This is a genomic window from Sphingopyxis sp. FD7 (genome assembly GCF_003609835.1).
Classification (GTDB): Bacteria; Pseudomonadota; Alphaproteobacteria; order Sphingomonadales; family Sphingomonadaceae; genus Sphingopyxis.
Genome location: NZ_AP017898.1, coordinates 679,398 through 793,520 on the forward strand (window position 1 = coordinate 679,398; position 114,123 = coordinate 793,520).

Below are 114,123 nucleotides of genomic sequence, written 5' to 3' on the forward strand. Positions count from 1 at the left end.
TCGACCTCGCCGCGCAGGTCGGCGCGCCATTGGGTAAGGCCGATGGTCACCGGGCCTTCGCCATGTTCGTGGCCTTCCTCTTCCTCGCCCTCTTCTTCCTCTTCATGGTGGTGTTCGGTGCCGGGGCGCGAGGGGACGCCATAATTGCTGTCATAATAGCTCACCGAAACGCCGAGCTGGCCGCCGTCGTTGATGAGCGACAGGCCGCCGGCGGCGGTCCAGGTCTCGCTGCCGGTGTTGGCGACCTTGCCGCGCGACCCCGCCTGTTCGGTGAGTTCGGCGGCTTCGTCGGCATGACCTTCTTCGGCTTCATGTTCGGCAAGGTGGAGCAGTTCTTCGCGCAATGCGGGAGCATATACGAAGCCGCCGCTGCGCACGTCGCCGGTCTTGCGCCAGCTGCCGTCGAAATGCGCGACGACCTGCGGCGAGAGGGCGATGTCGATCGAGCCCCCCGCATTGCGGTCGTCGGCGGCGGTGGCATAGCCGCCGATCGCGTCGATATGGACATGATCTTCGGGCACCTTGCGCGGAATACGGCGGTCGAACAGGTTGACCGCGCCGCCGATCGCCTGGCTGCCGAACAGCAGCACCGCGGGACCGCGCAAGATTTCGATGCGCTCGACGGTCAGCGGGTCGACCGTCACCGCATGGTCGGCCGAGGTGTTCGACACGTCGATCGAGCCGATGCCGTCGGTCAGCACGCGCACGCGCTCGCCCGAAAAGCCGCGCAGCACGGGGCGCGAGGCGCCGGGGGTGAAGCTGGTCGCCGACACGCCCGCCTGCCGCGTCAGGCTGTCGCCGATCTGCCCGCGGATGTCGCGCGCCAGCTCGTCGCCTTCGAGCACCGAGACATTGCCGAGAATGTCGAGGCTGCGGACATAGGGGGCGGTGACGATGATCGGTTCGCCCGTATGCACGTCGTCGTCGCTGCTCGCGGCGCGATCCTGCGCAAAGGCGGGGGCGGAAAGGATGAGGGCGAAGGTGAAACCGGCGGAAGAGAGCAAGCGCATGGGACGGCGATAATCCTGACTGAATGTGGGTATGTCCGTGCCAGTAATGATATACTGTCACAATGACAAGCCCGTTCCGCCCTCCGGTCTGCGGTTGGTCGGCGCCGAACGACCATTGGTCGACAAAGGCCGATCATCGGCGAGACAAGCGAAGCTGTCTTGCGGCGTTCCGAACGCCGTCTTAGATCAAGGCGCATGACGATTGCCAAAACCAGCCTGGACCTGATCGGCAACACGCCGCTCGTCCTGCTCAAGGGCCCCAGCGAAGCGACCGGCTGCGAAATCTGGGGCAAGTGCGAATATGCCAACCCCGGCGGATCGGTGAAGGACCGCGCCGCGCTCTATATCGTCCGCGACGCCGAGGCAAACGGCAGCCTCGCGCCCGGCGGAACGATCGTCGAGGGGACCGCGGGCAATACGGGCATCGGGCTTGCGCTCGTCGGCAATGCGCTGGGCTATAAGACGATCATCGTCATGCCCGACAACCAGAGCGCCGAGAAGATGGCCACGATCCGCGCATTGGGCGCCGAGCTGGTGCTCGTGCCGCCCGCGCCTTTCGCCAACCCCGGCCATTTCGTCCACACCTCGCGCCGCATCGCCGAGGAAACCGATAATGCGATCTGGGCCAACCAGTTCGACAATATCGCCAACCGCAAGGCGCATGTGTGCGGCACGGCGGAGGAAATATGGGCGCAGATGGAGGGGCGAATCGACGGCTTCACCTGCGCCGCGGGAACCGGCGGGACGATCGCCGGGACGGGGCTGGGGCTGAAAGCCAGGGATCCCGACATCACCATCGCGCTGACCGACCCGCACGGCGCGGGCCTTTATAATTATTACCAGTGCGGCGAGCTGAAGGCGGAAGGGTCGAGCGTCGCCGAAGGGATCGGACAGAATCGCATCACCGCGAATCTCGAGGGCGCGCCGATCGACACGCAGTTCCGCATTTCGGATGCCGAGGGGCTCGCCGTCGTGCGCCGCCTGCTCGACGAGGAGGGGCTGTGCCTTGGCCTTTCGTCGGGAATCAATGTCGCGGGCGCGATGGCGCTGGCGCGGCAGCTGGGGCCGGGCAAGCGCATCGCAACCATCCTGTGCGACAGCGGGTTTCGCTATCTCTCGACGCTCTATAATCCCGAGTGGCTGGCCAGCAAGGGACTGGCGGAGGTGAAAGGATGAGCGTGCGTATCGACAGCGGTTCGACCACGCCGACAGGGCAGCAACCTGCGCCGCCGCCGCCCCCACAGGGACATGACACGATGCGTCGGCTGCAGATCGGCATCGCCGGGGTGCTCACGGTGCTGCTGCTCGTCGGCATGGCCGGGCTGATCGGCGACCGCGCGCGCGAACAGGTGGCGGCCGAAGAGGCGTCGAGCCCGGAGGTCAAGATGCCCGGCGACAACCAGGCGGGCGGCGCGCCGCTCGAAGAATTGGGGGTTCAGCCGGTGTCGCCCTCGTCGAAGGATGAAAATGTCGACCCGTCGATAAAGGTGCCGCAGGCGGTGGCGCCGACGGCGACCGTCCCCGACCTCGAACCCGATCCCGAACTTCAGCGCGCGCGCCAGTCGGCGCCGTGACCGCGCGGCTGCGCCGGACGTTTCTGCGCGCCGGCTCGATTGCGATCCTGACCGTCGCGCTCGTGTGGGTGGTCGGCGGGCAGGCGCTGCTCGGCCGGATCGACCCGGCGCTCACGGTTCCGCTGCTCGCGCCGCCGATGTTGTTGCTCGCCTGGTGGCAGCGGCGCGATCCCGCGATCAGTCGGCGGCGCACCGTCCTGCTTGCACTGGGGCTGACCGTCGCGGTGCAGGCGGCGCTCGCTCTCGCGCTGGCCGGATCGGCGGCGACGCTCCAATTGCTGCTGGTCGCGCTGGCGGGCGGCGCTGCGGCGCTCATCGCCGATGCACTGGTCCGGTGGCGTCCGTCGCTTCGTGCGCTGCCTTGGCTTGCGGCGCTGCTGTTCGCCCTCGCCTGGTGGGGCGCCGGCCATACGCTGCTCGCAGCGCTTTATCGGCCCGCGGCCGCGTCCGCCGATGCGCCCGCGGCGACGATGCTCACCGGCCTGCCGCTGCGTTGGCCGGGTGGCGAAAGTCTGGCGTCGATGATCGCCGCGGGCGCGAATGACGATCCCGCGCTCGCGCGGATCGAGCGGCTGGGGCCGACGCTGCTCGTCGACAGCCTGGCCGACCATGTGCCGCCGCCGGGCGGGGTGCTGCTGATCGCGCACCCGCGCGCGCTGGCGCCGCAGGAACTGGTTGCGATCGACGCCTTTGTGCGCGGCGGCGCGCGCGCGGTCATCCTCGCCGATGCGCTATCGAGCTGGCCGCCGCGCCATCCGCTCGGCGATCCGCGCAACCCCCCGGTGACGAGCCTGCTCACGCCGCTGCTCGATCATTGGGGCATCGCGCTGGGCGGCGCACCGGTTGGGGAAGGCTCGGTCGTTGCGGTCGACGTCCAACATGAGCGGCTCCGCCTGTCGAGCGCCGGGCGCTTTGACCGGCTTCCTTCGGCTTGCCGGCGCTTTGCGGAGGGTCATGTCGCCCATTGCCGGATCGGCAAGGGCGAGGCTTGGCTGGTCGGCGACGCCGACCTCTTGCATGCGTCGCTGTGGCTCCCGCTCGTCCCCGGCGCCGACCATCTGCGGCAAGCCGATACGATGGAATGGATTGCGGCGCGACTGTGGCCCGGCGCGGGGCGGGCGACGCTGCACCCGATCTGGATTCGTTCGCGCGCCGACTGAGTCGCGCCTTTCCGCCCCAAATCGCCCCGATCGCACCCGGTCTCGCGGCGCATCTTTGCGTCGTGGGGCCGATATTTGCCCAGTTCGAGGGGCGTTTTGCGGCAGATAGGGGCTAGAATCCCTATTCTGCCCTAAAATACCCCTTTTCACCCCGATCTATAGTTGATACTCAGATTGTCGGAGAGGGGCATTCTCCACTCGTGCCGACTCAGCCGGAATCCTGCGATTCCGGGGACGGGAAAGTTATGCCCGGTGACGCAAGGCAGGGGGCAGAGCGATGGCGATTGTGACGCCCGGCCAATATGCGGGCACCAATTTCGCCGCGATCGATGGCAAGGGACGCATCGCCGTGCCCTCGCAGTTCCGCAACAATGTGCCCCTCACTGCGGACGGCCAGCGCGTGCTCTGGGTCGGCTTCCATGAAAAGCTGCCGTGCCTCGTTGCCTATGGCCAGGATCAGTATGACCGGCTGAACGGCGAGATCGAGCGCGACCGCGAAACCGCGCGGCTGCGAAACCTCGATTTCGACGAGGACAGCGAGTTCAAGAAGCGCTTCAGCTATACCGAGCCTTATACGCTCGACGACAGCGGTCGTTTTCTGCCCAGCTTCATCCACCGCGACCGCGTCGGCGATGCCGGCGCGACGGCTTTTGTGGGGTCGGGCCGCCGCCTCGAAATCTGGTGGCTGCCGACGCTCGCCGAATGTGCCGAGGCCGATCCGGTGCTCCAGCGGCTTGCCGCTTCCTGGGAGCAGGCGAAAGGGAAGGGGCGCAAGTGACCGACCTTCCCGCCGAACGTCCCCGCGATCCCCGCCACGATCCTGTCCTGCTTGAAGACGTCATCGCCGCACTCGCCATTGCCCCGGGCGAGCGCCATGTCGATGCGACCTTCGGCGCGGGCGGCTATACGCGCGCGATGCTCGCCGCGGGCGCCGAGGTCGTCGCCTGCGACCGCGATCCCGACGCGATCGCGGGCGGACAGGCGCTGGTCGAAGCGGCGGGCGGCAAGCTGACGCTGATCCATGGCCGGTTCGGGGAAATCGACCGGCTGCTCGCCGAACGCGGGATCGACGCGGTCGACGGCATCACCTTCGACATCGGCGTGTCGTCGATGCAGCTCGACCAGGGCGAGCGCGGCTTTTCGTTCCAGAAGGACGGCCCGCTCGACATGCGCATGGCACAAGAGGGTGAAAGCGCCGCCGACTGGCTCAACCGCGCCGACGAGGAGGAGATTGCCAATGTCCTCTATCATTATGGCGACGAACGCCAGTCGCGCCGCGTCGCGCGCGCGATCGTCGCCGCGCGTCCGCTGACCCGCACCGCCGAGCTTGCGGGCGCGATCCGCAAGGCGCTGCGCCATCCGCCCGGTGCGCCGAAAGATCCGGCGACGAAAAGCTTTCAGGCGATCCGTATCCACATCAACCGCGAACTCGACGAGCTGGTCGCGGGTTTGGCCGCCGCGGAGCGTGTTCTGCGCCCCGGCGGCCGGCTCGCGGTGGTCAGCTTTCACAGCACCGAGGACCGGATCGTCAAGAATTTCCTGCGCGAGCGGAGCGGCGGCGACGCCGCGGGGTCGCGCCACCGGCCCGCGCCGACTGCGCCTGCGCGCGCCGCAACCTTTGAACCCCCGGCGCGCAAGGTGCGGCCGGGCAAGGCCGAGGAGGCGCGCAACCCGCGCGCGCGCTCGGCCACGCTGCGCAGCGCCGTGCGGACCGCGGCGCCCGCGTGGCCGGAGACTTCGATGAAGGAGGCAATGTCATGTTGATGGCGGCCCGCAAGCTCCAGGGGATCGGGCTGGTCCTGCTCGTGCTCATCTTTGCGATGATGCTCTATCCGGTGTCGCTGAAGGTCGCGGCGACGCGAAGCGAACTCGCTCGCGTCGAGCGCGAGATCGACCGGGCGCGCGACAATATCCGCTACCTCGAATCCGAGCTGGCGGTGCGCGCGTCGATGCGCCAGCTCGAACAATGGAACGCCGAAGCCTTCGGCTATTCGGCGCCCGATGCCGGTCAATATCTGTCGAGCGAACGCCAGCTCGCCTCGCTCGATCGCCTGCCGCGCGCGCGCGGCGCCAATGAGGTCGCGCCGGTGCTGATGGCGATGGTCTCGCCCGTCGCGGCGCCCGCCGCGCCCAGGGCCAGCCCGGCGGCGAAGCCCGTCGTGGCGGCGGCCAAACCCGTCGTGCTGGCGCAGGCCGACAGCGCCGTACGCAGCGATACGCCGCCACGGATGGCGCCAACGCGTCGCCGCGAGCAGTTGAAGATGATCGAGGATCAGTTGCTCGCCGAATCGACGCTCGCCGACCTGAAGCGCGAAGCGGCGATTGAAGCGGCGGGAGGCAAGCCCGCCCGATGAACACGCTGGTCGTCCGTCCGACCCGGGTGCGTACCGCTGGTGTGCGGCAGCAGATATTGCTGACCGCGCAGCAGCGTTTGATGATTCTGATGCTGCTGTTCGCAGCGGCTTTTATGCTTGTGTCGATGCGGCTTCTTTATTTCGCGCTCTTCGACACCTCGTCGGGTCAGCGCGCGACGGGCGCCTTCATTCCCGCTCGCGCCGACATCGTCGATCGCAACGGCGTGCCGCTGGCGCGCACGATCGACGGTTATTCGATCCGCGTCGTACCGTCGAAACTGCTCAACGACCGCAATTATCTGGCAGGCGAGCTGCACCGGATTTTCCCCGACATGTCGCGCGCCGAGCTGCTCGCCAAGCTCACGGGGCCGCGCCCGACCTATATCCGACGCCGCGCGCTGCCCGACCAGGTGGCGGCGGTCAATGCGATCGGTGACGTCGGGTTCGATTTCCCGCGCGAGAAGGAGCGGCTTTACCCGCAGCTCACCCTTGCCGCGCATGTGCTCGGCTTCACCGATGCCGACGGGCATGGCGTCACCGGCGTCGAGGGCGCATTCGACGCGCGGCTGATCGACAAGGCGACGCGCGGCGAGCCGCTGGCGCTGTCGATCGACGCACGTGTGCAGGGCGTGCTCGAAAGCGAACTCGGCGCGGCGGTCGCCAATCTGGAAGCGATCGGCGGCGCGGGCGTGATCCTCGACGTCCACACGGGCGAAGTTGCCGCGATGACGTCGCTGCCGACCTATAACCCCAACAAGCTGACCGGCAGCGACCCGACGACGCGGCGTAATGCCGTCACCTATAATCTTTACGAGCTGGGTTCTACCTTCAAGCCGCTCTCCATCGGCGCCGCGATCGACAATGGGACAGTGACCAGCATGGCGCGCCGTTATGATGCGTCGGCGCCGCTCCCGATCGCGGGGTTCCGCATTCGCGACAGCCATCCGGGGCGCTGGTACAATGTGCCCGAAACGCTCATCGAAAGCTCGAACATCGCGACCGCGCGCATTGCCGACGATCTCGGCCGCGAGCCGCTCGAGAAGCTGTTCCGCGACCTTCATTTTGACCAGCGTCCGGACATCGAGCTGAAAGAGCGCGCCTTCCCGCTATGGCCGAAAAACTGGGGCCGGGTGACGACGATGACGACCAGCTATGGCCATGGCATCGCGGTGACGCCGCTGCACCTCGCGAGCGCCTATGCCGCGCTCGTCAACGGCGGTCTTTATCGCCCGGCGACCCTGCTCAAGCTCGGCGACAAGGCGCCGCCGCAGGGGCGCCGCGTGTTCAAGGCCGCGACCAGCGCGCGGATGCGCCAGCTCCTTCGCCTGATCGTCTCCGACGGCACGGGCAAACAGGCCGACGCGCCGGGCTTCCGCGTCGGCGGCAAGACCGGATCGGCCGAAAAGCCGGGCGCCGGGGGCTATCGCCGCCACTCGCTCGTTTCGACCTTCGCGGCTGCCTTCCCGATGGACAATCCGCGCTATGTCGTGATCGTGATGATCGACGAGCCGAAGGGCAACGCCTATAGTTCGGGACAGCGCACTGCGGGCTGGACCGCAGCGCCGGTGGTGCGCAGGGTCGTGACGCGCGCGGGACCGATGCTCGGCGTTTTCCCCGACCAGAGCCGCGACGTCGACGTGTCCGAGCTCACCCCCTTGCTGCGGAGAAACGAGGAGGCGCCCTGATGCGTCTCGCCGCGCTGCTGGACGATGCCGACCGGACGGGGACCGATCCCGTCGTGACCGGCGTGGCCATCGATCATCGCAAGGTGGCGCCGGGAACGATCTTCGGCGCCTTTGTCGGTGAACGGTTCAACGGCGAGGATTTCATTCCCGACGCGGTGGCGGCGGGCGCCGTTGCCGTGGTTGCGCGGCCCGAGGCGACGGTCGAGGGCGCGGTCCATGTCGCCGACGCCAACCCGCGCCGCGCCTTTGCGCATATCGCCGCGCGCTTCTTTCACCGCTTTCCCGCGACCTGCGTTGCGGTGACAGGCACCAACGGCAAGACCTCGACGGTCGAAATGACGCGCCAATTGTGGCGCATGGCGGGTTTCAACGCCGCGTCGATCGGCACGCTCGGCATCACGACGTCGATCGACAGCGCTTCGACCGGCCTTACCACGCCCGACATCGTGACGTTCCTCAGCAACATGTCGGGGCTGGCGGCGGAAGGCGTCACCCATGCCGCGTTCGAGGCGTCGAGCCACGGGCTCGACCAATATCGCACCGAAGGACTGCCGGTGAAAGCCGCCGCCTTCACCAACCTCAGCCACGATCATCTCGATTATCACGGGACGATGGAGGCCTATTTCGCCGCCAAGATGCGGCTGTTCCGCGAAGTCGTGCAACCGGGCGGCGCAGCGGTCGTCTGGGCCGACGATGCCCATTCGGCGGCGGTTGTCGAAGCGGCGCGCGCGCGCGATGTCCGTGTGCTGACGGTGGGGCAGGCGGGCGAGGCGCTGCGTCTCGTGTCGCGGACGCCGACGCAGCTTGGCCAGCTGCTCGTCATAGCGGCAGGCGACGACACGCATAAGGTTACGCTGCCGCTGATCGGCGCCTATCAGACGGCGAATGCGCTGGTGGCCGCCGGTCTCGTCATCGCGACCGGCGGCGACGTGTCGCTGACGCTTGCCAATCTCGCGCGGCTCCAGCCGGTGCGCGGGCGGCTCGAACGGGCGGCCATCGCACGGTCGGGCGCGCCCATCTATGTCGATTATGCGCACACCCCCGATGCGATCGAGGCGGCGCTCGACGCGCTGCGCCCGCACGCGACCGGGCGGCTGATTCTCGTCTTCGGCGCCGGCGGCGACCGCGATCAGGCGAAGCGGCCCGAAATGGGACGGGTCGCCGCCGCCAAGGCCGACCTGCTCATCATCACCGACGACAATCCGCGCGGCGAAGACCCCGCCGCCATTCGCGACGCGATTGCCGCCGCGGCGCCCGGCGCGCGGGTGATCGGCGACCGCCGCGCCGCCATCGCCGCGGCGATCGCCGAAGCGCGCGCCGACGACATCATCTGCATCGCGGGCAAGGGGCATGAACAGGGGCAGATTGTCGGGCGCGGCGACGACATGCGCGTCATTCCCTTCGACGATGTGGCGGTCGCGCGCGAGGAGGCGGCATGACCCCGCTCTGGACCGCGCGCGCCATCGCCCAGGCCACGGGCGGCACCGCCAGCGCCGACTTCACCGTGAACGGCGTCGCCTTCGATTCGCGCGAGGTTACGAAGGGCGACCTCTTCATCGCGATGAAGGGCGAAACCGCCGACGGGCACAGCTTCATCGACAAGGCGATCGCCGCGGGCGCCGCCGGCATATTGTGCGAAACCGCGGTCAGCCATCCGCATGTCCGCGTCGCCGACAGCGCGGCCGCGCTGAACGCGCTCGGCGCCGCGTCGCGCGCGCGCAGCCACGGCCGCATCATCGGCGTCACGGGATCGGCGGGCAAGACCGGGACGAAGGAGGCGCTGTTCGCCGCGCTCGACCGCTTCCGCCCCGGCAAGGCGCATCGGTCGGTCAAAAGCTATAACAATCATGTCGGCGTGCCCTTGAGCCTCGCGCGGATGCCGTCGACCGCCGATTTCGGCGTCTTTGAAATGGGCATGAACCATGCGGGCGAACTCGCCGCGCTGACGCGCATGGTGCGCCCGCACGTCGCCATCGTGACCACCATCGCCCCCGCGCACCTCGAGTTTTTCGGCAGCGAGGAAGCGATCGCCGACGCGAAGGGGGAGATTTTCGAGGGGCTGGAGCCCGGCGGCACCGCGATCATCCCCTTTGACAGCCCGCATTATGAACGCCTTCGCGCCAAGGCCGGGCGGCACGCCGCGCATATCGTGAGCTTCGGGCTGAACGAAGGCGCCGACGTGCGCGCGGTCGACTGGCTGCCTGATGGACGGGGCGGCTCGCTCGTCACCGCGCAGGTGCAGGACGCGCTCCTTTGTTTTTCCATTGCGCAGGCCGGCGCGCATTGGGTCGCCAATTCGCTGGCGGTGCTGGCGGCGGTGAAGGCGGTCGGCGGCGACCTGCCCGCGGCGGGGCTGGCCTTTGCCGAGATGCCGGGCCTGGCCGGGCGCGGCGCGCGCCATCGGATCGCGGTGCCCGGCGGCCATATCCTGGTCATCGACGAAAGCTATAACGCCAACCCCGCTTCGATGGCGGCGACGATCGGTCAGCTGGCGAGCGAATCCGGCGACCGCAAGGTGGCGATTCTGGGCGCGATGAAGGAACTGGGCACGGGCGGCGAGGCCTATCATGCGGGCCTCGCGGCTCCGCTCGTCGCAGCGGGCGTGCAATTCGCCCTGCTTGTCGGCGAAGAGATGGCGTCGCTCGCCAAAGCGCTTGAGGGGCGCGTCGATTTCGCGCATGTGCCCGCGCATTCGGACGCCACGGCGCGGCTGGGCGGCCTCATCCGTCCCGGCGATGTCGTGCTCGTCAAGGGATCGAACAGCGTCGGCCTGTCGCATGTCGTGACCGCGCTGACCAACGGGGATTATTGATGCTATATTGGCTGGCGGAATGGCTTGGCTTTCCGGGGGCGCTCAACCTTATCCGCTATCTGAGCTTCCGCTCGGGCGCCGCGGTTGCGACCGCGATGATCCTGGGGCTGTGGATCGGGCCGCGCTTCATCCTGATGCTGCGGATGCGGCAGGGGAAGGGGCAGCCGATCCGCGACGACGGCCCGCAAAGCCATCTCGCCAAAAAGGGCACGCCGACGATGGGCGGGCTGATGATCCTCATTTCGCTGATGATCTCGGCGCTGCTGTGGATGGACCTTTCCAACCGTTTCGTCTGGGCGTGCCTGTTCGTGACCGCGGGCTTTGCAGTCGTCGGTTTCCTCGACGATTATGACAAGGTGACCAAGTCGAGCCATCGCGGCATTCCCGGACGGGTGCGGTTGCTGATCGAGTTTCTGATCGCCGGCGCCGCGGTGCTGCTGATCGTCTCGCGCACCGGCACCGACCTTTATCTGCCCTTTTTCAACGATGTCGTGGTTCCAATGGGGCCGCTCTATTATGTCTTTGCGATGGTGCTCATCGTCGGCTTCGGCAATGCGGTGAACCTGACCGACGGGCTCGACGGGCTGGCGACCTTTCCGGTCATCATCGCCAGCCTGACCTTCCTCGTCATCGTCTATCTGTCGGGTAACGCAAAGTTTGCAGCCTATCTCGGCATTCCGCACGTCCCCGGCGCGGGCGAGCTGGCGGTATTCGCCGCGGCGATCATCGGCGCCTGCCTGGCCTTCCTGTGGTTCAACGCGCCGCCCGCGGCGGTCTTCATGGGCGATACGGGCAGCCTCGCGCTCGGCGGCGCGCTCGCGACGATCGCGGTGACGGCGCAGCACGAGCTGGTGCTCGTCCTCGTCGGCGGGCTGTTCGTGGTCGAGGCGCTGTCGGTGATCATCCAGGTCTTCTGGTACAAGCGCACCGGCAAGCGCGTGTTTCGCATGGCGCCGATCCATCACCATTTCGAGCAGCTGGGCTGGCCCGAATCCACCGTCGTCATTCGCTTCTGGATCGTCTCGATCGTCCTGGCGCTTGCGGGACTCGCGACCTTGAAGCTGCGGTGATTACTTCGCGCGCCTTTGCCGGTCGCCGCTATGCGGTGCTGGGGCTGGCGCGCTCGGGTCTGGCGACCGTCGAGGCGCTCGTCGCCAGCGGCGCGGGCGTCACCGCGTGGGACGACCGCGAAGAAGCGCGCGACGCGGCGATGGCGCTGGGCGCCGACATCGGCGATCCGCTGGGCATCGACCTGATCGGCTTTGCCGGCGTCGTTGTCTCGCCCGGCGTGCCGCTCAACCGCCATCCGATCGCCGCGCACGCGCGCGACGCCCATGTCCCCGTCATCGGCGACATCGAGCTGTTCGCCGAAGCGCGGAGCGAACTGCCGCCGCACAAGGTCGTCGGCGTCACTGGCACCAACGGCAAGTCGACGGTCACCGCGCTGATCGCGCACATGCTCGAAAGCGCGGGGGTGCCCGCGCTGATGGGCGGCAATATCGGCCTGCCGATCCTGACGCGCGAGCCGCTGCCGGAAGGTGGGGTCTATGTGCTCGAACTGTCGAGCTATCAGATCGACCTGTCGCACAGCCTGGCGTGCGACGTCGCGGTACTGACCAACATCAGCCCCGACCATCTCGACCGCTATGACGGGTTCGAGGGCTATGCCGCGTCAAAGGCGCGCCTCTTCAGCCTTCAGCACCGCGATCAGGTCGCGGTCATTGCGACCGACGACGATCCGTCGAAAATGATCGCCAGCCGGGTGAATCACCGTCTCCACCGCGTCTCGGCCAAGGACATCGACCCCGCCGATCAGGCGCGCTGGCCCGCGCTGCAAGGCCCGCACAATGCGCAGAACGCCGTCTGCGCGATCGCGGTGTGCCGCGTGGTGGGGCTGGACGACGAAGCGATCGAACGCGGCCTTGCGACCTTCCGGTCGTTGCCGCACCGCATGGAATTGGTCGGCGAAGCCCGTGGCGCCCGCTGGTATAATGACAGCAAGGCGACCAACGCGGCTTCCGCTGCACCGGCGCTGGCGGCGTTTCCGCCGGCGCCGGACCAGCGTTTGCACTGGATCGCAGGCGGGCAGGCAAAGGGTGATGGGCTCGCGGCGTGCCGACCGTGGTTCGGCCATGTCAAACGCGCCTATCTGATCGGCGAGGCGATGGAGCCGTTCGCCGCCGAGATTGGCGATGCGATTGCGGTCGAACGATCGGGCGACCTGGCGAGGGCGGTGGAACAGGCGGCGGCGGCGGTGCAGCCCGGCGACGTCGTGCTGCTGTCGCCCGCCTGCGCGTCGTTCGACCAGTTCAGGGATTATGAGGCGCGCGGCGATGCGTTCCGCGCCGCGGTCGAGGCGCTGGGGGTATGAGCGGGGGCGACAATATGGAGACGGCCGAACGTCCGGTAATCGCCGCCACGCGCAGCGCGAAACGCCGCGGCCCGCGCTTCAGCCGCGCCGACCGCACGCCGCTGGGCCTGTGGTTCTGGGAAATCGACCGCGTGTTGCTGCTGCTCGTGTCGATGCTGATCGCGATCGGGCTGGTCGCGGTTGCGGCGGCGTCGCCCGTCGCGGCGCAAAAGCTGTCGACAAGCAGCGCGTCGCTTGACCCGCTCTATTATTTCTATCGCCAGCTGATGTGGGTGATCGTCGGCGTCCCGGTGATGCTGACGGTATCGATGCTGCCCAAACCACAGGCGCGGCGATTCGCCATTTATGGAACCATCTTGTTCATCGTCCTGCTCTTCCTCGTCCCGCTGGCGGGCACGTCGGTGAACGGGGCGCAGCGCTGGATCGGCAGCGGCGTGTTCCGGTTGCAGCCGTCGGAGTTCCTGAAACCCTTTTTCGCCGTGACGCTCGCGTGGATATTGTCGCTCCGCCTGCATGACCAGAGCCTGCCCGTCGTCCCGCTTGCCGCGGCGCTCACCGGCGTCATCGCGCTGCTCTTGATGGGGCAGCCCGACCTTGGCCAGACGGTGATCTTTGCCGCGACCTGGTTCGTGCTCGTGCTCGTCGCCGGGTTGTCGATGCGGATCATGGGGATGCTTGCGGGCGCGGGGGTCGTAGGGCTGATCCTCGCCTATTTCTTCTATCCGGTGGCGCAGCAGCGCATCAACATCTGGCTGTTCGCCGAAGGCGACAGTTTCCAGGTCGACAAGGCGCACGCGACGCTGACCGCCGGGGGACTCATCGGCACCGGCCCCGGCGCGGGCCTCGCCAAGTTCCAGCTGCCCGAAGCGCACACCGACTATATCTTCTCGGTGATCGGTGAAGAGTTCGGGATCATCGCCTGCATCGCGATCGCCATCCTTTATCTCGCGATCATCGTCCGCGTGCTCGTCCGCCTGCTCGACGAGGAGGACAGTTTCCTGATCCTTGCTGTCGCGGGGCTGATCGCGCAGTTCGGTGGACAGGCGGTCATCAACATGGCGGTGAACACACAGATATTCCCGTCAAAGGGGATGACCCTGCCCTTCATCAGCTATGGCGGATCTTCCTTCATCGCCTTGTCGATCGGCATGGGTTTGCTCTTGTCGCTGACCCGGCGAAACCCCTATGCGGCGCGCGTGTCGATGACCCGCAACTGGAACAAGAAATGACGGCTTCCGCATGACCGCAACGCGCCACTTCCTCCTCGCCGCCGGCGGCACCGGCGGACATATGCTTCCCGCCTATGCGCTGGCGGCCGAGCTGATCGCGCGCGGGCACCGCGTTGCATTGGTCAGCGACGACCGCGGCCTCAGGATTCCCGGCGCCCCCGCCGAGATGGAAACCCACGTCCTGCCCGCCGGGCGCGCGTCGGGCGGGCCGCTCGGCTGGCTCAAGGGCGCGCTGGCGATCCGCAAGGGGCGGCGCATGGCAATCGAGCTGATCGACGCGTTCGACCCGGCGGTCGTCGTCGGCTTCGGCGGCTATCCCTCGCTGCCCAGCCTGCTCGCGGGAGGGGCGACGAAGCGGCCGCGCGTGCTCCACGAGCAGAATGCCGTGCTGGGCCGCGTCAACCGGCTGATGGCGCCGCGCGTCGATGCGGTGGCGGTCGCCTATCGCAATATCCAGCGCTATCCGGCGGGGCACGAAGCCAAGCTTCATATCATCGGCAATCCCGTGCGCGCCGAGATTGTCGCAATCCGCGAGGATGGTTTCCCGCCGCTCCCCGATGATGGTATTTTCCGCCTGCTCGTGGTCGGCGGGAGCCTGGGCGCGGCCGTGCTCGGCGAGGTCGTGCCGGCCGCGATCGCGATGCTGCCGCGCGCGCTGCTCGACCGCTTGCAGGTCGTCCAGCAGTGCCGCGAAGCCGATCTGGAGGCGGTGCGCGCCAAATATGCCGAGCTTGGCGTCGCCGCCGAATGCGCGCCCTATATCCGGGATTTCCCCGAGCGGCTGCGCTGGGCGCATATGGTGATCGCGCGCGCGGGTGCCTCGACCGTCGCGGAACTGGCCTGCGCGGGCCGCCCGGCGATCTTCGTGCCCTATCCGCAAGCGATGGACGATCATCAGACCTGGAATGTCGTCGACCTGGTCGAGGCGGGCGGGGCGATTTCGTTCCAGCAGCCCGATTTTACCCCCGCCGAGGTCGCCAAGCATCTTCAGCGCATGGCGCTGGAGCCCGGCGCGCTCGAAGAGGCGGCCGAACGCGCCGCGAGCTGCGGGCTTCCCGATGCGACGCGCGACCTGGCCGACCTCGTCGAATCCTTTGCCGCGCCGCCGATGATGGACGTGATCCGGGTCGGCGCGACGGCGCCGCGCGCGGCATCGGGCGTTGCCGCGGCACGTCGGGAGGCAAAGTGATGCGCGGCGTTGCGACCGACATCGGCATCATCCACTTCATCGGTATCGGCGGCATCGGCATGTCGGGGATCGCCGAGGTGATGCACAATCTGGGCTACCGCGTGCAGGGCAGCGACATCGCCGATGGCTATGTCGTCGAAGGGCTGCGCGCGCGTGGGATCAAGGTCGCGATCGGCCATGCGCCCGAAAATGTCGACGGCGTCGCGGTCGTCGTCACCTCGACCGCGGTGAAACGCGGCAACCCGGAGGTCGAGGCGGCGCTGGCGCAGCGCATTCCGATCGTCCGCCGCGCCGAAATGCTCGCCGAGCTGATGCGCCTCAAATCGACCGTCGCGATTGCAGGCACGCATGGCAAGACGACGACGACCAGCCTCGTCGCCGCGCTGCTCGACGCGGGCGGGATCGACCCGACCGTGATCAACGGCGGCATCATCAACAATTATGGCTCGAACGCGCGGCTCGGCGCGTCGGACTGGATGGTGGTCGAGGCCGACGAGAGCGACGGCAGCTTCCTGCGCCTCGACGGCACGATTGCTGTCGTCACCAACATCGACCCGGAACATCTCGACCATTATGGCAGTTTCGACGCGATCAAGGACGCTTTCGTCGAGTTCATCGAGAATGTGCCCTTCTATGGCGCGGCGATCCTCTGCCTCGACCATGGCGAGGTGCAGGCGATCATCCCGCGCATCCGCGACCGGCGGATCATCACCTATGGTTTTTCGGCCCAGGCGGACGTGCGCGGCACCAATGTGACGCCGGGCCCCGACGGCAATCGCTTCGACGTCGTCGTGCGCGATCGTGAAGGGAACAGCCGGACGATCGCGGGCATCCATCTGCCGATGTCGGGTCGCCACAACGTCCAGAATGCGCTCGCCGCGATTGCGGTTGCGCTCCACATGGGTGTGTCGGACGACAAGATCGTCTCGGGATTTCAGGGCTTTGCTGGCGTCAAGCGCCGCTTCACCAGGGTCGGAGAGATTGCGGTCGAAGGCGGCGTCGTCACGGTGATCGACGATTATGCCCATCACCCCGTCGAAATCCGCGCGGTGCTGTCGGCCGCGCGCGAGGGGGCGGGGGCCGGGCGCGTCGTCGCCGTCGTCCAGCCGCACCGATTTACGCGCCTGCGCGATCATATGGACGATTTCCAGCAGGCGTTCAACGACGCCGACATGGTGCTGGCGTTGCCCGTCTATGCGGCGGGCGAGGCGCCGATCGAGGGCGTATCGTCGGACGCGCTGGTGCAGGGGCTGCGCGATCGCGGGCATCGGCACGCCCAGGTCATCGCCGACGCCGATGCGCTCGCGGCGACGATCGCCGAGGCGATCCGCGCGGGCCAGATCGGCGCGCGCGACAAGATCATCTGTCTAGGCGCGGGGGATGTCACCAAGATTGCGGCGGGATTGGCTGCGGCGGTTGGGGGGGGCGAATGAACCTCTCCATCACTCGTCATGCTGAACTTGTTTCAGCATCCATGGCCAGCCCTCTCGGTCAAAGCAGCGCGTGTTTCAAGGTCCGGCCATGGACCCTGAAACAAGTTCAGGGTGACGAAGAAATTGGGGGGCGTTCTTGATGAGCACCCTTATTGAAACCAGTCCGGGCGCCTTTGAGGTGAAGTTGCAAGCTGGGTCGTTCATGATACCGGAACCCGAAGGAAAGTTGACTGCAAATGCGCCGCTTGCGCCGCTTGTGTGGTTCAAATCCGGCGGTGCGGCCGATCTGCTCTTTGAACCCGCATCGGCTGAAGCGCTCGCGTCCTTCCTTCGCAGCCTCCCCGATTGGGTTCCCGTGATGGCGCTAGGGCTCGGGTCGAACCTGATCGTGCGCGACGGCGGCTTCCCCGGCGTCGTCGTCCGGCTCGGCAAGGCTTTCGCGAAGGTCGAAGCGATCGACGAAATCACGCTGCGCTGCGGCGGCGGCGCATCGGGCATTCTCGTGTCCTCGACCGCGCGCGACGCGGGCATCGCGGGGATGGAGTTTCTGCGCTCGATCCCCGGCACGGTCGGCGGTTTCGTGCGCATGAACGGCGGCGCCTATGGCAGCGAGGTCAAGGACATATTGGTCGATTGTGACGTTGTGCTGCGCTCGGGCGAGCGCCACACGCTCGCGCTCGCCGACCTTGGCTACACCTATCGCCACAGCGAATTGCCCGACGGCGCGGTGGTGATCGGCGCGACCTTTCGCGGTCGCCCCGGCGATCCCGCCGCCATCCAGGCCGAAATGGACCGCATCTCGGCGAGCCGCGAGGCGTCGCAGCCTTTGCGCTCGAAAACCGGCGGCTCGACCTTCAAGAATCCCGATGGGCACAAGGCATGGCAGCTGGTCGACGCGGCCGGGTGCCGCGGCCTCGCGGTCGGCGGCGCGCAGGTCAGCGAAAAGCACACCAATTTCCTGATCAACACCGGCGAGGCGACGAGCGCCGACATCGAGGCACTCGGCGAAGAAGTCCGCCGCCGGGTGAAGGACAAGAGCGGCGTGGAATTGCAATGGGAGATTCAGCGCGTGGGGGTGATGAAGTGAGTCGGGGACCCTGGCATGTCGCCGTCCTGATGGGCGGCTGGTCGGCCGAGCGCGAAGTGTCGCTGATGAGCGGTAAGGGCGTTGCCGACGCGCTCGAAAGCCGTGGGCACAAGGTCACGCGCGTCGACATGGACCGCGACGTCGCGCTGCGCCTGGCGGAGGCCAAGCCCGATGTCGTGTTCAACGCGCTCCACGGCGTTCCCGGCGAAGACGGGACGGTGCAGGGGATGCTCGACCTGATGGGCCTGAAATATACGCACAGCGGGCTCGTCACCTCGGTGATCGCGATCGACAAGGAATTGACGAAACAGGCGCTGGTGCCGCATGGAATCCCCATGCCGACGGGAACGATGGTCGACAGCGAAAGCCTGTTCACAGTCGATCCCTTGCCGCGCCCCTATGTCCTTAAGCCCGTCAATGAAGGCTCGTCGGTCGGCGTCGCGATCGTCAAGGACGACAGCAATTACGGCAATCCCATTTCGCGCGATGCGGTCGGCCCCTGGCGGGAGTTCGACCGCCTGCTCGCCGAGCCTTTCATCAAGGGGCGCGAGCTGACCGTCGCGGTGCTTGGCGACACGGCGCTCGCGGTTACCGAGCTTCGCGTGAAGTCGGGTTTCTACGACTATGACGCCAAATACACCGATGGGCTGACCGAGCATGTCTGCCCCGCCGAAGTGCCCGCCGAGATTGCCGAGCGAATGAAGGAACTGGCGCTTCGGGCGCACCGCCTGCTCGGCTGCAAGGGCGCGTCGCGCTCGGATTTCCGTTGGGACGACGAACATGGTCTTGCGGGCATCTTCCTGCTCGAAGTCAATACCCAGCCGGGAATGACGCCGCTCAGCCTGGTGCCCGAACAGGGACGCGCGGTGGGCATGGACTATGCCGAACTGGTCGAACGCATCGTGGAGGAAGCGCTGGCATGAGGGGGCGGTGGTGAGCAGCACGAAGATCAGGCGCGCCAAGGCGCCGCCGCGGCGGCCCGCGCGCGCGCCGAAGAAACGGCGCAAGATCCAGCAATCGCGCCTCAACGCGATCATCAACGCGCTGCCGATCAGTCCGCAGCGGTTGCAAAAGATTGCCAACTGGACGGTGGGCGTCAGCCTGTTCGCGGTTGCGGGCCTCGCCGCGCACGCAACGGGCGTCACGGCGAAAATCCATGAAGAATATGCACAGGCGGTCGGCCGCGCGGGCTTTCAGGTCAAGAAGGTCGAGGTGGTCGGCGCCGACCGGATCGACCGGCTGAAAGTCTATGACATCGCGCTCGCGCAGAAGGATCGCTCGATGGCGGCGGTCGACCTCGAAGATGTGCGCCGCGACCTGATGCAATATGGCTGGATCAAGGACGCGCGCGTGTCGCGCCGCCTGCCCGACACGCTGGTCGTCGACATCGTCGAGCGCACCCCGGCGGCGATCTGGCAGCACAATAATCGCCTGTCGCTGATCGACGAAAAGGGTGTCGTGCTCGAACCCGTCACCGTCGCGACGATGCCCGACCTGCCGCTGGTGATCGGGCCCAGGGCGAACCAGCGCTCGCAGGATCTTGCCCGCCTGCTGGCCGAGGCGAGCAGCCTCAAGGAATTGCTCGCCGGCGCAACCTGGGTCGGCAACCGCCGCTGGGATCTGCGCTTCCGCAGCGGCGAGACGCTGTCGCTGCCCGAAGGCGAAGAGGCGGCGAAAGCGGCGCTCGCCAAATTCGCGCATATGGACGGCGCCAACCGCCTGCTCGGCCGCGGCATATTGCGCTTCGACATGCGCGATCCCGCGCGTTTCGTGCTGCGCCTGCCGCACGAAGGGCAGGTCGCGCCCGCGAAGCTCGACGACGCGCGCGCGGCGGTCGATGCCGTTGCGGAAGCGGCGGCGGAGAAGGGATAAGCCATGGCGCCGCCGCGCATCGAAAAGCTCATCACGGCGCTCGATGTCGGGTCGTGGAAGGTCTGCGCGCTGATCGCGGGGCAGACCGCCGACGGGCAGTTGCACGTGCTCGGCACCGGCCAGCGCGAAAGCCGCGGTGTCCAGCGCGGCTATGTCGCCGACATGGAACAGACCGAACATGTCGTGCGCGAGGCGATCGAACAGGCCGAACGCATCGCCGGGCTCAATATCGACGATGTGTGGGTCAGCTTCTCGGCGGGAAGCCTGCTGAGCGACGTCGCGCCGATCGAAAGCGAGCTTGGCGGCCACCGGATCGAACAGGAGGATATCGACGACCTGCTCGCCGCCGGGCGGGCGGGGATCGACCCCGAAGGGCGGATGATCCTGCACGCTCAGCCGGCGCTGTACACACTTGACGGACTGACCGGGGTGAAGAACCCGATCGGGCTGCACGCCGACCGCCTCGGCGTCGACATTCACATCATCATGGCCGACGGCGCCCCGGTGCGGAACCTCGAGGCCGCGGTGCGGCAGGCGCATCTCGACGTCAACGCCGTGGTCGCCTCCCCGATCGCGGCGGGGCTTGCCTGCCTGTCGGACGAGGAGCGCGACCTGGGCGTCGCGCTGGTCGAGATGGGCGCGGCGGTGACGACGGTGTCGCTCTATGCCGGCGGGATGCTCGTCGAAATGGCGTCGCTGCCTTTCGGCGCGAGCGACATCACCGACGACATCGCCTCGGCCTTTGGCATAAGGCGCAGCCAGGCGCAGCGGCTCCAGAGTTTCTACGGCTCGGCCTCGGCCAGTCCGCGCGACAATAATGACGTGATCGAACTCGAACCCGGCGCGCCTGCGGGCGGCGATTCCCCGCGCATCACGCGCGCGCAGCTCGTGTCGGTGATCCGCCAGCGGCTCGACGCGATGATGGGCGAGATCGGGCGGACGCTCAAAGACCTGCATTTCGTCGGGCCGATCGGGCGCCAGGTCGTGCTTGTCGGCGGCGGCGCGGACCTGAAAGGCATCGCCGACTATACGCAAAGCGCACTCGGCCGCGCCGCGCGCGTCGGGCGACCGCGCGGCTTGCACGGCCTGCCCGATGCGCACAGCGGCCCCGCTTTCGCGACGCTTGCGGGTCTGGTTCTCTATGCCGCGTCGGACCCGGTCGACCTGCGCGACCTGCCGATGATGGCGCAGGATGTGTACAAGCCGGCGGGCACGTCGATCCTGCATCGGTTGATGGCTGCGCTGAAAAGCAGTTTTTGAATGACGCGCGACGAAAAGGTTAATTTTTTGGGTGATTCCGGCGTCACAATAGTGCAATGCGGTGACAGGAATCCGGGCGGATGGACTGCCGCCCGGCCGGGTCGCAAGGTTGGGGAAGCGGCAGCTGTCCGCCGCTGCAGGGAGACTTTTTGATGAGCATCAACATTGGCCCGCCGCAGGTCGACGAGCTCAAGCCGCGGATCGCAGTGATCGGCGTCGGCGGTGCGGGCGGCAATGCCATCGCCAATATGATCGCGGCGCGCGTCGAGGGTGTCGATTTCATCGTCGCCAACACCGACGCGCAGGCGCTGAACGCCTCGCCCGCCGAACGGCGCATTCAGCTGGGGACGCAGATCACGCAGGGGCTGGGCGCGGGTTCGCGGCCCGAAGTCGGGCGCGCCGCGGCCGAAGAAAGCATCGCGCAGGTCGAAGAGGCGCTGAACGGCGCGCATATGTGCTTCGTCGCGGCCGGCATGGGTGGCGGCACCGGCACCGGCGCGGCGCCCGTGATCGCCAAGGCGGCGCGCGATCGCGGCATCCTGACCGTCGGCGTCGTAACCAAGCCCTTCATGTTTGAAGGCGCGCGGCGGATGCGCTCGGCCGATGCCGGGATCGCCGAGCTTCAGGATCATGTCGATACGTTGATCGTCATTCCGAACCAGAATCTCTTCCTGGTCGCCAACCCGAACACGACCTTCAAGGAAGCCTTCACCATGGCGGATGAAGTGCTGCAACAGGGCGTGCGCGGCATCACCGACCTGATGGTCATGCCCGGCCTCATCAACCTCGATTTTGCCGACGTACGCAGCGTGATGCGCGAAATGGGCAAGGCGATGATGGGCACGGGCGAAGCCGAAGGCGATGGCCGCGCATTGGAAGCGGCGCAGAAGGCCATCGCCAATCCGCTGCTCGACGGCGTGTCGATGGCGGGTGCGAAGGGTGTCATTATCTCGATCACCGGCGGCGAGGACATGCGCCTGATGGAAGTCGACGAGGCTGCGAACCATATTCGCGAGCTGGTCGATCCCGACGCGAACATCATCTGGGGCAGCGCCTTCAACGACAGCCTCGACGGCAAGATCCGCGTGTCGGTCGTCGCGACCGGCATCGACGGGACGGGTGAGGCAGCCCAGTCGGCGCCTGCGACGCGCAGCTTCTCCTTCGCGCCGGCGCGCACGGTGGTCCCCGCGCCGGTGGCCGAGGAAGTGGTTGAACCCGCGGTGGAGGAAGAGCCGGTCGCCGATGAAGCACCGGTTGCACAGGACAACGACCCCGCGCCGGGTTTCTCGCTGGGCGATCCGGTGGAGCCCGCGGTGGCGGCAGCCGCCGAGGAGGAGCCGATGGAGCTGTCACAGGTCGCCGCGACCTATGACGACACCGCCGACGAACTCGTGCTCGACGCGCCTGCGGCCCCGGCGAACAGCCACGATGCGGTGCCCGTCGGGGCGCCGGTCGAACCGTCCGCGCGCCCGGTCGGCGGCGGAACGCTGTTCGAGCGCATGTCGCGCCTGTCGCGCGGCGCAAGCACGCCGGACGCCGATGAGGGCAAGGGCGATTCGGTCGACATTCCGCGCTTCCTGGGGCGGCAGAACAACCAGTAACAGGGCTTTCGGACGGCCGACCGCCAGGCTTGGCAGGCCGGAAACGGGATGATTTGCCCATGCGGCAAGCAAGATTGACGGCGAAGCCGGCGCGCACACGGCGGGGTGTGGGTGTGCTGGGCGCGCTGTTGCTGGGGACGGTTGGCCTCCCCGCGGCGCAGGCGATGCAGGCGGCGGCGCCCGACGCGGCGACGCGCGCGGCGATGGAAAAACGAACCGCGGCGCGCACGCTCCTGTCCTCGTCGCTGGCGCGGCTGGCCTCGAACAGCAATGACGCCGCGGCGCTGCTCGACGCGGGGCGCGCGTCGATTGCGCTCGAGGATTATCGTGCGGCGCTGGGGTTTTTGCTGCGCGCCGAACAGGCCAGTCCGCGCGACGGCGCGGTGAAGGCAGCGCTCGGATCGGCGATGGTGCATTCCGAAAATCCGACGCGCGCGCTCGACTATTTCGGCGAAGCGCAGCTTCTGGGCGCGCCCGAACGGCTGTTCCTTGCCGACCGCGGCCTCGCGCGCGACCTGCTGGGGCAACAGGATGCAGCGCAGCGCGATTATCAGCTCGCGCTGTCGATCGCGCCCGACGCCGAGCTGACGCGGCGCTATGCCCTCTCGCTCGGCATCAGCGGCGATCCCGATCGCGCTGTTCAGTTGCTCACGCCGCAATTGCGCGCGCAGGATCGCGGCGCGTGGCGGCTTCGCGCGATGATCCTGGCGATGAACGGCCGTGACAAGGAAGCGGGCGACATTGTCAACGCAACGATGCCCGCGCCGATGGCGGCGAATATCCTGCCCTATCTGACGCAGATGGACCGGCTCAACCCTGCGCAAAAGGCCGCCGCCGCGCATTTCGGCCGCTTCCCGAACGGTAGGCCCGGCGCGGCGCAGCGGCCGGTGCAGGTCGCCGCCGCGCCGCCACGGCCCGCGCCGACGCCCGTTGCGCGCCGGGACGCGGTGACTCCCGCGCCCGCGCCCGCGGCTGCGACTCCCGCTCCGAAGCCGACGCCACCGCCCGCCGTGGTGCCGCCCGCCCGCCCGCGCGTCGAAACGCCCGCGCCAGTGCCTTCACCGCCCGCGCAGCCGCCAGCCTCCGCGGTCAAAGCGCCGGCGGGTCCGGGCTTTTCGATCGCCGACCTCAGGCCATCGGCGCCGCCCGCTGCGGCTCCGGCAGCCGCGCCGCCTCCTGCCGCGCCGCCGCTCGCCTCGCTCGCCGACATCGCCGGGTCGATCGAGATACCGCCCGAGGAACTCGCGCGCCCCGACGATGCAATCGGCGCCGACACACTCGCAAAGCTGCTCGAAGACAAGCGCAAGGCCGAAGCCGCCGAAGCGGCGAAGCGCGAGAAGGATGAAGCCGCAGCCAGGGCAAAGGCCGAGGCCGATGCCAGGGCGAAGGAAGAAGCCGCGAAGAAAAAGGCGCATCCCGCGCGTATCTGGGTCCAGATCGCGACCGGCGCCAATCCGAAGGCGCTCGCCTTCGACTATAACCGCTTTGCCAGGCGCAACGCGGCGCTGTTCAAGGGCAAGGCGGGGGCGATCGCCGAATGGGGCCAGACGCGGCGCCTGCTCGTCGGCCCGTTCGCGAACCGCAAGGCGGCGCAGGACTGGCTCGGCGATTACAAGAAGGCCGAAGGCGACGGCTTTCTGTTCAACAGCGAGGCCGGCGAGATCGTCGAGCCGCTCAGGTGAGTGTCGCCCGCTGCGCCAGCGATCCGGCGCGAAGCCGCGGGCGCCGCCATGCCGAATCGGGGCGCGTGGTGCGCGGGCCGCGCGATGCCTTTCAGCGCGACCGCGACCGCATCATCCATTCGATCGCCTTCCGCCGCCTGCGCCACAAGACGCAGGTGTTCATCGCCCCCGACGGCGATCATTATCGCGTCCGGCTGACCCACAGTATCGAGGTCGCGCAGATCGGCCGCGGCATCGCCCGCGCGCTCGGGCTCAACGAGGATCTGACCGAGGCACTGTGCCTGGCGCACGACATCGGCCACCCGCCTTTCGGCCATGCCGGCGAGGATGCGCTGAAAGCCGCGATGGCCGCGCACGGGGGCTTCGATCACAACGGCCACACGCTGCGCACGCTGGCGTGCCTCGAATGCCCCTATCCGTTGTTCGACGGGCTCAACCTGTCATGGGAGACGCTCGAGGGGCTGGCGAAGCACAATGGCCCGGTGACGCGCCCCGGCTGGGCGCTTGCCGAGATCGACGCTGATTTCGGTCTCGACCTTGCCAGCCACGCCAGCCTCGAGGCACAGGTCGCGGCGGTCGCCGACGACATCGCCTATGACAATCACGACATCGACGATGGCCTGCGCGCGGGGCTGCTCGATCTCGACCAGCTGATGGAACAGCCTTTCGTCGCCGCCAATTTCCGCGCGGTCGAAGCGCGCTTTCCGGGTGCGCCGCGCGAACGGCTGCTCCGCGAACTGGTGCGCGACCAGATCGGCGTGATGGTCAACGACGTGATCGCCGCGACGACGGCTCATGTCGCCGAGGCGGGGGTCGCCAGCGCCGACGAGGTGCGCGCCGCGGGCCGCACGCTCGGCGGCTTTTCGCCCGAACTTGCCGCGGCCGAGCGCGAGCTCAAGCGCTTCATGTACCAGAATCTCTATCATCATCCCGAACAGCTCGCGGCGGCCGAGGCGGCGAACAAGGTGGTCGGCGAGCTGTTTGCGGCCTATGCCGCCGACCCGCACCTGATGGGCACGGACTGGTCGGCGCGCCTGCCCGGCGAAGAATGCGCGACACACCGGCACATCGGCGACTATATTGCCGGGATGACCGACCGCTTTGCCATCGACCGTTACGCCGAAATCTTTGGCCGCGACGCTGTCCCCGCCGCGCTCGCCCATGCCTGACGCGCTGATCGTCGGCGCGACCGGGATGGTCGGACGCGCGGTGATCGAACGCTTTGGCGCGGCGCCGCTGACCGTCCTTGCGCGGCGTGCGGTTGAGGGGCTGGCGGCGCATCACAAGCAGGTGGTTGCGCCATCCGAACGCTGGACCGAAATCATCGCCGCCGAAAGGCCCGCCGTCCTGATCTCCTGCCTTGGCACGACGATCCGCGAGGCGGGATCGCAGGCCGCCTTTCGCGCGGTCGATCACGACCTGGTGCTCGCCGCCGCCGAAGGGGCGAGGGCGGGCGGGGCGCGGCAGATGATCGCGGTCAGTTCGGTCGGCGCGTCGGCGAACAGCGGCAATTTCTATCTGCGCACCAAGGGCGAGACCGAACGCGATCTGATCGCGCTTGGCTTTGACCGGCTCGACCTCCTCCGCCCCGGCCTGCTTCGCGGCGCCCGGCCCGGACCGCCGCGGCTGGGCGAGGGTCTCGCGACGATGGCCGCGCCGCTTACCGATGCGCTGCTCCACGGGAGCTTGCGCCGTTACCGTTCGATTTCGGCAACCGACGTCGCTGCGGCGATCGCGCGACTTGCCGCGCAGGACGGTTCGGGCGTGCATATCCACGAAAACGACGCGATCCGCGCGCTCGCTGATTGACTCCGCAAGGGGGCATCGCCAAGGCTCGGGCGTCCGTCGGGTCTCGCAAGAGATTCGACCGGCCGCGCGGGAGAGCGTGGGGGCAGGGCAACCGGCGCCTCACCACCGAAGGAGCAACCGCCCCGGAAACTCTCAGGTCAGCAGGACCGCGCAGGCTGGAACGGACACTCTGGAAAGCGTTCCGGCTGTTTCGGCCGGAGCCACCGAAGGGGTAACTCCATGTCCGCCTCCAATGCGGGGCATGGAGGAAAACTCTCAGGTTCCCGTGACAGAGGGGGCATGGCGACCGCGCGGCACCGGGCCGCGCCGCGCCGTGTCAACGACGGGAGTGCGACATGCACCAAGACGACGAGATTCCCATCGAAACGGCGACGCTGCCGCTCGACGCCTGGCACCGCGCGAAGGGCGGCCGGATGGTCGCGTTCGCGGGCTACTGGATGCCGATCCAATATGAAGGCATCATGGCCGAGCATCTCTGGACGCGCGAACATGCCGGCCTGTTCGACGTCAGCCATATGGGCCAGCTCGCGCTGAGCGGCGAAGGCGCCGCCGCGGCGCTCGAAACGCTCGTTCCCGGCGACATATCGGCGCTGAAACCGGAGCGGATGCGTTACTCGCTGTTGCTGAACGACGACGGCGGCATTCTCGACGATCTGATGATCACCAATGAGGGCGACCAGCTTGGCGTCGTCGTCAACGGCGCGGTCAAGTGGGACGATATCGCGCATCTGCGCGAATATCTGCCCGACCATATCACGCTCAACCACAGGGACGACCACGGCCTGCTTGCCTTGCAGGGGCCAAAGGCGGTGACGGCGCTTTCACGCCTTGTGCCCGAAGCGGCCGGACTCGTCTTCATGCAGGCAATCTCCGGGACGTGGAACGGTCATGCGATCGGCCTCAGCCGGTCGGGCTATACCGGCGAGGACGGATTCGAGATTTCGCTGCCCAGCGCGGCGCTGGAAAGCTTCGCCGACGCGCTGTGCGCGATGGCGGAGGTGAAGCCGATCGGTCTCGGCGCGCGCGACTCGCTGCGGCTGGAGGCGGGGTTGCCGCTCTACGGCCACGATCTCGACGAAACCACCGATCCGGTCGAGGGCGACCTGGCCTTTGCGATCAGCAAGCGCCGCCGCGAGGAAGGCGGTTTCCCCGGCGCGGCGCGCATCCTTGGCCATCTGGCCGACGGATCTCCACGCAAACGCGTCGGCCTCACCGTCGATGGAAAAATGCCGGTGCGCGAAGGCGCCAAATTGTTCGACGGCAACACCGAAATCGGCGTCGTGACGTCGGGCGGTTTCGCCCCCAGCGTCGGCGCGCCGATCGCGATGGGCTATGTCCCGACGGGACTGGCCGAGCCGGGCACCGCGGTCACCGCCGAGGTGCGCGGCAAGCGCGTCGCCTGCACCGTCACCGCCATGCCATTCATTCCGCACCGCTATGTGCGCAAACAGGGAGCCTGACCGATGCCGCGTTATTATACCGAAGAACATGAGTGGATCGACGTCGACGGCGACGTTGCGACGGTCGGCATCACCGACTTCGCGCAGGGCCAGCTGGGCGACATCGTCTTTGTCGAGGTTCCCGACACCGGCGCCGAACTCAGCCAGGGCGGCGACGCCGCGGTGGTCGAATCGGTGAAGGCGGCGAGCGACGTCTATGCCCCCGTCGACGGCATAGTGACCGAAGGCAATGCGCAGCTCGAGGAAGATCCCGCGCTCGTCAATTCGGACCCCGAAGGCGAAGGCTGGTTTTTTCGCATGACGCTCGCCGACAAGAGCCAGCTCGACGGCCTGATGGACGCAAAGGCCTATAAGGCTTTCTGCGACGCGCTGTAACCGACCGCCCCTCCCGCGCGCGGGAGGGGGAAGGGGACATGATGACCGCAACCGATCCCGCGCTGGCGAATTGCCGCCTGATGGTGGCGACCCCCATCTATGAGGGCGCGCAGGGCACCTATGTCCGCGCCGCGCTCGACCTCGCGCTGCGCGCGCAGGCGATGGGGATCCCGGTGCGGTTCGAGTTCATCCTCTATCAGCCGTCGATCACGCGCGCGCGCAACCTGCTGACCGCCATGTTCCTCGGCAGCGACTGCACGCACCTGCTGTTCGTCGACGCCGACATGGATTTTTCGGCGGACGACGTGTTTTCGATGGTGCGCGCGATGGATGCACGCGCCGAAGTCGGGGTGCTCGGCGCGGCCTATCCGCGGCGCATGATCAACTGGCGCAACGTCGCGCGCGCGGCAGAGCTTGGGATTGCCAAGGATAATCCCGCGGAGCTTGCGCGCTTTGCGGGCGAGTTCGCGCTGCATTTCCTCGATCCTGCGCAGAGCTTCAGGATGACCGACCTCGTCGAGCTATCGCGGCTCGGCACGGCGATGATGATGATCCGGCGCGGGGTGCTCGAAACGATGCGCTCGCGATTCCCCGATCTGGTGTTCCGGCCCGATCCTGCCGAACAGCAGGCGCATGGCGTCGGCGACGTCGCGCCCGCATTTTTCTTTCCCTTCATCGACCCCGAAAGTCGGGCGTTGCTGTCGGACGATTATTCCTTTTGCCATCGCGTCCGCGACGCCGGCTTCCGCATCTGGCTCGCCCCGTGGGTGCGCACGACCCATGCGGGGCCGATGGTCTTTGCCGGCGCGCTTGCCGACACGGCGCAGCTTTATTCCGTCCATCCAGCCCCTTCTGTGGAGTAGTTCATGCGTTATCTCCCGCTCACCCCCGATGACCGCGCGGCGATGCTCGGCGTCATCGGCGCGTCGTCGATCGACGAGCTGTTCGCCGATGTCCCCGTCGAGGCGCGGCTCGACGGGCCGATCGCCGGCTTGCCGATGCGCGCGAGCGAGCTTGCGGTCGAACGCCATATGGGCGCGCTCGCGCGCCGCAACCGTGCCGCGGGCGATGGGCCCTTCTTCCTTGGCGCGGGCGCCTATCGCCACCATGTGCCCGCCAGCGTCGATCATCTGATCCAGCGCGGCGAGTTTTTGACCGCCTATACCCCCTATCAGCCCGAAATCGCGCAGGGCACGCTCCAGATGCTCTTCGAGTTCCAGAGCCAGGTCGCGCGGCTGTTCGGCGCCGACGTCGCCAATGCGTCGATGTACGATGGCTCGACCGCCTGCTGGGAAGCGATCGTGATGGCGCGCCGCATCACCAGGCGCAGCAAGGCTTTGCTTTCGACCGGCCTGCACCCCCATTATCGCAGCGTCGCGCGCACGATGGCGAAATATACGCGCGACATGCTCGTCGACGGCGACCCGGCGCTGGAGGCGGGGACCGACTGGGTGGCGCTCGCCGGGGCGGTCGACGAGGAGACGAGTTGCGTCGTTGTCCAATATCCCGACATCCTCGGCCGCATCGACGACATGACGACGCTTGCCGAAGCATGCCAGGCCGCGGGCGCGCTGCTGATCGCGGTCGTCACCGAACCCGTCGCGCTTGGCCTCATCAAGTCGCCGGGCGAGATGGGCGCCGACATCGTGGTGGGCGAAGGGCAATCGCTCGGCGTCGGCCTGCAATTCGGCGGGCCCTATGTCGGCCTCTTCGCGTGCAAGAGCAAATATGTCCGCCAGATGCCGGGGCGCCTGTGCGGCGAAACGGTCGATGCCAATGGCAAGCGGGGTTTCGTGCTGACGCTTTCGACGCGCGAACAGCATATCCGGCGCGAGAAAGCGACGAGCAATATCTGCACCAATTCCGGGCTTTGTGCTCTGGCTTTCAGCATCCATATGACCTTGCTCGGCGAAGCCGGGCTGCGCCATCTCGCGGCGATCAACCATGGCCGCGCGAAGGGCGCTGCCGCCGAGCTGGCCAAGGTTCCCGGCGTGTCGGTGCTGAACGACAGCTTCTTCAACGAGTTCACGCTGCTGCTGCCCGTCGCGGCGCGGCCCGTGGTCCACAAACTCGCGGAAATGGACATCCTCGGCGGCGTGTCGCTCGGCCGCCTCTATCCCGACAATGATGGCCTGGCGAACGGGCTGGTGGTCGCGGTGACAGAAACCGTGACCGAGGAAGATATTGCCGCCTTTGCCGCGGCGCTGAAGGAGGTGCTGGCATGACCGCGCTCAACCCCGCCGGCTGGCGCCCCGAAATGACCGCCGCGGTCGGCGCCGACGACAATGTCACTTTCACCGGCAACCGCGCGCTGATGCTCGAGGAACCGCTGATCTTCGAGATTGGTTCGACCGAAACCACCGGCGTCGATTTCGATGAGCAGGCACCAGCGGCCGACCTTGGTTCGCTGATGCGCAGCGATCCCATCGGCCTGCCGGGGCTCAGCGAGTCCGAAACGGTGCGCCATTACACGCGCCTGTCGCGCCAGAATTACGCGATCGACCTCGGCCTCTTCCCGCTCGGCAGCTGCACGATGAAGCACAACCCGCGCCTCAATGAAAAGGTCGCGCGCATGCCGGGCTTCGCCGACGTCCACCCGCTGCAACCGCAGGAAACGGTGCAGGGCGCGCTCGCCGTCATCAACGAGCTCGCCTTCTGGCTGATCGACCTGACCGGCATGTATGGCGTCGCCATGTCGCCCAAGGCCGGCGCGCATGGCGAGCTGTGCGGCATATTGTGCATCAAGGCGGCGCTCGAAGCGCGCGGCGAGGATCGGCGTGTGTTGCTCGTCCCCGAAAGCGCGCACGGCACCAACCCCGCGACCGCCGCCTTTGCGGGCTTCACCGTCGAGGATATTCCGGCGACCAAGGAAGGCCGCGTCGACCTGGAGGCGCTGAAGGCGCGGCTCGGCCCCGACGTCGCGGGGGTGATGATCACCAACCCCAACACCTGCGGCCTGTTCGAGCGCGACATGAAGGCGATTTCGGACGCGGTCCACGCCGCGGGCGGCTATGTCTATTGCGACGGCGCCAATTTCAACGCGATCGTCGGCCGCGTGCGCCCCGGCGACCTGGGCATCGACGCGATGCACATCAATTTGCACAAGACCTTTTCGACCCCGCACGGCGGCGGCGGGCCGGGTTCGGGCCCGGTCGTGCTGTCGGAGGCGCTCGCGCCCTATGGTCCGCTGCCTTTCGTCGCGCGCTATGCCGACGGCACCTACAAGCTGATCGAGGAGGAAAATGCCGCCGAGGAGCATCCCGCGACCTTCGGCCGCATGACGGCATTCCATGGTCAGATGGGTATGTTCACCCGCGCGCTCGCCTATATTTTGAGCCACGGCGCCGACGGGCTGAAGCAGGTCGCCGAGGATGCGGTGCTCAACGCCAATTATGTGCTGCGCAGCCTGGAGGATGTGCTCGACGCGCCATTTGCGGCGTCGGGTCCGTGCATGCACGAGGCGCTGTTCAGCGACAAGGGGCTGGCCGAGGGCTTTTCGACGCTCGACATCGCCAAGGGGCTGATCGACGAAGGTTATCATCCGATGACGGTCTATTTCCCGCTCGTCGTCCATGGCGCGATGCTGATCGAGCCGACCGAGACGGAAAGCAAGGCGGCGCTCGACCAATTCATCGGCGCGCTGCGCAGCATCGCGATGCGCGCGAAGAACGGCGATCCGGCGCTCAAGTCGGCGCCGCATTTCGCCCCGCGCGCGCGGCTCGACGAAACGGCGGCGGCGCGGAAGCCGGTGCTGGCGTGGGAAGGCGATCTGTAATCCGCCGTCATCCCTGCGAAGGCCGGACTGACGGATAAAGGGGAGGGTAGAATGAGCTGGGACAGCCTGTTTCTGCTGGCGAATTATTGGGCCATCGCGGCGTGGATTGCGCTCGCCTTCCTGCCGCGCGGGCCGAAGACGCTCGCGCTCATCCTCTATCTCGGCGTGGCGCTGCTCTGCCTCACCTACACCGTGCTGATCGTCGGCTTCCTCACCGGCGGCATCGACCCCGGCGGGCCGGGCGGCGGCGACTTCACGACGCTGAAGGGCGTGATGGCGCTGTTCGACAGCCCCGGCGGCGCGACGCTCGGCTGGATCCATTATCTTGCCTTCGACCTGTTCACCGGCATGTGGATCGCGCGCGACGCCGATCAAAAGGGATTCAGCCGCATCGCGCAATTCCCCTTTTTGCTGCTGACCTTGCTCGTCGGGCCGGTTGGACTGTTCGCATGGCTGATCGTCCGCGAACGCCGCGCGCGGGCACAGGCAAAGGCGAAGTGACGCCGCAGCCGTGGATGCCGGGTGACGGCGGCGCGGCGGACAAGCGCCACGCGCCGGCGACCTTGCGCAACCGCGACGCGATAACCGCGGTGCTCGCCGACTGGCTGCCCGCGTCGGGCACGGTGCTGGAGGTCGCCAGCGGGTCGGGCGAACATGCGGTTCATTTCGCCGCCGCCTTTCCGCACCTCGACTGGCAGCCGAGCGACCCCGACCCCGCCGGGCTGACCTCGATCGCCGCCTGGCGCGCCGAGGCGGGGCTCGCCAACCTCGCGCCGCCGCTCGCGCTCGATGCGGCGGCGCCCGACTGGCCGACGGGCCACGCCGACGCGATCCTCTGCATCAACATGGTGCATATCAGCCCGTGGAACGCGACGCTCGGCCTGTTCGCGGGCGCGGCGCGGCTGCTTGCACCCGGCGCGCCGCTGATCCTTTACGGCGCCTTTGTCGAGCCGGGCGTGCCGACCGCGGCGAGCAACCTCGACTTTGACGCCAATCTGCGCGCGCGCGATCCGGCGTGGGGGCTGCGCGACACCGATGCGGTCAAGGCGGCCGCCGCCGCCGCCGGACTGGCTTTCGCCGAACGCCGCGCGATGCCCGCGAATAATCTGATGCTGCTGTTCCGCCGCACCTGACGGACCTGACAGGGTAGGGGATCGACGCTTTACCTTGCGGGCGGAACCGTTAGCCTTCTCACCAACTGCGCGCAAAAGACGCGATTCGAGGAGAGAGAGGCGATGGGCCGGGACGTTTCGGACCTGTTCACATTCGACGAGTTCCTGACCCATTGGGCCGCCGAGCGCCCCGAGCGCGTCGCGATGCGCGAAGAGGATCGTGTCTACAGCTATGCCCAGCTCGACGACCTGACCGCGCGCGCCGCGTCCGCGCTGATCGCGGCGGGGCTGAAAAAGGGCGACCGCATCGCGTGGATCGGCAAGAACAGCGACCTTTATTTTACCCTCTTCTATGGTGCCGCGCGCGCGGGCATCGTGATGGCGCCGATCGGCTGGCGCCTGTCGCCCGCCGAGTGGGCGTTCATCGTCAACGATACGCAGGCGAAGATGGTCTTCGCCGGGCCGGGTTTCGACGGGCTTGCCGATCAGCTCGCCGACAAGCTCCGGAACGATCCGAAGATTGTCGGTGCGGCGGATGCCTGGGCGATGATTGAGGGCGCCGAGCGTGCGCCCTTCGAGCCCTCTGCGGTCGACGACGCCGTGCTCCAGCTTTATACGTCGGGCACCACGGGCAACCCCAAGGGCGCGGTGCTTTCCAACCGCAACCTGTTCGCGCTGCGCAAACATTCGAGCACGCTCGACATGCCCTATACCAAATGGGACGATGACGAGGCGGTGCTGGTGGCGATGCCCTGCGCGCATATCGGCGGCACCGGGCTCGGCATCATGGCGCTCGCGGCGGGGCTTCCGGGGATCGTCCTTGCCGAGTTCAACCCCGACGGCGTGTTCGACGCGGTCGAGCAATATGGCGTGACGCGATTCTTCATGGTGCCCGCGGCGCTCCAGATGCTGCTGATGCATCCGCGCTGCGCCAGCGTCGATTTCAGCCGCCTCAAATATATTCTCTATGGCGCCGCGCCGATCCCGCTCGAACTGCTGCGCCAGTGCATCCAGATGTTCGGCGCGCAGTTCATCCAGGCCTATGGCATGACCGAAACCACCGGCACCATCTCGATGCTGCCGCCCGAGGACCATGATCCGGCGGGCAACAAAAGGATGCGCTCGGCGGGCAAGGCGCTGCCCGGCGTCGAGATCCGCATCGTCGACGCCGACGGCAATCCCGTGCCGACGGGCGAAGTGGGTGAGGTCGTCACCCGCTCGTCGAACAATATGCTGGGCTATTGGAACCTGCCCGACGCCACCGCGCGGACGCTGACCGATGACGGCTGGATCCGCACCGGCGACGCCGGTTATCTCGACGAGGACGGCTATCTGTATATCCACGACCGGATGAAGGACATGATCATCACCGGCGGCGAAAATGTCTATCCGGCCGAGGTCGAAAGCGCGATCTTCGGCCACCCCGCGGTGCAGGAGGTCGCGGTCATCGGCATTCCCGACGCGAAATGGGGCGAGACGGTAAAGGCGGTTGTCGTCGCCAAGCCAGGCGCCAGCATCGACGAAGCCGACATCATCGCCTGGGCGCGCGAGCGCATCGCGCCCTTCAAATGCCCGCGCAGCGTCGATGTGATCGACGCGTTGCCGCGCAACGCCAGCGGCAAGATTTTGCGCAAGGATCTGCGCGCGCCCTATTGGGAAGGCTATGAGCGGATGGTGAATTGAGGGGTGGCAGAGGGGGCGGTTTTTGACCGATCGTTGCCGTACCCCGGCGAAAGCCGGGGTCCAGAGCGGGATGAGCCAACGCCCGCTCCTGGGCGCCCTGGACCCCGGCTTTTGCCGGGGTACAACAATATGGCGAACGTCCCCTCCCCACCCCAAAGCGGCCGAACCATACCAGTCGTGCCCGACGCGCCGCTTCGTGAGAATATGAAAGCCAGCCCTGCGGTCGCCGCATAACATCGGCCCGACATACGGCCTTTCACGCGACCCATACCCCCGAAGGGCCGGTGCGTTTTCCTCGTTGGCATTGCCATGCGCGGGGGGCACGAAGGGCTTCATCCGCAAGGGTGGAGCCCTTTTCGTCAGGTGGCCGCCTGACGCGCGCGTGCGCGTCGGAACCCATCGCGCGCCATGCAGCGCCCAAGCCATGCTTTGGTCGCCCCGCCCAGCACATCGTCGGCGCCCAGCGTCGTCGCAAGAAAGGCGGCATAGCCGATCGCAATGTCGGCGATGGTGAAGCGCCCCGCGACGAGCCATTCGCGCCCGTCGGCGAGCGCCGCCTCGATGCTTTTGGCGCGCCCGCCGAAAAACGCCTTATAGTCCTCGACGGCCTGGGCCAGTCGCCGCTCCTCGGGTTCGACGCGCGTGTAGCGGATCATGATCGCGAGCGGGAAGGTCAGCGTCGCGTCGCTGCGGTGCAGCCAGTTGCGATAATCCCAGTAATCGGCTTCGTCGCGGCGCACCTCGAGCGGCGTCCCCTCGGCGATGCGTTCGCAGATCGCCGCCGATTCGGTCATCAGCCGACCATCTTCCACCCAGCCGGGCACGGTCATCAACGGGTTCACCGCGCGATAATCGGGCTCGAACGCGCGTGGCGGAAACCGCAGCAGCTTGAGGTCGACGTCGATCGCCGCCTCTTCGACCGCCCACAGGCAGCGCAGCGAGCGGGCATCGGGGCAGTGATACAATGTGGGTGGCGTCATGCGGCAACCTCCTTCGGACGCTCGATATGGCGGCGATGCTCGCGCCAGGCGATGAACAGCCCCGATGCGACGATCAGCGGCGCACCGATCCAGGTCGTGTCGGCGGGTAGCGTGCCGAAGAACCACCAGCCCGCGGCGATCGACCAGAGCAGGCTGGAATAGTCCATCGGGATCACAACCGACACGGGAGCAAGGCGCAGCGCGCCGGTCAGCGCCATCTGCACGACTGCGCCGAGGAAGCCGAGTCCGATCAGCAGCAGCCATTCGCGCGCGTCGTGCGGCGTAATGACAAAGGGCAGCGCGAGGCCGAGCGGGATCATCGACAGCAGGCTGAACCAGAAAACGATCGTCGCGGCATTTTCGGTGCGGCCGAGGTCGCGCACGGCGATGGTTATGAGCGCGGTCATGATCGCGCCGCCGACCGCGACGAGGGTGCCGAGGCCATGGTCACCGCCGAAGCCGCCTGCGAAACTCGCGAGGGGGTCGAGCACGAGCAGTACGCCGACAAAGCCGACGATCACCGCCCCCCATCTTTGCCATCCGGTCGCCTCGCCGAGCAGCAGCGCAGCGAAGATGACGGCAAAGATCGGCACCGACAGGCTGATCGTCGTCGCCTCGGCCATCGGCAGCAGGATCATTCCGCCGAAATTGCACGCCATGCCCGTCAGCCCCATGATCATGCGCCGCATGTGCGCGCCGATCCGCCGCGTCCTGAGCGACGCGAGCCCGTTCGTCGCCATCACCCAGGCGAGCAGGAAGGGCAGAACAAGCGCCTGCCGCCAGAACAGGCTTTCGACGATATGCACGCCCGCGGCATCGACATATTTGACGAGCACGAACATCAGCGAAAGGCTGACCATCGCGAGCAGCCGCAGCGCGATTCCCCCAAGATAATGTTGCGGCTGGTCAGCGGGCTGGGCAAGGGAAGGGGCGGCGGTCATGGGGCCCAAGCGCATATCAGCCCCGCCCGCGCGCGCAAGCCGTCATGCCCGCGTCATCCCCCTTGCCCCGCTTCGCCAATCGGGCTAGGGGCGCACTCCGGCCTAGGGGTATAGCTCAGTTGGTAGAGCATCGGTCTCCAAAACCGAGGGTCGCGGGTTCGAGTCCTGCTGCCCCTGCCAGGTCAATCGGCAAAGCTTCGGGCAAAGGTCGGCCGCCGCGCATCGGCACGGCCGCGCGCGCCGGTGATCGCTCAATCGAATAAGGCCCATATTCGTGCGCGGTAGCGCTCCGGTCCCGTGCCGGGCTTCTTTCGGCATCCTTCGCGTTTTGCAGATTGGGTGCTTCCTTCACGCCGCGAGACCGCCTAACCAGACGCTCGGCAACGACAGCGAGCGGCATGACAATCTCTCCAGCCACCCCCACATCGCCGGGTCGCGTCGACCTGCTCGCGCTCGGTGCCCTGTTCATCGGGCTGGTGTCGGTGACCGGCGGCGCGGCGCTCGCCAAGAGCCTTTTCCCGCTCGTCGGTCCCGCGGGCGCGACCGCGCTGCGGCTGATCTTCGGTGCGCTCCTCCTGTCGATCGTGCTGCGGCCGTGGCGGCTCGATCTTCGCGGTGGCTGGCGGTCGGTCCTCGTCTATGGCGCCGTTCTCGGACTGATGAACCTCAGCTTCTATCATGCGCTGGCCTATATCCCGCTGGGCATCGCGATCGCGATCGAGTTCATCGGGCCTTTGGGGGTGGCGGTGTTCACCTCGCGCCGACGCCGGGATCTCCTGTGGATTGCGATCGCGGTGGCGGGGCTGCTGCTTCTGCTGCCATTGCGCGCAGGCGTCGCCGCGCTCGACTGGCGCGGCGTCGCGCTCGCGCTGGTCGCGGGCGTCTGCTGGGCGGCCTATATCCTGCTCGGCAAGCGCGCGGGCGTGGAGCATGGCCCCGCCGCCGCCGCGGCCGGCACGGTCGTCGCGGCGGTGCTGGCTGCGCCAGTCGGGATCGTCGCGGCGGGGACGGCGCTGCTCCAGCCGGAGATTCTGGCGCTTGGCCTCGCGGTCGGGCTGGTATCGAGCGCCATTCCCTATGGCTTTGAAATGGTCGCGCTGCGCCGTTTGCAACCCAGCAGCTTCGGCACGCTGCTCAGCGCCGAGCCCGCGGTCGGGGCGTTGATCGGTGTGCTGATGCTGGGTGAGATCCTGTCGGCCGCACAATGGCTGGCGATCGGGCTGATCATGGTGTCGTCGATCGGCGCGGCGACGGGGGCGAAGGACGATGCCGTTGCTGAACCCGCGCCCTGACGGCAAGGCGGCGGCTTGACGGGCCTTGCCTGAGCTTCGTTCATTCTATATAATTAGAATACTAAGTAATAGGATCGACCTGTCGAAAGCGACAGGCTCGGCCCGTCGGGGATTGCAAATGCCGGGATTATCCGAATGGTTTGACCGCATGGGTTGCGGGATGCAGGCATGAGCGACTTTGCGGAGCGGCTGGCGGCAGCAATGTGGCGATTTGCGGGGAAGGGTGAAGTTTCCGCGCTTTCGCGCCTGTCGGGCGGCGCCAATATGGAAAGCTGGGCCTTTGAGTGGGTCGCTGGCGGCCGCACCGCGCCCTATGTCCTGCGGCGCGCGCCGTCGGCGGCCTATATGGCCGACCGTCCCTTTGGCCATGCGGACGAGGCGGCGCTGGTCATCGCCGCGCGCGCGGGCGGGGTGAAAGCTCCCGAGGTGGTCGGCGTGCTGGGCGACGCCGACGGTCTGGGTTCCGGCTATGTCATGCGCCGCGTGCTGGCGGAGGTGGCGCCCGCGACGATCCTTGCCGACCCGCCGCCGTCGTTGCTCGCCGATCTGGGGCGCGAACTGGCGCATATCCACGCCATTCCGCTCGACACGATCCCAGCGGCGATCCCGCACATGGACACTGGCGAGGCGCTCGCGGCGCTCCGGGCGCGCTTCCTGGACCATGGCGGCGACCGGCCGGTGATCGCGCTGGCGATCAAATGGTGCGAGGAGCATCTGCCCGCGCCCGCCGATCCGGTGCTTGTCCACGGCGATTATCGCATGGGCAATATCATGGTCGATGCGGACGGACTTGCCGCGGTGCTCGACTGGGAGCTGGCGCATCGCGGCGATGCGCACGAGGATCTGGCGTTCGGCTGCATGAGCGTGTGGCGGTTCGGCCAGCTCGACCGGCCCGCCTTCGGACTTGGCAGCCTCGACGATTTTTTCGCGGCCTATGAAGCCGCGGGCGGCCGCCCCGTCGACCGCGAGCGCTTCCGTTTCTGGCTGGTCTATCGCACGCTCTGGTGGGCGCTGGGCTGCCTTCAGATGGGTGAGGCGTGGCGCAGCGGCGCCGACCGGACGGTCGAGCGCGTCGTCGTCGGGCGACGCACCGCCGAACAGGAACTCGACCTCGTGCGACTGCTGGAGATGGAGGCGCCCGAAGCCGAGCGCGCCCGCCCGCTTCCGCCATCGCCGCCCGCCGCGCCCGCCCCGACGGGCGAGCCGACGAACCGCGAGATGGTGCAGGCGGTGCGCGACTGGATCGAAGGCGCGATCAAGCCGCACGCCGCGGGCCATGCCAAGTTCGAGGCGGTGGTGGCAATGAACGCGCTCGGCATCGTGCTGCGCGACCTCGACGCCGGAACGCGCGCCGAGGACAAGGCGCTGGCGGATGAGCTGCTGTCGGGCGCCGCGACGCTCGCGCGGCCCGTCTTGCTTGCAAATCTGCGCCGCGCGGTGCTCGACAAATGCGCGGTCGACAGCCCGAAATATGCCGCGCTCGCGGCGGCGCGCGCCGAATGGGGCGCTGATAAAGAATAAGGGAGAGAGACGATGGATTTTGCGGTTCCGGCCGATTTGCAGGCCTATCTGGACGAACTCGACGCGTTCATCGATGCCGAGATCAGGCCGCTCGAGCAAGCCGACGACAATATCCGCTTTTTCGACCATCGCCGCGAACATGCGCGCACCGACTGGGACAATCAGGGCCTGCCGCGGCCCGAATGGGAGGCGCTGCTGAAAGAGGCGACGCGCCGCGCCGATGCCGCGGGGCATTGGCGCTTTTCGGCGCCGAAGAAATATGGCGGCAGGGACGGATCGAATCTCTGGATGGCGGTGATCCGCGAACATTTCGCCGCCAAGGGGCTGGGGCTGCACAACGACTTGCAGAACGAGCACAGCATCGTCGGCAATTTCCCCTTTGTCGAAATGTTCGAGCAGTTTGCGACGAGCGAGGAGCAGAAGGCCGAGTTCATCCTCGGCGGCTTCGAGGGCAAGCGCCGCACTGCCTTTGGCCTGACCGAACCCGACCATGGCAGCGACGCGACGCATATGGAAACGCGCGCGGTGCGCGAAGCCCGTGACGGCGTCGACGGCTGGCGCATCAACGGGGCGAAGATGTGGACGACGGGGATGCACGTCGCGACGCATTGCGCGACCTTTTGCCGGACGAGCGGCGCGGACGGCGATGCACGGGGGATCACCTGCCTGCTCGTTCCCAATCCGTCGCCGGGGCTCAGAATCGAGGAATATCTCTGGACCTTCAACATGCCGACCGACCATCCGCGCGTCAGCTTCACCGATGTGTGGGTGCCCGACAGCGCGCGGCTGGGGCCGGAAGGCGGCGGCCTGTCGATCGCGCAGAGCTTCGTTCACCAGAACCGCATCCGTCAGGCGGCGAGCTCGCTGGGCGCCGCGGTCTATTGTATCGAGGAGAGCGTTCGATACGCGCGGACACGCAAGCCTTTCGGCGAAGCGCTCGCCCGAAATCAGGCGATCCAGTTCCCGCTCGTCGAGCTGGCGACGCAGGCCGAAATGCTGCGCCTGCTGATCCGCAAGACCGCCTGGGACATGGACAACACCCCGCACAAGGAGATCGAGCGCACGCTGTCGGACAAGGTCAGCATGTGCAATTACTGGGCGAACCGCCTCGTCTGCGAAGCCGCCGACCGCGCGATGCAGGTCCATGGCGGCATCGGATATTCGCGGCACAAGCCCTTCGAGCATATCTATCGCCACCACCGCCGCTATCGCATCACCGAAGGGGCCGAGGAGATTCAGATGCGCAAGGTCGCGGCCTATCTCTTCGGCTATCTCGGCCCGCGGCGCGAGACGCTCGGGCGGATCTGACGCGCGCCATGGCCTTGCCCCGCACGCTGTACGACAAGATATGGGATGCGCATGCCGTCGCCGAGGATGATGGCGAGACGTTGCTCTATATCGACCTCCACCTGCTGCACGAGGTCACTTCGCCGCAGGCCTTTGCGGGATTGGATGCGGCCGGGCGCGCGGTGCGGCGCCCCGAACGCGCGCTCGCGCTGTCCGATCATAATGTGCCGACCGTGGGCCAGGCGCTCGGCCCGGCGGGCGTCGCCGACGCCGAAGCGCGCGCGCAACTGGAGGCGCTGGTCGCCAATACGCGGCGCTTCGGCATCGAAAATGTCCCGATGGGCGATCCGCGCGGCGGCATCGTTCATGTCGTCGGCCCGGAACAGGGACGATCGCAGCCGGGGATGACGATCGTTTGCGGCGACAGCCACACCTCGACCCACGGCGCCTTCGGCGCGCTCGCTTTCGGTATCGGGACGTCGGAGGTCGAGCATGTGCTCGCGACGCAGACGATCCGTCAGCGCCGCGCGCGCAACATGCGCGTGACCGTCGAGGGCGCGCTGGCGCCGCACGTTCAGGCCAAGGATCTGGCGCTTCACCTGCTCGGAACGATCGGCGTCGATGGAGCGGGCGGGCATGTCATCGAATATGCGGGCGCGGCGGTGCGCGCGCTGTCGATGGAGGGGCGCATGACGCTGTGCAATCTCAGCATCGAAATGGGCGCGCGCGCCGGCCTGATCGCGCCCGACGCCACGACGTTCGCCTATCTGAAGGGCCGCCCGGCGGCACCCGATGGCGCGGCATGGGACGCGGCGGTCGCGCGCTGGCAGGCGCTCGCGAGCGACAAGGACGCCATGTTCGATCGCGAAATGCGGATCGACGCGCGCGACGTCCGGCCAATGGTGAGCTGGGGCACCAATCCGTCGCAGGTCGTGCCGATCGACGGGCGCGTCCCCGACCCGGCGGCGCTCGGCAGCGCCGACGCCCGCGCGGCGGCGGCGCGCGCGCTGACCTATATGGACCTAGAACCGGGAAGCCCCATCGCCGGACAGCGGCTCGACCGGGTGTTTATCGGCAGCTGCACGAACAGCCGGATCGAGGATCTGCGCGCTGCTGCGGCGGTGGTGCGCGGCCGCCGCGTCGCGCCGCACGTTCACGCGATGGTCGTCCCCGGATCGGGGCTGGTCAAGCGGCAGGCGGAGGCCGAGGGCATCGCCGCCACATTGCGCGACGCGGGGTTCGACTGGCGCGAACCCGGCTGTTCGATGTGCGTCGGCATGAATGCCGACCGGCTTGCGCCCGGCGAACGTTGCGCCGCGACGTCGAACCGCAATTTTGAAAATAGGCAGGGGCGCGGCGGGCGGACGCACCTGATGAGCCCGGCGCTGGCCGCGGCCAGCGCCATCGCGGGCGCCATCGCCTCGCCCGATATGCTGGCGGGGCCATGACCGGTTTCTCTTATATCGTCATTCCGGCGAAGGCCGGAATCTCGTCCTTGCTTTTTTACGCACCGGCGAGATTCCGGCCTTCGCCGGAATGACGATTCACATGGGATCGATGGCGCGCCGATGCTCCGCCTCGAAGCGCGCGATGGCGTCGGCGTGGCGCATCGTGCGCTCGATGTCGTCGAGGCCTTCCATCAATATGCGCCGGTCGCCCGCGTCGACGGCAAAGCCGATCGACTGGCCGGAAGCGAGGCGGATCTGCCGGGCTTCGAGATCGACCTCGACCGGCGCATAATCGGTGGCTTCAACCTCGTGGCGCAACGCGGCGCATATTGGGTCGGGCAGGCGGATCAGCAGCAGCCCGCTCTTGCGCGCATTGCCCGCGAAAATATCGCCGAAACTCGGCGCGATGACGCAGCGGATGCCGAAGTCGACCAGCGCCCACACCGCATGTTCGCGCGACGAGCCGCATCCGAAATTGCGGTCTGCGATCAATATCTGCGCATCGCGGCAGGGCGGGCGATTGAGGATGAAGTCTGCGCGCTCCTGGCCGTTCGCGTCATAGCGCAGCTCGCGGAACAGATGCCGACCCAGCCCCGTCCGCGTCAGCGCCTTCATGTAAAGCGCGGGAATGATCATGTCGGTGTCGATATTGGCGATCGGCAATGGCGCCGCCACCGCCTTCACCCGAACAAATGTCTGCACCTCGCCTCCACTATATCTTAGATTACTAAGTAAGTGGATCGGCGGCGCTTGTCCAACCTTATCGCGCGCCAGGCGGCGACGAAGGGAGTTGCCGCGCGAATCGCCGCGCCCTAAGAATTGGAAATCGAGCGGAAGGGCGCCCGGCGTCCGGGTCCGCGGCAGGGGAGCAGGAAGTTGGCGAAGAGCAAACAGGCGTACCGGCATCCGGCCGAATATTATACCGATCCCGAAAACAGCATCGGCTATCTCGCGCGCGTCGTCTTTCGTTCCTTTTCGCGGCTGCTGGAGCGGCGCACGCTGACGCACGATGTTTCGGCCGGTCAGTGGCGTTTCCTGCGCCAGTTGTGGCGCGAGGACGGGATTACCCAGCGCGAGCTGAGCGAGCGGGTGGGAATGCGCGAACCGACCACGGTGGTTGCGCTCAAGGGGCTGGAAAAGGCGGGACTGATTACCCGCAAGAAGACCGCCGAGGACCGGCGCAAGACCTTCATCTATCTGACCCCGCACGCCAGGAAGCTCGAACTCATCCTCGCGCCGATGAATGCCGAAATCCACGAGATCGCGACCAAGGGCATGACCGATGCGGAGGTCGAAATGCTCCAGGCGCTGATGCGCCGCGTGATCGACAATCTGGCCGAGGAAACGCGCAAGCTGGCGGTGCTGTCCGAAATCAAGGCCTGAGCATCCGCCCCTTGCCCTCGCGACGGGAAACAGGTTAGTAATCTAACCATCTTGTCGCGGGAGGGGGAGGAATGATGGTCAGTATCGCCGTTGTCGCCGGAAGCACGCGCGAAGGCTCCTATAATCGCGCGCTCGCCGAACTGGCCGCCGCCAGCCTCGAGGCGCAGGGTGCGGGGGTGACGCGCGTGGACCTTGGCGCCTTCGACCTGCCGCTCTATTCGGCGGCGACCGAGGCAACCGCCTTTCCCCCCGACGCCGCGCGATTGAAGGCGCTGTTCGTCCAGCAGGACGGCCTGTTGTTCGTGTCGCCCGAATATAATGGCTCGCTGCCGCCGCTGCTCAAAAATGCGATCGACTGGGCGTCGCGGCCGACGGGCGACGAGGGGCTGGTCGCGCTGACCGCCTATCGCGGCAAGGCGGCGGCGATCATGGCGGCGTCGATCAGCCCCTTTGGCGGGCTGCGCGGGTTGATGCACCTGCGCCAGATCCTGTCGACGGTGCAGATGATCGTGATCCCCGAACAGGTGGTGGTGCCGAACGCACACGCCGCCTTCGCCGAGGACGGCAGCCTGAAAGACGCGCTTCCCGCGTCGCTCGTTGAGCAAACCGCGGCGCGGCTGATTGCGGTCGCCAAAGCGCTGTCGGCTTAGAGCGTAATCTTCATCAAATCGTCAGGCGGCGATTGCTCACCCGATCAGCGCTTGGAGGCGCGCTCGATATTGTCGCCCCAGTCGGCTTCGAGCGCGTCGAACAGCGCGCCGAACCGGTCCTGACCGATTCGCGCCGCGATCTGCGCGGTCAGCGAATCCATCGCGCGCTGCGCATCCTTACGCATCCGGGCGCCGGTTTCGGTGAGCGAAACGATCATGTGCCGTCGGTCTTCGGGGTCGACGTCGAGCCGGACGATGCCGAGCTTCACCATCTGGTTGATCGTGCTGTGGATCGCCTGCCGCGACACGCCGAGGTTGCGGGCGATGTCCGACGGGCGAACGATGCCGCTGACGATATTGGTCATCACCATGGACTGCGGCCGGCTGACGTCGGGCCAGCCGAGGTCGTGGAGCCGCGCCTGCAACCCCTCGTCGAGCCAGCAGAAACGCTGAAACAGTGCGATGATCAACTGGTTGGTGCGCATAGGATGGAAAGGACGATCCCGCCGCCGACGGCGTGTCGGCGCGCACACGCTAGTGGAGCGGACGGCACGAGGCAAGACAGGCCAGGCATTGCCAATATAAAATACTTAGTATACTATCTATCTAGCGAATGACGGAGAGGAACCGCATGGATGGCTTGATGCAGAATGTGCCGCTCACGGTCGACCGGATCATCGACCATGCGGCGGCGTGGCATGGCGCGCGCGAAATCGTCTCGCGCGATGCCGAGGGTCGCGTCAGCCGATCGACCTACGCCGATATCCATGCCGATGCGAAGTGCGTGTCGAACGCATTGGCTGCGGAGGGTGTCAAGCCGGGCGACCGTGTCGCGACGATGGCGTGGAACGGCGCGCGGCACCTCGCCGCCTGGTATGGCGCGGCGGGGATGGGGGCGGTGCTGCATACGCTCAATCCGCGGCTGTTCCTCGAACAGATTGCCTATATCGCGAACCATGCGGGCGACCGGCTGCTGCTCGCCGACCCGGCGACCGCTGACCTCGTCGAGCAAATGCTGCCGCAGGTGCCGTCGATCGAGAAAGTGATCTTCTTCTGCGACGCCGCATCATTGCCGCAGACGAGCTTTGCCGCGACCGCTTTCGACGACTGGATCGCGGGGCAGCCGGCCGAATATGCCTGGGGCGGGTTCGACGAAAATGCCGCGTGCGGCCTCTGCTACACCAGCGGGACGACGGGCAATCCCAAGGGCGTGCTCTATTCGCACCGCTCCAACTATATTCACGCGCTGATGACCTTGCAGCGCGACGCGCTCGCGCTGTCGGCGCGCGACACCGTGCTGCTCGTCGTGCCGATGTATCACGCGAATGCGTGGGGGGTGGTCTATTCGGCGCCCGCGGTGGGCGCCAAACTTGTCCTGCCCGGCCAGCGGATGGATGGCGAATCCATCTATCATCTGATCGAGGAAGAGGGCGTCACTTACTCGGCGGCGGTGCCGACCGTGTGGCAGATGTTGCTGCAATATATGCAGGAAAAGGGCAAAGGCTTCACGACATTGGAGCGCGTGACGATCGGCGGATCGGCGTGCCCCGAATCGATCATCCGCACCTTCCGCGACGATTATGGCGTCGACGTCATCCAGGGCTGGGGCATGACCGAAACCTCGCCGCTCGGCACCGTGTCGGTGCCCAATGCGTCGGTCGCGGCCAAATCGGACGCCGAGCAGATGGCGTACAAGCTGAAGCAAGGGCGGCTGCTTTGCGGGCTGGAGATGAAGCTGGTCGATGACGCGGGCAATCGTGTGCCGCACGACGGCAGGACGCCGGGGCGGCTGATGGTGAAAGGACCGACGATCGCCGCCGCCTATTATGGCGGCGAGGGCGACGACGTGCTCGACGCCGAGGGATTTTTCGACACCGGCGACGTCAGCACGATCGACGGCGAAGGCTATATGCAGATCACCGACCGCGCGAAGGATGTCGTGAAATCGGGCGGCGAGTGGATCAGTTCGATCGAGATCGAGAATATCGCGATGGGGCATGACGCGGTCGTCAACGCCGCGGTCGTCGGCGTCGCGCATCCCAAATGGGACGAGCGGCCGATCCTGCTGTGCCAGCTCAAACCCGGCGCGAGCGCCTCGGCGGACGATCTTCGCGCCTATCTGGACGGCCGGATCGCCAAATGGTGGATGCCCGACGATGTGCTGTTCGTCGACGACATCCCGCTGGGGCCGACGGGCAAGATCGACAAGAAGGCGATCCGCTCGGGGCTGGAGGGCTATACGCTGCCTTTCGAGGTCAGTCGCTGAGATGTCCCCGGCTTTCGTCATCCCGGACTTGATCCGGGATCCATTCAACCGGCGCCGAGAAAATGGATCCCGGATCAAGTCCGGGATGACGATGGTAATATACAATAAGGAGAGACGATGATGGTGGACCCGAACGGGATCGAGGGACTGGACGCAGAGTTCATCGGGCGGGTGTCGCCGACCGCGCCGCGTATCCAGGCGGGCGGGCATCCGTGCCAGGGCATCTACTGGACCGAGGCGGGCAAGCGGCCGAAGGTCGCGATCATCGCGACGCACTACAATGTCGATTTCTCCGAACATTATATCGCGCCCTGGTTCGCGCGGCAGGGCTTCGGTTTCCTCGGCTGGAACACGCGCTATCGCGGTTTCGAGGACCAGTTCCTGCTCGAACATGCGGTGCTCGACATCGGCGTCGGCATGAAATGGCTGAAGGAGGAAGCGGGGGTCGAGGCGATCGTCATCCTCGGCAATTCGGGCGGCGGATCGCTGATGGGCGCCTATCAGGCCGAAGCGATCGCGCCGACGCTGACCGACCGGCTGCCAGCCGCGGGGCAGGACGCGCTGGCTGAGCTTATCAAGGGCGACCTCTATATCAGCTTCAACGCGCATCAGGGGCGCCCCGAAGTGCTGACCGACTGGATGGACGCGTCGGTGATCGACGAGAATGATCCGACGCTGACCGATCCCGAACTCGACCCGTTCAATCCCGACAATGGCCCGCCCTATTCGGACGCCTTCATTACGAAATATCGCGCCGCGCAGCGCGCGCGCAACCAGCGGATCACCGACTGGGCGAAGGCCGAACTGGCGCGGCTCAATGCCGCCGGCATTCCCGATCGCATCTTTCCGATGTTCCGCTGCTGGGGCGATCTTCGCTGCGTCGATCCCGCGATCGACCCGTCGGACCGCAAGCCCAACTGGTGCTATCGCGGCGACCCGGCGCTCGCGAACCGCACGCCCAGCATCGGGCGCGCCAATACGCTGAAGACCTGGCTCAACATGTGGAGCCTCGAAACCTCGCCCTGCCAGGGCCAGCCGCACCTTGCGAAGCACGACACCCCTGCGCTGGTGGTGCAGGGCACCGCCGACACCGGCGTCTTCCCGAGCGATGCGCGCAAAATCTTCGATTTCCTCGGCAGCAGCGACAAACGGCTCGAACTGATCCCCGGCGCGCATTATTTCGAGGATTCGGTCGAGGAGCGGCGGGGCGCCGCCGACTTGGTCGGTGCTTGGATCCGGGAGAAGCTGTGACGTGACGGCGGACGCCGATATCATCGACGAGCTGCGCGCCGCCGGGCTGGTGCGCGAGGGCGATGTGGCGCTCGAGCCACTCACCGGCGGCGTGTCGTGCGACGTGTGGAAGGTGGAAGCGCCGATCGGCCCGATCGTCGTCAAACGCCCGCTCGAACAATTGCGCGTCGCCGCTGAATGGCACGCGCCGGTCGAGCGCGGGCAGAGCGAGGTGCGCTGGCTCAAACGCGCGCGCAGCGTCGATCCGGCGATCGCCCCCGAAGTGCTCGCCGAGCTGCCGGGCTATGGCTTTGCGATGCGGTTCCTGCCGGGCGCGCCGGTGTGGAAGGACGAACTCATCGCGGGGCGCGTCGATACCGGCTTTGCGACAGCGGTGGGGCGCAGCCTCGCCGCCGTGCATTCGGCCACCGCGAACAGCTCCGCCGACAAGGATGCCTTCGCAACCGACGCGATGTTTCGTGCGCTGCGGATCGATCCCTTCCTGCTGTATGTGGCGCAGAAGGACGCCGAAACGGCATCCGTGCTTTACGCGCTCGCCGACGATCTGGCCGCGCGCAAGCTCGCGCTTGTCCACGGCGACGTGAGCCCCAAGAATATTCTCGTGGGCAAGGACGGTCCCGTCTTTCTCGACGCCGAATGCGCCGTCTATGGCGATCCGGCGTTCGACCTTGCCTTCTGCACCACCCATCTGCTCTTGAAAACCGTGTGGCTGGACGACGCCCGCCTAACCGAAGCCGCGACTGCGCTCGTCGCGGCCTATCGGGCGGGCATCGACTGGGAGGAGGCAGGCGGGCTGCTGCCTCGCGCCGGGAAACTCACCGCCGCGCTGCTCCTCGCGCGCGTCGAGGGCAAGTCGCCCGCACCCTATCTCACCGACCCCGACCACAGGCGCATCGTGCGCGACCAGGCGCGCGCGCTGCTGCTCACCCCGCTGCCCATCGACGCGCTTGTCGCGCAGTGGAAAAGGACATCAATATGACGTCGCGTATCGCCTCCGTGACCGGCCGCCAGCTCTGGGATTCGCGCGGGCGTCCGACGGTCGAGGCCGAAGTCACGCTCGAATCGGGTGCGACCGGGCGCGCCATCGCCCCGGCGGGCGCCTCGCGCGGCGCGCATGAGGCGATCGACCTGCGCGACGGTGGCGACGCCTTCGGCGGCTTTGGCGTGAACCGCGCGGTCGCGGGTATCGGCGCCGAGATTGCGGGTGCGATCACCGGCCTGGACGCGCGCGATCAGGCAGCGATCGACAAGGTCTTGTGCGACCTCGACGGCACGCCGAACAAGGCGCGGCTGGGCGCGAACGCGGTCGTGGCGGTGTCGATGGCGGTGCTTCACGCCGCGGCAGCGGATGCGCGCGCGCCGCTGTGGCGCTATCTCGCCGACGGACGCAAGGTTCGCATCCCGCTCCCCGAAATCCAGATTTTCGGCGGCGGCGCGCACGCCGGGCGGCGCACCGATGTGCAGGATTTCATGGTGATGTGCCCAAAGGCGGGCAGCTTCCGCCGCGCGCTCGAAATTACGGGCGATGTCTATCGCGCCGCCGGCAGACTGATGGAAGCCAAAGGCCCGCTGTCGGGCGTCGCCGACGAGGGGGGCTGGTGGCCCAATTTTGCGTCGAACGAGGATGCGCTGGGCACGCTGACCAGGGCCATCGAAGCGAGCGGCCACCGCGCGGGTGAGGAGGTGTTCATTTCGCTCGACATCGCCGCGAACGAACTCGGCGATGCGGGCGGCTACACGCTCGCGCTCGACGACGGGAAGCTTTCGGGCGAGGACATGGCGGCGCGCATAGTCGAATGGGCCGGACGCTATCCGATCCTGTCGATCGAAGACCCCGCGGGGCAGGACGACTGGACGACGATGGCGGCGGTCACCGCGGCGATCGGCGAGCGGGTGCAGATCATCGGCGACGACGTGCTCGTCACCAATGCCGATCGTGTGGAACGCGCGGCCGAAGCGGCGGTGTGCAATGCCGCGCTCATCAAGGTGAACCAGGTCGGCACGGTGACCGAAGCGAAGGCCGCGCTCGACGCCGCGGTGGCGCGCGGCTGGGGTGCGATCGTCTCGGCGCGTTCGGGCGAGAGCGAGGACGTCACCATCGCGCATCTCGCGACCGGCTGGGACGCCGGGCAGTTGAAAGTCGGCAGCTTCACGCGATCCGAACGCATGGCGAAATGGAACGAAATGCTGCGGATCGAGGAAGCGATGGGCGCCGACGCCGAGTTTGCAGGCTTTTCGGCTTTCGCCGGGTCGATCGGCCGGGTCGCGGCATGATCGTCCTGCACGCGCGCCCCAGCCCCGGTTTTCGTGAGGCGGTCGATACGATCTTCGGCCCCGGTACCGTCGTTCACGTCGACGAGGCGGCGCCGCTCGACGATGTTGCGAGCGACATCACCGCGTTGCTCCACGTCCTTACGCCCGTTACACCGGAGTTCATTGCCTCGGCGCCCAAGCTCAAACTGATCCAGAAGCTCGGCGTCGGGGTCAACACCATCGCGCTCGATGCGGCGCGTGGGGCTGGCGTTGCGGTGTGCAACATGCCCGGCACCAACAGCCAGGCGGTCGCCGAAATGGCGCTGTCGCTGATGATGGCGGTGCTGCGCCGTATCTGTTTCTTCGATGCGCGAACGCGCGCCGGGGAGGGGTGGACCGCCGACCCGTCCGAGCTCGACGCCGTGGGCGAAATCTCCGGGCGCACCGTCGGCCTCGTCGGCTTCGGCCATTCGGCGCAGCGGCTCGCGCCGGTGCTGGCGGCGCTAGGGGCGAAGGTCGTCTATACCGCGCGCAGTCCGCGCGACGTGCCGTATGATTTTCTGCCGCTCGATCGCCTGCTCGCCGATAGCGACATCGTCTCGCTACACGTCCCGCTGACTGACGAGACGCGCGCCAGCGTCGATCCCTTTGCAATGAAACGCGGCGCAGTGCTGGTGAACACTGCGCGCGGCGAACTCGTCGACGAAAACCGATTGGTCGAGGCGCTGACCTCCGGCCATTTGCGCGGTGCGGGCCTCGACGTCTTTGCCGAGGAGCCGCTGCCGCGCGGCAATCCGCTGCTCGGCCTGCCGAACGCGGTGCTCGCGCCGCATATCGCCTGGCTGACCCCCGAAACGCTCGTGCGCAGCCTGACGGTGGCGCATGAAAATTGCCGTCGGCTTGCGGCGGGTGAACCTCTGCTGCACCGAGTCACATGATTTCTCCTCCGTCGTTGCGCGCGGAGCAAAGCAATCCAGGGCGGTTTACGCACCTCTGGATTGGTTGGCTTCGCTCGCAATGACGAAGTTTAAGGATTGAATGAATGTCCCTCCCCATCGTCCTCATCACCGGCCAGCTGCTCACCGATGCCGTCTGGCAACCCTTGCTCGATGCGTGGCCCGACCGCGACGTCATCGTCGCCGACAATCGGCGCGACGACACGATAGCGGGCTTCGCACAGCGCCTGCTCGACACGGCGCCGCCGAGATTCATACTGGTCGCGCACGCCATGGGCGGCTTCGTCGCGTTCGAGGTGATGCGCCGCGCGCCCGAACGCGTCGCGAAGCTCGCGCTCATTTCGACGCTCGCCTCGGCCGACGGGCCCGCGCAGACCGCGCGGCGGCAGGGCTATATCGATCTGGTGCAAAGCGGCCGGTTCGATCAGGTCGTCGAGGAGCGCATCCCCATGCTCTTTCCCGAAGCAAAGCGCGGCGACGAACGCCTGCTCGCCATCGCGCGGGAAATGGCGGCCGACACCGGCGCCGACACCTTCCTTGCGCAGCAGCGCGCGATCATGGCGCGCATCGACAGCCGCCCGCGCCTGCATGAGATCGCGGTGCCGACCCTGCTGATCCGGGGCGAGCAGGACGGCATCACCAGCCGCGCGCATCACGAGGAGATGCTGGAGGCGATACCGGGAGCGCGGCTGGAGGTGATCGCGGGGACCGGACATCTGCCGACTATCGAGGCACCCGAGGTGGTGGTGCCGTTGCTGACCGATTTCATCGGCGCATAACAGTCGTCATTGCTTCGGCGCTGCGCTCATCGCACGATCAGCCCGCCGGGCGGGGTAGCTTCCGACGATTGTTGTCGGCAATATGGGGCGATCGAACAAGGCCGGTCCCCCTGCATTTTCTGGCCGGCCGGATATTTGCTTAGTATTCTATCTAATTCAGCCCGAGAAGGGCGCGGGAGAGCGAGATGATCGACCTGGAGGCCATCCGGACGCTGGCGGATATTCCGGCGGCGCAGGCGCGCGCGCGCGGGCAGGCGACGGCGGTGAAGTTCGGAACACGCGAGACAAGCTTCGCCGCGCTCGATGCGGCGTCGAACCGCGTCGCCCATTCGCTGATCGCGGCGGGCATCGCGCCCGGCGACCGCGTGTCGGCGCTCACCAAGAACCACGACAGCTGGTATCCGCTTTTCTTCGGCACCGCGCGCGCCCGCGCCTGCTTCGCGCCGATCAATTGCCGCCTCGCGCCCGCGGAGATTGCCTTCATCCTGGGTGATGCCGGGCCGAAGCTGCTTTTCGTCGGCGAGGATTTCTTCGACTGCGCGCTCGCGGCCGTGGCCGATCTGGCGGCGCCGCCCCGCCTGATCGCGCTTTATGGCGAACATCCGGCGTTTGAACCCTTCGATAGGTGGCTCGGCGACGCATCCGATGCGCCGCCAGCCGATCCGCCGCAGCTCGCCGACGATGTGCTTCAGCTCTATACCAGTGGCACCACCGGACTGCCGAAGGGCGTCGTGCTGACCAACGCCAATTATCGCACCTTCCTGGAAGCGGCGACGCGCGTGGACGGTTTTGCTTATGGCGAGGATGAAACGGTGATGATCGTCATGCCGCTCTTCCATGTCGCGGGCACCAACGTCAGCTTCTCGGGGCTGGCGCAGGGCGGACGGCTCGTGCTCGTCAGGGATTTCACCGCCGCCGAGGCAGTGCGGATGCTGCGCGAGGAGGATGTCGCGCACGCCTTCCTTGCCCCCGCGATGATCCAGATGATGCTGCTCGATCCATCAGCGGGTGTGGGCGGCTATCCGCAGCTCAAGTCGATCGCTTACGGCGCCTCGCCGATCGCCGAAGATGTGCTGCGCCGCGCGCGGGCGACCTTCGGCTGCGATTTCGTGCAATTTTACGGGATGACCGAGTCGGCAGGCGGCGGCTCCTATCTTTCGCCCGCCGCGCACGACCTGCCCGGCAAGCTCACCTCTTGCGGCCAGCCGTGGCCGGGGGTCGAAATGGCGATCCTCGATGGCGAGGGGAAGGAGCTTGGCGACGGCGAGATCGGCGAGATCGCGATCCGCGGCGGCATCGTGATGAAGGGCTATTGGAACCGCGCGAGCGCGACCGAGGAGACGCTGGCAGGCGGCTGGCTCCACACCGGCGATGTTGGTTACCGCGACGCCGACGGCTTTTATTACGTCCACGACCGGATCAAGGACATGATCGTGTCGGGCGGCGAAAATGTCTATCCGGCCGAGGTCGAAAGCGCGATCATGGGCTGTCCGGGCGTTGCCGATGTCGCGGTGATCGGCGTCCCCGACGACAAATGGGGCGAGGGGGTGAAGGCGCTGGTCGTTCCCGCCGCGGGCACGGCGCCCGACCCCGCTGCGATCATCGCCTGGGCGCGCGAGCGCATCGCGGCGTACAAGGTGCCCAAAAGCATCGAGTTCATCGACGCGCTGCCGCGCAATCCGTCGGGCAAGGTGCTCCGCCGCGAACTGCGCGCGCCTTATTGGGAAGGCCGCGACCGCGCGGTGGGGTGACCTTCTGGTATCGCTTATCCGTCATCCCGGCCTTCGCCGGAATGACGATAATGCGGGAAGATGAAACCTCAGAACCCCAGATTGCGGAACGCCACGCGGAATGAAAAGCTGTTCCCACGCCGCGCGTCGCCCGTGTCGGCATAATCGCGGCGCCAGGTCAGCGCGATCGACAGGCATTCGTCGTCATAGGCGATACCGAGCCGGTGACGGATCGGCTCGAAACCGTCGGCCTGCGCCAGCGGGTCGTCGTTGCGACTGGTGAGGTCGACGATCGCCGATCCGAAGATCGACCAGTTGCGCGCCACCGCGACGCGCCCGCCCGCGCGCACTTCCTCGCGGTCCTGCAAATCCTCGCCGAGCAGCAAGATGTCGCGATTGAGCCGTGAATAGCCGATCACGGCATAGGTCGACCGGTTGCCGATCGTTGCGTCGAACTCGTTGCGGCGCACCGCCAGATTGTCCTTGTCGAGCCGGAAACGGTGCGTGAGGCGCAGGAAGTCCCTGTAGGCGATCGTCGTGCGCCCGACGATGTCCGACGTGCGGTCGGTCAACCCCGTGCCGTCGGGAAACAGGCTGGGCTTGTCGGTCAGGCGGTAGCTTTGCCCGACGATGCTGTTGATGCTGAACCCCGGCCGACTGTAATTCCACTCGACGCCATAGGTGACGCGCGCGCCATCCTCGAACCGGTCGTGGCCGTTGAAGCGGTTGATCGCGAAGATATTGCTGTCCTCAAGGTCAAAGGCGCGCGAATCCTCGTTCGGAATATCCATATTCTTGATCGGCGGCGTCGCCACGATCTGGATGCGCGGGGTCAGCGTCTGCGTCCCCCCTGCGAACTCGCCGATAAAGGGCCAGCGCATATCGGCGGCTACCGCCGCAATGCCGCGCGCCTGCCATCCCGACTTGCCGCGATAGCCGGGGATCGCGGTCAACGGATTTTCGTCGCTGTGATAGACATCGCCGCGCACCAGCGCGGTCAAGGTCACTTCCTGCCCCAGCGGGGTCAGTCCGCGCAGATTCCACTGCGCCCCGGCAAAGGCCCGCTGCGTATCCTGCCCGGCGGTGCGCCCGATCGCGAGCGTGTTCAGCTGTAGCTCGAACTGCCCGCCAAAAATCGGATCGTCGAGCCGCTGGCGATAGTCGATGATCGGCAGCGCGACCGGCTGTTGCCCCTGCACATCGTTGACGCGCAGTGTCTGCGTTGCCCAACCCGCAATCGACAGATAGGAATTGCCGCCGATGCGTTCGAGCTCGAAGGTCGAGCGCAGCCGGTCGTCGCGGCTGATGTCATAGCGGCGCATGAAAGTGCGGTCGGTGGCGATGCGCCCCGAATAGCTGAGGCTCCAGCGCGGGTCGAACTGGAACCGGCCGACACTTTCCAGATAGCCGCGAAAACGTTTCTGCCTGTCGGGGTCTTCGCCGACCAGCGGGACGAGCGAGCCATAGGTCGCATAGCCGTTGACGCGAAACGAGCCGATGTCGGTGAGCGCGCGAAACTCGCCCTCCAGCATCGGCGCCGCATCGGTGTAGAGGTGCGGCGTGATCGTCACGTCGCGGTCGGGCGCGAGGCGGATATAATAGGGCACCGCAATCTCGAACCCGTTGCTGCGGTCGAGGCGGATTTCGGGGACCAGGATGCCGCTCCCCGCCTCGCGGTTCGCGGGATGGCTGAGCCCCGGCAGCGGGATCAGCGGCAGGCCGAAAATCTCGACGCGCGCGCCCTTGTATCGGATCTTGTTCTTTTCGCGATCATATATCACGCGCACGGCGCGGATCTGCCAGCTCGGATTCTTGGGGCACCCCGCCTCATCCTCGACGGGACATGGCGTATAGGCGGCGTTCTCCAGCTCGATATTGCCGTTGTCGAAGCGCGTGCCCTTCACCGCGGCAAGCCGTGCGCCATTGTCGAGCACGACGAGCAGGTTCTCGACCACGCCGTCGCGCAGGCTGTCCGTCAGCTCGATCCGTTCGCCATAGGCGGTGTCGCCTTCGGGGTTGCGGATCATCACATTGCCCTCGGCAACCACCTGGCCCGTCGTGCGGTTCCACGTCACCCTGTCCGCGCGCATCTCGATTGCGTCGCGGTTCATCAGGACATTGCCCTCGGCGACGACGACATCGGCCTCGCCGTCGTAATTCAGGTTATCGGCGGCAAAGCCGATCTGCTGCTCGCCCGCCGTTTCGGGCGCGTCGGCGGGGGCGGGCGGAAGGTCCGGGGTTTGCAGGTCGGGCTCGGCCGCAATGTCCGGCGCAGCGGTCCGATTCGGGGCGCCCTGGGCGAGCACGGGGCTCGCCGCCAGCGCCAGTCCGCTTGCCGTCGCCAGCCAGAACGGCCGGGCAAGCGCCGCCCGATGGAACAAAGTCCAGCTCATTTAATCCCTTTGTCCCGAACCCACTATCGACGTTTCCCGGCTTGGACCGGCCGCTTTGTTTTTGCAACTCGCAGGCGAAACCCCTATCGGTCCGGCACGTTCCAATCAATCATCGCATAAGAAAGTTAAGGCATGGACATTCAGTTTGTCGCGCAAATCGACGCGTCTGCCGACGTCGTCGCTTTCCCCGTCCGCAAGGGCGAGGCGGGGGCGCTCGGCGCGCTCCTCGGCGCCGCCGCGGCGCAGGCGCGTTTCGACGGGTCGGCAGGCAGCATCGCCGAAACCGCGGCGCTCGACGGTGAGCAGGCAAAGCGCCTGCTGCTCGTCGGTATCGGCGAGGGCAGCGAGCATGACCTCGAACGCGGCGGCGCGGCGCTCACCGCAAAGCTTCAGACGAGCGGCGCGACGCAGGTTCATGTCGATTTCGCGGGCACGGGGCCGAGCGACGCCGACGATGTTCTCGCCTTTGCGATGGGCGCGCGGCTCAGGAACTGGCGGCTCGACACCTATCGCACCCGCCTTGCCGACAAGGCGAAGCCGACGCTGAAAACGGTGACGATCGCATCGCCGCACGGCGACCTGTCGGCGCGCTGGGCGGCGAATGAAGCCATTGCCGAGGGTGTCGCCTTCACCCAGACGCTCGTCGCCGAGCCGCCGAACATCCTCTATCCTGAAAGCTTCGTCGAACGCTGCCAGCATCTCGCCGACCTTGGCGTCGAACTGGAGGTGCTCGACGAACGCCAGATGAAAGCGCTCGGCATGGGCGCGCTGCTCGGCGTCGCGCAAGGCTCGACGCGCCCGCCGCGACTGCTCGCGATGCGCTGGAACGGGGGCAATGCGGGCGACGCGCCGGTCGTCTTCATCGGCAAGGGCGTCACCTTCGACACCGGCGGCATCAGCCTGAAACCCGGCCCCGGCATGGACATGATGAAATGGGACATGGGCGGCGCGGGCGCCGTCGCGGGTGCGATGAAGGCGATCGCGGGGCGCAGGGCGAAAGCGAATGTCGTCGGCGTCGTCGGCCTGGTCGAAAATATGCCCGACGGCAATGCGATGCGCCCCGGCGACATCGTCACCACCATGTCGGGGCAGACGGTCGAGGTGCTCAACACCGACGCGGAGGGCCGCCTCGTCCTCTGCGACGCGATCAGCTGGGCGCAAAAGGCCTATGATCCCAAGGTGATCGTTGACCTCGCGACCCTGACCGGCGCGATGGTCATTTCGCTCGGCCACGAATATGCGGGCCTGTTCGCGAACGACGAGACGCTCGCCGCCGACCTTATCGCCGCGGGCGAGGCGTCGAACAACAAGCTGTGGCGCTTCCCGCTGTCGCCCGCCTACGACAAGCTGATCGACAGCCCGATCGCCGACATGAAGAACATCGGTCCGCGCGAGGGCGGATCGATAACCGCGGCGCAGTTCCTGAAACGCTTTGTCGACGAAGGCGTCGCCTGGGCGCATCTCGACATCGCGGGCATGGCCTGGGCCGACAAGGACGGCCCCGTCTATGCCAAGGGCGCGACCGGCTATGGCGTGCGCCTGCTCGACCGCTATATCGCGGCGAAGCACGAGGGGTGATGCTCTGATGCCCGTCATTGCGAGGAGCGAAGCGACGCGGCAATCCCCAGCTATCAGCCTTGCGCAAGGCTGCGGGCCGGAGATTGCTTCCCCCGGATCAAGTCCGGGGTCGCAATGACGATGGTGGGATAATCATGCCCCGCGTCGACTTCTACCGCCTGACCCGCGATCCCGTCGAACGGGTGCTCCCCGCGCTCGCGGCGCGCGTCCTCGGCAATGGCCAGCGCCTGCTGGTGGTCGCCGCCACCGCGATGCAGCGGCAGGATATCGACGCTGCGCTGTGGACGGCAAATCCAGCGAGTTTCCTGCCGCACGGCCATGCGGGATCACCGGACGAAGCCATCGAGCCGATTTTGCTCGCCGGCACGCTCGACGCGTCGCCGCCCAATGGCGCAACCCACCTTGCGCTGGCCGACGGCGAATGGCGCGACGCGGCGCTGGCGTTCGATCGCATTTTCTTCCTCTTCGACAACAGCCGTATCGACGATGCGCGCGCGACCTGGCGGGTGCTCGCGGCGCGTGAGGATGTCGATAACCGCTTCTGGAAACAGGACGAAGGCGGCCGCTGGTCCGAAGGGCCCTGACCGTCGGCCGTTCGGTCCTTGCGGGACAGCCAAAGCGCGGCTAGAGGCGCGCGCATCGCAAACCATAACATCGCAGGAGCTTTCCCATGGCGGTCACCCGCACTTTCTCGATCATCAAGCCCGACGCGACGCGCCGCAACCTGACCGGCGCCGTCACCAAGATGCTGGAAGACGCGGGCCTTCGCGTTGTCGCGTCGAAGCGTATCCACATGACCCGCGAACAGGCCGAGGGCTTTTACGCCGTTCACAAGGAACGCCCCTTCTTCGGCGAACTGGTCAGCTTCATGATTTCCGGTCCGGTCGTCGTCCAGGTGCTCGAGGGAGAAGACGCCGTGAAGCGCAACCGCGACGTGATGGGCGCGACCAACCCCGCCGACGCCGCCGAAGGCACGATCCGCAAGACCTTTGCGGAGAGCATTGAGGCCAATTCGGTCCACGGTTCGGACAGCGACGAAAATGCCGCGATCGAAATTGCCTATTTCTTCAAGCCCGAAGAGATTGTGGGCTGACCCTCTATTCCGCGTCATGCTGGCTGCGGCGATGGCCTCGCTGTTTCGGCATCCATGGCCCGGCCGCGCGTTAGGCGCTGCGTCTGACGATGGCACCGGCCATGGGCCCTGAAACAAGTTCAGGGTGACGGCATTCGGAAAACTGTGGAGTTGACGAAAAGGCCGCCGGGGCGATCCGGCGGTCTTTTTTGTCAGAAATCCTCCGCCACCGCCATCAGCCCCGCCAGTTTCTTCGGCGCGACCGCCAGCCAGCTCTTGCGCAGCCATTCGGCGATCGCGTCCCAGTCGGTGTCGCGGAGGTCGAGGCGGATGCCGATCCAGCCGTCGCCGAAATAGGCGGGGCGGTAATAGCGGTCGCCGTCCATTTCGATCAGCGCCGCCTGCTCGTCGCCGCCGCTGATCTTGACCAGCAACGCGATCTTGCCGTCGCCATGATGGTCTTCGGTAAAATAGGCGAACTTCTTGCCCTTGACGATCCCGAAGCAGGGCATCCCATGCGACGTCACCTCGTCGCTTTCGGGCAGCGCCAGCGCCAGCTCGCGCACGCGGGCGCGCAGATAATCGGGCGAGCGTTCGCGCGTGACAAAGGTGGCGAGCGCCGCAGGATAGAGCTGATGCTCGGCAAAGCGCACGCGCGCCGCCAATGTTTCGGGCGTGTCGCCGGGCACGATCGCAACTGGGGTTTGCGCGAGCACCGGGCCGTCGTCGAGCGCGGGGGTCACGACATGCACGCTGCATCCGCCGAACGCATCGCCCGCGTCGATGGCTTGCTGGTGGGTATTGAGGCCCTTGTATTTCGGCAGCAGGCTGGGGTGGATGTTGAGCATCCGCCCCGTCCAGCGGGCAACGAAAGCGTCCGACAATATGCGCATATAGCCCGCGAGCGCGACATATTCGGCGCCAACGGCGCGCAATTGTTCATCGACCAGCGCGTCGAAGGCGTCGCGCGTCAGCCCCTTGTGCGAATGCGCCCAGGTCGCAATCCCCTCGGCCTCAGCGATTTTCAGCCCCGGTGCGCCTGGGTCGTTGCTCGCGACGAGCACCAGTTCATAGGGACAGGTTTCGGCTTTCGCGGCGTAAAGCAGCGCCGCCATATTGGTTCCGGCGCCGGAGATGAGGACGGCGACCTTGGCTTTCATGCCGATCCTCCCCGGAACGGAGAGGGGGACCAGCGAAGCTGGTGGAGGGGTACAGGCTGGACCGGCTGATCTCGAAAGGCCGCACAGATCTGCGCGTGCCCCTCCACCATCCTGCGGATGGTCCCCCTCCCCGTGCCGGGGAGGAACCTACGCATTATGCGTCGCGCTCCACGCCGCGCGCGCGCTCCAGGTTTCGGCGCTGCCGCTGACGGTACAGCCCTTGGTCCCCTCGGCGATATGACCCACCCGGAACACCGTTTCGCCTGCTTCGGTCAGCGCCCTTGTAACCGCGTCAACATCGGCCTCGGCGACGACAACCGCCATGCCGATGCCGCAGTTGAACGTCCGCGCCATTTCTTCGGGCTCGATATTTCCTTGTGCCTGCAGGAACGCCATCAGCCGCGGCTGCTCCCACGCGTCGGCGTCGACATGCGCATGAAGGGTTTGCGGCAGCACGCGCGGGATATTCTCGAGTAATCCGCCGCCGGTGATATGCGCGAGCGCGTGAATCCTGCCCGTCTTCACGAGCGGGAGCAGGCTCTTCACATAGATGCGCGTCGGCGCCATCAGCGCGTCGATCAGCAAGACAGTCTGGTCGAACAGCGCCGGACGGTCGAGCTTCCAGCCCTTGTCCGCAGCGAGCCGCCGCACGAGCGAAAAGCCGTTCGAGTGGACACCCGACGAGGCGAGGCCAAGGATGATGTCGCCCGCCGCAACCTTGTCGGCGGTAAGCACCTGGTCGCGCTCGACCGCGCCGACGCAAAAGCCCGCAAGGTCATAGTCGCCGTCCGAATACATGCCCGGCATTTCCGCGGTCTCGCCGCCGATCAGCGCGCATCCCGCCTGCTTGCACCCATGGGCGATGCTTGCGACCACGGCGGTCGCTTGTGTCTTGTCGAGCTTGCCCGTCGCGTAATAATCGAGGAAAAACAGCGGCTCGGCGCCTTGGACGATCAGGTCGTTGGCGCACATCGCGACCAGGTCGATGCCGACGCCATCGTGGCGGCCCGATTCGATCGCGAGCTTCAGCTTGGTGCCTACACCATCGTTCGCCGCCACCAGCAGCGGGTCGTTGAATCCCGCGGCCTTCAGGTCGAAGAAGCCGCCAAAGCCGCCGAGGTCGGCATCGGCGCCCGGCCGCCGCGTGGCACGGGCCAGCGGGGCGATGGCACGGACCAGCGCATTGCCGGTCTCGATCGACACGCCGGCACCGGCATAGGTGTAGGCGGCGGGTTTGTTCTGCTTGGAATCCATGGCCCGCGCGACTAACGCTTCCGGCCGACAAATGCCATGATTTCCTTGTCGGGGCCCGCGCTTTTGGGCAGAGCATAGAGAAGATATGATTTCGGCCGCTTTCCCCCGCTTCGCACCGCGCCTTTCCTTGGGCATTCTGCAAGGCCGCGACTGGCGCTGGGCTGCGCTTGTCGGGCTTTTCCTTGCGATCCTGCTCGCCGGAATCGTCGACGGGCAGATCACGCGCGGCAATCGCGGCATCACGCCGATCAATTCGAGCGGCGATTTCCTTGCGAGCGGCATCCGCGTCGACGTCACCGGCGACAATGCCGACGACGCGCGGACAAAGGGCTGGCGCGAGGCGCAGCGGCGGGGCTGGGCCCAGCTCTATCGCCGCCTCAACGGCACCGACGGCCCGGCGCTCAGCGATTCGGTGCTCGACGGCATCGTCACCGCGATCATCGTCGAGGACGAACAGATCGGCCCGCGCCGCTATGTAGCCCGGCTCGGCGTCCAGTTCGACCGCGTGCGCGCGGGGCAGATTCTGGGCGTCAGCGGGCGCACGCTGCGCTCGCCGCCGCTGCTCGTCATCCCTGTCTATTCGGTCGACGGCATCCAGCAGGTGTTCGAGCAGCGCAGCGCCTGGCAACGCGCCTGGGCCGAATATAACACGGGGCAAAGCGCGATCGACTATGTCCGCACCGCGGGGACGGGCGCCGACACTCTGCTGCTCAATCCGGGGCAGATCGGCCGCCGCGGCCGCGTGTGGTGGCGCGTGATCCTCGATCAATATGGCGCCGCCGACGTGCTGATCCCCATTGCGCGCGTCGAATATGCCTGGCCCGGCGGCCCGATCCGCGGCCACTTCACCGCGCGCTTCGGTCCCGACAACAAATATATAGCCAGCTTCACCATGACCGGACCCAGCCCCGCCGCGCTGCCCGACATGATGGAAAAGGCGGTCGCGCGGATGGATCGCATCTATACCGAGGCGCTGGAATCGGGCGTGCTGCGCACCGACACCTATCTCGTCCTCGAAAAGACGATCGAGCGCGAGGATCTGCCGGAAGAGACGAGCGCGGACGACGCGGACGCGCTGCCCGCCGAAACCGACGGCAGCGTGCCCGCAACGCCGCCCGCCGGGGTGCAGAGCTTCACCGTCCAATATAGCTCGCCCGATGTCGAATCGGTCACCGCGACCGAGCGTGCGGTCGCCGCCGCGGCGGGGGTCCAGTCGGCATCGACGACCAGCCTCGCGCTCGGCGGGACGTCGGTGATGCGCGTCACCTTCCGCGGCGACCTGGCGGCGCTGCGCGCGGCGCTGGCGGCGCGCGGCTTCACCGTGCAGGAAGGCGGCGGCCAGCTCCGGATCAGCCGCTGATGGCCGCGCGCGTGCCCTCCGGCCAGATCGCGCTGCCGCTCGACTGGAGCGCGGGCGGCGCGAACGACGGCCCGCTCGTCATCGGCACCAGCAACGCCGATGCGGTGCGTTATCTGCGCCACGTTGCAACCTGGCCCGTGCGCACCGCCGTGCTCACCGGGCCGCGCGGTTCGGGCCGCAGCCTGATGGGGCGGCTGTTCGCGCGCGACACCGGCGGTCGCGTGATCGACGGCCAGGCCAGCGTCAGCGAGGAAGAGCTGTTCCACGCCTGGAACGCCGCGCAGGCGAGCGGGTCGCCGCTGCTGATCATCGCCGACGCGCCGCCCGCCGAATGGAATGTCGCGCTGCCCGACCTCCGTTCGCGCCTTGCCGCGGTGCCGGTTCTCGTCATCGGCGAGCCCGACGACTGCCTCGCGCGCGACCTGATCGAAGCGCTCTTCGCACAGCGCGGCGTCGCGCTTGCGCCAGGCGTCGCCTCCTATATCGTGCCGCGGATGGAGCGCAGCTATGCCACGATCCACCGCGTCGTCGCGGCGCTCGACGCCGCGTCGCTCGAACAGGGGCGGCGGCTTGGCGTCCGTCTCGCGCGTGAAACATTGCTGTCACAAGGGCTGATCGACCCCGATCTCCTGGAGCGGGATTCGCGCTCCGCAAAGGCAGGATGACAACCAATGTCGATGACCGGCCAGCCGCTCCGCGCCGACAACGATCCCGTGGCCGCCGCGCCGCCACCCTGTTTCGGCCCCGAACGCTTTTTCAATCGTGAACTGTCGTGGCTCGCCTTCAACCGGCGGGTGATGGAGGAGGCGCGCAATCCCGCGCATCCGCTGCTCGAACGCCTGCGTTTCCTGTCGATTTCGGGCAGCAACCTCGACGAGTTTTTCATGGTCCGCGTCGCGGGGCTGAAGGGGCAGCAGTTGCAGGGGATCGACGATCCCTCCGCCGACGGCCGCTCGCCGGGGCAGCAACTCGCCGAGATCGAGGCCGAGGTGAACCGCCTCGTCGACCAGCAGCAGAGCGAGTGGCAATTGCTCAATCGCCAGCTCGCCGAACAGGGGATCGTCGTCCACGGCGCGGGATCGGACAAGGAGGCGCTGCGCGCCAGTCTGCGCCAGTATTTCATCGACCAGATTTTCCCGATTCTGACGCCGCAGGTGCTCGATCCGGCGCACCCCTTTCCTTTCATTCCCAATCGCGGCCTCGGTGTGATTTTCGACCTTCAGCGCCGCGCCAGCGGCGACACCGTTCTCGAACTGGTGATGATCCCCGCGTCGCTGCCGCGCTTTGTCCCGGTGCCTGGCGAGGCGAGCGGTTTCGTTCCGATCGAATATCTGATCGAACTGTTCGGCGACCTCTTGTTTCCCGGCTTCACGATCCGCTCATTGGGCGTGTTCCGCATCATCCGCGACAGCGACATCGAACTGGAGGAAGAGGCGGAGGATCTCGTCCGCCTGTTCCGCACCGCGATCCGCCGCCGCCGCCGCGGCCGCGTGATCCTGATGGAGCTGGAAGCCGACATGCCGGCGGAGATTGCCGCGGTGCTGGGCGCCGACATTCAGGGGCATGAGGCGATCGTCGCCAAGATCGGCGGCTTCATCGGCCTGGCTGCGCTTTCCGCGCTCGTCGACGTCGACCGCCCCGACCTCAAGTTCCCCGCCTATTCGCCCCGCTTTCCCGAGCGCATCCGCGAGCACGGCGGCGACTGTTTTGCGGCGATCCGGTCGAAGGACATCGTCGTGCATCACCCCTATGAAAGTTTCGACGTCGTCCTGTCCTTCCTGCGACAGGCCGCCGCCGACCCCGACGTGGTCGCGATCAAGCAGACGCTCTATCGCGCCGGTCACCAGTCGCCGGTGATCCGCGCGCTGATCGAGGCGGCCGAGGCGGGCAAGTCGGTGACCGCGGTGGTCGAACTCAAGGCGCGCTTCGACGAGGAACAGAATCTCCTGTGGGCGAACCAGCTCGAACGCGCCGGGGTGCAGGTCGTCTACGGCTTCATCGAGTGGAAGACGCACGCCAAGATTTCGATGGTCGTGCGCCGCGAGGGGCAGGGGTATCGCACCTATTGCCACTTCGGCACCGGAAATTACCATCCCGTGACCGCGCGCATCTACACCGATTTGAGCTTCTTCACCGCCGACCCGCGCGCGGGGCGCGACGCGGCGCAACTCTTCAACTACATCACCGGTTATGTCGAGCCCGAAAGGCTCGAGCTCATCACCATGTCGCCGCTCAACATGCGCCAGCAGCTCAGTGAGTTGATCGACGCCGAGATCGTCGCGGCAAAGGCGGGGCGACCGTCGGGCGTGTGGGCCAAGATGAACAGCATCGTCGACCCCGACATTATCGACAAGCTCTATGAGGCGAGCGCGGCGGGCGTGCCGATCGAACTGATCGTGCGCGGCATCTGTTGCCTGCGCCCCGGCGTTCCCGGCTTGTCCGACAATATCCGCGTCAAGTCGGTCGTCGGGCGTTTCCTCGAACACAGCCGCGTCTGGGCCTTCGCCAATGGCGCAGCGTTGCCGAGCCGCGCGGCGCGGCTTTACATCTCCAGCGCCGACTGGATGCCGCGCAATTTCGACCGCCGCGTCGAATATATGATCCCGATCGAAAATCCGACCGTCCACGACCAGATTCTCGACCAGGTGCTCGTCGCCAATCTGATCGACAATGAACAAAGCTGGATATTGCAGGCGGACGGCACATCGGTGCGGCTGGCGCGGGGCGACAAGCCCTTTAACCTGCATCATTATTTTATGAACAACCCGTCGCTGTCGGGCCGCGGCACCGCGCTGCATCAGCGTCAGGACGTGCCGACGCTCGCTTACGACCTTCGCAAAGATTGAGACGAAACGGCTTGGCCCTGCTCCGCACCTCGAAACCGGCGGTCCATCGTTCGGCGGTCATCGACATCGGATCCAACTCGGTCCGCCTCGTCGTTTATGAAGGGCCGGCGCGCGCCCCCGCAGTGATTTTCAACGAAAAGGTTGCCGCGGGGCTCGGCCGGGGCCTCGCGACCGACGGCCGCATCGCGGCGGCCGATGCGGAACGCGGCCTCACCGCGCTGCGCCGCTACGCGCTGCTCGCGCGGCATATGGAGGTGAAGGATCTGGTCTGCGTCGCCACGGCCGCGGTGCGCGATGCCGAAAATGGCCCCGATTTCATCGCCGCCGCCGCGGAAGCGGGGCTCAAGATCCGCCTGCTGTCGGGCGAGGAAGAAGCCGAAGCGGCGGGTTATGGCGTGCTGTCGGCGATCCCCGAAGCGCATGGCATCGCGGTCGACCTTGGCGGCGGCAGCCTCGAACTCGCCGAAGTTGCGCATGGCGAGGTCGGGCGCCGCGCTTCCTTTCCGCTCGGCGTGCTGCGCCTGCCCGCGCTGCGCCGCGACGGGCAGCAGGCGTTTGAGCGCGCGGTGCGCAAGATGCTGCGCGCCGCGGGCTGGCCGGGGGGGATGGCCGGACTGCCGCTCTATCTCGTCGGCGGATCGTGGCGAGCGCTGTCGCGCCTCGACCTCGAACTCACCAATGATCCGCTCGCGGTGCTCGACCAGCACAGCTTTCCGCGCACCGCGCTCCGCCGCCTGGTGCGCGCGACGCGGCGGCTGAGTTTCGAGGAATTGCGCGCGATCCCCGGCATGGCGTCGAACCGCGCGGCGACGCTTCCCGACGCCGCCGCGCTGCTCGCGGCGCTCGCCAACATCATCGACGTGCCCGCAATGACCGTCTCCTCGTCGGGGCTGCGCGAGGGGCTGCTTTATCAGGCGCTCGACCCTGATACGCGCGCGCAGGATCCGCTGATCGTCGCCGCTGAGTTCGAGGGGCGGCGCCTCGCGCGCTTTGCGCCGCACGGGCGCGCGATCACCGAATGGATCGCGCCGCTCTTTGTCGGCGAGGCGCCCGCCGACAGTCGCGTTCGCCTCGCCGCCAGCCTGCTCAGCGACGTCGCCTGGTCGGCCAATCCCGATTTCCGCGCCGAACGCGGGATGGAGATCGGGCTGCACGGCAACTGGCGCGGCATCGACATTCCGGGGCGCATCCTGCTGGCGCGCGCACTCCACGCGGGCTTTGGCGGCGCCGACGGCGATTTTCCCGCGATGGGCACGCTGGTTGGCGCCGATCGGCTCGCGCGGGCGCGGCAATGGGGGCTGGCGATCCGGCTCGCGCAACGACTGACCGGCGGGATCGAGGCGCCGCTGAAGGCGAGCCGCATCGCGCTCGACGACGGGCGGCTCATCCTCGGCCTGCAAAAAGGCTGGCACCACCTCGCGGGCGAATCGGTCGACCGCCGCCTGCGCTCGCTCGCGCAGGCGATGGGCGCCAAACCCGAACTGGTGCTGCTTTAGGAGAGCTCAGTCACCCCCGCGAAGGCGGGGGCCGCTGGCGGTTCATGCTTTCGGTGCCTGGCAAGGTCGCTCGCGGCCCCCCGCCTGCGCGGGGGCGATGTTTATTCCATCACCGGCTTATGTTTCGGCAGCCACCGCCGCGTCGATCTCGCTCATCACCAGCTTGCCGTTCTTGACTGCAAAGCCCATGCGCCCTTCGACCAGGTCGAGCGCGGCGTGACCGAAGACGTCGTAACGCCAGCCCTCCATCATCGCGATGCCCTTGCGCGACCCCGCCGCCAGCGCTTCCAGGTCGTCGCTCCGCGCGATCAGCCGCGCCGCGACATTCAGCTCGCGCGCGCGGATTTTCAGGAGCAGCTTGAGCAGGTCGGCGACAAGCGCGCCTTCCTTGCCCAGACCCGGCCCGCGCGGCGCACGATCGGGCATGTCGTCCTTGCCGAGCGGCCTGGCGTTCGTCAGCGCATCCATCAGCCGTGCGCCGATGTCGTTGCTTTTCCACGTCGCCGACAGGCCGCGGACACGGCCCAGCCCGTCCTGGTCCTTCGGCGGGTGCGCGGCGAGGTCGGCGAGCGTTTCGTCCTTGACGATGCGGCCGCGCGGCAGATTCTTGTTCCGCGCCTCGCGCTCGCGCCATGCGGCGAGCGCGCGCAGTCGGCCGAGCACGTCGGGCTTGCGCGACGGGATCTTGATCCGCTGCCACGCCTGTTCGGGGTCGACGCTGTAATTGGCGGGATCGGCCAGCTTTTCCATTTCCTCGTCCAGCCAATGCCCGCGGCCGGTCTTGATGAGCTTGTCGAGCATCATCGGGAAAATCCTGGCCAGGTGCGTCACGTCGCCGATCGCATAATCGATCTGCCGCTTGTCAAGCGGGCGGCGGCTCCAGTCGGTGAAGCGCGCGCCCTTGTCGAGCTGGACGCCCAGCCACGCTTCGACGAGGTTCGAATAGCCGACCTGCTCGGCCTGACCGAGCGCCATCTGGCCGATCTGCGTGTCGAAAATCGGGTGCGGTGTCTTGCCCGTCAGGTTGAAGATGATTTCGACATCCTGTCCGCCCGCGTGAAAGACCTTCAGTATATCCTCATTGTCGACGAGCAGGTCGAGCAGGGGCTGAAGGTCGATGCCCTCTGCCATCGGGTCGATAGCCGCGGCATGCTCGGCGTTCGCGACCTGGATCAGGCAGAGTTCCGGCCAGAAGGTGTTTTCGCGCATGAACTCGGTATCGACCGCGATGAAATCGCTGTCCCCGATCAGGTCGCAGAACTGGGCGAGCGCGGCATTGGTATCGATCAACGGATGGACTTGCATAGCGCGCCTATACAGCGAGTTGGAACCAACGGGCAGGAAAAATTGCGTGGCGGTCGACCGCTGCTCGACGAACAAGCGCGATCGTGACGCTGAAGGGCGGCGGCGGGTCTGCCGGGCAACGCATTGCCTCGGCAGGGGTGGGGCGCCCGCAGAGTGAAGCAAGGCCGATGACGGCCCGCGCCGCCACGCGGACGATGAGGCAAGCCTTGACAAATCGCTCCCCGACCTGCCTTAGGCGCGGCGGTAAATCACGCGAAACGTGATGTCCCCTCATCTTCGAAAGACCATGAAATGCACGCCTATCGCACCCATCATTGCGGCCAGCTTCGCGCCGAGCATGTCGGCCAGACTGTTCGCCTGTCGGGCTGGGTGCATCGCAAGCGCGACCATGGCGGGCTGCTCTTCGTCGATCTGCGCGACCATTATGGCCTGACGCAGATCGTCGTGGACTCGAGCGATGCCGCTTTCGCGACGCTCGACGGCCTGCGCGCCGAAAGCGTCGTGACGATCACCGGCCAGGTCGTCGCGCGGTCGGCGGAAACGGTGAACGCCAATCTGCCCACGGGCGCGATCGAGGTGCGCGCGCGCGAGGTGGCGGTGCAGTCGGCGGCCGCCGAACTTCCGCTGCCGGTCGCGGGCGAACAGGATTATCCCGAGGACATCCGCCTGAAATATCGTTTCCTCGACCTGCGCCGCGAGCGGCTGCACGCGAACATCCTGCTGCGATCGAAGGTGATCGCGTCGCTCCGCCGCCGCATGGTCGAGCAGGGCTTTACCGAATATCAGACGCCGATCCTCACCGCTTCGTCGCCGGAGGGCGCGCGCGACTATCTGGTGCCGAGCCGCGTCCACCCCGGCAAATTCTATGCGCTGCCCCAGGCGCCGCAGATGTTCAAGCAACTGCTGATGGTCGCGGGTTTCGACCGCTATTTCCAGATCGCGCCCTGCTTTCGCGACGAGGACGCGCGCGCCGACCGTTCGCCCGGCGAGTTCTACCAGCTCGATTTCGAGATGAGTTTCGTCACGCAGGACGACGTCTTCAACGCGATCGAGCCGGTGCTCGCGGGCGTGTTCGAGGAGTTTGCGAACGGCAAGTCGGTGACGCCGGCAGGATCGTTTCCGCGCATCCCCTACCGCGAATCGATGCTCAAATATGGCAATGACAAACCCGACCTTCGTAACCCGCTGATCATCAGCGACGTTTCGGCGCATTTTGCGGGTTCGGGCTTCGGCCGTTTCGCCGACATCGTCGCGGCGGGCGATGTCGTGCGCGCGATCCCGGCGCCGGGGACGGCGGACAAGAGCCGCAAATTCTTCGACGACATGAACAGCTGGGCGCAGGGCGAGGGTTTTGCGGGGCTCGGCTATGCGACGCGCAAGGGCGGCGAATGGGGCGGCCCGATCGCCAAGAACCACGGGGCGGAGAAGATGGACGCGCTCGCCGCCGAGCTGGCCCTCGGCCCCGACGACGGCCTGTTCTTCGCCGCGGGCAAGGAAGCGCAGGCGGCAAAGCTCGCGGGCCTCGCGCGCACGCGCGTCGCCGAACAGCTCGATCTCATCGACGCGAACCGCTTTGAAATGTGCTGGATCGTCGATTTCCCGATGTTCGAGCGCGACGAGGAAACGGGCAAGATCGACTTCAGCCACAATCCCTTCTCGATGCCGCAGGGCGAGCTTGAGGCGCTGGAAACGCAAGATCCGCTCGACATTCTCGCCTGGCAATATGACATCGTGTGCAACGGCGTCGAACTGTCGTCGGGCGCGATCCGCAACCATCGCCCCGACATCATGTACAAGGCGTTCGAGATCGCGGGCTATAGCCAGGCCGAGGTCGACGCCAGTTTCGCGGGCATGATCAACGCTTTCAAATATGGCGCGCCGCCGCACGGCGGGTCGGCGCCGGGGGTCGACCGCATCGTCATGCTGCTCGCCGACGAGCCCAATATCCGCGAGGTCGTCGTCTTCCCGATGAACCAGAAGGCCGAAGACCTGATGATGGGCGCCCCGGCGCCGGTTTCGGAAAAACAGCTTCGCGAACTGCATATCCGGCTGGTTGACGGACCGAAGGGCTGACTTGTTCTTCATGTGAAACTGTGGTACGCAGTTTCACATGAAGAATGTCACCATTGCCCTCGACGAGGAAACCCATCGCCGCGCGCGCATTCGCGCCGCCGAGCTGGGCACCTCGCTGTCGGCGCTGGTGAAGGCCTATCTGGAACAGCTGGGGAGCGCGGAGGCCGCCCCTGTGGCGGGAGTGCGCGAAATGCCGACCAGCTTTACGCCCATGCCGCCCGCCGCGCCCAAACCCCGCAAGCCGCGCCAGCCGGGCGCGCTCAAGGGCAAGATCTGGATCGCCGACGATTTCGACGTCACGCCCGACTGGCTGATCGATGCCTTTGAAGGCAAGGATTCGGACCTCCCCTGGCCCGAATGAGGTTGCTGCTCGATACGCATGTCCTGTTGTGGTGGCTCGGCGACAGCCCGCGCCTCGGGCCCAAGGCGCGCGCCTGTTTTCAGCGGAACGACGATGAGCTTTACGCCAGCATCGTGTCGCTGTGGGAGGTCGCGATCAAAAGCCGGACGGGAAAGATCGACGCGACGGCGTCGCTGGTTGCCGCGCATCTTGCCGACAGCGCCATCCCCATTCTGCCCGTGGAACTTGGTCACCTCAACCTGCTGGAGCAACTTCCCTTGATTCACCGCGATCCCTTTGACCGGATGCTGGTTGCGCAGTCGCTGGCGCTGTCGGCGACGATTATGACCGACGATGCAATGATCGGCGCTTATGGAGTGCCCACGATCGCGGCGAGAGAATAGCAGTGCAGATGCCCGACGAACACCGGCTCGCCACGCCGGAAGGCGACATCTGCTGGTTCGAATGGGGCGCGCCGTCGGGCCGTCCATCGCTGCTGCTGCTCCACGCGACGGGCTTTCATGCGCGGTTGTGGGACGCCGTCGTCGCCGAACTGCCGCCCGGCACCCATGTCGTTGCGCCCGACCAGCTCGGCCATGGGCGCAGCGCCAAGCCGACCTCGCTTGCCGATTGGGGGCGCACTGCCGATGCGCTCCTGCCACTCGTCGATCGTTTCGCGGGGATGCCGCTCGTCGGCTGCGGGCACAGCATGGGGGGATATGTCCTCACGCGGCTCGCGGCGGTGCGTGCGGATGCCTTTGCGCATCTGTTCCTGATCGACCCCGTCATCATGGCGCCCCAACTCTATGCCGGTCCCGCGGCCGAGCCGGTGCCCGATCCGGCCGAACATCCCGTCGCGCGGCGCCGCGCCCGTTGGGACGGGTGGCGGGCGATGGACGCGCATTTCGCGGCGCGGCCGCCCTATAGGCACTGGCAGCCGTCGGTGCTCGCCGACTATTGCCGTCACGGCCTGCTCCCTGCGGCGGACGGCGCGGGCTTCGACCTTGCGTGCCCGCCCGCGCTCGAGGCGTCGGTCTATCAGAATGCGCTGCGCACCAATCCGCACGACTGGCTGCCGCAGATGGCCGCCCCGGTCAGCCTGATCCGCGCGCGCACCGGCGAGCGTGCGGGCCATCTTGACTTTTCGGTCAGCCCGACCTGGCCAGGCCTCGGCGCCGCGCTCGGCGCGGTGCGCGACGAGCAATGGAGCGACCAGAGCCATTTCATCCCGATGGAGGCGCCCGCGCGCCTTGCCGCGCTGCTCGCCACCGCGCTGTAACGCAGCCCCCTGCGGCTGTCCCAGAAACTGACAATCGCCAGGGCGCGCTTGGTGCGCGCGCATGCTTTGGTTAGGATCGGCGCATGACCATTTCGCTTTCCGACTATGAAACCGGCGCCAAATATGACGGCGACTATTCCGGGGCGCTCGACGCGCTGACCGAGCGGCTCGAACGGCTCCAGGCCGCGCACATCGTTCATGCGCAGCGCAGCGTCATCATGGTCGAGGGCTGGGATGCGGCGGGAAAGGGCGGGATCATCCGGCGGCTCACCGCCTCGCTCGATCCGCGCTATTTCGAGGTGTGGCCGATCGGCGCGCCGACCGAGGAGGAAAAGGCGCGGCACTTCCTCTGGCGTTTCTGGAAACGGCTGCCCGGCAAGCGTGAAATCTCGATCTTCGACCGCAGCTGGTATGGCCGCGTGCTCGTCGAGCGCGTCGAGGGGTTCGCGACCGAGGCCGAGTGGCGCAAGGCCTATGACGAGATCAACGAGTTCGAGGCGCAACTGACCGGCAGCGCGACCCATCTCGTCAAGCTGTTCGTCCATGTGACGCAGGAGGAACAGGACAGACGTTTCGCCGATCGGCTCGATCATCCGTGGAAGCGGTGGAAGACCGGGACGGAGGATTATCGCAACCGGGCGAAGCGCGCCGACTATCTGGCGGCGATCGACGATATGTTCGCGCAGACGCACACGCGCTGGGCGCCGTGGAAAGTCATCGACGGCAACAATAAGAAGGCGGCGCGCATCGCGGCGCTGACGCATGTTGCCGACACGCTGGAGGCCGTGGTGCCGATGACGCCGCCTGAACGCGACCCCGCGGTGGTGAAACTTGCCGCCAAGGCGTTCGGTTACAAGCCGAAGGACTAGGATTTTCGGCCTGTTTGGGTAGCAATCAGGCGCCCTAGTCGCTACATGGGACCGATGAGCCGCGCCAAGAGATCCGACGACTGGGGGTTTCCCCGCTGGCGCCCCTATGGCTCGTCGCGCGAGGCGCAGCAGGTGCGGCTGTGCGACCGGCACGGCTGCACCGAACCCGGCAATTGCCCCGCACCCAAATCGCCGAACAGCCCTGAACGCTGGTATTTCTGCGAAAACCACGCTGCCGAATATAATCGCGGCTGGGACTATTTCGCCGGGCTGAGCGCCGAGGACGCCGCGGCCCGCGCCGCCGAGGAAGCGCAGGGCGCGCGCAGCTATGCCCGTGCCCAACATTACGCCTGGGGCGGCGCCGGCGACGGCAGCCGCAGCGCTGACGAGATGCGCGCGCTCGAAATCCTGGGCCTCGACCCCGACGCCGATTTTGATGCGACCAAAAAGGCGTGGCGCGCCTATGCGAAGGAGTGCCACCCCGACGTCAAGCCCGGCGACGACGAAGCCGCAAAGCGCTTCACGGCGGGGCAGGCGGCGTTCGAGGTGCTCAAGCAGGCCGAAGAACGCAAGAGCTGGAAACCGGCCTGAGGGACGACCGGTTTCGGTCGGAAGTGGACCTATAAGTTCCTCCCCGGAACGGCCGCTACGTCCGCTCCCCACTCCAAAGCGGGCCTCAGCCTTCGAGCAGCGCCCTTGTTGCCGCCGTGACGTCGGCCTGACGCATCAGGCTTTCGCCGACGAGGAAGGCCCGGACGCCGCTGTCGGCGAGGCGCTGGCAGTCGGCATGAGAGGCGATGCCGCTTTCGCCGACGAGCAAGGTGCCCGCCGGGACGAGTTTCGCCAGCCGTTCGGTCACGCCTAGGTCGGTTTCAAAGGTGCGAAGATCGCGGTTGTTGACGCCGATCAGGCGCGACTGGAGCTGGCTGAGCGCGCGATCCAGTTCGGCTTCGTCGTGGACCTCGACCAGCACGTCCATCCCGCGCTCGATCGCCGCAGCCTCGATCTCGCGCATCGCGCCATCGTCCAGCGCCGCGACGATGATGAGGATCGCGTCGGCGCCGATCGACCGCGCTTCGGCCACCTGCCACGGGTCGATCATGAAATCCTTGCGCAGCACGGGCAGCGCGCAGGCGGCGCGCGCGGCGGCCAGATAATCCTCATGCCCCTGAAACCAGGGCGCGTCGGTGAGCACCGACAGGCAGGCGGCGCCGCCCGCGGCGTAGGCGCGCGCATGATCGGCGGGATCGAAATCTTCGCGAATCAAACCCTTGGAGGGCGAAGCTTTCTTGATCTCGGCGATCAGCGCGTAGCCGCCCACGTCGATCTTGGCCCGCAAGGCGGCGGCGAAACCGCGCACCGGGCCGGCGTCGATCGCGTCGAGGTCGGCGAGCGAGCGCAGGGCGCGGCGCGCGGCGACTTCTTCGGCCTTGGTGGCGAGGATTTGAGTGAGTTTGTTCATTTCGGGCTCAAACTTATCGTCATTGCGAGCGTAGCGAAGCAATCCCCAGCGAGCGATTTTGATCGACGAAAGCTGGGGATTGCCGCGTCGCCTTCGGCTCCTCGCAATGACGATATCAAAAACCCGCTCATTTATAGGCGATCCAGCAGTTGAGCAGCGCGTTGGCGAGGCCCTTGTCGATCGCCTCGGCGGCTTCCTCGACTCCGTCCACCAGATTGTCGACCGCGCCCGCGACGATCAGCGCCGCGGCGGCGTTGTAGAGCACGGCGTCGCGATAGGCGCCCGTCTCGCCTTCGAGCAGGCGGCGCAGCGCGCGCGCGTTGAACGCCGCATCGCCGCCGCGAATTTCGGCGAGCGAGCGCGTCGGCAGCCCGGCGTCGGCGGCGCTGCTGCGCTGCATCCGCACGCCTTCTGCGGTCACGACCGCGACCTCGTTGCCGCCCGCGAGCGACAGTTCGTCGAGGCCTTCGTCGCCCGAAATCACGCGCGAATGGTCGGTGCCGAGCCGGTGCAGCGCCTCGGCATAGACGGCGACATAGGCGGGGCGCGCGATGCCGACCAGCTGGCGCGTCACCCGCGCCGGATTGGCGAGCGGCCCCATCAGGTTGAAGATCGTCCGCCGCCCGATCGCCTTGCGGATCGGCATGATGCGCTTCATCGCCGGGTGGCGTGTGCCCGCGAAAAGGAAACAGATGCCAAGGTCGGCGAGCTGCTCCTGCGCCTGACGGTCGGCGCGCTCCATGTCGAGGCCGAGCGCTTCCAGCGTGTCGGCGGCGCCCGATTTCGACGACGCCGCACGATTGCCGTGCTTGGCGACCGGAACTTCGCACGCCGCGACGACGATCGACACCGCGGTCGATACGTTCAATGTGTGATGGCCGTCGCCGCCGGTGCCGCACACGTCGATCGCGCCCGCGGGCGCTTCGATGGGGATCAGTCGGTCGCGCATCGCCTGCGCCGCGGCGGCGATTTCGACCATCGTTTCGCCCCGTTCGGCGAGCGCGATCAGAAATGCGGCGACCTGTTCGTCGCTCGCGCCGCCGTCGAGCATCGTCGCAAAGGCGGCCGCGGCCTCGTCGTGATCGAGCAGCGCCGACGGGTCGGGAAACGGCCCGAACCGGCTCATGCCGCTTGCCGTTCGCGCACGGGAAGCCCGGCGATCTGGAGGAAATTGGCGAGCATCGCATGGCCATGTTCGGTGGCGATGCTTTCGGGGTGGAACTGGACGCCGTGGATCGGCAGCTCGACATGGCGGAAGCCCATCACCGCGCCGTCGTCGCTCGTCGCGTTGATGATCAGGCAGTCGGGAATGTCGACAACTTCCAGGCTGTGATAGCGCGTCGCCTGAAAGGGCGAGGGAAGCCCCGCGTAAAGCCCGCTGCCGTCGTGGCAGACGGGCGAGGTCTTGCCGTGCATCAGATGGCCGCGCTGCACCGTACCGCCGAAATGCTGGCCGATCGCCTGATGGCCGAGGCACACGCCGAGCAGCGGGCGCGCCGCATCGGCGCAGGCGGCGACGAGGTCGAGGCTGATTCCCGCCTCATTGGGCGTGCAGGGGCCGGGCGAGATCAGGATCGCCTCGGCGCCCGTCGCGAGCGCGGCGGATGCGGTGAGCGCATCGTTGCGCTCGACGCGCACCTCGGCCCCCAGCTCGATCAGATAATGAACGAGGTTGAAGGTGAAGCTGTCATAATTGTCGATGACGAGGATCATGCGCGCGCCCTAACCATTTTGAGGCGACGGGGGAAGGTATAGAAGCTTTGCCCGCGCGAAAGCCAGCTTGTGAGGGCTGAAGCGGCGGACTCAGCCAGAATCTGATAACATTGGTTGAAATCGTCATTGCGAGCGCAGCGAAGCAATCTCCAGCCAGCGGTTACGCAGAACGATAGCTGGAGATTGCTTCGCTGCGCTCGCAATGACGGAGTGGATCAATTCAAAGGTATCAGGTTCTAGCCAGGTCCGCGGGCGCCGCCGCGGGCGGCACCGGCGACGGCTTGCCTTCATAGGCGGCAAGGCGGCGCAGCGCGTCGGCGCGGACATTGGCCCAGAACAGCGTGATGTCATAGACATGATAATTGTTGCCGGGCAGCACATAGCCCGCGACGACATAATCCTGCGCCACCTCGGCGTCGCCGATCATCAGGAAACCGCGCGTGTCGTCGCACCTCGCGCCGATCCGGCCCGCGATCAGCGACCCCGACTTGAACCCGGCGGTCGGTTTCAGCGTGCCGATATTGGCCTCGGGCGGCGCGGCGGTGTCGGGAATGCCGGTGAGCGGGTTGGTGCAGAGCATCCGCGTGTTCGCGCGCGGGCGCCCGTCGAAGCCGATCGTCCCGTCATAGGCGTCGGTGACCATCGCCGGGTCGGCGGGCTCGGCGAAGCTGGCCCAGCCGACGATGCAGCCCTTCTGGTCGGGCGTCTGGCAGGCGGGAAGGCCGAGCGCCGCGAGGTCGGTGTCGAGGCTGACCGGCCAGCCGATGATATAGGCCGCGACGATGCGCCTGGCGAGCGGGGTGCCCGCGATGCGGGTGCGGAGCAGGGTGGTGAGGTGGAGCGCGCCCTGGCTGTGCCCGGCGAGGATGATCGGCCTGTCCTTCGGCTGCGCGGCGAGGAAGGCGTCGAACGCTTCCTCGACGTCGCGATACGCCGAATCGATCGCCTTGCCCGCGGTCACCCGGTCCGTCGCGAGGAAGGCGCCGAGCGTCGCCTGGCGATAGCGCGGCGCCCAGATTTCGCCCGCGTCGGCAAAGGCGCTCGCCATGCCCTGCACGAACAGATTGGCGCGGTGGTCCGAATCGCGATCGCTGAGCGGGGCGTTCCAGCTGGAGCGGCTGTAATAGCTCGTCGGGTGGACGAAAAAGACCGCGGCGTCGCCCTTGGCGAAGGGGGCTGCGGCGGGCGTTTCGGCCGCCTGGGCGGGCGGGATAAGCGGTTCGGGCGCCTTGTTTTCGGAAGCGTCGCCCGGCGTTTCGCTGCCGTCGGCGGCGGGGCGCCACGCCGCGGGATTTTGCTCCATCCCCGGCCGCGCGAACCACATGGCGGGGTCGTCATAGGCATTCGGCGCGACCGCGGCCTGCGGCTCGAACTCGGTGCTGGGGACAAAGGCGGTGCGCGCGAGCCAGCCGGGAAAGAGCTGATAGACGATCCCCGCGGCGAGGATGAGGAGGATGATCGCGGCGATCAGATAGAGGAACTTGCGGGCCAAGGGGGGCTCCATGGGAGGGGGAGATTTGCGGGTCTCTAGCTGGTCCTGATAGGCCCTTCAAATATCTCGTCACCCTGAACTTGTTTCAGGGTCCATGGCCCGAGGCCGCGATGTCAGGCCATGGATGCTGAAACAAGTTCAGCATGACGATTTTCCAACGTAGATATGGGGCATGACCGATGCGCCAGCAAGCTCGCCCATTCCCGATTCGCCGCGCCCCTCCGCGCGCCTCGACGACAGCGATCCGCCGTGGCCGCTGCGGCCGTGGATCATGGCGGCGATCTGCGCCGCGGCGGGACTGGCCTTTCACTTGCTGGTCGATCATTCGCATGACGACCCGCTGGCGCCGTGGCGCAGCGCTGCGGCGGCCGCGATCGCGGTGGCGACATTGGTGTTCGTGCTGGGGGTCGAACGCCGCCGCTGGCACTGGGCGCTGGGTTTTGCGTTGCTGTGGGGCGCGATCCTCGGGCTGATCGCGCGGGCGACGGCGGCCTATAATTTACAGGGCAATCCGGTCGAATGGCCCTTCTGGTCGGGCATCCTCGCGGTGCTCGTCGCGACGCCGCTGTTCCAGACGCGACGCGACGTCGCGCCCGACTGGCGCTTCTGGAAGCTGTGGACGATGCCCTATGACCGGCTGCACAACCATGCGTGGACCGACGCGGTAATCGGTGCGGCGAGCCTGGCGTTCGTCGGCATCACCTTCCTGCTCACCGTGCTGATCGGGCAGATGTTCAAGCTGATCGGGATCAACCTGATCTTCGACCTGCTGAACGACGAATGGTTCGGCTGGATGCTCGCGGGCGCGGCGTTCGGCGGAGCCGTCGGCCTGCTGCGCGAGCGCGACAGGCTGGTTGCGACCTTGCAGCGGCTGGTGATGATCGTGCTCGCGGTGCTGGCGCCGGTGCTCGCGGTGGCGCTGGTGCTATTCCTGCTCTCGCTCGCGGGGACGGGGCTGCAAAGGCTGTGGGATTCGGGCTTTTCGACCGCGGCGCTGATGATGGCGGCGGCGGCGTTCGCGGTCCTGCTCGCCAATGCGGTGATCGGCAACGGCGCCGAGGACCGTGCGACGGGTCCGGCGCTGCGCTGGGCGGCGCCCGTGCTCGCGGTGGCGGTGCTGCCGCTGGCGGTCATCGCGCTCTATTCGATGATGCTGCGGATCGGCCAATATGGCTGGACGCCCGAGCGCATCTGGGGGGTGATCGCGGCCGCGATTGCGCTGGCCTATGGGCTTGTGGGGCTATGGGCGGTGGTGCGCGGGCGGCGCGATTTCGACGACTGGTTGCGGCCCTTGCAGCAGAAGCTGGCGATCGCGCTGATGGCGCTCGCGCTCTTCCTCGCGCTGCCGATTGTCGATTTCGGGGCCATTTCCGCGCGCGATCAGCTGGCGCGGCTGAAATCGGGGGCGGTGCCTGCGGAAAAGTTCGACTGGGCGGCGATGGCGTTCGATTTCGGGCCGAGCGGGCGCACGGCGCTGGCGGCGCTCGTCAAGTCGCCCGACAAGGCGCGCGCCGATGCGGCCAGGGCGGCGCTGGCGGCGAAGAACCGCTGGGATCTGATGGGACCGCGGGCGCCGATCCTGCTCAAGCCCTTTGCCGAGCGGCTGCGCGTCATCCCTGCCGATCGCGCCTTGCCTGCCGGGGCGATCGACCGCATCGCGGGCAGCCATATGTGCAGCCGCGCGACGGCGTGCGCCGCGGTGTGGCTCGACGACCGGCGGATCGGCGTCCTCGGCCAGAAGGCGCCGGGCGAATCGCTGAGCTTCGACTTTGTGACGCAGGACGATGCCGGGCGCTGGATTGTTGGCGAACGAACGATGGCGTCGCAATCCGGGCAGTCGCAGCTCGACCTCTCAAAGGCGCGGATCGCGATCGAGACGGTGCAGCAACGGCGTGTCACCGTCGATGGCGTGCCGCAATCGGGCAGTTTCGACTAGCCGCCGCTTGAAGCGCGGGGGGCGGGGTGCTAGCGGCGCCTCTTCTCCCGCAAAGGCAGGAATCAATGGCAATCGATCAGGCAACAGTGAGGAAAATCGCGTCGCTGGCGCGCATCGCGATCAGCGATGCCGAAGCCGCGGCGATGGAAGGCGAATTGAACGGCATCCTGGGCTGGGTCGAGCAGCTCGGCGAGGTCGATGTGACCGGGATCGAGCCGATGACCGCGGTGATCCCGAACACGCTCCGCCTGCGCGACGACGTCGTCGATGCCGACCCGCTCACCGGCGGCAACCGCCGCGATGATATTCTCGCCAACGCGCCCGCCGCGCAGCATGGCTTCTTTGGTGTCCCCAAGGTGATCGAATAATGACCGAACTGACCAACCTGACCGTCGCGCAGATCCGCGACGGGCATCGCGCGGGCGATTTCAGCGCCGTCGAGGTCGCCGAGGCGTTCAACGCCAATGTCGCGGGCGCGAAGGCGCTCAACGCCTTCATCGTCGAGACGCCCGAACATGCGATCGAGGCTGCGAAGGCGGCCGATGCCGACCGCGCGGCGGGGACGCTGAAGCCCTTGTCGGGCGTGCCGATCGGGATGAAGGATCTGTTCTGCACCAGCGGCGTTCAGACGACCGCGGCGAGCCATATGCTCGAAGGTTTCGTACCGCGCTATGAATCAACCGTCAGCCAGAAATTGTGGGACGCGGGCGCGGGGATGCTCGGCAAGCTCAACCTCGACCAGTTCGCGATGGGATCGTCGAACGAGACGAGCTATTTCGGCAATGTCATCTCGCCCTGGCGGCGCAACGACGGTGGCAATGCCGCGCTCGCCCCGGGCGGCTCGTCGGGTGGTTCGTCGGCGGCGATCGCGGCGCGGCTGTGCCCGGCGGCGACGGGGACCGACACCGGCGGCTCGATCCGCCAGCCCGCGGCCTTCACGGGCATTTCCGGGATCAAGCCGACCTATGGCCGCTGCTCGCGCTGGGGCATCGTCGCCTTTGCCAGCTCGCTCGATCAGGCGGGACCGATGGCGCGCGATGTGCGCGACTGCGCGATCATGCTTGAAAATATGGCGGGCTTCGACCCCAAGGATGCGACGAGCCTCGACCTGCCGGTGCCTAATTGGGAAGCAGCTTTGTCGAGTGATCTCAAGGGGAAGACGGTCGGTATTCCCAAGGAATATCGCCTCGAAGGCATCGACCCCGATATCGACGCGATGTGGGACGCCGGCATTGCGATGCTCAAGGATGCAGGGGCCGAGGTTGTAGAGATCAGCCTGCCGCACACCAGATATGCGCTGCCCGCTTATTATATCATCGCGCCCGCCGAAGCCTCGTCGAACCTCGCGCGCTATGACGGCGTCCGCTACGGGCTGCGCGAGTTGCCGCAGGGTGCAGGGTTGCAGGACATGTACGCCGCGACGCGCGCCGAAGGCTTCGGGGCAGAGGTCAAGCGTCGCATCATGATCGGCACCTATGTGCTGTCGGCGGGCTTTTACGACGCCTATTATACGCAAGCGCAGAAGGTGCGGACGCTGATCGCGCGCGATTTCGAGGCGGCTTTTGGCTCGTGCGACGTAATCCTCGCGCCGACCGCGCCGTCGGCGGCGTTCGGGCTGGGCGAAAAGACCGCCGATCCGCTGGCGATGTATCTGAACGACGTGTTCGCGGTGCCCGCAAGCCTCGCCGGGCTGCCCGCGATGTCGGTCCCCGCGGCGCTGAACCGCGAAGGGCTGCCGCTGGGCCTGCAGATCATCGGCAAGGCGTTCGACGAGCAGGGCGTGCTCAACGCCGGGCTGGCGATCGAGGAGCGTGCCGGGTTCACGGCGCGGGCGGAGAAATGGTGGTAATCTAGCGGTGTGCTCCCGCGAAGGCCGGAGCCCAGAGCGGCCTTGCGCTGCCCCGCACTGGATCCCCGCCTTCGCGGGGATACATGAAGGAACGAATGATGTCTGATTATCGCATCAAAGGCGAAACCGGCGAGTGGGAGGTCGTGATCGGCCTCGAGGTCCATGCGCAGGTCACCTCCAACGCCAAGCTGTTCTCGGGCGCCGCGACGGCGTTCGGGGCGGAGCCGAACACGCAGGTGTCGCTGGTCGACGCCGCGATGCCGGGGATGCTGCCCGTGCCGAACCGCGAGTGCATCCGCCAGGCGGTGCGCACGGGGATGGCGATCGAGGCGCGGATAAACAAATGGTCGCGGTTCGACCGCAAGAATTATTTCTATGCCGACCTGCCGCAGGGTTACCAGATTTCGCAGCTTTATCATCCGCTTGTCGGCGAAGGTTCGCTGCATATCGAGGCCGATGAAAAGGCGGGCATCGCGCATGGCAAGATGATCGGGATCGAGCGCATCCATGTCGAGCAGGACGCCGGCAAGCTGATGCACGACCAGCATCCGACGATGAGCTTCGTCGATTTGAACCGCTCGGGTGTCGCGCTGATGGAAATCGTGTCGAAGCCCGACATGCGCTCGCCCGCCGAGGCGGGGGCTTATTTGCGCAAGCTACGCGCGGTTCTGCGCTATGTCGGGTCGTGCGACGGCAATATGGAGGAAGGCTCGATGCGCGCCGACGTCAATGTCAGCGTGCGGCGGCCCGGCGAGGCATTCGGCACGCGCACCGAGACGAAGAATGTCAATTCGGTGCGCTTCGTGATGCAGGCGATCGAATATGAGGCGAAGCGGCAGGTCGAGCTGATCGAAAGCGGCGGCGCGGTCGTGCAGGAAACGCGGCTGTTCAACCCCGACACGGGGACGACGCGGACGATGCGGTCAAAGGAAGACGCGCACGACTATCGCTATTTCCCCGATCCCGATCTGTTGCCGCTCGAACTCGACGACGTTTTTCTCGACGAATGCCGCGCGAGCCTGCCCGAATTGCCCGACGCCAAGCGCGCGCGTTACGAAGCCGCGGGGATTTCGGCCTATAACGCCGGGGTGCTGACCGCCGAGGTCGAAAGCGCGCGCTGGTTCGACGCGCTGCTCGAAACCGGCGCCGAGCCCAAGGCGGCGGCGAACTGGGTGACGAGTGAGCTTTTCGGCGCATTGAACCGGCTCGGCAAGGATATCGCCGACTGTCCGGTAACCCCGGCGCAGGCGGGCGAACTGCTCGGCCTCGTCGCCGACGGCACGATTTCGGGCAGCATCGCGAAACAGGTGTTCGAGATCATGCTCGAAACGGGCGATGCACCCGCGAAGATCGTCGAGGAAAAGGGCCTCAAGCAGACGAGCGACACCGGCGCGATCGAAAAGGTCATCGGCGAGGTGCTGGCCGCCAATGCCGACAAGGTCGAGCAGTATAAGGGCGGCAAGGAAGCGCTGTTCGGATTCTTCGTCGGCCAGGCGATGAAGGCGATGCAGGGCAAGGCGAACCCGCAGGTGGTGAACGAGCTGCTGAAGAAGGCGCTGGGGTAGAGCCTGTCCTGAAGAGATTGAGGCGCCGTCTTCTTCGGATAGAAGCCGTGTGTACCCGCGTAGGCGGGTACCCATCATGCACCATATCATAGCATTGCCGTCGGGTGATGGACCCCCGCCTTCGCGGGTGGATGGAGCATAATGCAATCGTTGGCGATGAACTGCGCTATCCTCCCCCAAACCTCGCCATTCCCGCGAAAGCGGGAACCCAGCGTGGCGTCAGCTTGGCTGCGTTCTGGTTTCCCGCTTTCGCGGGAATGGCGAGGGCGCCCTAATCCTGCCCCGGCGGCAGTTCGTCCGGGCCGCGGCCCGGTTCGTCGATGCCGTCGCCGCCCGGATTTCCGGGGATTTCGAGCGGCCGGTCGGCCGGTTCTTCCTGCGGCGCCGGGGGGGCCGGGGTTTCGGGGGGCGATTGCGGCTCGATCTTGTCGGGCCTGGGCTTGGGCAGCGGGTCGGTGCCGTTCGTCATCTGCGGTCTCCTCCGGCGATCAACGAATGCCGAGGCGTCCCGTTCCAGGGGCGGCCGGGCGCGGCTTTCCGCCCTTGCCCTTGGCCGCGCGTCTGCTATAGCCCCGCCCGGCCCGCACGGGCGTGCGCGGCACAGCGCATGGCGTCCGTGCACCCGGCCGAAGCTCTGAGCGGGCGTGGCGGAATTGGTAGACGCGCTGGTTTTAGGTACCAGTATCGCAAGATGTGGGGGTTCGAGTCCCTTCGCCCGCACCAATCTGCAATGCAGGCCGGGATCATGGGGAACTTCGCCATTTTGGCGGGGTTCGGACAAGAGATTTTGAGCAAGGATAAGACCAAGGCAATGAAGACCGTCGAAACGCTGAACGAAGGCCTGAAGCGCGAATATCGCGTCACTATCACCGCCAAGGACATCGACGCGCGCGTCGACGAGGAGGTGAAGAGCATCGCCCCGACCGTTCGTATGCCCGGTTTCCGCCCCGGCAAGGTGCCGCCGAACCTGATCCGCAAGATGCACGGCGCCGCGCTGTCGGCCGACGCGCTCAACAAGGCGATCGACCAGGGCGTCAAGGATCTGATGGCGAAGGAAAAGCTGCGCCCGGCGCTCCAGCCCGCGGTGACGCTGGCCGATGGTTATGAAACCGGCAAGGACGCCGAACTCACCGTCGCGCTCGAAGTGCTGCCCGACATCGAGGCGCCGTCGATCGACGGGTTGAAGCTCGAGCGGCTGACCGTTCCCGCCGACGACAAGGCGGTGATGGCGAAGATCGAGGAATTTGCCGCGCAGATGAAGCGCTTTGAGGAAGCGCCGAAGACCAGGAAAGCCGCGACCGGCGACCAGGTCATCATCGACTTCGTCGGCAGCGTCGATGGCACCCCCTTCGACGGCGGTACGGGCGAGGATATGGCGGTCGAGATCGGTTCGGGCCAGCTGATACCCGGTTTCGAGGATCAGCTTGTCGGCGTGAAGGCGGGCGACGAAAAGGTGCTGAAGGTCACCTTCCCCGAAGATTATCCGGTCGACACGCTGAAGGGCAGGGACGCCGAATTCGCGGTGACGGTGAAGGAAGTGAAGGTTCCGGCCGCATCGAAGATCGACGATGAGTTCGCCAAGTCGCTCGGCCTCGAAAGTCTCGACAAGCTGAAGGAGCTGATGAAGGATCAGGTCGAACAGGAACTCAACGGCCTGACGCGCACCTATATGAAGCGTAAGCTGCTCGACCAGCTCGCCGCCGCCCATGATTTCGAGGTGCCGCCGACGATGGTCGAGGCCGAGTTCAACCAGATCTGGCAGCAGCTCGAGCATGAAGCGAGCCACGAGGAAGATCCCGAGGCGGCGAAGGCCGAGCTTGAAAAGGATCGCGAAGAATATCGCGCCATCGCGGTGCGCCGCGTCCGCCTGGGCCTGCTCCTTTCCGAAATCGGCCAGGCGCATGGCGTGCAGGTGTCGAGCCAGGAGATGCAGCGCCTGATCATGCAGGCGGCGCAGCAATATCGCCCCGAAGACCGCCAGCGTTTCGTCGAATATGTCCAGCAGGACGCGCTCGCCGCCGCGCAGCTTCGCGCGCCGCTCTATGAGGACAAGGTCGTCGACTTCCTGTTCGACAAGGCCGAGATCACCGATCGCGAAACGACCCGCGAGGAACTCGAAGCCGCGATTGAAGCCGATGACGACGGCCACGTCCATGGGCCGGGCTGCGGCCACGACCATGACGAAAAGCCCGCGAAGAAGGCGGCCGCGAAAAAGCCCGCCGCCAAGAAGGAAACGGTGAAGGAAGAGGCCAAGGCCGAAGAAAGCCCCGCCAAGAAGGCACCGGTGAAAAAGGCCGAGCCCAAGGCCGAAGCCAAACCCGCCGCGGCAAAGAAGGCGCCGCCTGCCAAGGCGGCGGCCGAAAAGGCCGAGCCAGCGAAGAAGGCCCCTGCCAAGAAGGCTGCGGCGAAGAAATAAGCCCTTCGCTTCGCAAGAGACAAAGAGGCCGGGTGGAGGATGCTCCGCCCGGCCATTTTGTTGGGCACGTCGCCCCCGCGAAGGCGGGGGCCGCTATCGATGGCGCAAGGTCGCCAGCGGCCCCCCTTCGCGGGGCGACGGACACCCTCAAATCACGTCCATATTATAGCAATGCCAGCTGAAGATCGCGGCGGCGCCGCGGTGGGGGCGCCAGGGTTCGGCAAGCTCGCGCGCCTGTTTCTCGCTCGGCCGCGCGCCCAGTCCGAGGATCCGGCCGACGGCTTCCTGCACGGCCAGGTCGCCCGCGGGCCAGATGTCGGGGCGTCCTTCCGCAAAGAGCAGATAAATCTCCGCCGACCAGCGCCCGATGCCCTTGACCCTGGTGAGCAGCGCGATCGCTTCCTCGTCGTCGGCGGGCAGGGCGTCGAAGGTCAGCTCGCCATCGAGAACCAGCTGCGCGAGGCTTTTCGCATAGCCCTGTTTCTGTCCCGACAGGCCGCAGGCGCGCAGCGCGTCGAAATCGGCGGCGGCAATCGCCTCCGCCGGGCACCCCGTCCCGAATCCCGCCTCCAGCTTGTTCCAGATCGAGGTCGCGGCGGCGACGCTGACCTGCTGGCCGACAATGGTGCGGAGCAGGGTCGCATAGCCACGCTCGCGGATGCGCGGTTCGGGATAACCGGCGTTGCCGAGCGCGCGCGCGAAACTGGCGTCGCGCTCCGCCAGTGCGTCAATTCCCGCGTTCAGCTGCTCCTGGCTGAGGCCCATCCTATATTCTCCTTTTGTTCCCAAAGTTGCTGATAGCAACGCTTGATTTGGCAGGCAACGCGCGACATAGCGCCAGCGACAGAAATCTATGGGGACGAGCATGGCCAAGCTGATTGTCGTGACGCGCGACGGGACCGAGCATGAGATCGAGGGCGACACCAGCCTGACCGTGATGGAGAATATCCGCGAGGCGGGCTTCGACGAGTTGCTCGCGCTTTGCGGCGGCTGCTGTTCGTGCGCGACGTGCCACGTCCATGTCGAAGCCGGCGACGCCGCCGCGATGCCCGCGATGAGCGAGGACGAAAACGACCTGCTCGATTCGACCACCGACCGCGACGAGACCTCGCGCCTCTCGTGCCAGATTCCGTTCAGCGAGGCGCTGGACGGGCTGAAGGTGCGGATCGCGGCGGAGGATTGACCCGATTCCGTCATCCCGGCGAAGGCCGGGATCTCGACGGTTCCATTGTAACGCGACGCTGAGACCCCGGCCTTCGCCGGGGTGACTGCCAATGGGATCAGGAGCCCGCCGTCGCCACCGCATAGAGCGCGATCGCCGCGGCGTTGGAGATGTTCAGGCTCTCCATCCGCGGCGAGATCGGCAGCCGCGCCAGCACGTCGCAATGCTCCATCACATTATGGCGCATCCCGTCGCCTTCGGACCCGAGCACCAGCGCGACCTTGCTGCCGTCCAGCGTCGCGCCCAGCGTCGTTTCGGTATCGCCCGTCAGGCCGATGCGCCAATATTGCGCCTCTGCAATCTCTTCCAGCGCGCGCGACAGGTTGACGACGCGCACCCATGGCACGGTTTCGAGCGCGCCCGACGCCGAGCGCGCGATGACGCCGCTTTCGGGCGGGCTGTGGCGGTCCTGCGTGATGATGGCGGCCGCGTCGAAGGCGGCGGCCGAGCGCAGCACTGCGCCGATATTGTGCGGGTCGGTGACCTGGTCGAGGATGACGAGCGGGCGCTTGCGCTCGGCATCGACTTCTTCCTGCAACAGGTCACCGAGATAGATGCTTTCGAGCGGGTCGACCTCGATCACCAGCCCCTGATGCGGCGCGTCGCGCGCGACGAGGCGTGCGAGGTCGGCGACGTCGGCATAGCTGATCGGAATCACCGGCGGCAGGTCGAGCTGGCTCAGCGCTTCGCGCGTGCCCCAGATGCGCTTGACGGTACGGTCGGGGTTGGCGAGCGCGGCGAGGACGGCATGGCGGCCCCAGAAGCGCACGGCCTGTCCGCGCTGGTTTCCGCCGGTCGGGCGGCGGTGACGGGAAAATTGTCTCATGGCCGCGCCTTTCCCATGACTGCCATTGACAGGCAAGCCTCGTTTCGCCATTGGGCCTCTTCCCAACGCGGACCCCATGGACAGGTGGCCGAGTGGTTAAAGGCAGCAGACTGTAAATCTGCCCGGGTTTCCGTACGCTGGTTCGAATCCAGCCCTGTCCACCACCCCCTTATCCGCAAGCATCCACGAATGACCGTGGAAATCCCGGAAAACCTAGGGTATTCTGCACTTCTTGGCCCGCATTTGTCCGCTGCTGTTTGCATGCAGCCGGAGGCTAGTGTGGGAGGGATGTGGGAGTAAGTTGGCTTACTCCCACACTGCACCCCTCCCAAGGTGGGCTTGAAAGTGTGGGAGGAAGAAATGGGCAAGCTCACGGCGGTAGCGGTCAAGGCAGCTATGGCGAATCCTGGCACCTATCAGGATGGCGATGGATTGGTGCTCAGGGTCGATAAGCGTGGTGGAGCCTATTGGGTCCTAAGGCTCCAGCGAGACGGCAAGCGACAGGATATCGGCTTGGGTAGCGCCAAGCAGATGACACTCGCAGAAGCGCGGCAAAAAGCCACGGTCTTGCGCAAGGCGGTTAAGGTCGACCACCGCGATGTTCTGGCCGAGAAAAAAGACGAGGCCGCTGCCAAGGTGACGTTCCGCGCTGCCGCGACTCAGTACCACAGCGAAAACGAAGCGGGCTGGAAAAGCACGGTCTATGCGCGCCAGTGGCTCGCCAGTCTCGAAAACTATGCCTTTCCGAAGCTGGGTGACATGCCGACGGGCAGCATCAGCAGTGCTGATATCATCGCTGTGCTGACCCCGATCTGGCAGGAAATCCCCGATACCGCCCGCCAGGTCCGCAACCGGATTTGCGCCGTGCTGGATTATTCCCACGCGAAGGGCTGGCGCTCCCGCGAGGCTCCATCGGGCAATGGCAGCCTGAAGGCGGGTCGCGGTCTGCCACGGCAAGTGAAGGTGCGTGAGAATCGCAAAGCGATGCCCTATGTCGCGCTGCCCGGATTCCTCACCGCCCTACGGCGTAAGCCATCCTTCGGGCGGCTTGCGCTGGAGTTGCTCATCCTGACTGGAGTGCGCAGTCAGGAGGTCCGCCTGGCGACATGGTCTGAATTTGACCTAGAGAGCCGGTTGTGGACGATCCCCGCCGAACACATGAAGCGAAACAAGGCGCATATCGTGCCGCTGTCTGACGAGGCTCTGGCCGTGCTTGCAAAAGCCGATGCCCTGCGGATGTCTGAGAGCGACGTCGTGTTCCCCGGCGTGGCTGGTAAGCCTATGTCTGACATGACGCTGCTCAAGGTGCTGCGCGACATGAGCGAACCATACCACGTCCACGGCTTCCGCTCTGCGTTCACCGATTGGGCAGCAAATGAGGGCATCCCCGATGCCGTGGTAGAAGCTGCTCTCGCGCACAAGACGCCCGACGCTGTCCAGGCTGCCTATCGCCGCACAACCTATCTTGGCACACCCGACCAGCCCGGCGCCCGCGTGAAGTTGATGGCAGCTTGGGGGCGTTACTGCCTAGGGGTGGCGACGGGCGCGGACAAGGCAGCCCCGCCGGCTTGAGTGTGGGATCAGCTTACCGATGCTCTCGCGCAGTAACTGAGACGAGAGGCAAACTCTCACCTTGAGCGTCGCTCTACAATTCGGAGCGACCGCTAAAAGCGCCAATGGCGAAGCACTTCGCGGACATAGCTAGGAGTCTCGCCATTGCGGGGAATGCCGCCTGCACGCTCAACGGCGCCGGGACCTGCATTGTAGGCAGCTACCGCGAGGTGGACCACGCCAAACCTGTCGAGCATCTGCCGCAGGTATCGCGCTGCGCCGAAGATGTTGGCCATTGGATCGAAGCGATTGAAGACCCCAAGCTCTTTTGCCGTAGCGGGCATCAGCTGCCCAAGACCCGCGGCACCCGCCGGGCTGACAGCAAAAGGGTTGTAACGAGATTCGGTCCATACGAGCGCATCAAGCAGGCCCGCAGGCAATGAGTACTTCGCCTCAGCGGCATAGATGTGAGGCAAGTAGCTCGCTCTCCGAAACCCGGATGGGGCCGGCTTGGCATTGGGTTCGTATCTGTATGGCAGGTTGACCCGGCCATCGTCCGCCACTGCCAGGTGCGGTGCTGGGGCGGTCTGCGCGGAACGCCAGAGCCCATGCTCGACCAGTTGGAAGCCGTTTGATGCTTCCGCAATCCGAATGCCTTCGGAGTGGCTGGCCGCAGCGCCGTTCGTAGCTGGCGCTGCCATGTCTTGAGCACTGGCCGGGATAGCAGAAGTGATCGCGATGCCCGCGATCAAGAGAGTTCTGATTGTCATTTCTCGATCCTTGTCTAGCCGAATCGAGTGAGAACATATAAAGAACAATTGATGTAGGAAAACTGGACTGGCGCAAGTGCAGAGCGGAGGCTGCGCGGGGAGGGCACCTCAACCGGAGAAGGTCGATGCCCCCGTTAGACAAAGTTCATCAACTCGAACGCCGCGCCCGCACGATCGTCGAAAGCCTTCAGGGTACATGGAGTCGGGGCAAAGGCATGTGCTGCTGCCCTGCGCATGACGACCGAACTCCCTCGCTGAGCGTGACACTAGGTCGCAAAGCGATCCTGTTCCATTGCTTTGCGGGATGCTCGAATGACGAGGTGATTGCCGCACTCGACCGTCAGGGTGTTCGCAGCCGTGACCTGTTCGATAGCTCTGGTGCCGTGGCCGCTGATCGACTGGAAAAAAGAGCCTTCAATTCCAACGCGCGGCGTTTGTGGCACTCGGCGACGGCGATCTCCGACAGCCCTGCCGAAGTATACCTCGGGCAGCGCGGGATTCTGCGTGCCTCTGATCAGCTTCGCTATCTCCAGCGAACGCCGCTCGGGCCACGCGGTGCAGTCCAGTTTCTCCCGGCCATGTTGGCGGCCGTCACGACTGACATGGGCATAATCGCGATCCACAGGACATTTCTCGACGCGCCGAGCGCAAAGCTCGCCGCTTTCGATCGGCCGAAGCGTGCATTGGGAAGCCTCGGCTGTGGTGCAGTCAGACTTGCCCCGCCGGCCGCAGGCCGGTTGGGCCTTGCCGAAGGTATCGAAAGCGCCCTGTCAGCCACGCAGATGTTTGGCGTCCCTTGTTGGGCAACGCTCGGTAACGAGCGGTTCGGCCTCGTCGCGATTCCAGAGGGCGTGCGCGAGCTCTACTTGTTCATCGACAATGATCCGGGAGGCGAACTCGCGGATCAGCGCGCGCGAAAGGTCTATTCTGCATCAGGCCGTGTGATCCGCTCGCGAGCACCAGAATCGATCGGTTTCGACTGGAACGATGAACTCAAGGCAAGGTTCGCTCGGAAAACCTGATCAGCGAGCCAGAGGGGAGGGCGCCTTCGGCTGATTGAGGCCTGCGAGACGCAGGACTTCGTCAGGAGGTTTCCCATGTCCAACACTTCCCTCGCCTTCGCATTCGATCCACCATGTCCGCCGCTTGTCGTGACGGCAGCCAAAGCAATGGCGTTGCAATTGGCAGCAGGCAGCGCGCTTTCGCGCAGCGACATCAACCGCATCATGACGGACCACTTCGGCGGAACCGATGCACTCGGGGCATGGTCAGTCCGTGATGCTTACGCTGCGCTCGAGCTGGCGCAGGTTCAACACCTGCAAGCATCAGATCAAGTCCAGCCCACGAGCCCGATCGACGAGGCGGAACAGTTCTTCAGCGGTCTCGATGCCCGAATTCCGGCCCAGACCAACCGCAGCGACGAGCAGATCGAATGGCAGCAGTTTGCAACGCCGCCGCGCCTTGCCTGGCTCGCTGCCCGGGCTTGCGCGCTGAGCGTCGATGAGCTCGCGCTTGAACCCTCGGCCGGAACGGGGATGCTCGCAGTCTGGGCGGCAAAGGCTGGCGCGCGCCTTGCCCTCAACGAAATCTCGCCGCTGCGCCGCGACTGCCTGACTGCTGTGTTCCCCGCTTCCCGTGTGACTGGATACGATGCCGAGCTGATCGAAGAATTGCTCGATCCGGCCATCGTCCCAAGCGTCGTGCTCATGAACCCGCCGTATTCTCACGGGATCGAGCGGGGCCACGATGGCCGCACCGGGGCGAGGCATCTGCGATCGGCCTGGAACCGGCTTGCGCCCGGCGGGCGGCTTGTGGCGATCATGCCTGAATGGTTCGACTGCGTGCGGTTTTTGGCCGGGGCGAAAGGGCCAGTTTCGCTGAGGCTCAATGCCGCCGTCGAACGCGCGTTCGTCAGGCAGGGCACCGGCATTACCACGCGGCTGTTGGTCTTCGACAAGGCGGAAGGCTCCAATGAGCCTGTCGCTATCCGCACAAACGACTTTCCCCAGTTGGTCGATCTCGTCGATGCTTTGCCGGCTCGCGCCAGCCTGGAGGCTGTTCCAGAGCAATCGAGCCTTCCCGCTCGTGCGCCGTTTCGCCTGGTGGCGGTGCCGCGCCGGCCGCTGCCGATACCAGCCAGGATCACGCCTCCAGCCTCCGCCATCGGGTCGCTCACCTACCATTCGCTCGAAACCCCTGCGCGGCTTGCCCCTCAGGTTGGCCACTATCTGCCCTATCGCCCGAGCAGGATTGTGATCGATGGCGCGGCCGAGCATCCGACGCCGCTCGTCGAGTCTGTTGCCATGGGGTCGATCGCCGCACCGATGCCCGAAGCGGTGCCGCAGCTGCCCAACGGTCTGGTTGCCAAAGGGCTGCTGTCGGCTGCCCAGGCAGAGACTCTGATCTACGCGGCAAGCGCCCATGCGCGCGATCTTCCCGGCCGGTTCGAGCCCGAGGACAAGGGCTGTTCGCTCAAGGCCTCAGCGGAAGGCCAGACCTACCGGCAGGGCTATTTTCTTGGTGATGGAACGGGCGCCGGCAAGGGCCGACAGGTTGCAAGCGTCATCCTTGATCGCTGGGTGCGCGGGGAGCGACGCCATATCTGGGTTTCGAAGAACGAGGCCCTACTGGAAGATGCTCGGCGCGACTGGGCGGCTCTTGGCGGTCTCCCGATCGACATCCAGCCCTTGGCGTCCTGGAAGCTTGGCTCCCCAATCGCCATGCGCGACGGGATTCTCTTCGTCACCTATCCGACGCTCCGCTCGGGCCGAAACGACGCAACACGTCTTGATCAGATCCTCGCTTGGGCCGGTGAAGATTTCGACGGCGTGATCGTGTTCGACGAGGCGCACGCAATGGCCAACGCCGCTGGCGGTGAAGGATCGCGGGGCAAGGTCAAGGGATCGGAGCAAGGGATTGCCGGGGTGCGTCTGCAGAACCTCCTGCCCCGGGCAAGGGTGCTCTACGCCTCGGCAACTGGTGCGTCCGACGTCAACAATCTGGCCTATGCGACGCGCCTCGGGCTGTGGGGGCCTGAGACCGCCTTCGCCAATCGTGAGGCCTTCGTTGCCGATATTCGCGATGGCGGCATCGCCGCGATGGAACTGGTCGCGCGGGACCTCAAGTCGCTCGGACTCTACACAGCCCGGGCCCTTTCATTCGCCGGTGTCGAATATGAGATCCTCGAGCATTGCCTGACCGAGGATCAGATCGCGATCTACGATGCCTATGCCGAAGCCTGGGCGATCATTCACGCCAACCTGCGCGAAGCGTTGGAGGCGACGCGGATCGTCGACGGCGAGACCGGGGGCACGCTCAACTCCGGTGCCAAGTCCGCAGCGCTGTCGATCTTCGAGGGAACCAAGCAGCGCTTCTTCGCGCAGCTGCTTTTATCGATGAAGCTCCCCAGCTTGCTGCCCGCGATCGATACGGCGATCGCCGATGGGCATGCCGTTGTCGTGCAACTCGTCTCAACGGCAGAGGCCATGCTCGACCGGCGACTTGCCGACCTGTCTGACGAGGAACGCGAAGCTCTCGAGATCGATCTGTCCCCGCGAGAATATGTGATCGACTATCTCGCCAAGAGCTTTCCTGTCCGCCTGATGGCGGTGTTCACCGACGAAAACGGCAATCCTCGCTCCGAGCCGATGAGCGACGAGTATGGCGCGCCCGTTTTGTGTCGATCGGCACTCGCCGCGCGCGACCGGATGATCGAGCAGCTCTGTGCCTTGCCGCCGATTGCTACCGCGCTCGATGCCATCATTGAGCGCTTCGGCGTTGAGCAGGTTGCAGAGGTCACTGGTCGCACGCGTCGGCTTATCGTTGGCGGCGACGGTCGTCAGAAACTCCAATCCCGCTCGCCGCGCGCCCACGTTGCTGAAACGCAGGCATTCATGGACGGTGCCAAGCGCATCCTGGTGTTCTCCGATGCCGGGGGGACGGGGCGCAGCTACCACGCCGATCTGGCCGCGAAGAACCAGGCCCGCCGCGTCCACTTCCTGCTCGAGCCGGGCTGGCGGGCTGACGCCGCAATCCAGGGGCTCGGGCGGACCAATCGCACCAATCAGGCATCGGCCCCGCTGTTCAGGCCCGTGACGACAGATGTGCGCGGCGAGCGTCGCTTCATCTCGACGATCGCGCGGCGTCTGGACAGCCTTGGTGCTCTGACGCGCGGGCAACGCCAGACCGGCGGCCAGAACCTCTTCGATCCCGCCGACAATCTCGAAAGCACCTACGCCAAGGAGGCGCTCCATCGCTGGTTCGGCCTCTTGTTCACCGGCAAGCTCGAAGCGGTCAGCCTCGGGCGCTTCCAGGAGCTGACAGGCCTGCGGATCGAGGCGCCTGACGGGTCGATGGTCGATGACCTGCCGTCGATCCAGCGCTGGCTCAACCGCATCCTGGCGCTTCCCATAGCCCTGCAGAACGCGATCTTCGATGAGTTCATGGGGCTGGTCGAAGCGCGTATCGATGCCGCCCGGCAGGCTGGCACGCTCGATCTCGGCCTCGAGACCATCGCAGTCGAGGACTTCACTGTCCTGTTGGACACGCTGCTGCGCACCGATCCGGCATCGGGCGCGACGACCCATCTCCTCGAACTGGAGATCGCCAGAGCCTTGAAGCCGCTCACGTTGAAGCGGCTCGAGGAGATCCACGGCCTCACCGGGCAGCGGCAACGGCCGGTTCGAAATGCTCGCTCAGGCCGGGTTGCCTTGCTCGTGCCGGCCCGCAGTATTCTTGCTGATGACGGCACCCGCGTTTCCCGCTTCGAACTGCTGCGCCCCTTGAAGCGGACTCACATCACCGAGGATCAGCTCGCTGAGAGCAGCTGGGAGGCAATTTCCGTCGACGTTTTCCGTGAAGCCTGGGCGGCCGAAGTTGAGGAAGCGCGGACCAGCCACAAGCGCGAGCGCCTCTATCTTGCGACGGGCCTCCTGCTGCCGGTCTGGGACAAGCTGCCTTCGGATTTCGTGAGGGTGAGCCGCATCTCGGCTGCCGATGGCCGCTCGCTCCTGGGCCGTGAGGTTCCTGTCCATTGCGTGCCCGAACTGTGCCGGGCGCTGGGACTCGAACGGGAACAGACGCTTTCCGCTGATGATGTTGTCCAGTCCGTCCTCGCGACGGGCAGAGCCATGGAATTCGCTGGCCGTGAACAGCTCATGATCAAACGCAGCTTGGTCAATGGCTCACAGCGACTTGAACTCACGGGATGGAGTGCTGCTCGGCTCGACTGGTACAAGGCCCAAGGCTGCTTTACCGAGATCATTCGCTATCAGACCCGGCTCTTCGTACCGATCGAGGGCGCGGCGAGCGTGATTGCCAGACTGGCATCATCGGCATAGTTCCTTGCCAAATGGCATTATTCGCTGTATATGATGCCATATGGAGAACTGCCATGCTGGCTCTGCAACCCGTTGATACTGCCGTTACCGCCTTCCGGCCTGATCCGATTACCCAGGACGAGGCAGCTGCCATGTTCCGGGCAGTCCTCAATCTGTTCGGCAAGTGGGAGTTGACCGACGAGCAGGCGGCAACTTTGCTCGACATGCCGGTGCGCTCGTATCGCCGATGGAAGGCGGAAGGCCCCGGGCGTATTTCGCGCGATGGGCGTGCGCGCCTCTCCAATCTCATGGGCATCCACAAGGCGCTCCGGATCATCTTCTCGGAGGCGACCCGCGGGTACACTTGGATCAAGGCAGCGAATGAAGCGTTTGGCGGAGCCAGTGCGCTCGAAGTGATGCTGGGAGGCGAGCTTACCGACATCATGCGGGTGCGTCGCTACCTCGACGCCGAGCGCGGTGGCTGGTGAGCGAAACAGCAGAAATCCCCGTTTCCAGAGTTGAGTGGAAGGGCGCTGTCAGGATCATCCGCAGTGCCTTTCCACCGATCGACCTGTTCGAAGACATCGCCGATCCCGCAGACTGGCCGCTTCTGATCTCGGCCGAGCAGAAGACCAATCCTCGCATCATGGCGACGATTGGTAATCTCGACCTCGTTCCGGTTGACCGCCGCGTCGGCGGCAACGGCGCCTCCTACCTCATGGCGCCGTTCACCCATGTCAGCATTGACCGGCCAAGCCGTTTTACTGACGGAAGTTATGGCGTGCTCTATGTCGGGGACCGGTTCGAGACCGCGCTGTTCGAGACGATCCACCACCATGCCCGATTCATGGCACGAACCCACGAAGCGCCTGGCTGGACCTCGCAGTTCCGGGAGATCGTCATGACGGTCGATGCAGACCTGCATGATCTCCGGCCTCAGGCGGGGAAGCCGGATTCGGCGCTCGATCCCGACAGCTATGCCGCGTCTCAAGCGCTCGCGCGGCACCTTTGGGCTGCGGGATCGGACGGGATTGCTTACCCGAGCATCCGGCACCACGGCGGGGAATGCGTCGCGCTATTCTACCCGGATTGCGCATCAAATCCGCTTCAGGGGCGGCACCTCGACTATCACTGGGATGGCGCGCGGGTTGATCTGGTTCGTGATGCGGGATCGGGCGCTGTCTTCCGGATTGTCGATTTGCCGCACGATCCCGCCTGACGGCATGAGTTAGGCTTCCGACCGATTACTGTAGAATCTCCGAGTACCGTTTCCGTCCAGTAGTCTCAAATCTGCGAAGCAGCCTTCACGAGTTTGTCGAGGGCCTTGTCCGGCGAAACTGGTCCCTTGTACAGCGGGCTACACGGTGTCTCTGCGAGCTTGGCGGAAATCGCCAGAAGGTCGTCGTCATCACCCTTCTCATAGGCATAGGCAGCCAGCCAGAATTCGGCCTGCTTAACGAACTCATTGAGGATGCCCACGACGCTCCGGTTCGCTGTCTTTGCATATTGGGCCTTGTCCATCCGCAAGACCTCCTGAGCGATGAATTCGCTCGGGACGCCGTGCTCCTTCAGAACCAGGGCCAATTGTGCGGGGAATCTTCGAGCAAGCGTGGCCGCCGGGGCTAGCGGCATAAGCACGGGAAGCAGCGTGCGCTCAGAAACCAGCAAAGCGAGTTGCGGCTTCCACAATATGATCGTGGCATACCAGCTGCCTAGTGCGGTTTCGCTTGCCTCAGGCGTAACAATGTCGGGTTTGATCCGATCAAGCAGCTTCTTGGTGCAATGGAGGTGGAACATGACGGCGCAGGATAGGGTTTGGCTTCCAGCGCGTCCACTGAAGCTGCTGGCATCAGTGAAAAAATGGCAAGAGCCGCCGACATTCCTGCCAACCGCGACTAAGTTTCAGCTGCCTGATACCTGCCATTAACTCATGTCGCCTAGCGACGGTGGCCAGGCGCGCAAATGCCGCTTTTCGATCCGGATAACTTCCACGCCAGAAGTTGCCCGTGCAGAGATGATTGAAAGTCCAGCGATTGATTTCGACAGAATTGAAAGCATACATCCTTGATTGCTAAACCGAAACCGGTCAAATTTGATTAGGGAGTATCGCGGGCGCCCGTTCCTCTCGCTTCGACGGCGAGATCGAACGGAAACCCGACAGCGCGTGTTGGTTGATGCTCCCAAACCGGAATGGGCTCGATGACTGCAGAGATCGCAATCCTCAATCGCACGGCTGTGGCGCTCGCAGCTGATAGCATCGTGACGCTGGCGGGGCCGAGGTCATCAAAAACGTACGACTCTGCCGAGAAGATATTCCAGCTTTCACGTTTTCAGCCCATCGGGCTGATGATCTACAATAATGCGCTCTTCATGAACGCGCCGCTAGAGGTGCTTGTCCGACGATACCGCGAAAAGGTTCCCACCACCGGTTTTCAGGAGCTGGTGCAGGTCTGGCCGGCGTTCGAAACCTTCCTGCTGAATTTTAAGCGGGAGCGCGAGGATGAAGTCGAGCACTTCCAGGGCATGATTGGCGCCGAGCTTGCAGCATTCGCTGACGCGATCGTAACCCACATGTTGGAAGGCATTGGCAAGAGAAAGAAGAAGGGGGAAGAAACCGCTGCAGAATTGCTCGCACGCCGCGTTCAAGAGCGGACTGCCGAGGCTGAAGCCCGACCACTCGTTCCAGCGTTCCTCGATGACATCACGTTCGAGCAATTTACCGCGGAATATGGCGAAGAGGTGCAAAAAGCGGCCGAGGAGAGGTTCGGGCCGCTCGAAATTGAGGTAACATCACGATTGCACGAGTCGCTTGGCCGGATGATGTTCGCAATCATCAGGTCCGATATTCGAACTGCGGCTTATACCGGTCTCGTGTTTGCCGGCTTCGGTAGTGAGGAGCTGTTCCCAACCCTGTTCGCGTTGGAGGTCGATGGTGTTTATTTCAATCGTCTTCGGACCATGAACAATCATATCGTCGATATTGATCGCCGCGGCGACACAGCGGCTGTGGTGCCCTTTGCGCAAAAAGACATGCCGGAGCGTTTCATTCTGGGCATCGACCGGCAGTTCGAGGGGGCACTTGAGAAAATTGCGGACTCGATTGTCAGCGACGTCCTCGGACAATGCAAGGATGCGTTCGACACGGACCAGGCTGACCTGGTGCGCGTTGCGGCGGCCCGGCAGTTTAAGGACGGGCTCGACCGCTTGAAGCGCAATTCGGAGCAGACGCTCAAGACCGTCGTCAATCACATGTCCAAGAAGGAGCTTGGCGAGGTTGCGTTTTCGCTCGTCGAGTTGACATCGCGCAAGCGCCGTTACTCCACAGATATGGAGACGGTCGGTGGGCCGATCGATGTCGCGATACTGACTCGCAATGAAGGTTTCGTCTGGGTAAGGCGTAAACACTATTTCGACGCCGACCTGAACCCCCAGTATGTTCCGAAGTGAGGAGGGCTACCCATGAACGATTCGCGCCCCCGACATAATGCAGGGCAATCGCCGCATCGAACGATGAGCTCGGGCCAGGCCAACGAGCAGCGCAAGATCGATGATATCGTTCGTCATGTCTCGGAGGCGTTCTCATCTGAGCTGTCTTCGATCATGAATCGCAATAAGCGCTCGTGACCGTCAGCGAGGGCGAAAGAAGCCTCTGATTGAGCTGAACGACCGAACCGCGATTTGGGCGTGGGTGTGGGTGTAGAATCCTCCACCGGGGTAGAGTTGCCCACCCTCGTGGAATAGACCTCGAACGGTGTCAAAAGGCTCAAAAATAGGGACGCCGCCTTTCGCGCGCGTTTCCTGAGCATCTGCTTCAATGTTCTCGTGCAAATGTTTGATGACTGCGCAGTCGAGATAGCGCAGCGGCTTGTCCGCCGCGCCGCCACGCACTGCTTCCTTGTTTTCGGGAATCGGTTTTCCGGCTTTCGCAAGACCTGATTCCAGAGATCGGTAGGCATCGGCGAGTAGCTCGAGATGGCTTCGGATTGTCAGATCGAGACAATTGCCAAGCTCGATCACGGCACCTACGACCGCGCCCTTGGCATAGCGGCCGATCTTAACTCGCTCAGCGGCCCATTCCGCCGCCCGATCTGCGTCGCCTTCCCAAAAATAGGCGCCTGGTCCGAGCCAGTCATAGTCCTTTTCGCTAGCACGCATTGGCGTGCCGGCGAAAATCGCTTCCGCAACTGCTTCGTCACACCCGTGATAGCCGAGGATGAATCCCGATCGGTGCTTGTTCAAGCCGCATCCTCGGATTTTCCGTCACCGCCATATTGCGGCCTCAGCTTACCATCGTCGTCCAGCAACCCCTCATCGGTGAGCCAGCGCTGCGCAAGCTCCTTGGTCTTGGTATTCTCACCAGTGCGACGCAGCAGCATGGCTTTGATCGCTTCTCGTTGCCGATCATCCATTTCACGATCCCTCCTGCTGATTCGTCCGACGCGAGCGCGCATAGGCAGCGGTGATCATCTCGATCATCGTTTCACGACTGTCGTGTGAAAGGCTATTGTCGGCGTAGAGCAAACTGGTGATCTGCGAGAGCGGTTCAGCCGGCATAATGCTCGCTCCGGGTGCGACAAACGGGTCTGCACTTAAGCCCGACCACTGCACCAACGCAGCCAGACTATCTACGTCCGGCCGCTTGCCCTGCGCCATTCGCGTCAACGTTGACGCACTCACACCGGACTGCTCTGCGACCTGTTTCCAGTTGAGCCCGCGGGCCGTGCGCGCGCCATCGAGGGCCGCAAAAAATGCCTCACCTCGAAATTCCACCCTAGACATAATTTCACTCTTGCAATCGGATTTCTATTTCGCCATAATTGCAATATAGCAATTCAAACCCCCAGATGCAATGGAGACCTTGATGACGAACGCAGCTGATACCGACGCTCGCAGCGTCAACTATATCGAGGTGGCTGATCCGCGGCTCGCCTTTCGGCCAGTGGCAATTTCAGATCGCACGCCGACGGGCGACCAGATTCTGGCCGCGTGCGACGTCTCGCCTCGAGAAGACTATGTTGTCCTTCAGTGGCTTGCGTCCGGTGACCTTGAGGAGATCCGGGGCAATGAAACGGTTACGCTCAAGGGCACCGAACCTGCCCGTTTCATCGTAGCGAAAGCTGACCGTCTCTTCCGACTCGTTTTAGATGATCGCTCGATTTCCTGGCCGCTCAAGAAGATCAGCGCTGCGGCGTTGCGGGAACTCGGCAAGATAGACCCGACCGCACGTCTCTATATCAGGCGCGAGGACGAGGCTGATGAACTGATTGCGGATGATGGGGCGGTGGCGCTTGACGACATCGGCGTCGAGAACATCTATTCTAAGCGCGAGGTTTGGAAGCTAAATGTGCAGGGGGTCGTCATCCAGTCTGAGGATCCGACGATCACCGTGCGTGCCGCATTGGTGGCGGCAGGCTTCGATCCCGAACAGGGATGGATTATCGTTCTTAAAGCCTCTGACGCGAAGCGGCAGGTGACGCTCGATGATATTATTGATTTACGCGCGCCGGGCGTGGAAAAGTTGCGACTTACGCCACGCGAGATCAACAATGGTGAGGTGGATGAGGTGCTTCGGCGTGACTTCAGTTTGCTTCCTACAGATGAAGCGGGGCTCAATGCCCGCAATCTCGAATGGGAAACGGTCGTAGATGGCGGTCGACGCTGGTTACTCTTATCCAACTATAACCTGCCAGCTGGCTATACCATTACCGCAGCCACCATCGCTCTCGAAATTCCGCCGGCCTATCCCTCGGCGGAAATCGACATGTTCTATTGCCTGCCGCACCTTGTCCGGATCGACGGTAAGGGCATTCCTCAGACCGAAGCACGGGTGAGTATCCGCGGCCAGTTATTCCAGCGCTGGTCGCGTCATCGCGGGCCGGGGGCACCCTGGCGCCCTCATGCGGATTCAGTCCTTACCCATCTTACGCTGGTCGACGCCGCCATTCTGCGCGAAGTTGAACATGAGCATTGAGCGAGACCTCGTCTTTCCGGGGAAGCTTTACGAGCGCATCCGCCGGCATCTGATCACTCCCGACGGCAACGAGGCAGCGGCGATCCTGTTCTGCCGCGACGCAATGCCAGTTCGTGCTCGTTTGCTCGTAATCGATGCTGTGCTCATCCCTCACGGCTTATGCGCGGACCGGCGCCCGGACTTTATCAGTTGGCCCGGCGAGTTCTTGTCGGACGCCATAGATCGCGCTGAGGAAGAGGGATTATCGCTCATCCTCATACACTCCCATCCCGGCGGCTATTTCTCTTTCTCCAAAACGGATGACGAGAGTGACAAGCTGGCGATTGGTAGCATTTTTGGTGGTTGGTCGGGCGATGTGCCTAATGCGGGCCATGGGTCCGCGATAATGGTTGGTTCCGGCCAAATCCGCGCACGCCTCTATAACGCTGACCTCAAGTCTCGGCCAATCGGGCGTGTCATAGTTGCTGGCGACAATATCGCGATCTGGCGATCTGGAGACCCCGATGCGGCTCCACCGATGGCCTTTGGCTCGGGAATGACCGAGCGGTTGAAGCAGCTCCACGCCTGCATCGTCGGCGTTTCTGGAACGGGATCGATTATCGCTGAGCAGGCTGCCCGGATGGGCTTCGGAAAGCTCACCCTGATCGACTTCGATCGGGTTGAGCACAAGAACCTCAACCGTATCCTCAATTCCTGTCACGCCGATGCCGATCATGGCCGTCGCAAGGTTGAGATGTTCGCCGATGCGGTCGCTCGCTTCAGACCAGATATCTCGATCACTGTCGTGCCTGAGAATATTTTCTCACGGGACGCCGTCGTCGCGGCAGCCCAGGCCGACGTGCTTTTTTCGTGCGTCGACTCGTCCGAGGGACGGCAGATCGCAGATCTGATCGCACGCGCGTTTATGATCCCCCTAATTGATATGGGGGTGACGATCCCGACCCGACGTCTACCGAGCGGCGGAGCTGCTATCGTCGAAGTAATGGGACGTATCGACTATGTGCAGCCGCTTGGCGCGACGCTTGCTGATCGAGGAGTGTATACTCCGGCCTCGCTGCGGGCTGAGTATCTCGCTCGCATCGACCCTGAGGCATTCGCCGCTGAGCAGCGCGAGGGCTATATCAAGGGTGCGCCAGAAGAAGCGCCGTCAGTGATCGCATTGAACATGCGAGCAGCAAGCGCAGCGATGCTCGAGTGTGTCGCCCGCCTCTTCCCATATCGCCATGATGGTAATGGCGAATACGCCCGTACGGTTTTCGCGCTGGCGGACGGCGATGAAGAACATCGCGGCGAAGATGCTTTTGAAATTACCGACACGCGCGACGTAGGTCGCGGGGCCGCTTCTCCCCTACTTGGCCTTCCAGCTTTAGGATAAACGCATGTTCGCTGCTTTCCTGAACAAAGCCAGAAATTGGTTCCGCGGTCTTTTTCGCCCAAGACCGAAGGCCCGAGGGATCGTCTATTACGACGCCGACGAACTGCCACATGAATTGCCTGAATTCGATCTTGCTGTAGCGCGCGAGGATGGCACTCTGTGGACAGCTGGGATGCGATGCCCATGTGGTTGCGGCCGCCGACTTGAGGTTATGCTGCTTCCTGGAGTAACGCCGCGCTGGGACCTACAAGTTGACCCCGATGGGCGTCCGACCCTTCATCCCTCGATATGGGTACAGGACGGCTGCAAAGCCCATTTCTTCCTACGATCGGGCATGGTCGAATGGTGCTAGCCAATGCAGCTCGTCGCCGGGCCTATGAGATATGAGCGTCTCTGAATGAGATGTTTCAGACGGTCCAACGGAGTTGAGTCGACAATCCGCTCCTAAAGTTCATGCGTTGCTAGCCTGAACGAAGGGCTGCTTTCCTCAATCTCAGCGCAGGACTGGAAAGTGTCCAACGTCACCAAGGATAGTCGTTCGTCATTGCCCCGCGCTCTTAAACAGATCTGCTATGAACGCATGAAAGGGGAGTGGGCTTTGCCCTGATTGAGCCATTTGGGCGTCGATGGTCGATGCACCGGGCTCAAAATCAGGAGTGTGTCCCATGATCAAGTCGATTCCACTGAACAAGCTCGTTCAGTCGCCCCGTAATGTCCGGCGTCACAGTGACCCGTCAGCAGATGCTGAGCTCAAGGCCAGCATCGCAGCCCGGGGTGTGCTGCAGAACCTTATTGTTCGGCCCGCCGCCAAGGGCAAGTTCGAGGTCGAAGCCGGAGAGCGTCGTCGCCGCGCTATGCTCGCGCTGGCCGAAGAGAAGCTGCTTGCCCGCGACCATGAAGTCATGTGCCTCGTCCTCGAGGAAAGCGCTGAAGCGGCCGTCGAAACCAGCCTCGCCGAGAACTTTCACCGCCTCGCCATGAACCCCGCCGACGAAGCCCAAGCCTTTGCCGCGCTTGTGACAGGTGGTGCGACTGCGGATGATATCGCCCGCCGCTTCGGTCTGACTGTCCGCTTTGTCGAGGGACGCCTGCGTCTCGCGACGCTTGCGCCCGTCGTGTTTGAGGCTCTGGCATCGGGCCAGATCACCCTCGACATTGCCAAAGCGTTCGGCGCCACCTCGGATCAGGACATCCAGACCCGCGTCTTCGAGCAGGTGTCCTCGGGCTACTATGCGCCCAACCCCGACAGTGTCCGGCGTATGGTCCTGTCCGGGACGGTACGAGGCAGCGATCCGCGCGCCCGTCTCGTTGGCCGCGACGCCTACATCGCTGCGGGCGGCCGCATTGAGCGCGAGCTGTTCGACAACGACGACAGCGAGTCTTGGGTCGATGTCGCGCTGCTCGAAAGCCTCGCGGCAGCAAAGATGGAAGAGCAGGCGAGGGCGCTCGCCGCCGAGCAGGGTCTTGCCTGGGTCAAGCCGACGCTCGATCCCTATGCCAGCCACGATCTGGTCGAAGGGCTGGTCAGGCTTCCCGCCGAACCGGCGCCGCTGACTGAAGCGGAAGTGGCAAGGCTCGACGAACTCGATGCCTCCTATGACGCGCATGCGGCGATCCTGGAAGATGAGGACAGTGCCGAGGAGGCCGTGGCTGCAGCCGAAGCGGCTATCGAGGCCATCGAACGCGAATGCCAGGAAATCCGTGCCCGACCGCCGGTTATCGCGCCGGAGCTCAAGGCCGAGGCAGGAATGGTGCTGGCGCTCTCCCGCGATGGCACGCCGGTTCTCCAGCCGGTGTTCTACGGCGAGCGTCAGGCTGAACCCACCGAAGCCGACGACGGGATCGAAGTCGTTGCAGGCGAAGAAGGTTCGGACAGACGCCGGACCACCTTGTCGAAACGTCTGGTCGACGAACTCGCGATGCAGCGCCGCGATGTTCTGGCATTGCACGTTGCATCTGATCCCGGGCTGGCGCTCGACATCATGGTCTTCACCCTCGCCGATGCCGATACCCACGACTGGCGGGCACGCCCTTCGACCACGCTGCGCGCGCCCGTCCCAACAGGCCCGATCATCGGCTTCGAAGCCAAGGATGCACCGGCGTGCCGCGCGCTTGCCGAGTTCAGGTCCGGTCTCGATGAAAGCTGGCGCGCTGGCGAGGATGCAATGTCCCGCTTCGACCTGTTTCGGGCGCTGCCCGATGACAGCCGCGCCGCCTGGCTGGGTTACGTCGTGGCCCGGTCGCTTGAGGCGAGCCTCAACATGTCCGATGACCGCCAACTCCCGTTCCAGGATCATCTCGGCAGCCTGATTGGCATCGACATGGCGCAGTGGTGGCGTCCGACAACCGCCAACTACTTCGACCGGGTGTCGAAGCAGGTGATCCTCGATGCGCTGACCGATGTCGGCGGTCTCGAACTCTCTTCGCGCTTTGCCTCGGTCAAGAAGGGTGACCTCGCGATGAGCGCCGAGCGCGTCTTCGCCGGCACCTACATCACCGAGGTCGACGTCCGCGAAAAGGCCTTGGCCTGGGTGCCTGAGGTCATGCGCTTCGCTCGCCCTACGCCGGAGGCGGGCGAAGCCGAGATCGACGCAAGCGACGCTGAGTCGGGTATCGACGGCGAAATTCATACCCCCCGCGAGCTGGCCGCCTGACCTCCTCCTGACAGGCAAGGCCACTCGTACCTCGAGAAGCGGTCCTTCGGCTTACGCCGGAGGGCCGCTTCCTTTTTGGAAAGAGAGCAGAGGGGGCTCGGGACCCTGTGGCACTGAGCGGCGAAGCTGTCGCCGACTGTCCAGATGCCGCAATCAGGAGAACCATCATGGCCTATCGCAAGGGGCAAGGCAGCGGCGTGTCGCCAGCCACCCGCATCACCCAGGAAATCATCGCCCGTCTGGAAGCAGGCACGAAGCCATGGATCAAGCCATGGCGCGGTGTCCCGGTCTCCCGGCCCTTGCGGGCCTGCGGAATTCCGTACCGGGGCATGAACGTGTTCTGGCTTTGGATGGTCGCCGACATGTGCGGCTACGCTTCGCCGTTCTGGATGACCTACAACCAGGCAAAATCGCTCGGAGCCCAGGTCCGCAAGGGCGAGAAATCGACCATCGCGATCTTCTACAAGAGCTACACCAAGGAGGTGGAAGCCCCCGATACTGGCGAAAAGACCGACGAGGCCCGCCGGGTGCTCAAGGCCTATCCAGTCTTCAATGCCGATCAGGTCGAAGGTCTGCCCGAGCGCTTTCATCCGGCGGTTACGCTGGAATTGGTCGAGCCTGAAGGGCGCGAGGCCGAACTCGACGCCTTCTTCGCCGCCATCCCCGTCAATCTGCGCCACCAGGGCTCCGAGGCTTATTACGAACCGACTGCGGATCGTGTCACGATGCCGCCGACGAGCCTGTTTTCCGGCTTCGACCACTATTATGCCACGCTGGCCCACGAGCTGTCGCACTGGACCGGCCATGCCAGTCGCCTGGGGCGTGATCTCAAGAACCGCTTCGGCACGGCTGCCTATGCAGCCGAAGAACTGGTAGCCTTATCTGGACAGTCTGCGCCGCCCGCAACATTGCAGTAAGGTCGGCGATGGACGCCCACGGTAGGCAGTTATCAGGCTGGCCGTAGCGCTGACCCAAGAGCTGGCGAAGGCCAGCCTGATAACTGCCGGGCCATAGGGCGCATCGGTGTGAGGTCAGCTTCCGGGTGGGGGGTCCGGGGGGAGGGTTTTGCGCCGGTGTCGATCATTACTGTTTGCGAGCGGCGTGAGGCCAAGGGCCTCGATGCGCATGTGCCGCTGATCCTGCACGGCGACGCGCTCTATGATCCCGATCTGGATCGCTTTTTTCTCGACCTGCCGCTGTCGGGGGTCCGCTCCCGCCACTCGCTTCGCGCCTACGCCTATGATGTCGCGGTCTGGCTTCGCTTTCTCGATGCCTGTGGCAAGACGGTGTGGGCTGCGACCCGCGACGATGTCGACGCCTATCATCGTGAGCGACGCCGCGACGAGGCCGATCACCGGATCACGGCGGCAAGCTGGAACAGGGCCGTCGCCAGCCTCGATCGTCTCTACCGCTGGGGCGAGCAACAGGGGCTGATCGTCGAGGCGCCGTTCAGCCGCCTCGCCGTGTGGCGACCGGCGCAGGGTGGCCGTCGAGGCATGATCGCGGCGCGCAACGACGCCTATGAGCGCGTGGCCAGACGATCGGACGTGCGGTTTGTCACGATGGACGACTACCGCATTTTCCGCGAGGTCGGCCTGCGGGGTCTCGCCCCTGACGGCACGGAACGCCCCGGCGCTCGCGATCGCAACGGGCTGCGCAATGCGCTGTTCGCCGATCTTCTCGTTACCACTGGCCTGCGTCTTGAAGAGGCGTCGGGCCTGCTCGCCGATGAACTCGCGGCCATCGACCACGACGATGGTCAGGCGGCGCAGCTTTGGCTGCGCCTGCCGCCGCCGCTCACCAAGGGCGACCGTGGACGCAGCATCCTGGTCCCGCGCCGTCTGCTTCGCCAGATCGCCGCCTATGTCGCCGTAGAGCGGACTGCGGGCGTGGCCAAGTTCGCCGCGCGCGACGGCGCGGCCAGATTCGAGCGACCGATCCCTGTCACTCGCGCCGGTTTCGACCGCATGCGCGACGTCTGCACCCCGGAGGAACGATGCCGCCTTATCCTGTGCGACGAGGATGGAACGCCCCGCGAGCCGGCGGCGCTATGGCTGACAGAGGTCGGGCAGCCTGTCCGCCCCAACTCGTGGGAGGTGATCTTCACCCGCGCCTGCAAGCGGTGTGCGGAGCACGGCTTTCCGCTGTCGATCAGCCCGCACCAGCTTCGCCACACCTTCGCGGTCCATATGCTCGCCTTGCTGATCCAGCAGCGACTGCGCGAGGCCGCGCTGCCGGCGGGTCCGGTGGAGAGCTATCGGCTGATCCTGGGCGACCCGCTGCAACAGGTGCAACGCCTTCTCGGCCACGCGAGCCTCGCCACCACCTATATCTATCTCGATCATATCGCGACCCGCGCCGATACGGTGGATGCGGCCGTCGAGGAACTGCTGGCGCTGTTGCCGGGACCGCAGGGCGCATGAGCGAGCGTCCCCGCAAGGGCCGGCCCGTCTCCTTCGCGCCCATCACGCCGGAGCGACCGCAGCCTGATCCGGTGCTTGGCCTCAAGTTCGCCATCGAGGCACGGCATGGCGGGACGGTCCTGGTCGATATGACCGCGCTCGATCCCCGCCCGCTCGCCATCGCCTTTGCCGGTGCGCTACGCCGGTCGGCCGCGCTCGGGGGGGCGATCGGTGCGGCCAGCGTCATCAAGCAGTATATTCAGGTCTATCGTCACTTCTTTACCTGGCTCGGCGATGAGGCGCCGAAGGTGGCCGGCGTCAGCGACCTGCGCGCAGCCCATATCGATGGCTTCGCATCCGCGCTCGAACGACGTGGGATGAGCCCGATCCACCGGCACATAACGGTGAGCAAGGTCATCAACACACTGCGCGCGATCGAGGCAGACCGGCCCGATCGGATCGCGCCCGACCTGTATGAGCGGCTGCGCTATACGCTGGCCACTTCGGCGGGCCGCTCGACCCCGCGCGATGCTTACAGCCCGTTTGTCGCCCGCGCGCTGCGCGACGCCGCAAGGGTTGATATCGACGCGATGTTTCGCCGTCTCGGCACCGATGACCGCATCGATGAGCGCGACCCGGTCATCGCCAGGGCGCGCGCCGATGTCGAAGCGATCATCGCGCGGCAGGGCTTTATCGCCGCAGACCAGCCCGCGCTGAAGAGCCTCTATTTCATGCGATTGCGGCGCGGATTGCCGATCAGCACACTGGTCGATGACCTGCATGGCCGGCACCATCTGCTCGCGCGCGATCTGCCAGCGCTGCTCGTGCTGCTCACACTCGATACCGGTCTTGAGCCCGAGTGCCTGAAGACGCTGACCGAGGACTGTCTGACTAACGCCCATGCCGGCACGGTGGAGCTGCGCTATCTGAAGCGCCGCGCTCGCGGCGCCGAGCACAAGAGCATGCGCGTCCGCGACGGTGGCGGCGGAACGCCCGGTGGGCTGATCCGCCGCCTGATCGGCGTCACCGCGGCCGCCCGCGAGCACCTGCCCGGCGATTATCTCTGGGTTTATCACAACGTCGGCGGCCTTCGTGCCGGCATTATTGACCTCAAGTATCAACTCCCCGCCTGGGCTCGCCGCCACGGCCTCGTCGACGATGACGAGAAGCCACTCCATCTGCTACTTTCCCGGCTTCGCAAGACCCACAAGGCGTTGTGGTACACCAAGACCGAAGGGCATTTGGCCCGCTTCGCGGTCGGCCACTCCCGCGAGGTCGCGGCGCGCCACTATGCCGATCTGCCATCGCTCCGGCCCCTGCACGAGGCGGCCATCGCCGATGCCTTTCGCGAAGCGGTCGCCGCCGCGATGCCGACCGTGCTCCCGCCCGCGGCCGAGCAGGCGCTGCGCGAAGCGCCCGAACAGGCCGCGCCGCTGATGCCGCCGGATACGGTGGGTCCGTTGCTCGACGGCGAACAGGATGTCTGGCTCGCCGCCTGCGCGGGTTTCCATAGCAGTCCCTTCGCCGAGGCCGGATCACCCTGCGCGCAGCCTTTCTGGGGTTGCCTCGATTGCCCCAACGCCGTCATCACCGCGCGCAAGCTCCCCGGGATCCTCGCCTTTCTCACGTTCGTCGAAGAGCAGCGACGGAGCCTGCCGGCGAGCGACTGGGCGGCCAAGTTCGGTCGCGTCCACGCCCGCATCACCACTCAGGTCCTGCCGGCCTTCTCCGATGCCGTTGTCGCAGCGGCGCGTCGGCAGATGGAGAACGAGCGGCTCTATCTGCCGCCGGAGGCACGCGCATGACCATGCCCGCCCATGTTCGCGCACCCGCGTTCGATGATCGGCCCGTGCTGGCGACCGCGCCGCTCAAGGCGGGCCATGCCCGCGAAGAGCTGTCGCGCGTCGGCGACCCGAGCTGGGATCTCGGTGCCGCCGTCTTCCGCGAGAACGCCCGGCGCTGCCATGTCACCGTGCATTTCGACGTGCTCGAACACGCCGACGTGCAGGCGGCGATGCGCGCCTATCTCTACGCGCGCCTCAACGTCGATCTTCCCGGTTACCGCCAGAAGCTGCCGCCCGCGAGCATCCGGCAGGCGTTCAACCGGGCACGCCGGTTCTTCGCCTTCGTGCGCTTGACGCTCGGACGGCTCGACCTTGCCCGCATCGATCAGGCGTTGGTCGATGCTTATGCCCGCCATCTTCGCGACGATCCTGCCCGGCGACCCATCATCGTCGGCCAGCTCCTTGAGGTGATCACCGATCTCTATCATTTGCGCGAGCACCTGCCTGACTGTGGCATCGCTTTCGAGCCCTGGGCCGGGCGAACGCCCGCGCGCGTCGCAGGCTATCGGCACGTACGTGAGAACCGCACCCCGCGGTTTCCGGAAGACGTCATCGCCGCGCTGCTCGCCTGGTCATTGCGCTACGTCACCGTCTTCGCACACGATATTCTCGCAGCCCGCCGCGAGCTTGACCGGCTCGAAGCGCGGCGTGATCGTCTTGTCGTCGCCGATTCCAGCTTCTCGGAGGCTGATCGCCAGCAACGTCGCCGCACCCGGCTCACGGCCTTTTTCGATCGCCGCCGCCGCGAGGGGCGCGGCTTGCCGATCTGGGGCACCGCTCACAACGGCAAGGTGCGCGTCGATCCCAACACTGGCACCGTGACCCCGCCGATCAACGCCCACCTTCTTCATCTTCATGCCGGGATCGATGTGCGGGCGGAACCGCGTGCGCATCTCATGCTGACTGGCGGCGAGCCGAGGCTGATCGAGGCAGCGGCAGCCGAGCTGGGGGTCGAAGTGGGCGGCATGGACACACCGATCTCGATCGATCCCGAGAGCGGTCGACCATGGCGCGCACGCTTCGACGCGAAGACCCTCGCGCACGAGGAACGCATGCTCCAGGCCGCCGCCTATATATTGTGCGCCTATCTAACCGGCATGCGCGACTGCGAGGTGCAGGCGATGCGGCGCGGTTGTCTCTCGATCGTGCGCACCGAGGACGGTTTGATCGAGCGGCATCGCATCCGATCGACCATCTACAAGCGCCGGTCGGCCCTGGGCGAGGCGGCGAGCTGGGTGACGATCGAGCCGGTCGCAGACGCGATCGCGGTGCTCGAACGCCTCTCGGCAAGACCAGCGCGCGCCAGTGGCAGCGATACGCTCTGGCCGGTGCTGCGCCCGAGCGCCGTCACCAAGACGCACCTGTCGAGCGAGGTAGTTCGTCAGCTCAACGTCTTCCGCGACCACCTCAACGCCGCCTTCGGCAGCCCCGATGCGCCGGTCGTCCCGCCCGGACCCGATGGCAAGCCGTGGCGGATCACGACGCGGCAGTTTCGGCGCACCATCGCGTGGCATATCGCCAACCGTCCGTTCGGCACTATCGCCGGCATGATCCAGTATAAGCACGCCTCGGTTGCCGCTTTCGAGGGCTATGCCGGGACCAGCGCATCGGGGTTCCGCGCCGAGGTTGAGGCGCAGCGTCGGCTCGGCCAGCTCGACGACCTGCTGGGCTATTTCGACCGGAGACAGGGCGGCGCATCGCTTGGCGGTCCGGCGGGACCGCGCATCGCGCGGACGCTCGACGATGCGGCCGACAGGCTGGCCCCTTTGCCCGCCATGATCGCCGACCGGTCCCGGCTGCGGGTCATGCTCGCTAGCGTTGCGCGCACCTTCCATGTCGGTCCGCTCGCGGATTGCTTCTTCGATCCCGCGACAGCGCTCTGCCTCAAGCGTGTGACCACCCCCGATCCCGGGCAGCCGCTCACCGCCCTGTGCGAGCCGACCCGCTGCCCCAACGCCTGCATCACCGCCCGCCACAGGCCGGCATGGGAGCGCGGCGCTGGTGAGGCGCGGACGTTGCTGCGCGAGAAGCGCCTGTCTGGATTGCAGCGTATTGCTGTTGAACAGGATCTTCGCCGGATCGAGGCCGTGCTGGCCCAGATTGCGCCCGATGGCGCGTTGCCGCCGCAGTCGGCGGCAGAGGAAGAGGGGGCTCGGATCACGTGAGGGAGTGAAGGAGCGGGAGAGCCCCGCTTCGCCCATCATGGAGATCCGCCATGTTCCGCTCTTCCGCATCGGCCGCGCGCGCCGACGTCTACACCCGCATAACCGAGGAGATCATCGCCGCGATCGAACATGGTCCGGGAGATTGGCGCGCTCCCTGGCACCACAACGGCACCAGCATTGCGCGCCCGTCCAACCTGGGCTCGGGCAAAAGGTACCGTGGCATCAACACGGTCGCGCTCTGGGTTGCGGCCATGAACGGTGGCTATGCCGATGGCTTGTGGGGCACCTATCGGCAGTGGGCAGCGGCCGGCGCTCAGGTCCGCAAGGGCGAGCGGGCGACGACCGTTGTCTTCTGGAAGCAGGTCGAGTCCGGCGGTGGCGATGCGCTTGAGGACGACGAAGGCGGCCGCAAAAAGATGTTCGCTCGAGCCTTTTCGGTTTTCAACGTCGCTCAGGTCGATGGGTTTGCGCCGCCCCCGGTCGTGACATTGCCAGAGGCCGATCGCCACGCCCATGCCGAGGCGTTCATCGCCAACCTTGGCATCCAGACCATTTTCGGCGGTTCGGAGGCATTCTATCGTCCCTCGACGGACACGGTTCATATGCCCACCTTCGAGTGTTTCCGCGACGCAGCCGCATTCTACGGCGTCTGGTTGCATGAACATGGCCATGCCACAGGGGCAAAGCATCGTCTTGATCGCGACCTTTCCGGCCGCTTCGGTTCTGCTTCCTATGCGGCCGACGAATGCTGCGTGGAAATTCTCAGTGGGCTGATCCTGGCAGACCTCGGGATCGCCCATCATCCGCGCCCGGATCATGCTGCTTACATCTCTTCATGGCTCAAGGTGCTCAAGGATGATCCCCGGGCCATCTTCACGGCAGCCAGTAAAGCCCAACAAGCCGCCGACTGGATGTGGGCGCAGCAGCCCCAGCACGAGGAGTTGGCAGCATGACCAGCACCTCGATGAAAATCACGAAGGTGCAATTTAGGGCTGGACTGTCAGGATATGTCGCCGAGCTATCGAGCGCCATGCTCGGCGCCGAGCTGGGCCTGCCCGTCACACATCTCGACAGCCACGCGAGCTATATCGATCATTGGCTCAAGCTTCTGAAGGATGACGATCGCGCCATCCTGACCGCTGCGGCCAAGGCTGAGGAGGCGTCGACCCTGCTGCTGAAGCTTGCCGGAAGGATCATGCCCGAACAGTTTGACGACGTGTCAGACGACGCGGCGCTTGCGGCCTGAGGGAGGATGCCATGGGCCGATCAGTGAGCTATCCCAGCGGCGCAATCGTCGCCTTCACAGTGCTTGAGGTCGAAGCCAAGGACGACTGGGAATTCGAGTACGAATGGCTGCGCGAGGATTTGCGCGAGCGGGCCGCCCAAGCCTTCCCGTCGCTGATCCCGCATGACGGATGGCGCGGCCGAGAAGACCGGATCCTCATGCGCAATGCCTACGCAGATTTCGGCGTATCGGTCTACGGCGGGCTGGTGGCCGTCTGGATCGTCGAACGCGATGACGGCGCCTACTGGGACGCTGATTGGCGCACGGCCCGCTCACCGCGGGCACAGCGCTGGCTGTCCCAGATCGCAGCCCGCTTCGATGCCGTGTTCGGCGACTATGACTGTCTCGGGCATATGTCGAACGGAGAGGGTGTCTACGCCAAGCGAGCGGCTTGAGCCGAGCGGGGCGGGGCTTGGATGAGGCATAGGGCGTGCCCCTGCCAATGGATCTGTTCCGACCGCCCATGGTCTGTCGCCATGCGAGAGAGGCCCTGGGCCAGCCGCCAGTCTTGCGCAACCCGGCTTGGGCGGGCCCGTGTTGGCCTTGGCCCTTCGGGCTCAAGGCCTGCCCGCGTCAGCCCGCCAAGCCGGGTTCCCCCTTACGGGTGCGCAAATCCTGCCTGAAGCTGGCCCTGACGGGCTCTCGCTGGCGCAGCCATGAACGGGTGCGTCGGCCTCACACCAGTCAGGAGGACTTCCCCATGCACACGTCATTTGCCGACCAACTCGCCGGGCTCGATCTCGCCGGCTTCTCAATTGGACCCGCTCCCGTATCGACAAGCGATTTCCCGGTCCGGGAAGCGGTTGTCCAAACCCTCGAAGCGGTCTGGTCCGATCTTTTCGCCATGGTGTCCGGGACCGCTCTTGAAGCCGACGCCGAGGATCTTGGCTGGGCCTTCGTCAACATCTTCCACCGCTCGGCGGAACGCAAATCAACTGCCCTTGACCGGGCGACCGACGAGGTGCGCGCGCTGATTGCTACGGCCGACGGATCCGAGGTCCACACCCATGACCTTGAGACCCAGGTCGAGCGAGCGCAGTGCGCCGAAAGCGCGATGCTGGCGCTCGAAGAGATGCGCGAAGTCGCAGCAGCCCTGTACCTCAATGAGTTCGGTTCCTCCTGGAAGCCGGTCTCCAGTTCGCGCTTCAATCACAGCGCCATGATGACTTCTGCGCTCGTCGAAGGTCGCGACTTCCTGCGCGCACGTGCCGAGGCCAAGCGCCGTGCGGCGGTGCCCGAAGGAACCCCGGTCGTCTTCGCAGGCGGGCGCACCCGTCATGCCACCGAAGACGATGCACTGATCTTCGGCAACAATGTCTGGGCCACGCTCGACAAGGTCCGCGACCGCGTGCCTGACATGGTGCTCATCCATGGCGGCGACACCAAGGGCGTCGACCGCCTGGCATCGAGCTGGGCTGAACGCCGCGGCATCCCGCAGGTCACGTTCTCGCTCGACATGCGCCTGGGCGCCCGTGCCGGCTTCAAGCGCAACGAGCGGATGCTTTCCCTCGATCCGCGCTATGTCATCGCCTTTCCGGGCAATGGCGTGCTCGAACGTCTGGTCATCGAGGCCAAGGCTCGGCGGATCACCGTGGTCGATCGGCGCGGGCCGCTCGGCACCAATCCGAAGAGCACTTCGGTAGCCACTGACTGAGGTCATGCCAGTCCTCGCGCCAGCGCCGGGTCGGCGCTGGCGTCGTCCGTCAGAGGAAAGGCGCGCGCCTGTGGTTTGGAGCCAGCGAATGGTCGATGGCTCCTTTCTACAGGAGGTATTCCATGATCGATATCGAGGCCGTGATGGCCGACTTTGCCGTTCGCCAGGCCGAGCGGCAGATGCAGGTTGCTGAAGAGATTCAGCAGCTCAAGGTCGCCATTCTTCCGCGCTTGCAGGATGCCGGCATCGCCCGTGTCGAGATCCGCTTTGACGGCTGCGGCGACAGCGGTGCCGTCGAAGAATGTGCATGCCTCGATGCAGCCGGCGCGGGGATCCCGTGCCCGGATGTGACCCTCTT

General features: G+C 65.9%; 103 protein-coding genes, 3 tRNA genes and 2 riboswitches (2 of these 108 running past the window's edge). Of the genes, 85 read left to right on the forward strand and 21 right to left on the reverse strand.

Translation table 11 applies throughout. The annotated features are described in order from the left end of the window. Window positions 1–1,010: the start of a TonB-dependent receptor gene (locus SPYCA_RS03185; RefSeq protein ID WP_120218910.1), read on the reverse strand. It extends 1,120 nt beyond the left edge of the window; the window shows 1,010 of its 2,130 coding nt (coding positions 1–1,010); the start codon lies at window positions 1,008–1,010; its stop codon lies beyond the left edge, outside the window. Window positions 1,011–1,205: 195 nt separating this feature from the next. Between SPYCA_RS03185 and SPYCA_RS03190 the strand changes: the two genes are divergently transcribed. From SPYCA_RS03190 to SPYCA_RS03335, 30 genes are all read left to right on the forward strand, one after another. Further along, on the forward strand, window positions 1,206–2,186 hold the full coding sequence (locus tag SPYCA_RS03190; RefSeq protein WP_120218911.1) for a cysteine synthase A: 981 nt from the start codon (window positions 1,206–1,208) through the stop codon (window positions 2,184–2,186). Next, window positions 2,183–2,584 (forward strand): hypothetical protein, encoded by a 402-nt coding sequence (locus SPYCA_RS03195; RefSeq protein WP_120218912.1) that lies wholly within the window; start codon window positions 2,183–2,185, stop codon window positions 2,582–2,584. Before SPYCA_RS03190 ends, SPYCA_RS03195 begins: the two co-directional genes overlap by 4 nt. After that, window positions 2,581–3,744: a GldG family protein gene (locus SPYCA_RS03200; protein WP_232003484.1), complete on the forward strand. Its 1,164-nt coding sequence runs from the start codon at window positions 2,581–2,583 to the stop codon at window positions 3,742–3,744. The genes SPYCA_RS03195 and SPYCA_RS03200 overlap by 4 nt, the downstream gene beginning before the upstream one ends. Before the next feature lie 277 nt (window positions 3,745–4,021). Continuing rightward, window positions 4,022–4,522, forward strand: a complete 501-nt coding sequence (locus SPYCA_RS03205; RefSeq protein ID WP_120218913.1) for a division/cell wall cluster transcriptional repressor MraZ — start codon at window positions 4,022–4,024, stop codon at window positions 4,520–4,522. Beyond that, window positions 4,519–5,508 (forward strand): 16S rRNA (cytosine(1402)-N(4))-methyltransferase RsmH, encoded by a 990-nt coding sequence (rsmH, locus tag SPYCA_RS03210; RefSeq protein ID WP_120218914.1) that lies wholly within the window; start codon window positions 4,519–4,521, stop codon window positions 5,506–5,508. Before SPYCA_RS03205 ends, rsmH begins: the two co-directional genes overlap by 4 nt. Then, window positions 5,502–6,098 carry a hypothetical protein gene (locus tag SPYCA_RS03215; protein WP_232003486.1) on the forward strand — a complete coding sequence of 199 codons (597 nt, stop codon included), beginning with the start codon at window positions 5,502–5,504 and terminating at the stop codon, window positions 6,096–6,098. The genes rsmH and SPYCA_RS03215 overlap by 7 nt, the downstream gene beginning before the upstream one ends. Beyond that, window positions 6,095–7,783: a peptidoglycan D,D-transpeptidase FtsI family protein gene (locus SPYCA_RS03220; RefSeq protein WP_120218916.1), complete on the forward strand. Its 1,689-nt coding sequence runs from the start codon at window positions 6,095–6,097 to the stop codon at window positions 7,781–7,783. Before SPYCA_RS03215 ends, SPYCA_RS03220 begins: the two co-directional genes overlap by 4 nt. After that, window positions 7,783–9,222 (forward strand): UDP-N-acetylmuramoyl-L-alanyl-D-glutamate--2,6-diaminopimelate ligase, encoded by a 1,440-nt coding sequence (locus SPYCA_RS03225; RefSeq protein ID WP_120218917.1) that lies wholly within the window; start codon window positions 7,783–7,785, stop codon window positions 9,220–9,222. Before SPYCA_RS03220 ends, SPYCA_RS03225 begins: the two co-directional genes overlap by 1 nt. Continuing rightward, complete coding sequence (locus SPYCA_RS03230; protein WP_120218918.1) at window positions 9,219–10,595, forward strand: UDP-N-acetylmuramoyl-tripeptide--D-alanyl-D-alanine ligase; 1,377 nt, start codon at window positions 9,219–9,221, stop codon at window positions 10,593–10,595. Before SPYCA_RS03225 ends, SPYCA_RS03230 begins: the two co-directional genes overlap by 4 nt. Continuing rightward, the gene (gene mraY / locus SPYCA_RS03235) at window positions 10,595–11,665 is read left to right on the forward strand and encodes a phospho-N-acetylmuramoyl-pentapeptide-transferase (RefSeq protein ID WP_120218919.1); all 1,071 of its coding nucleotides are present in this window, start codon (window positions 10,595–10,597) and stop codon (window positions 11,663–11,665) included. Before SPYCA_RS03230 ends, mraY begins: the two co-directional genes overlap by 1 nt. Next, on the forward strand, window positions 11,662–12,966 hold the full coding sequence (murD, locus tag SPYCA_RS03240; protein ID WP_120218920.1) for a UDP-N-acetylmuramoyl-L-alanine--D-glutamate ligase: 1,305 nt from the start codon (window positions 11,662–11,664) through the stop codon (window positions 12,964–12,966). The genes mraY and murD overlap by 4 nt, the downstream gene beginning before the upstream one ends. Continuing rightward, window positions 12,963–14,195, forward strand: coding sequence for an FtsW/RodA/SpoVE family cell cycle protein (locus SPYCA_RS03245; RefSeq protein ID WP_172594966.1), 1,233 nt, complete (start codon window positions 12,963–12,965; stop codon window positions 14,193–14,195). The genes murD and SPYCA_RS03245 overlap by 4 nt, the downstream gene beginning before the upstream one ends. 10 nt (window positions 14,196–14,205) lie before the next feature. Continuing rightward, window positions 14,206–15,384, forward strand: coding sequence for an undecaprenyldiphospho-muramoylpentapeptide beta-N-acetylglucosaminyltransferase (murG, locus tag SPYCA_RS03250; protein WP_120218921.1), 1,179 nt, complete (start codon window positions 14,206–14,208; stop codon window positions 15,382–15,384). Then, window positions 15,384–16,817 carry a UDP-N-acetylmuramate--L-alanine ligase gene (gene murC, locus SPYCA_RS03255; RefSeq protein ID WP_120218922.1) on the forward strand — a complete coding sequence of 478 codons (1,434 nt, stop codon included), beginning with the start codon at window positions 15,384–15,386 and terminating at the stop codon, window positions 16,815–16,817. The genes murG and murC overlap by 1 nt, the downstream gene beginning before the upstream one ends. A 202-nt stretch (window positions 16,818–17,019) precedes the next feature. Beyond that, window positions 17,020–17,904, forward strand: a complete 885-nt coding sequence (gene murB, locus SPYCA_RS03260; protein WP_120222122.1) for a UDP-N-acetylmuramate dehydrogenase — start codon at window positions 17,020–17,022, stop codon at window positions 17,902–17,904. Beyond that, window positions 17,901–18,827 carry a D-alanine--D-alanine ligase gene (locus SPYCA_RS03265; RefSeq protein WP_120218923.1) on the forward strand — a complete coding sequence of 309 codons (927 nt, stop codon included), beginning with the start codon at window positions 17,901–17,903 and terminating at the stop codon, window positions 18,825–18,827. Before murB ends, SPYCA_RS03265 begins: the two co-directional genes overlap by 4 nt. Before the next feature lie 10 nt (window positions 18,828–18,837). Continuing rightward, window positions 18,838–19,776 (forward strand): cell division protein FtsQ/DivIB, encoded by a 939-nt coding sequence (locus tag SPYCA_RS03270; protein WP_120222123.1) that lies wholly within the window; start codon window positions 18,838–18,840, stop codon window positions 19,774–19,776. A 3-nt stretch (window positions 19,777–19,779) separates the two neighbouring features. Further along, complete coding sequence (gene ftsA, locus SPYCA_RS03275; protein WP_120218924.1) at window positions 19,780–21,036, forward strand: cell division protein FtsA; 1,257 nt, start codon at window positions 19,780–19,782, stop codon at window positions 21,034–21,036. 152 nt (window positions 21,037–21,188) lie between these two features. After that, the gene (ftsZ, locus tag SPYCA_RS03280) at window positions 21,189–22,637 is read left to right on the forward strand and encodes a cell division protein FtsZ (protein ID WP_120218925.1); all 1,449 of its coding nucleotides are present in this window, start codon (window positions 21,189–21,191) and stop codon (window positions 22,635–22,637) included. A 74-nt stretch (window positions 22,638–22,711) separates the two neighbouring features. Further along, window positions 22,712–24,319, forward strand: a complete 1,608-nt coding sequence (locus tag SPYCA_RS03285) for an SPOR domain-containing protein (RefSeq protein WP_232003488.1) — start codon at window positions 22,712–22,714, stop codon at window positions 24,317–24,319. After that, entirely contained in the window at window positions 24,316–25,488 is a 1,173-nt protein-coding gene (locus tag SPYCA_RS03290; protein WP_120218927.1) for a deoxyguanosinetriphosphate triphosphohydrolase, read from the forward strand. Before SPYCA_RS03285 ends, SPYCA_RS03290 begins: the two co-directional genes overlap by 4 nt. Continuing rightward, window positions 25,481–26,128 (forward strand): NAD-dependent epimerase/dehydratase family protein, encoded by a 648-nt coding sequence (locus tag SPYCA_RS03295; protein ID WP_120222124.1) that lies wholly within the window; start codon window positions 25,481–25,483, stop codon window positions 26,126–26,128. The genes SPYCA_RS03290 and SPYCA_RS03295 overlap by 8 nt, the downstream gene beginning before the upstream one ends. A 57-nt stretch (window positions 26,129–26,185) precedes the next feature. Further along, window positions 26,186–26,287: riboswitch (glycine riboswitch) on the forward strand. Then, a riboswitch (glycine riboswitch) is annotated at window positions 26,288–26,410 on the forward strand. Window positions 26,411–26,463: 53 nt separating this feature from the next. Then, on the forward strand, window positions 26,464–27,588 hold the full coding sequence (gene gcvT, locus SPYCA_RS03300; protein ID WP_120218928.1) for a glycine cleavage system aminomethyltransferase GcvT: 1,125 nt from the start codon (window positions 26,464–26,466) through the stop codon (window positions 27,586–27,588). 3 nt (window positions 27,589–27,591) lie between these two features. Next, the gene (gene gcvH / locus SPYCA_RS03305; RefSeq protein WP_120218929.1) at window positions 27,592–27,963 is read left to right on the forward strand and encodes a glycine cleavage system protein GcvH; all 372 of its coding nucleotides are present in this window, start codon (window positions 27,592–27,594) and stop codon (window positions 27,961–27,963) included. A gap of 38 nt (window positions 27,964–28,001) precedes the next feature. After that, window positions 28,002–28,826, forward strand: coding sequence for a glycosyltransferase (locus tag SPYCA_RS03310; protein WP_120218930.1), 825 nt, complete (start codon window positions 28,002–28,004; stop codon window positions 28,824–28,826). A gap of 3 nt (window positions 28,827–28,829) precedes the next feature. Further along, the gene (gene gcvPA / locus SPYCA_RS03315; RefSeq protein WP_120218931.1) at window positions 28,830–30,188 is read left to right on the forward strand and encodes an aminomethyl-transferring glycine dehydrogenase subunit GcvPA; all 1,359 of its coding nucleotides are present in this window, start codon (window positions 28,830–28,832) and stop codon (window positions 30,186–30,188) included. After that, window positions 30,185–31,738: an aminomethyl-transferring glycine dehydrogenase subunit GcvPB gene (gcvPB, locus tag SPYCA_RS03320; protein WP_120218932.1), complete on the forward strand. Its 1,554-nt coding sequence runs from the start codon at window positions 30,185–30,187 to the stop codon at window positions 31,736–31,738. The genes gcvPA and gcvPB overlap by 4 nt, the downstream gene beginning before the upstream one ends. 51 nt (window positions 31,739–31,789) lie before the next feature. Next, window positions 31,790–32,239 carry an ABA4-like family protein gene (locus SPYCA_RS03325; protein ID WP_120218933.1) on the forward strand — a complete coding sequence of 150 codons (450 nt, stop codon included), beginning with the start codon at window positions 31,790–31,792 and terminating at the stop codon, window positions 32,237–32,239. After that, window positions 32,188–32,871: a DUF938 domain-containing protein gene (locus SPYCA_RS03330; protein WP_120218934.1), complete on the forward strand. Its 684-nt coding sequence runs from the start codon at window positions 32,188–32,190 to the stop codon at window positions 32,869–32,871. The genes SPYCA_RS03325 and SPYCA_RS03330 overlap by 52 nt, the downstream gene beginning before the upstream one ends. Window positions 32,872–32,973: 102 nt before the next feature. Then, window positions 32,974–34,533 (forward strand): fatty acid--CoA ligase, encoded by a 1,560-nt coding sequence (locus SPYCA_RS03335; protein WP_120218935.1) that lies wholly within the window; start codon window positions 32,974–32,976, stop codon window positions 34,531–34,533. Window positions 34,534–34,892: 359 nt separating this feature from the next. Here the strand turns inward: SPYCA_RS03335 and SPYCA_RS03340 are convergent, their stop codons facing one another. Continuing rightward, window positions 34,893–35,513 (reverse strand): glutathione S-transferase family protein, encoded by a 621-nt coding sequence (locus tag SPYCA_RS03340; RefSeq protein WP_120218936.1) that lies wholly within the window; start codon window positions 35,511–35,513, stop codon window positions 34,893–34,895. Then, on the reverse strand, window positions 35,510–36,454 hold the full coding sequence (locus tag SPYCA_RS03345; RefSeq protein ID WP_120222125.1) for a DMT family transporter: 945 nt from the start codon (window positions 36,452–36,454) through the stop codon (window positions 35,510–35,512). Before SPYCA_RS03345 ends, SPYCA_RS03340 begins: the two co-directional genes overlap by 4 nt. A gap of 104 nt (window positions 36,455–36,558) precedes the next feature. On the opposite strand from SPYCA_RS03345, the gene SPYCA_RS03350 reads away from it, so the two are divergent. The 5 genes from SPYCA_RS03350 to leuC all read left to right on the forward strand — a co-directional run bounded on the left by SPYCA_RS03350 (window position 36,559) and on the right by leuC (window position 42,002). Beyond that, window positions 36,559–36,634 (forward strand) — tRNA-Trp (locus tag SPYCA_RS03350). Window positions 36,635–36,852: 218 nt separating this feature from the next. Next, window positions 36,853–37,746, forward strand: a complete 894-nt coding sequence (locus tag SPYCA_RS03355; RefSeq protein WP_120218937.1) for an EamA family transporter — start codon at window positions 36,853–36,855, stop codon at window positions 37,744–37,746. 168 nt (window positions 37,747–37,914) lie between these two features. After that, window positions 37,915–39,267: a phosphotransferase family protein gene (locus SPYCA_RS03360; protein ID WP_120218938.1), complete on the forward strand. Its 1,353-nt coding sequence runs from the start codon at window positions 37,915–37,917 to the stop codon at window positions 39,265–39,267. Between the two features lie 12 nt (window positions 39,268–39,279). Further along, window positions 39,280–40,575 carry an acyl-CoA dehydrogenase family protein gene (locus SPYCA_RS03365; RefSeq protein WP_120218939.1) on the forward strand — a complete coding sequence of 432 codons (1,296 nt, stop codon included), beginning with the start codon at window positions 39,280–39,282 and terminating at the stop codon, window positions 40,573–40,575. Between the two features lie 8 nt (window positions 40,576–40,583). Beyond that, on the forward strand, window positions 40,584–42,002 hold the full coding sequence (gene leuC / locus SPYCA_RS03370; RefSeq protein WP_120218940.1) for a 3-isopropylmalate dehydratase large subunit: 1,419 nt from the start codon (window positions 40,584–40,586) through the stop codon (window positions 42,000–42,002). 96 nt (window positions 42,003–42,098) lie between these two features. Here leuC and leuD read toward each other — a convergent pair whose 3' ends face one another. Next, entirely contained in the window at window positions 42,099–42,704 is a 606-nt protein-coding gene (gene leuD / locus SPYCA_RS03375) for a 3-isopropylmalate dehydratase small subunit (protein ID WP_232003489.1), read from the reverse strand. A 174-nt stretch (window positions 42,705–42,878) separates the two neighbouring features. Here leuD and SPYCA_RS03380 point away from each other — a divergent pair, with 174 nt between their 5' ends. After that, on the forward strand, window positions 42,879–43,385 hold the full coding sequence (locus SPYCA_RS03380) for a MarR family winged helix-turn-helix transcriptional regulator (protein ID WP_120218941.1): 507 nt from the start codon (window positions 42,879–42,881) through the stop codon (window positions 43,383–43,385). 71 nt (window positions 43,386–43,456) lie between these two features. Continuing rightward, window positions 43,457–44,035, forward strand: coding sequence for an NADPH-dependent FMN reductase (locus SPYCA_RS03385; protein WP_120218942.1), 579 nt, complete (start codon window positions 43,457–43,459; stop codon window positions 44,033–44,035). A gap of 44 nt (window positions 44,036–44,079) precedes the next feature. Here SPYCA_RS03385 and SPYCA_RS03390 read toward each other — a convergent pair whose 3' ends face one another. Beyond that, window positions 44,080–44,505: a MarR family winged helix-turn-helix transcriptional regulator gene (locus SPYCA_RS03390; RefSeq protein ID WP_232003491.1), complete on the reverse strand. Its 426-nt coding sequence runs from the start codon at window positions 44,503–44,505 to the stop codon at window positions 44,080–44,082. Window positions 44,506–44,648: 143 nt separating this feature from the next. On the opposite strand from SPYCA_RS03390, the gene SPYCA_RS03395 reads away from it, so the two are divergent. From SPYCA_RS03395 to SPYCA_RS03425, 7 genes are all read left to right on the forward strand, one after another. Next, window positions 44,649–46,301, forward strand: a complete 1,653-nt coding sequence (locus SPYCA_RS03395; protein WP_232003493.1) for a long-chain-fatty-acid--CoA ligase — start codon at window positions 44,649–44,651, stop codon at window positions 46,299–46,301. Between the two features lie 117 nt (window positions 46,302–46,418). Then, complete coding sequence (locus tag SPYCA_RS03400; protein ID WP_232003495.1) at window positions 46,419–47,552, forward strand: alpha/beta hydrolase; 1,134 nt, start codon at window positions 46,419–46,421, stop codon at window positions 47,550–47,552. Between the two features lies 1 nt (window position 47,553). Then, window positions 47,554–48,531 (forward strand): phosphotransferase family protein, encoded by a 978-nt coding sequence (locus SPYCA_RS03405; protein ID WP_232003496.1) that lies wholly within the window; start codon window positions 47,554–47,556, stop codon window positions 48,529–48,531. Continuing rightward, window positions 48,528–49,826 carry a phosphopyruvate hydratase gene (eno, locus tag SPYCA_RS03410; protein WP_120218946.1) on the forward strand — a complete coding sequence of 433 codons (1,299 nt, stop codon included), beginning with the start codon at window positions 48,528–48,530 and terminating at the stop codon, window positions 49,824–49,826. Before SPYCA_RS03405 ends, eno begins: the two co-directional genes overlap by 4 nt. Next, window positions 49,823–50,743, forward strand: a complete 921-nt coding sequence (locus SPYCA_RS03415; protein WP_120218947.1) for an NAD(P)-dependent oxidoreductase — start codon at window positions 49,823–49,825, stop codon at window positions 50,741–50,743. Before eno ends, SPYCA_RS03415 begins: the two co-directional genes overlap by 4 nt. Window positions 50,744–50,847: 104 nt before the next feature. After that, window positions 50,848–51,540: an alpha/beta fold hydrolase gene (locus SPYCA_RS03420; RefSeq protein ID WP_120218948.1), complete on the forward strand. Its 693-nt coding sequence runs from the start codon at window positions 50,848–50,850 to the stop codon at window positions 51,538–51,540. 185 nt (window positions 51,541–51,725) lie between these two features. Further along, entirely contained in the window at window positions 51,726–53,291 is a 1,566-nt protein-coding gene (locus SPYCA_RS03425) for a long-chain-fatty-acid--CoA ligase (protein WP_120218949.1), read from the forward strand. Window positions 53,292–53,359: 68 nt separating this feature from the next. On the opposite strand, the gene SPYCA_RS03430 is transcribed toward SPYCA_RS03425, so the two are convergent. Beyond that, window positions 53,360–55,663, reverse strand: a complete 2,304-nt coding sequence (locus SPYCA_RS03430) for an LPS-assembly protein LptD (protein ID WP_120218950.1) — start codon at window positions 55,661–55,663, stop codon at window positions 53,360–53,362. Window positions 55,664–55,795: 132 nt separating this feature from the next. Between SPYCA_RS03430 and SPYCA_RS03435 the strand changes: the two genes are divergently transcribed. The 3 genes from SPYCA_RS03435 to ndk all read left to right on the forward strand — a co-directional run bounded on the left by SPYCA_RS03435 (window position 55,796) and on the right by ndk (window position 58,334). Further along, window positions 55,796–57,241 carry a leucyl aminopeptidase gene (locus tag SPYCA_RS03435; RefSeq protein ID WP_120218951.1) on the forward strand — a complete coding sequence of 482 codons (1,446 nt, stop codon included), beginning with the start codon at window positions 55,796–55,798 and terminating at the stop codon, window positions 57,239–57,241. Between the two features lie 134 nt (window positions 57,242–57,375). Further along, on the forward strand, window positions 57,376–57,825 hold the full coding sequence (locus tag SPYCA_RS03440; RefSeq protein ID WP_120218952.1) for a DNA polymerase III subunit chi: 450 nt from the start codon (window positions 57,376–57,378) through the stop codon (window positions 57,823–57,825). Window positions 57,826–57,911: 86 nt separating this feature from the next. Then, a complete protein-coding gene (ndk, locus tag SPYCA_RS03445) occupies window positions 57,912–58,334 on the forward strand; it encodes a nucleoside-diphosphate kinase (RefSeq protein ID WP_120218953.1) in 423 nt (140 codons plus the stop codon). Between the two features lie 191 nt (window positions 58,335–58,525). Here the strand turns inward: ndk and purN are convergent, their stop codons facing one another. Together purN and purM are read right to left on the reverse strand one after the other, a co-directional pair. After that, window positions 58,526–59,473: a phosphoribosylglycinamide formyltransferase gene (gene purN / locus SPYCA_RS03450; RefSeq protein WP_120218954.1), complete on the reverse strand. Its 948-nt coding sequence runs from the start codon at window positions 59,471–59,473 to the stop codon at window positions 58,526–58,528. Window positions 59,474–59,620: 147 nt separating this feature from the next. Then, the gene (gene purM, locus SPYCA_RS03455; protein WP_120218955.1) at window positions 59,621–60,727 is read right to left on the reverse strand and encodes a phosphoribosylformylglycinamidine cyclo-ligase; all 1,107 of its coding nucleotides are present in this window, start codon (window positions 60,725–60,727) and stop codon (window positions 59,621–59,623) included. Between the two features lie 85 nt (window positions 60,728–60,812). Between purM and SPYCA_RS03460 the strand changes: the two genes are divergently transcribed. From SPYCA_RS03460 to SPYCA_RS03475, 4 genes are read left to right on the forward strand one after another with little or no spacing between them, the layout of a single operon-like run. Next, window positions 60,813–62,087: a heavy-metal-associated domain-containing protein gene (locus SPYCA_RS03460; RefSeq protein ID WP_120218956.1), complete on the forward strand. Its 1,275-nt coding sequence runs from the start codon at window positions 60,813–60,815 to the stop codon at window positions 62,085–62,087. Beyond that, on the forward strand, window positions 62,087–62,752 hold the full coding sequence (locus SPYCA_RS03465; RefSeq protein ID WP_120218957.1) for an HdaA/DnaA family protein: 666 nt from the start codon (window positions 62,087–62,089) through the stop codon (window positions 62,750–62,752). The genes SPYCA_RS03460 and SPYCA_RS03465 overlap by 1 nt, the downstream gene beginning before the upstream one ends. Before the next feature lie 6 nt (window positions 62,753–62,758). Then, window positions 62,759–64,933: an RNA degradosome polyphosphate kinase gene (locus SPYCA_RS03470; protein WP_232003498.1), complete on the forward strand. Its 2,175-nt coding sequence runs from the start codon at window positions 62,759–62,761 to the stop codon at window positions 64,931–64,933. Window positions 64,934–64,944: 11 nt separating this feature from the next. Beyond that, on the forward strand, window positions 64,945–66,429 hold the full coding sequence (locus tag SPYCA_RS03475; RefSeq protein WP_232003500.1) for a Ppx/GppA family phosphatase: 1,485 nt from the start codon (window positions 64,945–64,947) through the stop codon (window positions 66,427–66,429). Between the two features lie 117 nt (window positions 66,430–66,546). Here SPYCA_RS03475 and rnd read toward each other — a convergent pair whose 3' ends face one another. Continuing rightward, window positions 66,547–67,734: a ribonuclease D gene (rnd, locus tag SPYCA_RS03480; protein ID WP_120218959.1), complete on the reverse strand. Its 1,188-nt coding sequence runs from the start codon at window positions 67,732–67,734 to the stop codon at window positions 66,547–66,549. Between the two features lie 291 nt (window positions 67,735–68,025). Here rnd and aspS point away from each other — a divergent pair, with 291 nt between their 5' ends. The 6 genes from aspS to SPYCA_RS03510 all read left to right on the forward strand — a co-directional run bounded on the left by aspS (window position 68,026) and on the right by SPYCA_RS03510 (window position 72,886). Further along, entirely contained in the window at window positions 68,026–69,807 is a 1,782-nt protein-coding gene (aspS, locus tag SPYCA_RS03485; protein ID WP_120218960.1) for an aspartate--tRNA ligase, read from the forward strand. Window positions 69,808–69,844: 37 nt separating this feature from the next. Further along, window positions 69,845–70,168, forward strand: a complete 324-nt coding sequence (locus SPYCA_RS03490) for a hypothetical protein (RefSeq protein ID WP_120218961.1) — start codon at window positions 69,845–69,847, stop codon at window positions 70,166–70,168. Then, window positions 70,165–70,551 (forward strand): type II toxin-antitoxin system VapC family toxin, encoded by a 387-nt coding sequence (locus SPYCA_RS03495; RefSeq protein WP_120218962.1) that lies wholly within the window; start codon window positions 70,165–70,167, stop codon window positions 70,549–70,551. The genes SPYCA_RS03490 and SPYCA_RS03495 overlap by 4 nt, the downstream gene beginning before the upstream one ends. Before the next feature lie 8 nt (window positions 70,552–70,559). Further along, window positions 70,560–71,426, forward strand: coding sequence for an alpha/beta fold hydrolase (locus SPYCA_RS03500; protein ID WP_232003502.1), 867 nt, complete (start codon window positions 70,560–70,562; stop codon window positions 71,424–71,426). Between the two features lie 83 nt (window positions 71,427–71,509). Continuing rightward, on the forward strand, window positions 71,510–72,295 hold the full coding sequence (locus tag SPYCA_RS03505; RefSeq protein ID WP_120218964.1) for a polyphosphate kinase 2 family protein: 786 nt from the start codon (window positions 71,510–71,512) through the stop codon (window positions 72,293–72,295). 45 nt (window positions 72,296–72,340) lie between these two features. Beyond that, window positions 72,341–72,886 (forward strand): J domain-containing protein, encoded by a 546-nt coding sequence (locus tag SPYCA_RS03510; RefSeq protein WP_120218965.1) that lies wholly within the window; start codon window positions 72,341–72,343, stop codon window positions 72,884–72,886. Between the two features lie 85 nt (window positions 72,887–72,971). Here the strand turns inward: SPYCA_RS03510 and trpC are convergent, their stop codons facing one another. The 4 genes from trpC to SPYCA_RS03530 form a co-directional block, all read right to left on the reverse strand. Further along, a complete protein-coding gene (gene trpC / locus SPYCA_RS03515; protein WP_120218966.1) occupies window positions 72,972–73,757 on the reverse strand; it encodes an indole-3-glycerol phosphate synthase TrpC in 786 nt (261 codons plus the stop codon). Between the two features lie 127 nt (window positions 73,758–73,884). Beyond that, window positions 73,885–74,883 carry an anthranilate phosphoribosyltransferase gene (gene trpD / locus SPYCA_RS03520; protein WP_120218967.1) on the reverse strand — a complete coding sequence of 333 codons (999 nt, stop codon included), beginning with the start codon at window positions 74,881–74,883 and terminating at the stop codon, window positions 73,885–73,887. Then, window positions 74,880–75,470, reverse strand: coding sequence for an anthranilate synthase component II (locus tag SPYCA_RS03525; RefSeq protein ID WP_120218968.1), 591 nt, complete (start codon window positions 75,468–75,470; stop codon window positions 74,880–74,882). The genes trpD and SPYCA_RS03525 overlap by 4 nt, the downstream gene beginning before the upstream one ends. Window positions 75,471–75,699: 229 nt before the next feature. Then, entirely contained in the window at window positions 75,700–76,962 is a 1,263-nt protein-coding gene (locus SPYCA_RS03530; RefSeq protein ID WP_120218969.1) for a DUF3089 domain-containing protein, read from the reverse strand. 172 nt (window positions 76,963–77,134) lie between these two features. On the opposite strand from SPYCA_RS03530, the gene SPYCA_RS03535 reads away from it, so the two are divergent. From SPYCA_RS03535 to gatB, 4 genes are all read left to right on the forward strand, one after another. Continuing rightward, a complete protein-coding gene (locus SPYCA_RS03535; RefSeq protein WP_232003504.1) occupies window positions 77,135–78,898 on the forward strand; it encodes a DUF4153 domain-containing protein in 1,764 nt (587 codons plus the stop codon). Window positions 78,899–78,963: 65 nt separating this feature from the next. Further along, window positions 78,964–79,266, forward strand: a complete 303-nt coding sequence (gatC, locus tag SPYCA_RS03540) for an Asp-tRNA(Asn)/Glu-tRNA(Gln) amidotransferase subunit GatC (RefSeq protein ID WP_120218971.1) — start codon at window positions 78,964–78,966, stop codon at window positions 79,264–79,266. Further along, the gene (gene gatA, locus SPYCA_RS03545) at window positions 79,266–80,747 is read left to right on the forward strand and encodes an Asp-tRNA(Asn)/Glu-tRNA(Gln) amidotransferase subunit GatA (protein WP_120218972.1); all 1,482 of its coding nucleotides are present in this window, start codon (window positions 79,266–79,268) and stop codon (window positions 80,745–80,747) included. The genes gatC and gatA overlap by 1 nt, the downstream gene beginning before the upstream one ends. 98 nt (window positions 80,748–80,845) lie before the next feature. Continuing rightward, window positions 80,846–82,312 (forward strand): Asp-tRNA(Asn)/Glu-tRNA(Gln) amidotransferase subunit GatB, encoded by a 1,467-nt coding sequence (gatB, locus tag SPYCA_RS03550; protein ID WP_120222129.1) that lies wholly within the window; start codon window positions 80,846–80,848, stop codon window positions 82,310–82,312. A 271-nt stretch (window positions 82,313–82,583) separates the two neighbouring features. Here the strand turns inward: gatB and SPYCA_RS03555 are convergent, their stop codons facing one another. Beyond that, the gene (locus SPYCA_RS03555) at window positions 82,584–82,781 is read right to left on the reverse strand and encodes a hypothetical protein (protein ID WP_120218973.1); all 198 of its coding nucleotides are present in this window, start codon (window positions 82,779–82,781) and stop codon (window positions 82,584–82,586) included. A gap of 169 nt (window positions 82,782–82,950) precedes the next feature. Here SPYCA_RS03555 and SPYCA_RS03560 point away from each other — a divergent pair. Both SPYCA_RS03560 and tig read left to right on the forward strand, forming a co-directional pair. Then, a tRNA-Leu gene (locus SPYCA_RS03560) sits at window positions 82,951–83,035 on the forward strand. A gap of 88 nt (window positions 83,036–83,123) precedes the next feature. Then, window positions 83,124–84,728, forward strand: coding sequence for a trigger factor (gene tig, locus SPYCA_RS03565; protein ID WP_120222130.1), 1,605 nt, complete (start codon window positions 83,124–83,126; stop codon window positions 84,726–84,728). 147 nt (window positions 84,729–84,875) lie between these two features. Here the strand turns inward: tig and SPYCA_RS03570 are convergent, their stop codons facing one another. Then, window positions 84,876–85,493, reverse strand: coding sequence for a DNA-3-methyladenine glycosylase family protein (locus SPYCA_RS03570; RefSeq protein WP_120218974.1), 618 nt, complete (start codon window positions 85,491–85,493; stop codon window positions 84,876–84,878). Between the two features lie 100 nt (window positions 85,494–85,593). Here SPYCA_RS03570 and SPYCA_RS03575 point away from each other — a divergent pair, with 100 nt between their 5' ends. Then, window positions 85,594–85,911 (forward strand): 2Fe-2S iron-sulfur cluster-binding protein, encoded by a 318-nt coding sequence (locus tag SPYCA_RS03575; RefSeq protein WP_120218975.1) that lies wholly within the window; start codon window positions 85,594–85,596, stop codon window positions 85,909–85,911. A gap of 97 nt (window positions 85,912–86,008) precedes the next feature. Here SPYCA_RS03575 and rlmB read toward each other — a convergent pair whose 3' ends face one another. Beyond that, complete coding sequence (gene rlmB / locus SPYCA_RS03580) at window positions 86,009–86,776, reverse strand: 23S rRNA (guanosine(2251)-2'-O)-methyltransferase RlmB (protein ID WP_120218976.1); 768 nt, start codon at window positions 86,774–86,776, stop codon at window positions 86,009–86,011. Window positions 86,777–86,854: 78 nt separating this feature from the next. Between rlmB and SPYCA_RS03585 the strand changes: the two genes are divergently transcribed. After that, window positions 86,855–86,940: transfer RNA gene (locus SPYCA_RS03585), tRNA-Tyr, on the forward strand. A gap of 196 nt (window positions 86,941–87,136) precedes the next feature. After that, window positions 87,137–88,348, forward strand: a complete 1,212-nt coding sequence (locus tag SPYCA_RS03590) for a tyrosine-type recombinase/integrase (RefSeq protein WP_066701236.1) — start codon at window positions 87,137–87,139, stop codon at window positions 88,346–88,348. A 92-nt stretch (window positions 88,349–88,440) separates the two neighbouring features. On the opposite strand, the gene SPYCA_RS03595 is transcribed toward SPYCA_RS03590, so the two are convergent. Then, window positions 88,441–89,097, reverse strand: coding sequence for a lytic transglycosylase domain-containing protein (locus SPYCA_RS03595; protein WP_120218977.1), 657 nt, complete (start codon window positions 89,095–89,097; stop codon window positions 88,441–88,443). 125 nt (window positions 89,098–89,222) lie between these two features. Between SPYCA_RS03595 and SPYCA_RS03600 the strand changes: the two genes are divergently transcribed. The 4 genes from SPYCA_RS03600 to SPYCA_RS03615 all read left to right on the forward strand — a co-directional run bounded on the left by SPYCA_RS03600 (window position 89,223) and on the right by SPYCA_RS03615 (window position 95,634). Then, the gene (locus tag SPYCA_RS03600; protein WP_120218978.1) at window positions 89,223–90,119 is read left to right on the forward strand and encodes a DUF7146 domain-containing protein; all 897 of its coding nucleotides are present in this window, start codon (window positions 89,223–89,225) and stop codon (window positions 90,117–90,119) included. A gap of 75 nt (window positions 90,120–90,194) precedes the next feature. Continuing rightward, window positions 90,195–94,436: a strawberry notch family protein gene (locus tag SPYCA_RS03605; protein WP_120218979.1), complete on the forward strand. Its 4,242-nt coding sequence runs from the start codon at window positions 90,195–90,197 to the stop codon at window positions 94,434–94,436. A gap of 53 nt (window positions 94,437–94,489) precedes the next feature. After that, entirely contained in the window at window positions 94,490–94,903 is a 414-nt protein-coding gene (locus SPYCA_RS03610) for an MbcA/ParS/Xre antitoxin family protein (RefSeq protein ID WP_120222131.1), read from the forward strand. Further along, window positions 94,900–95,634, forward strand: coding sequence for an RES family NAD+ phosphorylase (locus SPYCA_RS03615; RefSeq protein WP_120218980.1), 735 nt, complete (start codon window positions 94,900–94,902; stop codon window positions 95,632–95,634). Before SPYCA_RS03610 ends, SPYCA_RS03615 begins: the two co-directional genes overlap by 4 nt. 65 nt (window positions 95,635–95,699) lie before the next feature. Here the strand turns inward: SPYCA_RS03615 and SPYCA_RS03620 are convergent, their stop codons facing one another. Next, window positions 95,700–96,212, reverse strand: a complete 513-nt coding sequence (locus tag SPYCA_RS03620) for a DUF6933 domain-containing protein (RefSeq protein ID WP_120218981.1) — start codon at window positions 96,210–96,212, stop codon at window positions 95,700–95,702. A gap of 402 nt (window positions 96,213–96,614) precedes the next feature. Between SPYCA_RS03620 and SPYCA_RS03625 the strand changes: the two genes are divergently transcribed. Beyond that, window positions 96,615–97,862 (forward strand): hypothetical protein, encoded by a 1,248-nt coding sequence (locus SPYCA_RS03625; protein ID WP_120218982.1) that lies wholly within the window; start codon window positions 96,615–96,617, stop codon window positions 97,860–97,862. 12 nt (window positions 97,863–97,874) lie between these two features. Continuing rightward, window positions 97,875–98,039, forward strand: coding sequence for a hypothetical protein (locus SPYCA_RS19185; RefSeq protein ID WP_172594968.1), 165 nt, complete (start codon window positions 97,875–97,877; stop codon window positions 98,037–98,039). A gap of 3 nt (window positions 98,040–98,042) precedes the next feature. Here SPYCA_RS19185 and SPYCA_RS03630 read toward each other — a convergent pair whose 3' ends face one another. Genes SPYCA_RS03630 through SPYCA_RS03635 form a run of 3 tightly spaced genes read right to left on the reverse strand, consistent with a single transcriptional unit; the run spans window position 98,043 to window position 99,194 of the window. Further along, window positions 98,043–98,654: a hypothetical protein gene (locus SPYCA_RS03630; protein ID WP_172594969.1), complete on the reverse strand. Its 612-nt coding sequence runs from the start codon at window positions 98,652–98,654 to the stop codon at window positions 98,043–98,045. Continuing rightward, the gene (locus SPYCA_RS19190; RefSeq protein ID WP_172594970.1) at window positions 98,651–98,824 is read right to left on the reverse strand and encodes a hypothetical protein; all 174 of its coding nucleotides are present in this window, start codon (window positions 98,822–98,824) and stop codon (window positions 98,651–98,653) included. Before SPYCA_RS19190 ends, SPYCA_RS03630 begins: the two co-directional genes overlap by 4 nt. A gap of 1 nt (window position 98,825) precedes the next feature. Beyond that, a complete protein-coding gene (locus tag SPYCA_RS03635; RefSeq protein ID WP_120218983.1) occupies window positions 98,826–99,194 on the reverse strand; it encodes a helix-turn-helix domain-containing protein in 369 nt (122 codons plus the stop codon). Between the two features lie 82 nt (window positions 99,195–99,276). Between SPYCA_RS03635 and SPYCA_RS03640 the strand changes: the two genes are divergently transcribed. From SPYCA_RS03640 to SPYCA_RS03695, 13 genes are all read left to right on the forward strand, one after another. Continuing rightward, a complete protein-coding gene (locus SPYCA_RS03640) occupies window positions 99,277–100,386 on the forward strand; it encodes a multiubiquitin domain-containing protein (RefSeq protein WP_120222133.1) in 1,110 nt (369 codons plus the stop codon). Further along, window positions 100,376–101,761: a ThiF family adenylyltransferase gene (locus tag SPYCA_RS03645; protein ID WP_120218984.1), complete on the forward strand. Its 1,386-nt coding sequence runs from the start codon at window positions 100,376–100,378 to the stop codon at window positions 101,759–101,761. Before SPYCA_RS03640 ends, SPYCA_RS03645 begins: the two co-directional genes overlap by 11 nt. A gap of 172 nt (window positions 101,762–101,933) precedes the next feature. Next, window positions 101,934–102,113, forward strand: coding sequence for a DUF6527 family protein (locus SPYCA_RS19790; protein WP_443029503.1), 180 nt, complete (start codon window positions 101,934–101,936; stop codon window positions 102,111–102,113). 313 nt (window positions 102,114–102,426) lie between these two features. Further along, window positions 102,427–104,415: a ParB/RepB/Spo0J family partition protein gene (locus tag SPYCA_RS03650; RefSeq protein WP_120218985.1), complete on the forward strand. Its 1,989-nt coding sequence runs from the start codon at window positions 102,427–102,429 to the stop codon at window positions 104,413–104,415. 167 nt (window positions 104,416–104,582) lie between these two features. Beyond that, a complete protein-coding gene (locus SPYCA_RS03655; RefSeq protein ID WP_120218986.1) occupies window positions 104,583–105,332 on the forward strand; it encodes an ArdC family protein in 750 nt (249 codons plus the stop codon). A 156-nt stretch (window positions 105,333–105,488) separates the two neighbouring features. Further along, a complete protein-coding gene (locus tag SPYCA_RS03660; RefSeq protein ID WP_120218719.1) occupies window positions 105,489–106,838 on the forward strand; it encodes a tyrosine-type recombinase/integrase in 1,350 nt (449 codons plus the stop codon). Continuing rightward, window positions 106,835–108,622 (forward strand): hypothetical protein, encoded by a 1,788-nt coding sequence (locus tag SPYCA_RS03665; protein ID WP_120218718.1) that lies wholly within the window; start codon window positions 106,835–106,837, stop codon window positions 108,620–108,622. Before SPYCA_RS03660 ends, SPYCA_RS03665 begins: the two co-directional genes overlap by 4 nt. Continuing rightward, window positions 108,619–110,826 carry an integrase gene (locus SPYCA_RS03670; protein ID WP_120218717.1) on the forward strand — a complete coding sequence of 736 codons (2,208 nt, stop codon included), beginning with the start codon at window positions 108,619–108,621 and terminating at the stop codon, window positions 110,824–110,826. Before SPYCA_RS03665 ends, SPYCA_RS03670 begins: the two co-directional genes overlap by 4 nt. 50 nt (window positions 110,827–110,876) lie before the next feature. Continuing rightward, a complete protein-coding gene (locus SPYCA_RS03675) occupies window positions 110,877–111,779 on the forward strand; it encodes an ArdC family protein (protein ID WP_120218716.1) in 903 nt (300 codons plus the stop codon). Next, window positions 111,776–112,072, forward strand: coding sequence for a zincin-like metallopeptidase domain-containing protein (locus tag SPYCA_RS03680; RefSeq protein WP_120218987.1), 297 nt, complete (start codon window positions 111,776–111,778; stop codon window positions 112,070–112,072). Before SPYCA_RS03675 ends, SPYCA_RS03680 begins: the two co-directional genes overlap by 4 nt. An 11-nt stretch (window positions 112,073–112,083) precedes the next feature. Beyond that, window positions 112,084–112,506 carry a hypothetical protein gene (locus SPYCA_RS03685; protein ID WP_120218988.1) on the forward strand — a complete coding sequence of 141 codons (423 nt, stop codon included), beginning with the start codon at window positions 112,084–112,086 and terminating at the stop codon, window positions 112,504–112,506. Window positions 112,507–112,811: 305 nt separating this feature from the next. Then, window positions 112,812–113,765 (forward strand): DUF2493 domain-containing protein, encoded by a 954-nt coding sequence (locus tag SPYCA_RS03690; protein WP_120218989.1) that lies wholly within the window; start codon window positions 112,812–112,814, stop codon window positions 113,763–113,765. Window positions 113,766–113,887: 122 nt separating this feature from the next. Then, window positions 113,888–114,123: the 5' portion of a DUF6878 family protein gene (locus SPYCA_RS03695; RefSeq protein ID WP_120218990.1), read on the forward strand. Its footprint extends 226 nt past the window's final position; 236 of the gene's 462 nt are visible here — the first part of the coding sequence; it begins with the start codon at window positions 113,888–113,890; its stop codon lies beyond the right edge, outside the window.

Bases quoted from the DNA above. Each gene is read 5' to 3' on its own strand.
- gcvPB (WP_120218932.1), top strand. From the start codon at position 30,185: ATGACCGCGCTCAACCCCGCCGGCTGGCGCCCCGAAATGACCGCCGCG.
- SPYCA_RS19790 (WP_443029503.1), top strand. From the start codon at position 101,934: ATGCGATGCCCATGTGGTTGCGGCCGCCGACTTGAGGTTATGCTGCTT.
- SPYCA_RS03575 (WP_120218975.1), top strand. From the start codon at position 85,594: ATGGCCAAGCTGATTGTCGTGACGCGCGACGGGACCGAGCATGAGATC.
- SPYCA_RS03310 (WP_120218930.1), top strand. From the start codon at position 28,002: ATGATGACCGCAACCGATCCCGCGCTGGCGAATTGCCGCCTGATGGTG.
- SPYCA_RS03225 (WP_120218917.1), top strand. From the start codon at position 7,783: ATGCGTCTCGCCGCGCTGCTGGACGATGCCGACCGGACGGGGACCGAT.
- gatC (WP_120218971.1), top strand. From the start codon at position 78,964: ATGGCAATCGATCAGGCAACAGTGAGGAAAATCGCGTCGCTGGCGCGC.
- murB (WP_120222122.1), top strand. From the start codon at position 17,020: ATGATACCGGAACCCGAAGGAAAGTTGACTGCAAATGCGCCGCTTGCG.
- SPYCA_RS03525 (WP_120218968.1), bottom strand. From the start codon at position 75,470: ATGATCCTCGTCATCGACAATTATGACAGCTTCACCTTCAACCTCGTT.
- SPYCA_RS03415 (WP_120218947.1), top strand. From the start codon at position 49,823: ATGATCGTCCTGCACGCGCGCCCCAGCCCCGGTTTTCGTGAGGCGGTC.
- SPYCA_RS03215 (WP_232003486.1), top strand. From the start codon at position 5,502: ATGTTGATGGCGGCCCGCAAGCTCCAGGGGATCGGGCTGGTCCTGCTC.
- SPYCA_RS03400 (WP_232003495.1), top strand. From the start codon at position 46,419: ATGATGGTGGACCCGAACGGGATCGAGGGACTGGACGCAGAGTTCATC.
- trpC (WP_120218966.1), bottom strand. From the start codon at position 73,757: ATGAACAAACTCACTCAAATCCTCGCCACCAAGGCCGAAGAAGTCGCC.
- SPYCA_RS03570 (WP_120218974.1), bottom strand. From the start codon at position 85,493: ATGGGCCTCAGCCAGGAGCAGCTGAACGCGGGAATTGACGCACTGGCG.
- rnd (WP_120218959.1), bottom strand. From the start codon at position 67,734: ATGCAAGTCCATCCGTTGATCGATACCAATGCCGCGCTCGCCCAGTTC.
- SPYCA_RS03190 (WP_120218911.1), top strand. From the start codon at position 1,206: ATGACGATTGCCAAAACCAGCCTGGACCTGATCGGCAACACGCCGCTC.
- SPYCA_RS03535 (WP_232003504.1), top strand. From the start codon at position 77,135: ATGACCGATGCGCCAGCAAGCTCGCCCATTCCCGATTCGCCGCGCCCC.
- purN (WP_120218954.1), bottom strand. From the start codon at position 59,473: ATGAAAGCCAAGGTCGCCGTCCTCATCTCCGGCGCCGGAACCAATATG.
- SPYCA_RS03650 (WP_120218985.1), top strand. From the start codon at position 102,427: ATGATCAAGTCGATTCCACTGAACAAGCTCGTTCAGTCGCCCCGTAAT.
- SPYCA_RS03460 (WP_120218956.1), top strand. From the start codon at position 60,813: ATGATTTCGGCCGCTTTCCCCCGCTTCGCACCGCGCCTTTCCTTGGGC.
- ndk (WP_120218953.1), top strand. From the start codon at position 57,912: ATGGCGGTCACCCGCACTTTCTCGATCATCAAGCCCGACGCGACGCGC.
- SPYCA_RS03245 (WP_172594966.1), top strand. From the start codon at position 12,963: ATGAGCGGGGGCGACAATATGGAGACGGCCGAACGTCCGGTAATCGCC.
- SPYCA_RS03590 (WP_066701236.1), top strand. From the start codon at position 87,137: ATGGGCAAGCTCACGGCGGTAGCGGTCAAGGCAGCTATGGCGAATCCT.
- murG (WP_120218921.1), top strand. From the start codon at position 14,206: ATGACCGCAACGCGCCACTTCCTCCTCGCCGCCGGCGGCACCGGCGGA.
- murC (WP_120218922.1), top strand. From the start codon at position 15,384: ATGCGCGGCGTTGCGACCGACATCGGCATCATCCACTTCATCGGTATC.
- SPYCA_RS03690 (WP_120218989.1), top strand. From the start codon at position 112,812: ATGCACACGTCATTTGCCGACCAACTCGCCGGGCTCGATCTCGCCGGC.
- SPYCA_RS03325 (WP_120218933.1), top strand. From the start codon at position 31,790: ATGAGCTGGGACAGCCTGTTTCTGCTGGCGAATTATTGGGCCATCGCG.
- SPYCA_RS03670 (WP_120218717.1), top strand. From the start codon at position 108,619: ATGACCATGCCCGCCCATGTTCGCGCACCCGCGTTCGATGATCGGCCC.
- eno (WP_120218946.1), top strand. From the start codon at position 48,528: ATGACGTCGCGTATCGCCTCCGTGACCGGCCGCCAGCTCTGGGATTCG.
- mraY (WP_120218919.1), top strand. From the start codon at position 10,595: ATGCTATATTGGCTGGCGGAATGGCTTGGCTTTCCGGGGGCGCTCAAC.
- gcvPA (WP_120218931.1), top strand. From the start codon at position 28,830: ATGCGTTATCTCCCGCTCACCCCCGATGACCGCGCGGCGATGCTCGGC.
- SPYCA_RS03195 (WP_120218912.1), top strand. From the start codon at position 2,183: ATGAGCGTGCGTATCGACAGCGGTTCGACCACGCCGACAGGGCAGCAA.
- SPYCA_RS03345 (WP_120222125.1), bottom strand. From the start codon at position 36,454: ATGACCGCCGCCCCTTCCCTTGCCCAGCCCGCTGACCAGCCGCAACAT.
- SPYCA_RS03465 (WP_120218957.1), top strand. From the start codon at position 62,087: ATGGCCGCGCGCGTGCCCTCCGGCCAGATCGCGCTGCCGCTCGACTGG.
- leuC (WP_120218940.1), top strand. From the start codon at position 40,584: ATGGCCTTGCCCCGCACGCTGTACGACAAGATATGGGATGCGCATGCC.
- SPYCA_RS03500 (WP_232003502.1), top strand. From the start codon at position 70,560: ATGCCCGACGAACACCGGCTCGCCACGCCGGAAGGCGACATCTGCTGG.
- SPYCA_RS03435 (WP_120218951.1), top strand. From the start codon at position 55,796: ATGGACATTCAGTTTGTCGCGCAAATCGACGCGTCTGCCGACGTCGTC.
- SPYCA_RS03680 (WP_120218987.1), top strand. From the start codon at position 111,776: ATGACCAGCACCTCGATGAAAATCACGAAGGTGCAATTTAGGGCTGGA.
- SPYCA_RS03330 (WP_120218934.1), top strand. From the start codon at position 32,188: ATGGCTGATCGTCCGCGAACGCCGCGCGCGGGCACAGGCAAAGGCGAA.
- SPYCA_RS03385 (WP_120218942.1), top strand. From the start codon at position 43,457: ATGATGGTCAGTATCGCCGTTGTCGCCGGAAGCACGCGCGAAGGCTCC.
- SPYCA_RS03605 (WP_120218979.1), top strand. From the start codon at position 90,195: ATGTCCAACACTTCCCTCGCCTTCGCATTCGATCCACCATGTCCGCCG.
- purM (WP_120218955.1), bottom strand. From the start codon at position 60,727: ATGGATTCCAAGCAGAACAAACCCGCCGCCTACACCTATGCCGGTGCC.
- SPYCA_RS03440 (WP_120218952.1), top strand. From the start codon at position 57,376: ATGCCCCGCGTCGACTTCTACCGCCTGACCCGCGATCCCGTCGAACGG.
- SPYCA_RS03510 (WP_120218965.1), top strand. From the start codon at position 72,341: ATGGGACCGATGAGCCGCGCCAAGAGATCCGACGACTGGGGGTTTCCC.
- aspS (WP_120218960.1), top strand. From the start codon at position 68,026: ATGCACGCCTATCGCACCCATCATTGCGGCCAGCTTCGCGCCGAGCAT.
- SPYCA_RS03555 (WP_120218973.1), bottom strand. From the start codon at position 82,781: ATGACGAACGGCACCGACCCGCTGCCCAAGCCCAGGCCCGACAAGATC.
- SPYCA_RS03655 (WP_120218986.1), top strand. From the start codon at position 104,583: ATGGCCTATCGCAAGGGGCAAGGCAGCGGCGTGTCGCCAGCCACCCGC.
- SPYCA_RS03665 (WP_120218718.1), top strand. From the start codon at position 106,835: ATGAGCGAGCGTCCCCGCAAGGGCCGGCCCGTCTCCTTCGCGCCCATC.
- SPYCA_RS03505 (WP_120218964.1), top strand. From the start codon at position 71,510: ATGACCATTTCGCTTTCCGACTATGAAACCGGCGCCAAATATGACGGC.
- SPYCA_RS19190 (WP_172594970.1), bottom strand. From the start codon at position 98,824: ATGGATGATCGGCAACGAGAAGCGATCAAAGCCATGCTGCTGCGTCGC.
- SPYCA_RS03340 (WP_120218936.1), bottom strand. From the start codon at position 35,513: ATGACGCCACCCACATTGTATCACTGCCCCGATGCCCGCTCGCTGCGC.
- SPYCA_RS03635 (WP_120218983.1), bottom strand. From the start codon at position 99,194: ATGTCTAGGGTGGAATTTCGAGGTGAGGCATTTTTTGCGGCCCTCGAT.
- gcvT (WP_120218928.1), top strand. From the start codon at position 26,464: ATGCACCAAGACGACGAGATTCCCATCGAAACGGCGACGCTGCCGCTC.
- SPYCA_RS03675 (WP_120218716.1), top strand. From the start codon at position 110,877: ATGTTCCGCTCTTCCGCATCGGCCGCGCGCGCCGACGTCTACACCCGC.
- gatB (WP_120222129.1), top strand. From the start codon at position 80,846: ATGTCTGATTATCGCATCAAAGGCGAAACCGGCGAGTGGGAGGTCGTG.
- SPYCA_RS03335 (WP_120218935.1), top strand. From the start codon at position 32,974: ATGGGCCGGGACGTTTCGGACCTGTTCACATTCGACGAGTTCCTGACC.
- SPYCA_RS03625 (WP_120218982.1), top strand. From the start codon at position 96,615: ATGACTGCAGAGATCGCAATCCTCAATCGCACGGCTGTGGCGCTCGCA.
- SPYCA_RS03495 (WP_120218962.1), top strand. From the start codon at position 70,165: ATGAGGTTGCTGCTCGATACGCATGTCCTGTTGTGGTGGCTCGGCGAC.
- SPYCA_RS03295 (WP_120222124.1), top strand. From the start codon at position 25,481: ATGCCTGACGCGCTGATCGTCGGCGCGACCGGGATGGTCGGACGCGCG.
- gcvH (WP_120218929.1), top strand. From the start codon at position 27,592: ATGCCGCGTTATTATACCGAAGAACATGAGTGGATCGACGTCGACGGC.
- SPYCA_RS03425 (WP_120218949.1), top strand. From the start codon at position 51,726: ATGATCGACCTGGAGGCCATCCGGACGCTGGCGGATATTCCGGCGGCG.
- SPYCA_RS03365 (WP_120218939.1), top strand. From the start codon at position 39,280: ATGGATTTTGCGGTTCCGGCCGATTTGCAGGCCTATCTGGACGAACTC.
- SPYCA_RS03645 (WP_120218984.1), top strand. From the start codon at position 100,376: ATGAGCATTGAGCGAGACCTCGTCTTTCCGGGGAAGCTTTACGAGCGC.
- SPYCA_RS19185 (WP_172594968.1), top strand. From the start codon at position 97,875: ATGAACGATTCGCGCCCCCGACATAATGCAGGGCAATCGCCGCATCGA.
- SPYCA_RS03395 (WP_232003493.1), top strand. From the start codon at position 44,649: ATGACGGAGAGGAACCGCATGGATGGCTTGATGCAGAATGTGCCGCTC.
- SPYCA_RS03610 (WP_120222131.1), top strand. From the start codon at position 94,490: ATGCTGGCTCTGCAACCCGTTGATACTGCCGTTACCGCCTTCCGGCCT.
- trpD (WP_120218967.1), bottom strand. From the start codon at position 74,883: ATGAGCCGGTTCGGGCCGTTTCCCGACCCGTCGGCGCTGCTCGATCAC.
- SPYCA_RS03420 (WP_120218948.1), top strand. From the start codon at position 50,848: ATGTCCCTCCCCATCGTCCTCATCACCGGCCAGCTGCTCACCGATGCC.
- SPYCA_RS03360 (WP_120218938.1), top strand. From the start codon at position 37,915: ATGAGCGACTTTGCGGAGCGGCTGGCGGCAGCAATGTGGCGATTTGCG.
- SPYCA_RS03205 (WP_120218913.1), top strand. From the start codon at position 4,022: ATGGCGATTGTGACGCCCGGCCAATATGCGGGCACCAATTTCGCCGCG.
- tig (WP_120222130.1), top strand. From the start codon at position 83,124: ATGAAGACCGTCGAAACGCTGAACGAAGGCCTGAAGCGCGAATATCGC.
- SPYCA_RS03685 (WP_120218988.1), top strand. From the start codon at position 112,084: ATGGGCCGATCAGTGAGCTATCCCAGCGGCGCAATCGTCGCCTTCACA.
- ftsZ (WP_120218925.1), top strand. From the start codon at position 21,189: ATGAGCATCAACATTGGCCCGCCGCAGGTCGACGAGCTCAAGCCGCGG.
- SPYCA_RS03490 (WP_120218961.1), top strand. From the start codon at position 69,845: ATGAAGAATGTCACCATTGCCCTCGACGAGGAAACCCATCGCCGCGCG.
- SPYCA_RS03355 (WP_120218937.1), top strand. From the start codon at position 36,853: ATGACAATCTCTCCAGCCACCCCCACATCGCCGGGTCGCGTCGACCTG.
- ftsA (WP_120218924.1), top strand. From the start codon at position 19,780: ATGGCGCCGCCGCGCATCGAAAAGCTCATCACGGCGCTCGATGTCGGG.
- rlmB (WP_120218976.1), bottom strand. From the start codon at position 86,776: ATGAGACAATTTTCCCGTCACCGCCGCCCGACCGGCGGAAACCAGCGC.
- SPYCA_RS03600 (WP_120218978.1), top strand. From the start codon at position 89,223: ATGCCCCCGTTAGACAAAGTTCATCAACTCGAACGCCGCGCCCGCACG.
- SPYCA_RS03430 (WP_120218950.1), bottom strand. From the start codon at position 55,663: ATGAGCTGGACTTTGTTCCATCGGGCGGCGCTTGCCCGGCCGTTCTGG.
- SPYCA_RS03470 (WP_232003498.1), top strand. From the start codon at position 62,759: ATGTCGATGACCGGCCAGCCGCTCCGCGCCGACAACGATCCCGTGGCC.
- SPYCA_RS03230 (WP_120218918.1), top strand. From the start codon at position 9,219: ATGACCCCGCTCTGGACCGCGCGCGCCATCGCCCAGGCCACGGGCGGC.
- SPYCA_RS03640 (WP_120222133.1), top strand. From the start codon at position 99,277: ATGACGAACGCAGCTGATACCGACGCTCGCAGCGTCAACTATATCGAG.
- SPYCA_RS03620 (WP_120218981.1), bottom strand. From the start codon at position 96,212: ATGTTCCACCTCCATTGCACCAAGAAGCTGCTTGATCGGATCAAACCC.
- SPYCA_RS03595 (WP_120218977.1), bottom strand. From the start codon at position 89,097: ATGACAATCAGAACTCTCTTGATCGCGGGCATCGCGATCACTTCTGCT.
- SPYCA_RS03220 (WP_120218916.1), top strand. From the start codon at position 6,095: ATGAACACGCTGGTCGTCCGTCCGACCCGGGTGCGTACCGCTGGTGTG.
- gatA (WP_120218972.1), top strand. From the start codon at position 79,266: ATGACCGAACTGACCAACCTGACCGTCGCGCAGATCCGCGACGGGCAT.